Raw genomic sequence first — 115343 nt, forward strand, 5'->3', positions numbered from 1 at the left:
TTACCTTGATATGATTTATCTCCAGTGCTTGATTTGATTTGTAAGATATACAAACCTGATCCTAATGAACTTAAATCGATAGATAAACTATTTCCTGTTGCAGCCAATGCATCCATTGTTCCATTGTAAACAGGTCTTCCAACTAAGTCATAAACAACCACAGTTGCGTTTTTCCATTCATCTAAAAGATCAATTTTAACTGTACCGCTGGTCGGATTAGGATAAACAGCCACTCCTGTAAAGTCAGGATCTGCAACGAAAGTATATTTAACTAAATTTGAGAAACAAACAATTGGAGAGTTTTCAACTGTGAAAGCATATTTTCTTTTCACTGAATAATCTCCATTACCATTGTTGGCAGCCGTTACTTTAATATTATCGATCGTGGCAGTGTTAATAGTAGTGCCAGCTTTCCATTGGTAATCTCCAGCAGTTGCATTTGCCCATTCTGTTAAACCTTCTGCCTTCAATCCATAAGCTCCCATTTTAGAGATTTTAGCAGATGAGAAACTTGGATTTTGAACAAATGTAACCTTTATTCCATCTGATTTTGGAGAATAACATCCGTTTTTATCCGTTTGAATTGAGTAATATGTTCCGTTGGCACTTACTGCTGCTAATGCATTCGTTTTGGATAAAACAGTTGAAGAACCAGTATTAAACCACTCAAATGAATATCCATCAGTTGCAGAACTTACTGAAAAAGCTACCGATACTGCTTTTTCATTTTCATCGATTGCGCAGTTGATGTTTTTTCCAGTCAATGCAATTTTAGGCGCAACTGGGCTAATCCATTTTGTAATGGTGTAAGCGTCAGAACTTACTGATTCACATCCGTTTCCGTCTGTAACAACTACTGAATATTTACCTTCAGAGGTAACTGGGATAACTTTTGTATTACTTGAATTATTCCAGGTGTAAATTGCATTACCGACCAAAGCCGTATTAGAAGATTCTAAAGTTAAGTCAGATACAGGAAATTTATAATCGCAATATGCATCAGAACCTGATTTTCTAGTTACAACTGGTTTAGCAGGTCTTGTGTATTTTACGATTTCATAAGTTGCAGGAATGGAAGCGCAATCATTAGCATCTGTGACAGTTACAGAATAAATACCTTCTTTATTTACTGTTGTTGTAGCTAAAGCAGAACCCGTGTTCCAAGAGTATTTTGGATTACCTACTAAACTAGTATTTGAAGATTGTAAAGTTACTTCCGCAAATGGTATAGTATAATCACAATATGCTGCTTTACCATTGGTATTGGTAATTGTTGGAGTTGCAGGTCTTGTGTATTTAACTATTTCATAAGTACCAGGTTGAGATATACATCCACGATCATCTGTTATTGTTACGCTATATTTCCCTTCAGTTGTCACATCAATTTTAGATGTGGAAGCACCTGTATTCCATAAAAACTTACCTTTGCCAACTAAACTAGTACTTGTAGTTTGTAAAGAAATGGCATTGAATGGAATGTTATAATCACAATATGCGTCCTTACCGTTCGTATTAGTTACAAGTGGTTTCGCAGGTCTTGGATATTGGTCAATTAACACTTTATTAGATGCAAATGAATTACATCCATTTAAATCAGTTACAATAGCTGTATAACTTCCTTGGAAAACATTTGAGCTAATTGTGTTGGTATTATTTCCGGAAATAGCAGTGTTTCCTAATTGCCAAGTATAACTCTTTAATTGAGCCCCAATTGGATTATTGGCTTCAATTACTACATCTGAAACAGGGAAAACGTCTTCGCAATAAATAGAACTTCCTCCTGATTGTGCAATCGTAGGTGTAGCTGGTCTTTGATATTGGGTAATTACTAAAGCATCTGATTTGGGAGCGTCGCAAACACGGCCCAATTCGTCTAAACTTGTAGTTCTATAAGAAGCTTGAACCTTAGTTGCATTATCCTTAATTTTCAAATCAATCAAATTTGCGCCATCAACAAATTGGTCATTTACGAACCACTTAAATGTCGTTCCGGCTGCATTAATAAAACTACCTGCATTTGTAATCGATATTGTATTTTCACCACCAGGGCAGATTTGAGAATCTCCTGAAATGGTTGGTTTCTGATTCGCGACATTTGAGATTGAACGTCTAGTTCTATAATCAGTACCATAATTTACATTACATGCCTGCGCTTCTGCAGATTTATTAATTAACACGACAAACCAAGACCCTGCTTCACTTACTTGAATAGTTTGTTGATAGTTGAAATTTGATCTGCCACCACTGTTACGTAGATTATCCACTTGCCATGTAATGTTATAGTCGTTAACGTATTCGTTAAATGCGTTATTATCAAAAACTCGATGAGTCAATTCAACTGGTTGATCTGGACAAATCTCAACAGATACTTTACTTTTTAAATTGGCATCTTTAAAATAGGCGTAAGTCTCAAGAGAAGGAGCAGGTGCTGCTTTGTGTCTAGTAACATACGTTGATAAACCTCTTGTTAAAGTGTCTTTGGAAACGTGGTTATCGTAATCATAATATTGATATCTACATTTTGCTGTGAAATTTCCCGTTTGTATGGAATTATCGTAAATGTCAACGATGCCATCTTCTGCCTTGCTAACATAATAAGGAAGGCCGACAATCGTGTTAGAGTTAAAATCTGAATTTGGATGGACCCAATAAGTAGCACTCCCTATGTTGGAGCAACCTCCTGATGATAAAGCTACCACCGCACCTTCATTTAATGAGCCATTTCCACAAGACTTTACTGTATTTTTCACTAATGGATATTTAGGGTATTCATTAGGATTAAACATCGTGAACTTTATTTTCGCAGAATTGGGTCCTAAGGCTGTTCCAGGATTTCCAGGATCCTCGCATTTAAGCGTGTATTCATAATACACTTGCGTATTCCCTAAGGGTTGAGTGTAATAACTATTGCCAGAAATGTCATTAGGATCTGTGTTTAATGCCGCTACAGGTAGAGGTCCAACAGAAGTTCCATTTTTGAAAACCTGTATATACGACCAAATAGGCTGTGTTCCCACAGCACAACCAGAAACTGTTAATAATTGCGATTGCCCTTCTGGAGCAAAAACTTCTACACTAGTTAGACCATTAATCAATGGCTGAGGAGCAGGAATTACTGTTTTGTCATTTGCCTCAACGAAGAAGGCTGAAAGCACAAAACCCTGGATTAGCAAAAATTTTATTAATTTGTTCATCATTGTGGAACTTGTTTGAGTAGATGATTATACAATAGTTGTTATATCAATATTTTGAACACTAAATTAGAAACTAATATTGAAAGAAACAATAAGTTTTTTGGGTTTGTCGACGTAATAACGTTTTATTATCAATTTTGTTATTATTCGGTTTAAAATGTTTTTCAAGTATAAATATTCAGTATTTTTACAATTCGTTTTCATCAAGACTGAATAGTCAATTTTTAAGCCAATTCATGGAAGAATTAAAACCAAAGTCGTTAAATTTTTTAGAGGAAATTATTCAAGAGGATCTCGCTGAAGGTAAGTACCAAGAAGGTATTTTAACCCGTTTTCCCCCTGAACCCAATGGTTATCTTCACATTGGTCATGCTAAGAGTATCTGTTTGAACTTTGGTTTGGCTCAAAAATTCGGAGGGGCAACTAATTTACGATTTGATGATACCAATCCGACAACTGAAGATACAGAATATGTAGAATCTATCAGAAAAGATGTGTCTTGGTTAGGCTTTAAGTGGGCGAAAGAACTTTACACCTCTGACTATTTTGAACAATTATACCAATTTGCAATTCAATTGATTGAAAAATCATTGGCTTATGTGGATGATTCTTCTGCCGAGGAAATTGCTGCTCAAAAAGGGACACCTACTGTGCCTGGCGTAAATAGCCCATACCGTACCCGTTCTATTGAAGAGAATTTAGATTTGTTCGCTCGCATGAGGGCAGGAGAGTTTCCCGATGGAGCAAAGGTTTTGAGAGCAAAAATTGACATGTCGCATTCAAATATGCATTTGCGTGACCCACTTTTGTACAGAATTCGTCATGTGGAACACCATCGTACAGGTAATGCTTGGTGCATCTATCCAATGTATGATTTTGCTCACGGCCAAAGTGATTCTATCGAAAAAATTACCCATTCTATTTGTACGCTTGAATTTGATGTGCACAGACCACTTTATGATTGGTTCTTGGAAAAATTAGAAATTTTTCCTTCTCATCAATATGAATTTGCTCGTTTGAACTTGTCTCATACCGTAATGAGCAAAAGAAAATTATTGCAATTAGTCAATGAAAAGGTCGTAAATGGTTGGGATGATCCTAGAATGCCTACCATTTCAGCCTTGAGAAGAAGAGGTTTTACCCCTGCTTCCATTCGTAATTTTTGCGATCGTATCGGCGTTGCAAAAAGAGATAATTTGATTGATATCAGTTTGTTGGAGTTTTGTATTCGAGAGGATTTGAATAAATCTGCGCATCGTTATATGGCTGTTTTAGATCCAATAAAGCTCGTTATTACGAATTATCCTGATGGTAAATCGGAAGATTTATTGATTGAAAATAATCCTGAAGATCCTGAATCTGGCAAACGTGTTGTGCCATTTTCGAAAGAATTGTACATTGAAGCAGAAGATTTTATGGCGGATCCACCGAAGAAATTTTTCCGTTTGGGACCTGGATTAATGGCTCGTTTAAAAGGAGCGTATATCGTTCAAGTAGAGGATTTCATCTTAAATGAAGATGGATCTGTGAAAGAAGTGCATGCCAAGTATTTTCCTGAAAGTAAATCAGGAAATGATACTTCAGGAATCAATGTGAAAGGCACCATTCATTGGGTGTCAATTCCTCACGCTCTTGAAGCAGAGGTTCACTTGTTTGATCGTCTATTAATTGTTGAAGACGCATCTGATTTAGGAGATGATTTTGTGAAATTTATCAATCCAGAATCTTTACAAATTTTGGACAAAATCTACATTGAGCCAGCACTTAAAAATGTTGAAGTTGGACAGGCTTTACAATTTATTCGAAAGGGATATTATTGCCTAGACAAAGATTCTACTTCTGATAAAATCATTTTTAATAGAACGGTTACTTTGAAAGATACGTGGGCGAAAAACGCTAAATAGGTAAGAGGTAAAAGGGATAAGAATGTTTGATAACTTTGGCTGAGTCACTCTAAGAATGGTTTCGTGTACAAAAAACAATCTCTTTCTCTATCGATTCATTAAATCGCGATGAATTTTTATCAAATAAATTAGATTAAACTCAGGAGACTTTTACCTATTACCTATTAAAATTAAGGGTTAAAAACTAAAATTCCGGGTCTTTCCCAAAAATTGGGATTAAATCAAATTTAATTGTCTTTTTTCTTGCCAACAATACAATTTTCCGGCTAATTCTTTTTGTATGGTATTTCTTTTTTTGAAAAAAGAAGAAATAGCGTTGGCTGAGCGGAGCCGAAGCCAAAAGCGGAGAGAATGTAGAATTAAGAATAAAAAATGAGAATCATCCGTGCCCTTTGTGTTAACACTAAGTGCACAATGTTTTTAAACATTAAGTCATTAAGAAACATTAAGATTTTTCTTTTACCTATTAATGCGAATTAAAGGTTAATAACTAAAATTCTAGATCCTTTCCAAAAGTTGGGATTAACCGAAAGTTCATTGATGATTATGAAAAATAGATATTTTAACTCTTAATTCGCATTATTTCCTCTTACCTCTTACCTCTTACCTCTTACCTCTTACCTCTTACCTCATCTTATTTCTTAAATAGCGACTCCACAAATGTTTTCTTGTTAAACACCTGTAAATCCGCGATTTTTTCTCCTACACCGATGTATTTAACGGGGATTTTGAATTGTTCAGATATACCAATAACTACCCCACCTTTCGCCGTCCCGTCTAATTTGGTAATTGCTAATGAACTAACTTCTGTAGCTTTTGTGAATTCTTGAGCTTGGATAAAGGCATTTTGGCCAGTTGAGCCATCTAATACCAAAAGGACTTCGTGAGGCGCTTCTGGGATAAATTTCTGAATCACACGTTTGATTTTAGTTAATTCAGTCATTAAATTAACCTTCGTATGAAGTCTGCCTGCCGTATCTATTATGACGATGTCTGCCTCCATATCAACTGCTTTTTTAACGGTATCAAATGCCACAGCGGCTGGATCTGTATTCATTCCATGGTCTATGACAGGAATTCCTACGCGCTCTCCCCATAATTTTAATTGGTCAACAGCTGCAGCGCGGAATGTGTCTGCTGCTCCTAAAACAACTTTTAACCCATTTTGGTGAAATTGCGAAGCTAGCTTGCCAATGGTGGTTGTTTTACCAACACCATTCACCCCAACTACCATAATGACATATGGTTTTTGCTTAGGTTCCGCAAAAGCATTGTCCAAATCTGTAGAATGATTTTCCTCCAAGAGAGCTGCAATTTCCTCTCTCAGTACAATATCTAATTCGTCTGTGGAAACAAATTTATCGCGCTCTACACGTTTTTCAATTCGCTCAATGATTTTTAATGTGGTAGGAACACCTACATCCGAGCTTAGGAGAATTTCTTCTAAGTTGTCTAAAATTTCATCATCTACCTTAGATTTCCCTAAGACAGCACGACCCATTTTGCTTAAAAAACCGTCCTTGGTTTTTTCTAATCCTTTCTCCAAAGCTTCTAGCTCTGCTTGCTCTTGGGGCTCAGGTTTCTTTTTGAAAAAGTCGAATAATCCCATAATGAATGGAGAGAATAAATGTAGAAAATGATTCAATAAAAAAAGTCCCTTCAAGAAGGGACTTCAATATGTAAGCAAAAACCAAAAATGGAATTGAAAATACTAGTTTTTCAACGCAGCATTAACCTCATCTTGAAGAATGATTTCTTCTTTGAATGTGTATGCTCCTGTGTTTGGATTTTTAACCGCCTTAATGATTTTAGCGTATTTAACGCCACCTTCTTTCTTTAGTGTTGCAACTACCTTCTTAGCCATGATTCCTTGGTATTAAACCTATTTAATTTCTTTATGTAAAGTAACTTTTTTCAATACTGGATTGTATTTCTTTAACTCTATACGAGCTGTAGTGTTCTTACGATTTTTCGTCGTGATGTAACGAGACATTCCCGGTACGCCTGACTCTTTGTGCTCCGTGCATTCTAAAATTACTTGAATGCGATTTCCTTTCTTTGCCATAATAGATAAATCTTTTAACGTCTCTTTTTGAAACGGAATGCAAAGATATAAGAATTATTTTTTGCTACAAATATTTGAACTAAAAATATTTATAAATTTCTGGCTATTTGTCAATTACTTTTTTTTATCATGATTAAATTTAGCATTTTTGTTTAATGAAGTCCCAACAATATCAATTTCTTCCTGAAAATTTTGCTAATTCTGATCCTAACAAATATCAAGTTGAAGGATTGAAATCGGAAGAAATGATTATCTCCATAGGTCCTCAGCATCCATCTACTCACGGAGTTTTAAGGCTCGAAGTTATTTCTGATGGGGAAATTGTCGTAGATGTTGTTCCTCATTTGGGTTATTTACACCGCTGCTTTGAAAAGCATGCCGAAGCTCTTCCTTACAATCAAATTATTCCTTATGTCGATCGTTTGGATTATATGGCTGCTATGAATTCTGAGCACGCTTATGTCATGGGCGTTGAGAAATTGATGAATTTAGAAGGAACTTTGCCCAAACGCATAGAATACATTCGTGTTTTGGTGGCAGAGTTGAACCGCATCGCTTCTCATTTTGTGGCAATTGGAACTTATGGTTTGGATATTGGAGCATATACCCCATTTTTGTGGTTAATGCGAGATAGAGAGCATATTCAGCGATTGCTAGAATGGCTTTCTGGTGCGAGAATGCTGTATAATTATGTTTGGATTGGCGGCTTGTTTTATGATTTACCGGTTGGCTTTGAGGAAAAAACTGTTGAATTATTGCCCATATTAAAAAATACTATTTCTGAAGTCATAACATTGGTAGAAGACAATAGTATATTTATCAAAAGAACGGCCAATGTGGGGGTATTATCTATGGATTTGGCCATTAATTATGGTTGCACGGGACCCGTTTTAAGGGGTTCAGGTCTGGCATATGATTTAAGAAAAATTGATGCTTATTCCGTGTATCCTGAAATTGAATTCAATGTGCCCATTGGGGAAGGTAAAATGGGTAAATTAGGCGATTGTTGGGATAGAAATCATGTTCGAATCAAGGAATGTGAAGAATCAATCAAGATCATTGAAGCTTGTTTACAACAATTGACAACTGATCACAAACGCACTCGTGAATTTAATCCTCAAGAATTTGTACCCAAAAAAATCCGACCTGCCGCCAATGATTTATATGTTCGGGCAGAAAATCCAAAAGGGGAATTAGGTTTCTTTTTTAGAACGGATGGAAGGTCTGATATTCCTCAACGTTTAAAAGTTAGAGCTTGTTCTTTTCATCATTTATCTGTAATTCCTAGTTTGGCAAAAGGTGCTTATTTGGCAGATTTGGTAGCCATTATTGGGTCAATGGATTTAGTTATGGGAGAGGTTGATCGTTAATTAATTATGATAAAACAATTTTTACCTGCCTTAGAAGCTGAAATTTCAAACTTGAATCTGGGAAATAATCCCAATGAACTATACGAGCCTATTCGTTATTTGATGGCTTTGGGAGGAAAAAGAATTCGGCCAGTATTGAGTTTGCTGTCTTATTCTCTTTTCAAAAATGATTGGCACACTGCTATTCGTCCCTCCTTGTCGATTGAAATTTTTCACAATTTTACGTTGATGCATGATGATATCATGGACAAAGCACCACTTAGGAGAGGGAAAGCCACCGTTCATGAAAAATGGAACGATAATATTGCCATTCTATCTGGTGACGTGATGCTTGTAAAGGCTTATGATTATTTGAATGAAGCTAAAAATTTGGACTTGTTCTCCTTTCAATATTTACTTACTCGGTTTAACAAAACAGCAGCAGAGGTTTGTGAAGGACAGCAATTTGATATGAATTTTGAAAATCTTGAAAAGGTCTCTATTGATGATTATCTGGAAATGATTCGACTGAAAACATCTGTTTTGGTAGGATTTTCGATGGAATTAGGGGCTTTGTTAGCAGGCGAATCAAAGGAGATGGCTTCTCATTTATACCAAATTGGAGAGTTAGTCGGCTTAGGTTTCCAGTTAAAAGATGATTTTTTAGACGTTTATGGTGATCCTATAAAATTTGGAAAACAGGTTGGGGGAGATATTTTAGCCAATAAAAAAACCTATTTGTTGATAAATGCCTTGGAGCAAGCCAAAGGTGATGAAGCGAAGGAATTAACACATTGGTTGCAAGCGGACAATCTGGTTCCTATGGATAAAATTGATGCCGTAACGAAAATTTACAATAGCTTAGGGATTCATATTCAAACAGAAAAAGCCATACAAGATTACTTTGATCAGGCCTTTGAGAAAATGAGTCAATTGGATATTTCAGAGGAACGAAAATTAAGTCTTCAGAACTTCATGGCGGGGTTGGTTGATAGAGAAGTTTAATGTAGATTTGTGCCTATTTTTTAATGGCTTCTTCGGAGGCTTTTTGTTATTATGTGGGAATCCATCAGTTTTTTGATTATAGTTTTGACCATAGCCATTTCACTAATTGCTTGGCGTAGCGATGATTTATTGTCGAAATTAACTATGAATCCCTATCGAATTGCTCATAAAAAGGAATATTGGCGATTTGTAACTTCTGGTTTTATTCATGCGGATTTCACGCATTTGTTTTTCAATATGTTTTCCTTTTTCTTTTTTGGCTTACAATTGGAACAAATTTTTAACATTTTATTTCCAGGTTCAGGGGTGCTATTATATGTTGTATTTTATCTGCTAGCCATTGTTGTAGCTGATTTGCCCACTTATTTCAAGCAATCAAAAAATCCATATTATAATTCTTTAGGTGCTTCTGGAGCGGTTTCTGCCGTGATTTTCGCAGGAATTTTATTTTTCCCGGTTGAGAAAATATATCTGTTTGGACTAATTGGAATCCCCGGATTCATCTATGCGGGATTATTTACTTGGTATTCCATTGCGATGGATAAAAGAGGAGGAGGTTTCGTAAATCATTCAGCGCATTTGTATGGAGGAATTTTCGGTTTAGTTTTTATGACGATATTATATCCTTCGGCTTGGATTACTTTTTTCCAACAAATTAAAACGATGATATGGTAGAGGGAATTAAAAAAATAGCCATTCTTGGTTCTACCGGTTCCATTGGTACACAAACTTTGGAAGTGATTGAACAACATCCAGACCGTTTTCAGGTAGAGGTTTTGACAGCTCAAAATAGTGCTGATTTGTTGATTGAGCAGGCTTTGAAATGGAATCCAGCCCATGTTGTCATAGGAAACGAAAGTCAATACGGTAAAGTAAAAGAAGCATTAGCATCCAAAAATATTGAAGTCCATACAGGTGCAAAAAGTTTGGAGGACTTGGTACAATTAGATTCAGTGGATGTCGTTTTGACAGCTTTGGTGGGATATGCCGGTTTGTTGCCGACGATTAAAGCAATTGAAGCTAAAAAGACCATTGCTTTAGCCAATAAAGAAACATTGGTTGTTGCAGGAGCACTAATTATGCCTTTGGCGGCAAAAATGGGGGTATCTATTTTGCCTGTCGACTCAGAACATTCAGCGATTTTTCAATGTTTGATGGGCGAGGCACATAATCCCATTGAAAAAATTATTCTGACAGCCTCTGGTGGTCCTTTTAGAGGATATAAAAAAGCAGATTTAGAAAAAGTGGGGAAAGCGCAAGCTCTAAAACACCCCAATTGGTCTATGGGTGCGAAAATTACCATTGATTCAGCTAGTTTGATGAATAAAGGTTTAGAGGTCATTGAAGCAGCTTGGTTGTTCGATTTGCAACCCAATCAAATTGAGGTTGTGGTACATCCTCAATCCATTGTACATTCGTTGGTGCAATTTGAAGATGGATCAATAAAGGCTCAGATGGGATTACCTGATATGAAATTGCCGATTCAATTTGCTTTAGGTTATCCCAATAGAATTTCAGCAAATTTTCCAAGATTCGACTTTAAAAACTATGCTACTTTAACTTTTGAAGAGGCGGATGTTGAAACTTTTCGAAATTTAGGATTGGCTTTTCAAGCTTTGGACAAAGGGGGAAATATGGCTTGTCTGTTGAATGCAGCCAATGAAATTGCCGTGGAATCATTTTTGAAAGAGGAAATTAGTTTTTTAGAAATGTCTCAATTGAATGAATTTTGTATGTCGGAGGGAACTTTTTTAGCTTCTCCAAGCTTAGAGGACTACATTGAGACGGATAAATTGAGTAGAATTTTGGCGAAAGCCTGGGTAAAAAATAACAAGAATTAAAAATAACAAGATCGCATGGAAGGTTTGATTATGGCAGGGCAATTAATTTTAGGATTGTCAATTTTGGTTTCATTACATGAGTTTGGGCATTTTATTACTGCCAAATGGTTTAAAATGCGCGTGGATAAATTTTATCTATTTTTTGATTTTCTTTTTCCCATTCCTACTGTTTTAAATTTTGCCCTTTTTAAAAAGAAAGTCGGCGATACGGAATATGGATTAGGTTGGTTTCCTTTGGGAGGGTATGTATCCATTGCAGGTATGATCGATGAAACGCAAGATGCAGAGACTTTGGCAAAGGATCCTGAACCTTGGGAGTTTCGTGCGAAACCCGCTTGGCAGCGTTTAATTGTTATGCTGGGTGGTGTAATCGTGAATGTTATTACAGGTGTAGTGATTTTTGTTTGTCTAACATATTCCAATGGGAATAATTACATCTCTAAAAATGATTTGAATAAAAACGGCATTGTGGCTTTGGAATTGGGGCAACAAATTGGTTTGAAAACGGGCGATAAAATTCTAAAAGTGAATGGAGCGGATTTTAAAAGCGTTTCTGATTTAAGAACTTCTGACGTGCTTTTAGGCGATAATTCTTCTTATACGGTTTTACGTGGTAGTCAAGAAATTGTAGTGAAGATTCCATCTAATTTCATTGAGAAATTAAGCGATAAAAAGGCTGCTTTCATTGAACCGATGACAAAATTCAGAGTAGCTGAAGTGGCAGCACCTAATCCTCCTTCCTTGTTAGATAAGCTTTTTGGAGGAAAATCTGAAGAAATGTTGCCAGCTTTGGCGGCAGGATTAAAAGCGGGAGATTACATTACTTCGATAAATAATCAGCCAGTGAATTTTTATCATGAAGTAAAAGAAAAATTGGCTAAAGAAGCTGGTAAGCCTATTAAATTGGGGATTTCTAGAAATGGGAAGTCTGATACATTGAATATGGTGGTGGCTAATTCGGGTCAAATTGGATTTTTGGCGGAGATGTTGTTAAAACCAACACACGAAGATTATACCTTTTCAGAAGCCGCTTCTTTAGGTACTTCTAGGGCATTTTCGGTCATTACAGACAATATTCGTGGATTTAAGAAAATTGCATCTGGTGATGTTTCTGCTTCAAAAGCATTGAGTGGCCCTATTGGAATTGCTCAAATGTTTGGTGGAGTTTGGGATTGGAACCGTTTTTGGATGTTAACTGGCTTATTGTCTATGGCTTTGGCATTTATGAATATTTTGCCTATTCCAGCTTTGGATGGAGGACACGCTATTTTCTTGTTGTATGAAATGATTACAGGCAAGCCTGCCTCTATTAAGGTATTAGAACGCGCACAACAAATAGGAATGATTATCTTGTTGGCATTGATGGCTTATACTTTCGGTAACGATTTGTTTAAAGCTTTCTTTTAAGCTTAAATCATTGGTTCAATGACTAAAAATGGCCTAATCATCAGCTTTTTGCTGCTATTTTCACTTTGTTCTTTTTCAGTGGAAAAAAAGGATTTACACCCTTTTCATACCTCTGTTTCAGAATGTGTTTATAATGAAAAGGAGAAAATTTGGGAGCTAAGTATTCGGCTTTTTCAAGATGATCTAGAGCAAGCATTGACCGAATTTCAAGGAAAGAAATTTCAATTTCAATTTGCAACGAACTCCGACGTGCTTATAGAATCTTATATTCGAAAGCATGTAGGTTTTGTGGTCAACCAGAAATTACAAACGCCTTATCGCTGGATTGGATGGGAAGCTCAATCGGACGCCATTTGGATTTACATAGAAATACCCACAGCAAATGATTTATCAGGGGTCTATTTTCAGCAAAGTGCATTAACAGAAGTATTTTCTGATCAAACAAATTTGCTCCATGTGGCTAGAAAAGAGTTGAAAAAGTCTTATTTATTTCAGAAAAACCAACCCGTGCAACAAATTTCTTGGTAAATTATATGACAACTTGTCTTGTGGCATACTATTTGCCTGCTAGTGTTACCGTTAAAGAAAACGTGTAGAGAAATTTAAAAATTATGTCTATGAACAACCCAAATGACATTTTTAAGCATTTGAAATTGTCCGATATGTCGGATTTTGAGAATATTGAATTAATACCTATCGGGTCAGAGGGAGTGGATCAAGATGACAAAATGAGTGTTTTGTCAGATGAGCTTTCTATTTTACCTATTAGAAATATTGTATTGTTTCCAGGGATGGTCATCCCAATTACAGTTAGCAGACAAAAGTCGGTTAGACTGGTGAAAAAGGCTTATAAAGGAGATCGAACCATTGGAGTTATTACCCAGTCGAATAATTCCAAAGATGAACCCAAGCCAGATGATTTATACAAAGTAGGGACGGTGGCGCATATTGTCAAAATGTTTGTTTTGCCTGGCGGTAATACAACGATTATTGTACAAGGTAGAAAGCGTTTTGAGGTGAAAGATTATGTGAAGACGGAGCCAAATCTAGTTGCTAAGGTGGAATATTGGGAAGATAATTTCCCCAAAAAATTGAATAAAGAAAACAAAGCCTTGGTTTCCACCTTGAAGGAATCCGCTTTGAAAATATTGAATTTGAATCCAGAAATCCCAAGAGAAGCGCAAATTGCCATCGATAACATCGAAACTTCTGCCTTTTTAGTGCATTTTTTATCCTCTAATATCAATGCCGAGTTAAAAGACAAACAAGGACTTTTGGAGACAAAAGATGGTATTGAGCAAGCGACTCATTTATTGGAATTTATGTTGAAAGATATTCAACATTTAGAACTAAAAAGGGAAATACAAAGCAAAGCTTCGAGTGATATTGATCAGCAACAAAGAGATTATTATATCCGTCAGCAAATCAAAGTTTTGCAAGAAGAACTAGGCGTTGAGAGTCCAGAGCAAGAATTGGATGGCTTACGATCAAAAGGCGCTAAAAAGAAATGGAGCAAAGAAGTAAATGAATTTTTTAACAAAGAATTATCAAAACTTCAGAGAACCAATTCCATGTCGGCCGAATATCCGATGCTGATGAATTTTGTTGAACTATTGGTGGATTTACCTTGGGGAGAGTATACTAAGGATAATTTTGATCTACAGAAAGCCAAGCGAATTTTAGATGCGGATCACGCTGGATTAGAAAAAGTGAAAGAAAGAATCATCGAGTACTTAGCCGTTCTGAAAATGAAGGGCGACATGAAAGCTCCGATTTTATGTTTGTACGGCCCTCCAGGGGTTGGTAAGACTTCTTTGGGACGTTCCATCGCGAAGGCGATTGGAAGAAAATATGTGCGTATGGCTTTAGGTGGTTTGCGTGATGAAGCGGAAATTCGTGGACATCGTAAAACTTACATTGGGGCGATGCCTGGAAAAGTGATTCAGAATATTAAGAAATCAGTTTCTTCCAATCCCGTATTTATTTTGGATGAAATTGATAAGGTAGGTTCTGATCATCGTGGAGATCCTTCTTCTGCCTTGTTAGAAGTGTTGGATCCTGAGCAAAACAATAGCTTCATGGATAATTATTTGGAAGTAGAATATGATTTGTCGAAAGTCATGTTCATTGCTACTGCCAATAATTTGGATACCATTCATCCTGCTTTGAGAGATCGTATGGAGATTATTGAAGTGAGTGGATATACCATAGAGGAGAAGGTGCAAATTGCTAAAAAGCATTTATTGCCAAAGCAAAAGAAAGAACATGGTGTAGAAAAAGCGGCTTTTAATTTAAGCGATGCTGCCATACAGAAAATTGTGGAAGGCTATACGCGTGAATCAGGCGTACGTAAATTAGAGCAAGAAATTGGTCGTTTGGTTAGAAAAATCACGAAATCCATTGCCATGGGAGAAGCTTTTCCTTCCAAAGTTCAGCCTGCAGATGTGGTGAGTTTATTGGGACAGGAGATATTTGATAAAGATTCCTATGAAAGCAATGAATATGCTGGAGTAGTTACGGGTCTGGCTTGGACTCCTGTGGGTGGAGATATTTTGTTCATTGAAACTTTACTGAATAAAGGTAAGGGACAGTTGACACTTTCTGGTCAATTGGGCGATGTGATGAAAGAATCAGCCGTGGCTGCTTTGAGTTTTTTAAAGGCACATTCAGATGATTTAGGAATCGATTATCGCGTTTTTGATCAATACAATTTGCACATTCACGTACCAGCAGGTGCCGTACCCAAAGACGGGCCTTCTGCGGGAATTACCATGCTTACCGCGATCGCTTCTGCGTTGACACAAAGAAGAGTGAAAGCTAATTTGGCTATGACTGGCGAGATCACTCTACGTGGCAAAGTATTGCCTGTGGGAGGTATCAAGGAAAAAATCTTGGCAGCCAAACGTGCGGGGATCAAGGAGATCATCATGTGTTATAAAAACCGCAAAGATGTAGAGGAAATTGAGGCAAATTACATTTCCGATTTGACCTTCCACTATGTAGAAAATGCCAATGAGGTATTGAAATTAGCCTTATTGGAAGAAAAAGTGAGCAATCCTGTCAACTTTGTTTTTCAGGAAGAAAAAGCTAAATAGTTATTAGTTATTAGTGATTAGTTATTAGAATAAACGCTAATAACTAATCACTAATAACTAAAAACTAATAACTAATCATGTTAATCCTATTTCATCAAAACTCGTATAAACAATTTCACCACGTTCTAAGCTGAATTGGATGAGTTTTATTACTTCTTGATGTGCCATAGGTCTTAAGCAGTCCACAATCATTTGAATGGACAAAGGACCATTCTTTAAATAATTCAACATCAATAACCTTTCTTCTTCGTTTCCTTCAGGAAAAGCTTTTCCTGTGGATTCCTTTTTTTGTTGAATGCACACATCACAAATACCACAATTTTGATTGTAATTCTCCCCAAAATACGCAACTATTTGTCTGGTTCGGCAAATGGTTTTTTGTCGAACAAAGTGTTCAACAGCCTCTATTTTTAACAAGCTCTTGTTCTTTTTGGTCAAATAATTGTTCCAATGAATAGGCAAATGTTGAATACTGGCTCGTGGTGTAAGAAAAGAAATTTTGGGAAGACCATTTTGTTTGTCATAATCCAAGACTTCAAACTTTTCCAATAAGGCCAAAGTCTTTTCCAATTCAGCCATTGGCATTTTTACTTGTTGCGCTAAGTTAAATTCTGATATACCAACAAAGTCGGTGTACAAGTTGCCTCCGTATATTCTTAAAAGTGCTTTTAGGACTGTTTCAAATTTTTTGTTTCGAATTTGGAAATCGTATAATTCGGTTGCATTTACGTTGATTTTGATTTTAGAAGATTGATTGGAGGCTTCATTCAATAAAATAAGACCTTCACTTTCTAAAACTTTTAGTGCATAAAAAGTTTCTGAACTCGGGAGTTGAAATCGTTTTGCCATTTCTTGCCAATTGAAATCATACGTAGCATATTCCGCGCTTCCTTCTGCTATTTGAAGGTAATTACAAATGGCTTGATACGTTTTTTTCAATACTTCTGCTTCTGGAAATGATTTTTCCCATTGCGTTTTAAGTTCTATCAGGTCTTTTTCCTCCAATAAAATGGCCGCATAGGCTTTTTGCTCATCCCTTCCTGCTCGTCCAGCCTCCTGATAATAGGCTTCAAGAGAATCGGGTAAATCCATGTGGACGACTAAACGCACATTGGGTTTGTCAATCCCCATTCCAAATGCATTGGTGGCTACCATGCAATCAACTTTTCCTTGAATCCAATCGCTTTGTCTTTGACTACGTGTTTTTGTGTCCAATCCAGCATGATAGAATTGCGCATTGATGCCGTTTTTGTTCAAATGCTCCGCTATTTCCTGAGTTTTTCTACGGTTCCTTGCATAGACAATAGAAGAGCCTGGGACTCTTTGGAGCATTTGGAGCACTTTTTTGTCTTTGTTTTCTTCCCAAAGTACAGAATAAGATAAATTGGCTCGGCTAAAACTTTTCTGAAATATGCGAGGATTTTTAAGTTCTAATTTTTGTATGATATCCAATTTAACTTCCTCATTCGCAGAGGCGGTTAAAGCGATACAGGGAACTTTTGGAAATAAATTTTTAAAAGAACTGATTTCTAAGTAGGGGGGGCGGAAGTCGTAACCCCATTGAGAAATGCAATGTGCTTCATCGATTACTAAAAGACCAATTTTCATCAGTTTTGCCCGTTCAATGAACAATTCTGTTTTTAATCTTTCTGGCGAAACGTAAAGAAATTTTGTCTTTCCATAAATGCAATTGTCCAATAGAATATCAATTTGTCGGGCATGCATTCCGGAGTAGATGGCAACAGCTGGAATACCTCTTTTATTTAATTGTTCCACTTGATCCTGCATCAGCGCGATTAAGGGAGAAATAACTATGCAAATGCCCTCTTTTGCCATCGCTGGAACTTGAAAGCATATCGATTTCCCGCCACCTGTTGGCAAAAGAGCCAAGGTATCATGGTTGTCAATAACAGAAAGGATGATATCCTCCTGCAAGGGACGGAAGGCATCAAAATTCCAATATTGCTTTAAGATTTTACGCGGATCGAGCATGTGCAAAACTATTCAAAATTCGGATGATTTCCTGAAAAAATACTGATAATTCAATTGGATGTATGATGTAAGACGTAAGATGTATGACGTAAAATGTAAGATGTAAGATGTAAGATGGATGTGTCTTGTCCTGAAATAGGTTGACAGTTTTAGTTTTCTAAAACTATTAAAAATGTACATCTACTTATCACACACCTTTTACCTCATACATCTTACGTCCTACATCATTTTAAATTCCTCTTGCAAGTATATAATTTACTAGTATGTTTGTACCAATTCCTTTTCCTAACTCTAAGATCAAATGCCACAGAACTTGACCACAGAAATCAATTTTGAGGATACACTTCAAGAAAATCAATTCCTTCGATTTCATAAAATTCCTTGGATATTTCGAACGCTAATACCTACTGAACTAGAAGTAGATGGGGTTAAATGGCCATTACATTCGGAGGTTGATGTTAGCTCAATTGCTAAAAAGTATGGTCATTATCGATTGAGGTTGGTTTTTTTCGGATTTATTAAATCAAAAACTTTGATAATCACTGCTAACCAATCAACCACTTTGTTGACTTTCGGTTATCAATTTAAAAAGTGGGTTTATGTTCTGCTTGCTTACAGCGCCTTCGCGTATTTATTGTTTTCAAAAAATAGGTCTTTAACAATTTTAGTAATTAAAATCTGTCTGTTTATTCTTTTTATTCTCATTGAACTCTTAAAGAATTTCGTTGGGATAAGGGGAGATGAATTAGGTAATAGGTAATAGTTTTTCTCTGCTCTTCCTTTATTTTTTAACATTAAGGCATTAAGAATCATTAAGATTTTTGTCTTACCTTTTCTCTTCTTCTTTCTTCAAAAAATTGAATCATTTGAATAATAAATATTATTATTTTATTACAATTTATTTGCAAGTATTTAATTTACTAGTATGTTTGTACCGATTCCTTTTCCTAACTCTAAGATATTATGATACTGAACCTAACTACGACAAATGATTTAGATTTATCATTCCGAGAAATTCAAATTCTTCAATTGTGTAAAGACAATTTCTCTTGCAAAGAAATTTCTGAACAGCTTTTTATCGCTGAAAGTACTGTTCGGAAACATCGCCGAAATATTCTATTAAAGATTGGTGTTTCTGGGAAAAAAGAATTCCGGCGGTTTCTTCGAGCCTATCCCTCGCACAAGTAAAATAATTATATATTTTATTTGTTTAATTCAAATTTATACTGCAAAAATACTGCTTTAAGTAGTATTGCCTGTGAAACTGTCTGCCAATAACTTTACATCAAGTTTCGAAACCTTGGTGAAACCCGAAAAACCAGACAAGATCGTTAGAGTAGGGGAAATATTAAACTTAAAATAAGATGAAAATAATTAAAATTCTAGGATTAATTTGCTTTTTATCAAGTACTTTAAACTTATTTGGAGCTACAAAAATTAATGAAAAAAGAACATGTTTAGTTACTTCTCTAGGTGTAAATAATTGTGGAAATATGCAAATCGTAAAGACATCCGCATCGACTTATGGAAATGCCTCTCAGGAAGAATTATGTAGAAAAGCAAGGGAGTTGGGAATGGCTGTTATAAATGCCCCATGCGCCAGTACAAGAAATCCTCCTACTTTAAATATTTAAAATTAATTTATATCCCCTAGGCTATTAGGGGATATATCTCAAAATAATAACTGACTATTAATTATTTTAAGAATGAAAACAACAATTACTCTAATCTTTTTTTTGCTTTTTTATCATTATTCACACGCCCAAAATCAGCTTCTGCGTGTACAATACCTAGAAAATCATGAGTTATATGGCTATCAATTTATAAATGATTTGATTTTGTATGAAAATTACAGCAAAGAGATTAGAAACTTAAAAGCCTCAGCGAAAGTTCTTCCCGAAGCATTCAAATCTGCGTTAAATAGTAAAAGGCCCTATGTTTTGATTAAAGATTATTTGAATAAAACGATACTTACAAATGTTCTATATGGAAAACTTGCAGATACAATACAGCATTCTTGGACGCTCCTGCAAGGATCAAAGATAGTCCTAGGTTATGATTGTAAGAAGGCCTCAACTAAATTTCGAGGAAGAGATTATGTGGCATATTATTGCACTTCAATTCCTATTTCAAATGGACCTTACAAATTTCAGGGGTTGCCTGGGCTGATTTTGGAAATTTATTCAACCGACAAGTTTATTCACTATACAGCCTTAAATATTTTTAAAAAAGAGAAGGGCCTACTTGAAATAAAAAAAGATTGGTATAATGACACCATGTCTTATGCAACGTTCCAGAAAAAAAAGAATGAGGAAATAGAAGAATTATATAGAAAAACGGAATCGAGATTGCCACCAGAACAACAAGGCCAAATAAAATTCAGTATAAAGACGGAAGAAATTGAAAATGATTAAAATAATTTTAAAATGCATATTTGATGAGAGGAATAATTCTATTTTTTATTATACTTCCTTTTTTAACTACACAAAATTCAGTAGTAGTCAAATATCAATCAACGACTTTACTACCTAATTTGGTTGAAAAACAGAGTTTTTTCAAACTGCATTTTTTTGATGAAAAAAGTTATTTTGTATTTCAAGGTAGAAATAACAGTACTTCAGGAATCACCTCTTCCACACCTCGTTTTTCTATTATTAAAGACCTTAAAGCTAGAAAAATTTATCAACCTACTAAATTTGGTACCATAGAAGATAGTTTGAATTTAATGTCTTGGCAATTGGATAAATTAAAAAAAGTAGTTTTAGGATATCCTTGTAAAAGAGCAATTTGTACTTTTCGAGGAAGGGACTACGAGGCATTTTACACAGAGCAAATACCTATTTCCAATGGGCCATTCAAGTTTGGAGGATTACCTGGTTTAATATTAGAGGTATCTTCAACTGATCACTTTATTAAGTATGAAGCAATTCAAATTGACAAATCAGATTCCACCTTGTATGAATTCCCTGGTAAATGGCTTCAAAAAATCATTTCCTTTGAAACTATGTTAAATATGGAGGATATGGCAAATTTGGAGTTGATTAAAAAACAAGAGGCACGTTCGCCAATAGAAAAACAAGGGTTGATTACTTCTACTATTTCAATAGAAGGAATAGAAAAAAAACCTTAAAAATCTTAGGGATGAAGAACAGTCTTTGCATTTTTGTGTTCTTTTATGTCATTTGTATTTCTCAAAAAGTTTTTTCTCAAACTTGGACCTTAAAAGGAACGGTTATAAATGGTTCGAATAGACAATTGATTCCCTCTGGTATTACCATTTTAGAAGATAGCTTAGAAAATCATTTAGGTTTTTCAGAAATTGAAAATGGTCATTTCAGTATCATTTTGCCCATAATTCCCGTTCAATTAACGATTAATGTTTTAGGTTTTTATTCACTAAAACAACAGCTATTTTTTGACCCTAACAATAAAAATCCCCGTACTTTTTTTCTCCAAAAAGATAGCACCTATTTGTTACAAGAAGTAATAGTCAAACAGGCAAACAAGGGCATTTATGAATTACCTGATACGGTTATTTACAAGGTAAAAAACCTAAAATTGCCCGATGACCGAAAGATTGAAGATTTATTAAAACGATTGCCAGGCTTGGAGGTAGATGAAAATTCGGGAATGATTAAATACCGAAACAAAAATATTTCCACGGTTTTGATTGATGGAGAAAATTTGGTTGATCGGAATTATACCTTGGCAACCAAAAATTTAAATATTGATGACATTGATGAAGTTCAGGCGCTTGATCATTTTTCTGAAAACTCCATCATTAGTTCCTTGGGGAGTTCGAATGAAGTGGCATTGAATTTAACATTTGCCAAAAAATTCACGATAACAAATAACAGTACGCTCGATGCGGGTTTGGTGGAAAATCAAGTTAATGCTTTGGGAATTGTTTCCAATACGATCATCAATACAAAAAAAGTCAAAACATTACTGAATGTAGGCTTGAATAATTTGGGTGATAATAATTCAAAAATTGATTATAGCAGTTTCCAATCTGCGGATAAAATGTATGAACATTTACCTGAAAAATTATTTTCCGTAGGTGGTCCCTTTTTAAATAGTCAAAAGCAAAAAGCCAACCGGAATCAGCAGTGGGTAGGGGATCTTAGCGCCTTATTGAAACTACACAAAAACATTAAAATCCGTTTCAATAGTATGAGTTTAATGGATGAATATGATGTGTTTCAAAGAAGTACGAATCGGATTTATTTGCCTGAATTAAGCTTTGAAACATCCGACAAAAATGCCTTTCAAACCCAAGTAAAAAAATGGGACAAATCGGTTTATTCAAAATTCCAACCGAATCAGCATTGGATCATGGAAGGCACCTATGCGTTTAATACGAGTCGTGTCAAATATGCGAACTCACAAACCATTAATGAAGTTTTGGGTTTTCAGTCACAGCAAGATGCCACTTGGACGGACCGATTTATTGAATCTTTGAATACGCTCAAAATAGGCAAAAAATCCGCTTTGCAATACAACATTTCTCACACTCAAGTGAACAATCATTATTCTTTGGCTATCATTGATCGAGTTTCTGAAAATACCACTCGGCTACAAGAATTTGATCACACCATTTCAATAACACAAAATTACCTTAAGTTCATTCACGTTTTTATCCCCAAAAAGATTATCACCGAAACCAAAATAGCCATATTTGGCGTGAATCAAATGGTATATTCTCCCATTAAATTATTGAGCGATTATTCGGAAAACAATGTTGATATCACGCAAAATCTAAAAGGCCAATGGAACGATTTCAAATATTCCGTAGAAATTGGGAGTGGGACTTACCGTTTACAAAATTCATCTGTAGGGAAATCAACGGAAATGATCAGCTACCAAATTTCTTTGGATTATAAATTGGCTGGGCAAAGCATCAACTATACTTTCCAACAGCAACCTTCCCGAAATTACCGCAATTACATCATTGCGGATACCCTCTTTACAGACATAAGAAATCTGCGAAAAGATTCGTTATTTGCAAATATTCCCATCAAAGAAACACATTCCATTCATCTAAGCAATGATATAAAGAACGATTTCTATTATGTTTTAGCGCTAAATTACAGCAAAACCGCAGCCGATTATTATGATGCCTTCCAGCTTTCAAGGCGATATTCTTTGAGCCAAAAAATTTGGTTAAACAAGCCTATGGAGATATTTTTTGGCCGATTGGAAATGAATTATTTTTTAAATGCTCTATCCATTAACCTTAAAGCGGTGGGCGATTTCAATCAGATTTCATTTCCTATTTTACTAAATCAATCTACGCCCAGATCCATGCAATCGGCCAATATGCATTGGGGTTTAGGTGTAAAAACAGGTTTTTTGAAAAATATTTCTATTCAAAACTTTTTGGATGTGTATAACAACATCAATACAAATAATTCTAAAACGATTGCAAATACGACTTATAGAAATCAGTTGGGCATATTTTTCAGAAAGCACACCTATACATTTCGCTTTGCGGTCAACTCTTATAAGTTCGCTCCCAACGTAGATTTTTTGCATTTTATGGATGCTTCCGTAGAATATCGCCCACAGAAGTCGAAGTTCACCTGCGGTCTTAAAGGAAGTAACTTATTAGATAATAGGGTGAAAAATTATATCACAGTTACCAATTACTCGAGCAGTAGTCAAGAAAATTTTTTAGTTGGAAGAAGTTTGATTGTTTCTATTGTTTATAGTCTTTGATTGATTTAATATATGTTTGTACCAATTCCTTTTCCTAACTCTAAGATCCAATGCCACAGAATCTGACCACAAAAATCCATTTGGAGGATACACTTCGAGAAAATCAATTCCTTCGATTTCATAAAATTCCTTGGATATTTCGAACGTTAATACCTACCCAATTAGAAGTTGATGGGGTTAAATGGCCATTACATTTGGAGGTTGATGTTAGCTCAATTGCTAAAAAGTATGGTCATTATCGATTGAGGTTGGTTTTTTTCGGATTTATTAAATCAAAAACTTTGATAATCACTGCTAACCAATCAACCACTTTGTTGACTTTCGGTTATCAATTTAAAAAGTGGGTTTATGTTCTGCTTGCTTACAGCGCCTTCGCGTATTTATTGTTTTCAAAAAATAGTTCTTTAACAATTTTAGTAATTAAAATCTGTCTGTTTATTCTTTTTATTCTCATTGAACTCTTAAAGAATTTCGTTCGGATAAGGGGAGATGAATTAGGTAATAGGTAATAGTTTTTCTCTGCTCTTCCTTTATTTTTTAACATTAAGGCATTAAGAATCATTAAGATTTTCGTCTTACTTCTCTTCTCTTTCCTCTTTCCTCTTTTCTCTTTTCAAGTTTTTTGTATTTTGATGATGAGTTTCGTTAAAATTATTACTTTTGTTTTAGTGATATTTATGCTCAATCTCAATAACTATGCTAACAGAAAACGACAAAATTCAACTCGCACAAAAAGGTATTAATCAAGCTGAAATTAATCAGCAAGTTGATTTTTTTAGAAATGGATTTCCTTGGATGAACCTTGGTAAAGCCGCTACCCCCTCGGATGGCGTTTTGCAATTATCTAAGGAACAAATTGAAAAATACCAACAGATTTTTGATCAAAAAAAATCGAATCTCTCTATTTTGAAGATGGTACCTGCTTCAGGTGCTGCGACTAGAATGTTTAAATCTTTGTTTGAGCATTTGACAGAAGATAAAGAGAATAAGGAGTCGAAAGTGTTTTTTGAACGAATTAGCGAGTTTGCATTTGCACCTGAACTAAAGAAATTATTGCCTGAGTGGTCCACTGAAAAGGAGATTTTGGAGCAATTGTTGCTTTCTTATGGTATGGATTACGGCTCTTTGCCGAAAGGATTATTGGCCTTTCATTATTATCCGGAGGGGCCACGTACTCCTTTAGAAGAACATTTGGTAGAGGCTGCTTCTTATGCTTCTGATGGCAAAACTGCTCGTTTGCATTTTACCGTTTCCCCTGAACATCGCAAAAGATTTGAAAGTTTAGTTGAAAAGGTTGTGCCCAATATGGAAGCCCAATTTGGCATCCAATACGATATCACTTTTTCAGAGCAAAAACCTTCTACTGATACGGTGGCTGTTGATTTAAACAATGAGTTATTTCGGGATTCTGATGGAATTTTACTGTTTAGACCTGCGGGACATGGGGCTTTGTTGGAAAATCTAAACGATCTACAAGCGGATATTATTTTTATCAAAAACATTGATAATGTGGTTCCCGATAAATTAAAAGAGCCTACCATTGTGTACAAAAAGGTGTTGGGTGGATTACTAATTGAAATTGTGGATCACGTTAAACAGTTGTATGCAAAATTAGAAAACAGCCCCAATGAACAAGTTATTCAGGAAGTGACAACTTTTGCTTCTGATTATTTGGGGATACAATTGGCTGATAATTTTGTAGGCAAATCTCTTTCCGAGAAAGTTGATTTTCTAAAAAGTATATTGAATCGTCCTACCCGGATTTGTGGGGTAGTGAAAAATACGGGTGAGCCGGGAGGCGGTCCTTTTTGGTGTAAAGATGCGGATGGCAATAGTACCTTGCAATTAGTAGAATCGGCACAAGTAGATGCTTCCAATGCGGCACAAATGGCCATTTTTACAGGATCGACGCATTTTAATCCAGTTGATTTAGTTTGTTCTACCAAAGATCTAGCTGGTAAACCATTTGATTTACTGAAATTTAGAGATATGTCAACTGGGTTTATCACTGAAAAAACCAAAGATGGAAGAAAATTGAAGGCGCAGGAGTTGCCAGGCTTGTGGAATGGTGCCATGGCTTTTTGGAATACGATTTTTGTCGAAGTGCCTTTGGAGACGTTTAATCCAGTAAAATCTGTGAATGATTTATTGCGAGATGCACATCAGAACTAAATATTTTTTGGCTTTGTAAAAAAAGCCCTATTTTTGTGAACTTTAAGAAATTAAAGTAAAGTATATAAATGCTTGATTACATAAACCTTGTTTGGTCTCCAGACAGGGTTTTTTGTTATATGGAAAAGAGAAGAGAGAAAAGAGAAGAGAGAAGAGAGAAAAGAGAAGAGAGAAAAGAGAAAAATCTTAATGATACTTAACGTCTTAATGTTTAAAAATAAATGAGTAGAAATAATTCTAAAAAAACATTTTAAAGTATAAGATATTCAATATTAAAGTTATATTTGAAATTCAAATTAACCTAACCTCTAAATTTTCCAAATTATGGAAAAAGTCTATTTCCAAAACCAAAATGCCAACTTATCAGTGAGTATTTATTCTGGGAAGGAGATGTTACTCACCATCTTACCTGGATTTGAAGATTGGATTGAATTCCCTGTTGGTAAATCCGAAATAATTGTATCGTCGAAACTATTGGGTATTTCGTTTAAAAAAGAAAGGCATTGGATTGATGTTGGAGCGGGGATAAGTAATGTACAAATTCAATTAGATCCAATGCTAGATAAAAATTTTCCAATAGAATTACCATTCTTGTTGTTTTTGGCTTTATCTGGCTTTGTTAATTCTTTTGATTTGAAGACCGAGGATTTCAATTTTGCGTATTTCAAGGTCAATAGTGAACAATTGCTTAACTTGATAAATGCAATTTTATTCTGTTTACTTATTCCAGTATATGTTCATTTGATTATTAAATGTTACCGAAGAATCAAGAAACTGAAAAGTATTTTTGTCGTTAATTATATTCCCTCTAACCTCTAAATCTCTCAAATTATGGAAAAAGTCACCTTTCATAACAGCACAAAAGGCATAATCAAAGTTTTTCTTGGGCAAAATAAGGAATTGTCTATCTATGCATTTTCAGATGATTGGTTATTGCTGCCTGTAGGTACTAGTGAAATTGTTTTGTCGACAAATGGTTTCATTCCGTTTAAATCAAATAAAGAAAGTCATTTTGTCGAGATTAGCGAAGGCAAAAATGAGATCAATGTTCAAGTCAATGCAAAGGTAGACAAAGGCTCTTTGCTAAAACCTTTTGCTGCGATTTATTGGTTATTTTTCTCAATTTTTTCTTTTGTAAGGTTTGAAACAAAATCCATCAACCTTTACTATTTCAAGGTCGATTTTTCCATTATTTTTTTGGCGGTTGCGGCTTCAATGGTTATGTATGAAATTTTTCGAATTTACAATAATGTCAAAAAATTAAAGGCTGTGGAAAAGATTTTTGTTTTGGAGAGGATTTAGCAAGGAAAGAGAAAAGAGGAGAGAGAAAAGAGAAGAGAGAAAAAAACTTTTACCTCTTACCTTTTACCTCTTACCTCTTACCTCATTCTCTTTCTTAAAATTTTTATATAAAAAACTTTGTAATCTTTCAAAGTTTCCTTAGTTTTGCTTCGCTAAATTAAATAGCTCGAAGTATGAAATCGCGTATATTGTGTAAAGGGACTCAATTATTTTTCCGTTATGGCGTGAAATCTGTCACTATGGATGCCATAGCAGCGGAATTGGGCATTTCCAAAAAAACGATTTATCAACATTTTCCGGATAAGGATTCCATGGTTTTGCAGGTAGTGGAATCATTTATTGAATCAGATTCTAAAAAGTGGGATGAGCTAGATTTAAAATATCCGAATGTAATCGAAAAGATGTATAAATCTTTTGATATGTTGAAAGATATGTTGACTGATTTGAATCCGCGCATACTGTATGAGATTCAAAAATATTTCCCATTGGCTTTCCAAAAATTTGTTGAATACAAAGAGGAAATTACCATTAAAAAAATACAAGCAGATTTTACGTTAGGTATTAAGGAAGGCTATTTTCGTTCAGATATTGAAGTAGAACTTTTGGCACGTTTACGTATGGCCGAAGTAGATTTAGCTTTTAATCCTGACTTTTTTCCCAATAATAAATTATCGCTTTTTGAAACTCAATTGGTATTCTCAGACATTTTTATGAGAGGCATTTTGACAGAAAAAGGTTTAACGCTTTATAATTCTTACCAAACAAACAAATAAATGATCCGCCTAAGAAAAATTATTGCTTCTGGGTTGGTGCTTGCGAGCACCGCAGTATATGGGCAATCTTTCAGTCTCAAAGAGGCTGTAGATTATGCAGTTACCCACCATGTTCAAATTAAAAATGGCCAAATTGACATTGCTAATGCTGATGCAAAAATCAATGAAATCAAGGCTATGGGGCTTCCCCAAGTGAATGGTTCAGTGAATTACACGAATAACTTGATTATTCAACGTATGTTCATTCCGGCTAATACTTTCAATCCATCAGCCCCAGCAAATGAAGTTGTTGCTGCTGAATTTGGAGTAAAAAATTCTGGTTTTGCCAATTTTGGTTTAACTCAATTGCTTTTTGATGGATCTTATTTATTAGGCCTAAAAGCTTCTTCGGTTTACAAAGAATTGTCCGTTAAAAGTTTGACACAATCCAAACAACAAACTGCTGAGAATGTTGCAAAAGCTTATTATAGCATTTTGGTCAACGAAAAAAGAAAGCAATTATTTGCCTTAAATGTGGGTCGTTTGGACACTCTATTGAAAGAAACAAGAGCATTATTTGCCCAAGGGTTTGTGGAGAAGGTGGATGTTCAGCGTTTAGAGGTACAAGCCAATAACTTGAAAACAGAATTTGATAATGTCAATCGTTTACAAGAAATGGCTTATTCCTTACTGAAATTTCAAATGGGTTATCCGATGGAAGAGCCAATCGTTTTGAAAGATAATTTGGAACAAATTAAATTGAATAATAGTCTTGTGGAATCGCAAAATGGCCCATTCGAGTATGCAAATCGTATTGAATATTCCATCCTGAAAACGCAAGAGAGTTTAGCTGAATTAGATGTGAAAAGTCAAAAATCAGGCTATTTACCTCGTTTAATTTTGAATGCCAATTATGGTTTTAACACAGGTCGTAAGGTGATTGAAGACCTAGTAACGAAGCCTTGGTTTGATAATGCCACAGTGGGTTTTGCCATTCAAGTTCCAATTTTCGATGGTTTCTCGAAAAAATACAAAACTATTCAGTCGGAAAATAACTTAAGAAAAGTTCGTCAGAGTTTTGATCTAGTTAAATCATCCATTGATTTACAGCGAAATCAAAGCATGATTTCATTGAAAAATTCATTGGAATCTTTGAAAGAACAAAAAGAAAATTTAGAATTAGCCAATGAAATTTCTAGAGTTTCTCGCATAAAATACCAACAAGGTGTCGGATCTAATTTGGAGGTATTGAATGCTGAAACTTCATTGAAGGAATCGCAAGTGAATTATTTTACTGCTCTTTACAATGCTTTGATAGCTAAAGTTGAATTGGAAAAAGCAAATGGAACATTATATAACGATTAATTGAAAGGAAAAAGAAACATGAAAAAGTTACATATATTATTAGGAGGAATTTTATTGTTCGCGGCTTGTTCAAAGTCAGTTGACAAAAAACAAGAATTAGCCGATTTGAAGGCCCAAGAAAAAGAAATTGCAGCTAAAATTGCACTACTTGAAAAAGAAGTTGGCAAGGCGAATCCTGCATCAGAGGCAAACACCAAGGTGATTGCTGTATCTGTAAGCCCCATTCAAACACAAACGTTTAAGCACTTTGTAGAAGCTCAAGGTTCAGTTTTGGCAGAAAATACGGTTTTGGTTAGTCCACAAACAGGTGGTGTGATCGTTACTTTGCCAGTCATTGCTGGTCAAAATGTAAAGAAAGGCCAATTGATTGCAACGCTAGACAATACTATTTTAAAGGAGTCGATGGAGGAAGTTCGTCATCAATTAGCTTTGGCAAAAACGCTTTATGAAAAACAAAAAGCGCTTTGGGATCAACAAATTGGAACAGAAGTTCAGTTTATCAGTGCCAAATCAAACAAAGAATCTTTGGAAAAACGTTTGGTTACTTTACAAGCACAATTAGCACTTTCGAAAGTTTCTGCTCCTATTTCAGGAACCATTGAAATTGTTCGTCAAAAGGCAGGTGAAATGGCTTCTCCAGGTGTGCCGATTGTTCAAATAGTGAACCTTGGTAATTTGAAAATTGCAGCTAAGATTTCTGATACTTACATTAGTTCGGTGAAAACAGGTGATCCTATTACAGTGAAATTTCCAGACATCAATAAAGAAATTACTGCTAGAATCTCTTTGGTTTCTAAATTGGTTAATCCATTGTCAAGAACTTTCGAAATTGAAGCAAAAATTCCGAATGCGGGAGATTTGAAACCGAATCAATTGGCAGTTATCAATATCAATGACGTTTCTAAGTCGAACGCTGTGATCATCGATGAGAATTTGGTGCAAACTACTGAAAAAGGAACTTTGGTCTATGTGGCTGTAGAGAAAAATGGCAAGAAGGTTGCTGAAGCTAGAAGCATTACTTTAGGCTTATCTTACAATGGCCAAGCGGAAGTCGTTTCTGGTTTGAAAAATGGAGATTTAATCATTACGCAAGGATTTCAAGATTTGGTAGACGGTCAAACAATATCATTTTAATTCCCTGCTAACACATATTTATGGAAAAGAATTTAAAAAATGAGCAGCTTCCTGAAGGGAAGGGCTTGATATATAACATGGTGGGTTGGCTAGGCCAAAATAGAACCACTGTTTACATTTTTACTTTTATCATTTTTGCTGCGGGATTTTTAATTTATAAACGATTGCCAAAAGAGCAATTTCCCGACATTGTTGTTCCTCAAATGGTGATTCAAACCGTTTATGCAGGAGCTACTCCAGCAGATATTGAGAATGTGATTGCAAAACCCATTGAAAAACAACTCAAAGCGGTTACAGGTGTAAAGCGTATTAAATCCAATGCATTGCAAGATATTTCTGTAATCATTGTTGAATTTAACACCGATGTTACTGTACCCATAGCAAAACAACGAGTTCAGGATGCTGTGGACAAATCGATTACAGATTTGCCAAAAGATTTGACTCGTCAGCCTTCCGTAGCAGAGGTTAATTTCTCTGAGTTTCCAATTATGAATATCAATATTGCTGGGGATTATCCTTTGGATAAATTGAAGAAATATGCGGAGGATTTGCAAGATGAAATCGAGGGAATGCCTGAAATAAACCGCGTGGATATCATTGGAGCATTGAAACGTGAAATTCAAATTAACTTGGATTTGGCGAAAATGCAGAGTTACGGAATTACGTTTTACGACATTCAAAGTGTAGTTCAAGGAGAAAACGTGAATGTTTCAGGAGGTGATTTAAGTGTAGGAGGAGTTCGCAGATCTTTGCGTGTAGCTGGTGAGTTTAAAACCGTCGCTCAAATTGGTGAAATCATCATTCGTTCAAGTACAGGTGCCGTGGTTCGTTTGAAAGATATTGCGGAAGTAAAGGACGGATATGAAGAAAAACAGGATTTTGCTCGTTTGAATAATAAGTCGGTTATCACACTTAACGTCATCAAACGCGGTGGTGCGAATTTAATTGAAGCAGCAGATCGAATTGAGAAGACGATTGAAGAATATCGTGAGTCTAGATTTCCCGCAGGTTTAGTGGTATCAATTACTGCTGATCAATCGGAACGTACCCGTGGCGATTTAGCAGATTTGATCAATACCGTTATTTTGGGATTTATTTTCGTAGTAATTGTATTGATGTTTTTTATGGGGGTTAGAGATGCGGTGTTTGTGGGACTTTCAGTTCCGCTGTCGGCTTTATTGACCTTCTTATTTATGCCAGGATTAGACTTTACTTTGAATACTATTGTCTTGTTTGGTTTTTTATTAGGTTTGGGAATCGTGGTAGATGATGCCATTGTGGTTATTGAAAATTCACATCGTTTGTTCAATAATTTCAAGAAATTAAGCATTGTGGAATCGGTGAAATTAGCTGCATCTGAAGTGTTTGTTCCTGTATTATCGGGTACTTTAACTACGATTTCTCCCTTTTTGCCTTTGTTGTTTTGGCCAGGTATTGTAGGAGAATTTATGAAGTATTTGCCAATGACCTTGATCATTACCCTGTTTGCTTCGCTTTTTGTGGCTTATGTAATGAATCCAGTTTTTGCGATGACATTCATGAAAAGACATGATGAAGAGCAAAATGATGTCAAAAACCCAACTTTCGCTGATATTCGTAAAACGGTGTTTATCTTATTAAGTCTAAGTGTTTTTGGGTATGTGATTGGATTTGGATTTGGACATTTTGGATTTGGTAATTTCTTTGTTTTTTCTTTGATCCTTTACGTATTCAACCATTTTGTGATTACTCCTAAATGGATTATTCCTTTTCAAGATCGCACATTGCCTGCATTTAAGAATTCTTATCGCCGTTTGGTTTCTTGGATCATTGTTGGGAAACGACCTATTTATACGGTTTTGGCTTCATTTGTGTTGTTGATTTTTACTTTTATCCTATTAGGTATCGCTAAGCCAAAAGTGATTTTCTTCCCATCTGGAGATCCTGATTATATTTATTTGTATGCCAAAATGCCAATCGGGACTGATGCAGTTGTTACGGATTCCATGACGAAGCAAATTGAAAAACGTGTATTTAGTTTTATCAAGCAAGAAAATGCAGGTAAAATTGTTAATTCCGTGATTTCCAATGTAGGTAAAAATGCAGGAGACCCAATGAATCCTGATCGAGGTGCAACTCCACATAAGAGTAAGGTAACCATCGCTTTTGAAAAACTGCAATTAAGAGATGGTGTCTCTACAGAAGAGCTTTTAGTGAAACTTCAACAGTCATTTGCCAAAACTCCAATTCCAGGAGTAGAAATGTCGATAGAAAGAGAGCGTAATGGTCCTCCAACTGGAAAACCCGTTACAATCGAAATTTCTGGAGATGATTTTGGTGTGCTTTTAGATTTGGAAAAGAAAGTGAAAAAATCCATTTCTGTCTCTGGTATTCAAGGAATTCAAGAATTGAAATCAGATTTAGTAACCAATAAACCTGAAATTTTAATCGATGTAAATCGCGAAAAGGCAAGTAGGGAAGGTATTTCTTCTGCACAAGTTGCCATGGCGATTCGTACAGGATTATTTGGTACAGAAATATCCAAATTTCGCGATGTGAAAGATGAATATCCTATTCAGTTGCGTTTGAAGGGTGATTCACGAAATCAAATTGAAAAATTATTATCGATGAATATTACTTATCGCGACATGAATTCAGGTGGAGCCTTGCGCCAAGTGCCTTTGAATGCTGTAGCTGATATTCGTTATGCTTCTTCCTTCAGTCAAATCAACCGCAAAAATCAAGAGAGGGTAGTAACCTTGTCTTCTGATGTGGTACAAGGATACAATGCCAATGAAATTGTAGCGGATTTAACTAGTTTGTTTGAAACGTTGGATTTGCCACAAGGATATCGTATTAAAATGGGAGGGGAGCAAGAGGATCAACAGGAATCGATGGATTTCTTGGGATTAGCCTTTTTGGCCGCTTTGATTTTGATTTATTTGATTTTAGCTACACAGTTTAATTCAGCCGTTAAGCCCATCATTATTTTTGCAACCATTTTGTTGTCTTTGATTGGAGTATTCTTAGGCTTTTTAGCCTTTGGAATGACATTTTCTGTGATCATGTCCGGCGTTGGAATTATTGCTTTGGCTGGAATAGTAGTGAAAAACGGAATTTTGTTAATTGAATTTATTGAAGAATTGCGTTTCAAACGTGGTTATGATTTAAAAGAGGCGATAATCGAAGGAGGAGGAATTCGTTTGACTCCGGTGTTATTAACAGCTTCAGCAGCGGTATTGGGATTAATTCCATTAGCGGTGGGTCTTAGTATCGACTTTGGTGCGATGTTTACTGAGTTGAATCCACATATTTTCTTCGGCTCTGAATCAGCAGTATTCTGGGGAATTTTGGCTTGGACAATCATTTTCGGATTGACATTTTCAACCGTTTTGACATTGGTGATTGTACCTTGTATGTACTATATTTCTGAGAGAATTAAGGAGAAATATGGTAGGAAAAAGATTGTGGAATAATTCGGAATCAGAACATAAAAAAAGCCTTCGTAATTTACGAAGGCTTTTTTTGTGGAATTAATTTTTCGCGATAACGTCTCTTTTTGTTTCAGTCTTGATGCTGAAAGATTTTTTGTTAACTACGTTTTTTTGAACATCTAGTACTTCAATGGAATAAGATCCATCCAATAAATTGCCCATGTAAAATACCTTTTTCGATTTTAAGGGTTCTTGGATTAATAGATTTTTGTCTTCGTCGTATATGTTTACGGTTAAACCTTTCGAGATAAACTCTGGGCTTATTAAAAATTTCAAATTTCCTTGTGATTCAATTTTTACACTTGTGGGATTTTCAGCTGCATAACTTGACATACTGATCGACATACCAGCAACCATCATAATGGCCACCATTGAACTTTTTGTGATGAACTTTTTCATAAAAGTATTATTTAAATTGTACTACTTAGGGGATTTAATTTTTAAATCTTGAGTCAAATCTAGTCCTTTAATATAAAGCACAAATTAAATCCGTGTAAAATTTAAATTTTCCAAGAAAGTTCTTCTTAAAAAAATTATATTTCTTGGAATAGTGATAGAAGATACGTATGAGGTAAGAGGTAAGAGGTAAGAGGACGGCTTCGAGAACCTCAGCCATCGTTTCTCTTTTGACTCTACACTTGTCTCTTTTCACTCTTATCTTTTACCTATTACCTCTTACCTTTTACCTATTACCTCTTACCTCTTACCTTTTACCTCTTACCTCTTACCTCTTACCTCAATAAATATTGCTTAAATCCTTCAAAATCAGTGCCCAAGGGTATTGCTACTTTTTCTTTGGATAATAAATCAGATAAACGAGTTGGGATGGCTACTTTTTGGCCTAAGGTAGATTCAACCGTAGGTAAAAATTTCGCGTAATGCGCTGTTGATAAAATGATTCCTGTAATTTCTTCTGGGTACTCAGCACGGTATTGTGCTAATCCATCGTATGCTACGGCCGTATGTGGACACATAATATAATCATCCGATTGAAATACGGATGCCATGGTTTTTTCTGTCGTTGAATCTGTTGTAAAATAACCTTTTACAATTGATTTTACTTTCTCCCAATCGCCGCCTGCCAATAATTTCATACGAATAAAATTGGATGGGCTACCTACATCCATGGCATTGGATATTGTTTCAATACTTGGTTTTGGAGAATAATTTCCTGTTGAAAGGTATTCAGGAACAATTTTATTGACATTCGTCGCTGCTACAAATGCTTTAACAGGTAAACCCATTTGATAAGCAATTAAACCTGCGCTTAGATTGCCAAAATTGCCACTTGGAACACAAAATACCAATGGAGCAGTTAGGCCTTGGCGTTTGGCTTGGGCATAAGCTGCAAAATAGTAAAATGACTGCGGAATCAGTCGGGAAATATTGATTGAGTTGGCTGATGCCAAATTGTATTTTTCTCTTAATTCAGTGTCTAGAAATGCTTGCTTAACCAATCGCTGGCAATCATCAAATGTACCATCAATTTCCAAAGCGGTCACATTAGCGCCCAAAGTAGTTAATTGCTTTTCTTGAATATCAGAAACTTTCCCTTTGGGATATAAAATAGTTACTGAAATACCTGGTGTTTGATAGAATCCTTGAGCAACTGCACCACCTGTATCTCCAGAAGTAGCCACTAATATGCGAATTTCACGTTGGGATTTTTGCAAATAATGCGACATAATCGCTGCCATGAATCGCGCACCAAAATCTTTAAATGCCATCGAAGGACCATGAAACAATTCTAAAACATGTACTTTTTCATTGATTTTTACCAACGGAGCTTCAAATGTCATTGAGCTATTAACAATTCCTTCAATTTCTTCCAAACTTAAATCATCGCCCAAAAGGTTTTGACAAACAGCTATGGCAATTTCCTGAAAGCTTTTGTTTTCAATCGTGTCAAAAAATGAGGCAGGCAATTTTTTGATTTCAGTCGGCATATACAACCCATTATCTGGAGGTAAACCACGAAAAATAGCTTCCTCTAAATTGACATTTGGACTTTTATGTTCGGTGCTGTAAAGAATCATAGACGGAAACCTTCCGAAGAAGATCGAGTTAAATGCTGTATTATACTGAATTGGAGGCAAATTTATGAATTTAGGCTTGTAAAGGCAAATGGAAAGAATTTTGATCAAAAAATTGTATATTTCTTAGAAATTAACCGTCTATTTGCCAAAAATTTGTATTTTTGCGCTTTATATTATTGTAAATCAGTACTTTTTATTTATTTCCAAAGAAAAAAATTAATTATGTCAAGTTTATCCAACCAAAAAGGAGTTTTGCATGGTGATGCTGTTCAAGAATTATTTGAAATCGCTAAGAAAAACCAATTTGCTCTACCTGCTGTTAATGTGACAGGTACAAATACAGTGAATGCTGTGTTAGAAGCTGCAAAAGCTGTTAATTCGCCAGTTATCATTCAATTCTCTAATGGAGGTGGAGTTTTTTACGCTGGAAAGACATTATCAAACGAAAATCAAGCTGCAGCTATCGCTGGTTCAATTTCTGGAGCACATCACGTTCACCAACTGGCTAAGGCTTACGGTGTTCAAGTGGTTTTGCATACTGATCACTGCGCGAAGAAATTATTACCTTGGATCGATGGTTTATTGGATGCGGGTGAAAAATTCTTTGCAGAAACAGGTCAACCTTTGTTCTCGTCTCACATGATCGATTTGTCTGAAGAGCCTTTGGAAGAAAACTTAGAAATCTGTGCAAAATATTTAGAGCGTATGTCTAAAATGGGCATGACTTTAGAAATCGAATTAGGAGTTACTGGTGGTGAAGAAGATGGTGTAGATAACTCAGACGTTGATTCATCTAAATTGTACACTCAACCAGAAGAAGTTGCTTATGCGTATGAAGTATTAAGCAAAATTTCTCACCGTTTTACGATTGCTGCGGCATTCGGAAATGTTCACGGTGTTTACAAGCCTGGTAACGTGAAATTACAACCCGTAATTTTGAAAAACTCTCAAGAGTTTATTCGTAATAAATATAGCTTAACTGCAGAAAAGCCAATCAACTTTGTATTCCATGGTGGTTCAGGTTCTTCTCGTGAAGAAATTCGTGAGGCATTGTCTTATGGAGCTATCAAAATGAATATCGATACAGATACCCAATGGGCTTTCTGGGAAGGTATTTTAGATTTCTACAAAACAAATGAGGCTTATTTACAAGGACAAATCGGAAACCCAACTGGTGACGATGCTCCTAACAAAAAATATTATGACCCACGCGTTTGGTTACGTAAAGGTGAAGAAGCTTTAGTTAGTCGTTTGAAAGTTGCTTTCGAAGATTTGAACGCAAACAATGCTAATCAATATTTATAATTAGTTTCTTTTGATTCTAATAAAGAGGATAGGCTTAGCTTATCCTCTTTTTTTTGTTAAAATCTTTGGAACAAAAAAAAGAGTTATTCTGTTTTATTTCTTTAACAATTCATCAAAATGAAAACTGAATTACATCCTGCAAATTCCCGTGGTACAGCTGATTATGGTTGGTTGAAAGCCACTTATAGTTTTAGTTTTTCCAATTATTATAATCCAGCAAGAATTCATTTTGGAGCATTGCGTGTTCTAAATGATGATTATATTGAAGGTGGAATGGGTTTTGGAAAACACCCGCATGATAACATGGAAATTGTTACCATTCCATTGAAAGGTGCAGTAGCACATGAAGATTCAACAGGGATGAAAGGCATTGTTCAAGCAGGTGATGTGCAAATCATGTCGGCAGGTTCTGGTATTTTCCACTCTGAAAAAAATGCTAGCCATACAGAAGCTTTACAGCTTTTTCAAGTTTGGATTATGCCAAAGTTGAAAGACATCCAACCGCGTTATGATCAGAAATCCTATTTACCTAGCGATTTTACAAATCAATGGAAAACTATTGTTTCTCCACTTGGAACGGATATAGATTCTTTACAAGTTAACCAAGATACTTATTTTAACATAACACACTTAGATAGCGATAAAAGTTTGAGCTATGATTTACATGGTGAAAAACAAGGTGTGTTCATGATGGTTATTGAGGGAGAAATCACAGTTGCAGATCAAAAATTGGGCAGAAGAGATGCTATCGGTATTTCCGAAACTGGCTCAATCAGTATTCAAGCGAATGAAGATTCTCAGGTTTTGTTGATTGAAGTGCCTATGGTTTGGTAGTCAAAAGATATATAAGGAAGCTTGGAAAGCCATTTAAATGTTTTTCCAAGCTTCCCATAAGTCATCAATATGTTCTAAACCGACAGATAGGCGTAAAAGATTTCCGGGTGTTTTAGAATGAGGCCCTTCAATGGATTTCCTGTGTTCTACCAAACTTTCAACACCTCCTAAACTAGTAGCTTGTTTAAAAATGCCCAATTTTGAAGCTAATAATTGAGTTTCAGCTTCTGTCATTTTCATTTGAACAGCGATCATTCCACTTTGGCCCAAAGGCATTTGCTTGATGGCTAAGGCATATTGTGGATTAGATGGTAAACCTGGATAATGAACAGCTTCTACTTTAGGATGATTTTCTAATCTTTTAGCTAGTTCCAATGCATTTTCAGCATGCTGTTTCATTCGTACGTTCAAAGTCTTTAATCCTCTAGAAAGTAAGTAGCAATCCATTGGGTTCGGAGTGGAGCCCATTAAAATTTGTACTCTTCTCATTCTTGCAGACCATTCATCTTCTTTTTTGTATACAATGGCTCCGCCCAACACATCCGAATGCCCTCCTATGTATTTAGTTGTGGCATGCATGACAAAATCGGCACCCATGGCGATGGGATTTTGGAAAATAGGAGAGGCCAAGGTATTATCCACGGCTACTTTGATTCCTTTTGAATGCGCCAATTGACAAACCGCTTCGATATCGGTCAAAGTCAATTGCGGATTGGCTGGTGATTCCAACCAGATTAATTTCGTATTATTTTGAATGCCTGCTTCAATGGCGGCTAAATCGCACATATTAGTTTGAGATACTTCTAAACCCCAAGGACCAAGGATTTCTTCGGCTAATTTGTAACTAGCATAATAACCCACTTCCGGCATTAATATATGGTCTCCGCTTGATAAACATTGAAAAACAGCATTCACCGCAGCCAAACCTGAACTAAAAGCCAAGCTACCTTCTCCTCCTTCTAATACAGCTAAACCTTTTTCTAAGCTATCTCTATTGGGATTTGAGTTTCGAGAATACATGTGTCCCAAAGGGTAAGTCCCATCCTCACTTCTTTCAAAGGTAGTACTAAGGAAAATCGGACTCGCAATGGATGCGGCAGTTTTATCTTCCAAATTAGTTGAATGGATGGCTAAAGTTTCCTTTCTCATAAAAGGTTATTCTCTAAGTTTAAAATTCTTTCCTAAATATAAACGTCGAACTTGTTCGTCATCAGCAAGGTCTTTGGGTGTTCCTGCTTTTAATATTTTTCCTTCAAAAAGTAAATAAGCCCTATCGCAAATGGATAAGGTTTCATCCACATTATGATCTGTGATTAATATACCAATATTACGGTATTTTAATTTTGCAACGATGGATTGTATTTCTTCTACGGCAATCGGATCTACCCCCGCAAATGGCTCATCTAATAAGATGAATTTAGGGTCCACCGCTAATGCCCTAGCAATTTCAGTTCTACGTCTTTCCCCTCCTGAAAGGACTTGGCCAAGACTTTTACGAACATGGGTCAAAGAAAATTCTTCTAATAAGCTTTCTGTTTTCGCCAATTGGTCTGCCCTAGACATTTCGGTTAATTCCAAAACCGCTAATATATTTTCCTCTACTGTCAAAGTTCTGAAAACAGATGCTTCTTGAGCTAAATAACCTACGCCTAGCCTTGCTCTTTTATACATTGGTAGGCTTGTTACATCTAAATCATCCAAAAACACTTTGCCTTCATTGGGTTTTACTAAACCCGTAGCAATGTAAAAGGAGGTCGTTTTACCAGCACCATTAGGCCCCAATAAGCCAACAATTTCACCTTGAGCTACTTGGTAGCTAATGTGATCATTAACGAGTCTTGGTCCGTATTTTTTAACTAAATTCTCTGTACGTAAAATCATAGCAGGCAAAAATAAAGAATTTAAGCGAACTATATGATTCCTTTAGTGATTTTAAATAAGGTGACAAAAACATTATCAACTTGTCGATAATCTTGTGAACGCATTATTTGTTTCAAATTGGATATCGTATTTTTGTTCAAAATCTCAAATACATGTTAATTCCCAAAAAGAACTGGTCTTTCATTCCTGAAGCGAACCCCAAAGAAGTGGAGTCACTCGCTGAGCAATTAAAGACGATGAAAAATCCATATTTTTTACAATTGTTAGTTTCAAGGGGGATAAAAACATTTGAAGAAGCGAGGGCCTTTATGGTTCCAGACTTCAATCAGTTGCATGATCCATTTTTGATGAAAGACATGGATAAGGCAGTTGAAAGATTAAGTAGGGCGTTGGAAGATGGGGAAAAAATCTTGATTTATGGAGATTATGATGTAGACGGAACAACATCCGTGGCCTTGATGTATAGTTATTTAACAGAAATGTTAGGGGCGGATTGTGACTATTATATACCAGATAGATATACGGAAGGATATGGGGTGTCACAAGCAGGTGTGCAATATGCCTTGGATAATGATTATAGTTTGATTATTTCTTTGGATTGCGGAGTAAAAGCGCATGCCAAAGTGGATTGGTGCAATGAACATGGAATTGATTTTATTATCTGCGACCACCATTTGCCTGATTCGAGTTTGCCGGAAGCTTATGCGGTTTTAGATCCCAAACGAGCTGATTGTCCATATCCATTTAAAGAATTGACTGGATGTGGGGTCGGATTTAAGTTAATTTGTGCCTTGGCTCAATCGCACGATTTAGATTTTGAGCCCATTTGGGATAAATTGGACTTATTGGCTTGCAGCATTGCAGCGGATATGGTTCCAATCACTGGAGAGAATCGAACACTTGCTTATTTTGGTTTGAAAAAGTTGGGGGAAGATCCTGCACCTGGCTTAGGTTATTTGCTACAAAAAGCGGGGAAAAAGGCGCCCATTCAAATTACGGATGTGGTGTTTTCTATTTCCCCTATCATTAATGCAGCGGGAAGGATGGAGCATGCGCACGGTGCAGTAAAATTACTGTTGAGTTCCGATTTTGAGGAGGCAAGAATGATGGCTGAAGCAGTTATCCAGCAAAATATAGAAAGGAAAGCGGTGGAGAAGGAGATTGTGGGGCAGGCCTTGGAGATGTTTGAAACCAATACTTTTTTAAAAACGGCGAAAAGCTCAGTCTTGTTTTATCCAGCGTGGCATAAAGGAGTGGTAGGAATTGTAGCCAGTAAAATTCAGGAGCAATTTTATCGACCTACAATTATATTAACTGAGTCGAATGGGCAGGTAGTTGGGTCTGCAAGGTCAGTCAAAGGTTTTGATATTCATCATGCCTTGGAGCAGTGCGTTGATTTGCTGGAACAGTTTGGTGGGCATACGCATGCGGCTGGTTTGCATTTAAAGCATGAAAATTTGCCAGCGTTTATCGAGCGGTTTGAATCCTTGGTGGTCGAAGGTTTGGGTTCTCAAGTGAATCGTGCGGAATTAAAAGTAGATTTAGTTTTGCCACTATCGGCATTGACTTTATCTTTTTATGATAATTTATTGGTTCGATTGTCGCCATATGGCCCGGGTAATATGTTGCCTTATTTTGTTAGTTCTCAAGTATTTGTCAGAGATCGTCCTCAAATTATGAAAGAAGATCATTTAAAGCTTTGGCTAAGTGATTCTCAAGCAGGAGCAACGGTGGAGGCCGTGGCTTTTGGGATGCGGAAAGATTTTTATGAGGGATTATTGCAGGCTTATGAGCAATATAAGCCTATTCAGGTATTATTTCATTTGGATGTAAATGAGTTCAGGGGTAATCGAACCTTGCAGTTACGGGTATTGGATTTTAAGGATTCTGAGTAGCAAATCGCTGATTTATAATTCATTTCAAAAAATATTTTTAATTCATCTATTGTATTTTTAATTTATCTTCTTACCTTTGCACTCCCGTTAGACAAACGCAGTTTTTCATTCAGAAAGAGGTTGGCAGAACTTCTCGAATAAGATTAAAGAACAAAACAATGCGTGTTTAGAGGTTTTAAATTAAGGTAAGCTTAATTTTTGTGTCAGAACTGGTATTGGTTAATGAGTGTTGAATGCCCAGCCCATTGATTTAGTATTAAGCTACACAAGGTGTCTTTCGCTGTTATCCACAGCGCTCTCATCTTGTCAGCTTTACGCCAATCTGCCTTTTATTGATTCCTATATCATTGTTAAATGATTTTGAATAGAAGTCTTACAACAAGCCACGGTAGCCTTGTAAGCATAATTTTTTAAACAAAAATATTTTATGTCTGGAATTATTGGTAAAAAAATCGGAATGACCAGCCTATACATGGAAGACGGTAGATCCGTTGCATGTACGCTGATTGAGGCCGGCCCTTGTGTAGTAACGCAAGTGAAAACCGTAGAATCGGATGGCTATACAGCTGTTCAAATCGGATACGGTGAGAAAAAAGAAAAGCACACAACAAAATCATTGTTGGGACATTTCAAGAAAGCAAATACAACTCCAAAGAAGAAATTGGTTGAGTTTCGTACATTCGAGCAACCATTGAATTTAGGGGATGTTCTTACAGTAGAGATGTTAGAAGTTGGAACGTTCATTGATGCGGTTGGAACTTCTAAAGGAAAAGGTTTTCAAGGGGTAGTGAAGCGTCACGGATTTGCTGGAGTTGGTGGTCAAACACACGGTCAGCACAATAGAGGTCGTCACCCAGGTTCTATTGGAGCTTGTTCATTCCCATCTCGTGTATTCAAAGGTTTGCGTATGGCAGGTCGTACAGGAGGTAATCGTGTTAAGGTTCAAAACCTTGAAGTTTTGAAGGTATATCCAGAGAAGAACTTGTTGGTTGTTTCAGGATCAGTTCCAGGAGCAAAGAACTCTTACATAATTATTGAAAATTAAAATTCATGAAAGGCTGAGCCTTTCTCTATAGACATTCTGAAGTATGGAATTATCAGTATATAACATAGCAGGAAAAGATACCGGAAAGAAAGTAACACTTTCAGATGAGATCTTTGGAATCGTTCCTAACGAGCATGTGGTTTACTTAGATGTGAAGCAATATTTAGCTAACCAACGTCAAGGAACACACAAGGCGAAGGAGCGTGCTGAGGTAGCTCGTTCAACGCGTAAGTTGAAGAAACAAAAAGGTACGGGTGGTGCTCGTGCGGGTTCAATGAAGTCTCCATTATTCAAAGGTGGTGGACGTATTTTTGGACCTCGTCCACGTGATTATCACTTCAAATTGAATAAGAAAGTTAAATCTTTGGCACGTCAATCAGCATTAGCTGCGAAGGCTCAAAGTGGAGATATTGCGATTTTAGAATCTGTGTCATTTGATGCACCAAAGACTAAAGCGTATTTAACTATGTTGAAGGCGTTTTCATTGGATAACACAAAGACATTGTTGATTACTCCAGATGTTGACAAAAACGTAGTATTATCAGGACGTAATATTCCAAAGGCTAAAGTATCTACTGCAGCTGACGTAAATACTTACGATTTGGTAAATGCTTCTAAGTTGTTGATCACAGCGGAGGCTATTCAAAAAATTGAGTCATCTTTTAGTAAATAATTTTCAGAACGGAGTTCTGTTATAAACGAAATATCAATGGGCATTATTAAACGTCCGGCCTTGACTGAAAAGTCGCAAGCCATGCAAGAAAAAGGCAAGTATGTGTTCGTAGTTGAGTTGACTGCTAACAAGATTGAGATTGCCAAAGAAGTGAAAAAAATGTACGGAGTAGAAGTAACAGCTGTTACGACTATGCGTCAAATTGGAAAGAAGAAATCCAAAAGTACTCGTACTAAAATAACTTCAGGTCGTACATCAACTTACAAAAAGGCGATTGTTACGGTAGCAGCGGGAGAAGTGATTGACTTCTACCAAGGAATTTAATTAAATTAATTAAGGGGGTTCATCCCGATAAATTGAACTAAATAAATGGCAGCAATTAAAAAATTAAAACCAACTACCCCAGGCCAACGTCAGCGCATCGCGCCAACGTTTGAGGAGATAACTACGGACAAACCGTATAAGCCCTTATTGGAGCCTATTAAGCGTACAGGAGGTAGAAATGCTGATGGTCGTCGCTCGATGCGATACATTGGTGGTGGACACAAGCGTCGTTACCGTGTGATTGATTTTACACGTTCTAAGTTTGATGTACCAGCTACAGTATTAACTGTGGAGTATGATCCAAATCGTACATCTCGTATTGCATTGATTGAATATGCAGATGGCGAAAAATCTTATATTCTTGCACCGCAAGGAATTCAGGTTGGACAAACAGTTATTTCAGGAACTTCAGTGGCACCAGAAATTGGTAATACGATTCCATTGTCTAACATACCATTAGGTACAATTGTTCACGCAATTGAGTTACAACCAGGTAAGGGAGCTGAGATGGCTCGTTCAGCTGGAACGTATGCTCAATTATTAGCACGTGATGGAAAATATGCAACGTTAAAGTTGCCTTCAGGTGAGATGCGTATGGTTTTGGCACGTTGTTTAGCAACGGTTGGAACTGTATCTAATGCAGATCACATGAACGTGAATTTGGGTAAAGCGGGTCGTCACCGTTGGTTAGGTCGTCGTCCTCGTGTTCGTGGTGTTGTTATGAACCCAGTTGATCACCCTATGGGTGGTGGTGAGGGTCGTTCATCAGGAGGTCACCCTCGTTCTCGTACCGGTTTATTGGCTAAGGGTAAGAAAACTCGTAATCCAAAGAAACACACTAATCGTCTTATCATCAGTAGAAGAAAAAAATAGTAGATGGCACGTTCACTAAAAAAAGGTCCTTACATTGATTACCGCCTTGATAACAAGGTTCAAACAATGAATGATGCTGGCAAGAAGTCGGTTATCAAAACTTGGTCTAGACGTTCAATGATTTCTCCAGATTTCGTTGGTCACACGTTCGCAGTACATAATGGAAATAAATTTATTCCTGTATATGTTACTGAAAACATGGTAGGTCACAAATTAGGAGAGTTTTCGCCGACACGTAATTTCCGTGGTCACATTGCGAAAAAAGACAAAGGTAAAAAGTAAAGATAATGGCCTACGGGTCAGCGTAATCAGATATTCAAATGGAAGCAGTAGCTAAATTAAGAAATGTTCCTACCTCGCCTCAGAAGATGCGAATAGTAGCGGATATGGTACGTGGACAAAAAGTATCCAAAGCATTGGGTATTTTGAAGTTTGAGCCAAAGGTAGGGGCGAAGTCGATTGAGAAATTATTACTCTCAGCGGTTTCTAACTGGCAAAATAAGCACGAGGGTGCAAGTATCGAAGAGGCTGATTTGTTCATCAAGACGATTTTCGTTGACGGTGGATCTTCAATCAAGCGCTTACGTCCAGCACCTCAAGGTAGAGGACATCGCATTTTGAAGCGTTCAAATCACATCACTTTAGTAGTAGCTTCTTCGGCAGCTCCTGCTTTAGAAGAAACAAGTTCAGCAGAATAATTAACTATTAGATAAAATAAGAAATGGGACAAAAAATTAACCCCGTTGGATTAAGATTAGGTATCGTAAGAGGTTGGGATTCTAACTGGTACGGTGGTAAGACTTTCGCGGATAAGTTGGTAGAAGACGAAAAGATCAGAAAGTATGTAGCTGCTCGTATTCCTAAAGGATCTATCTCTAAAGTTATTATTGAGCGTACTCTTAAGCGCATAACTTTAACGATCAATACAGCTCGTGCAGGTGTAGTTATCGGTAAGCAAGGTGCTGAGGTAGATAAATTGAAAGAGGAATTAAAAGCGATCACTGGCAAAGATGTTCAAATTAACATTTTTGAAATTAAGCGTCCTGAGATTGATGCTAAATTAATCGGTGAGGCGATTGCTCAACAATTACAAGCTCGTATCTCTTTCCGTCGTGCAATGAAACAAGCTATTGCTTCTGCAATGCGTGTAGGTGCTCAAGGAATCAAATTAAAATTATCAGGTCGTTTAGGAGGTGCTGAAATGGCACGTTCTGAAGGATACAAAGAAGGTCGTATACCTTTGCATACATTACGTGCAGATGTTGATTACGCAATCTCTGAAGCTTTAACAGTATATGGTAAAATCGGTATCAAGGTATGGGTTTTCCGTGGAGAAGTTTTTGGAAAGCGTGATTTGTCTCCGAATGCTAACATGGGTTTACAGTCAACTTCAGCTGATACTCGTTCGGGAGATCGTGGAGGCCGTGGTGGACGTGATGATGACCGTCGTGGTGGCCGCTCTCGTGGTGGTGATCAAGGTGGAGATCGTAACAAAGCAGGTGCTGCAGGCGGTGCTCGTGGAGGAAGAGGAGGAAAGCGTTAATTCGCTATTAATTAATTGTAAAAGACATTAGACTTATAATAAGATGTTACAACCTAAAAGAACCAAGTTTCGTAAGCAACAGAAAGGTCGCGTTAGGGGTCTTGCAACCCGTGGTCACGAAATTGATTTTGGATCATTCGCTATTAAATCTTTGGAGCCAGGTCGTATAACTGCTCGTCAAATAGAAGCAGCTCGTATTTCTGTGACTCGTGCGATGAAACGTGAAGGTCAAGTTTGGATTCGTGTTTTTCCTGACAAACCTATTACAAAGAAACCTGCAGAGGTTCGTATGGGTAAGGGTAAGGGAGCTCCAGAATATTGGGTAGCCAATGTTCGCCCAGGTACTATTTTGTTCGAATCATCAGGTGTACCTTTAGCTATTGCTCAAGAGGCATTACGTTTAGCGGCACAAAAATTGCCTATGCGTACAAAGTTTGTTGTACGTAGAGATTATACAGAATAGTTGTAAACCTTTGTTTATAACTTAACAAATAGCATTGTTATGAAAAACGCAGAAATAAATAAATTAGGAGTAGAAGAATTAGCGAAGCAAATCGCCGCTGAAAAGGAAACACTTGATCGTTTGAATTTGGCTCACGCCATTTCACCTATTGAGAATCCGATGAGAATTCGTCAAACTCGTAGATTGATTGCTCGTTTAGAGACAGCTTTAACGGCACAATCAAAAGCTTAATTAATTATTAATTTTTAATAGACCATTTCAAATTAGCTAATGGTCAATTGTTTAACAAGTCCAACCATGGAAAGAAATCTAAGAAAAGTAAGGATTGGGAAGGTGGTTAGTGATAAGATGGATAAGTCTATCACATTAACTGTGGATCGTAAAGTGAAACACCCCTTGTACGGAAAGTTCGTACAGAAGACTACCAAATTGATGGCTCACGATGAAAAGAATGAGTGCGGAATAGGTGATACAGTGAAAGTGATGGAAACCCGTCCTCTTTCTAAAAATAAGCGTTGGAGATTAGTAGAAATTATCGCAAAAGCGAAATAATCTACCTCTTGTTATTCAAATATTTAAATTTTAAAGATCAAAGATAATGTTACAGCAAGAATCAAGATTGGGTGTAGCGGATAATTCTGGAGCAAAAGAAGTTTTAGTCATTCGTGTTTTAGGCGGTACTGGAAAAAGATATGCTTCTGTAGGAGACAAAATAGTAGTTTCTGTTAAATCGGCGCTTTCATCTTCTAGTATGAAGAAGGGTACAGTTTCAAGAGCAGTAGTTGTTCGTACTAAAAAAGAAATTCGTCGTAAAGATGGAACATATATTCGTTTCGAAGACAATGCTGCGGTATTGTTAAACGCAAATGATGAGCCAAGAGGAACTCGTATTTTTGGACCCGTTGCACGTGAATTACGTGAGGCAGGCTTTATGAAAATTGTTTCTTTAGCCCCTGAAGTTTTATAATAAGCTGAGAATCAAACATATTGGAATTCCAATAGAAAGAATCAAACAATGGAAAAGAATACAAGTAAGCAAACTAAATTGCACATTAAAAAAGGTGATACTGTTATGGTGATTGCTGGAAATGCGAAAGGCAAATCTGGTGTTATCAAAGAAGTTATTGTTGAGAAATCTCGTGCAATCGTAGAAGGAGCTAATTTGCAAACTAAGCACGTTAAGCCTTCTGCAAGTAATCCTCAAGGTGGAATTGAGAAACGTGAAGGATCTATTCATATCTCCAACTTAATGGTAGTAGAAAATGGAAAGCCTGTTCGTACTGGACGTAAGTTGAACGAGAAAGGTAAACTTCAACGTTATTCAAAAGTTACCGGAAAATTTATTTCATAAATTGAACTTAACGCGTGGGTCGGAAATCCACAAAATATAAAAATGGCAGTACCTAGATTAAAAGAACGTTTTGTTAAGGAGGTTGTACCAAGCTTGAAAGAAAAGTTTCAGTACAAGTCCGTAATGCAAGTACCTAAGATTACTAAAATCGTAATCAATAAAGGGGTTGGAGCAGCAGTATCTGATAAAAAATTAGTAGATGTGGCTGTAGAAGAAATTACGCAAATTGCTGGTCAAAAAGCAGTTGCTACCATTTCAAAGAAAGCTATCTCTAACTTTAAATTACGTGAAAATATGCCAATTGGTGTGAAAGTAACTTTAAGAGGAGATCGTATGTATGAGTTTTTAGATCGTTTAACTACGGTTTCTTTGGCTCGTGTTCGTGACTTTAAAGGTATCTCTGAAAAAGGATTTGATGGCCGTGGTAACTATACTTTAGGTATTAAAGAGCAAATCATTTTCCCTGAGATTTCAATTGATAAAGTATCTAAGATTTCAGGTATGGACATTACTTTTGTAACTACAGCATCTACGGATGAAGAGGCTTATGCTTTGTTAGCTGCAGTTGGAATGCCTTTTTCAAATATCAAAAAATAATTAGCCAACAGGCTGTTTACAACATTTAAATTTTTTACAATATGGCTAAAGAGTCAGTAAAAGCAAGAGAAAGAAAACGCGAAGCTGCTGTTGCGAAGTATGCAGCTAAAAGAGCGATTTTAAAAGCAGCCGGCGATTATGCTGGTTTAGATAAGCTTCCTAAGAATGCTTCTCCAGTACGTTTACACAACCGTTGTAAATTAACAGGTCGTCCTCGTGGATATATGCGTAAATTCGGCATCAGCCGTGTTACTTTCCGTGAAATGGCTTCGAACGGTTTGATTCCAGGTGTGACTAAATCAAGCTGGTAATAAAAATTTGATTAATTAAATTCATTTTTGTAATTTTGCAGGCCCAATTAAAAGCTTGCGGCAAATTTAAAGACAATGACAGATCCTATAGCAGATTATTTAACCCGATTGAGAAATGCGCTGAAAGCGCGCCATAGGGTAGTTGAAATCCCTGCTTCTAATATTAAAAAGGAGATTACTAAGGTTCTTTTTGATAAAGGTTATATTTCTAATTATAAGTTTGACGATTCTTCTGTACAAGGAACAATCAAGATAGCTTTGAAATATAATGCAGTTACTAAGCAACCTGCAATTGTAAACTTAACCCGTATTTCTAAACCTGGTTTACGTAAATACAACGGTGCAGAGGAATTACCTCGTGTATTGAATGGTTTAGGTATTGCAATTTTATCTACTTCTAAGGGAGTTATTACAGATAAAGAAGCTCGTACTTTACACGTAGGTGGTGAGGTATTGTGCTACGTATATTAATAAATGTTTCACGCTGAAAGGAGTTTAGGCTCGTAATTTAAGCTATAAATTAAAGTAAATGTCTAGAATAGGAAATAAGATTATCACTTTACCTGCTGGTGTTTCAGTAGAAGTTAATGCTGGTAATTTAGTAACTGTAAAAGGACCTAAAGGTACTTTATCTCAACAAATCGATATTGATATCGAAGTTGTGATTGAAGATAATGTATTAACTGTTAAGCGTCCAACAGAGCAAAAACGTCACAAAGCAATGCACGGTTTATATCGTTCATTGATCAACAACATGGTTGTTGGTGTTAGTGAAGGTTTTAAGAAAGATTTAGAAATTATCGGGGTTGGTTACAAAGCAGCTAATCAAGGTAATATTTTAGAATTAAGCTTAGGATTTTCTCACGCTATTTTCATGTCTGTTCCTGCTGAAATTAAGGTAGTAACGGCGATGGAAAAAGGTAAGAATCCAATGGTTATTTTAGAAGGAATCGACAAACAGTTGATCGGTCAAGTGGCAGCTAAAATCAAATCATTACGTCCAGTTGAACCATACAAAGGTAAAGGTGTTCGTTTTGTGGGTGAGCAAGTTCGTCGTAAGGCTGGTAAAGCTGGTGGTAAGAAATAAATTTTAAATGTGGGCCGGAAATCCACAAAAACAAGTTAATAACAATGGCAACAAGAAAAGATTTACGTAGAACCCGCATTAAACGTGCGATTCGTGCGAAAATAGCAGGAACAGCTGAACGTCCTCGTTTGACTGTTTATCGTTCAAACAGTGCAATGTATGCACAGATTGTGGATGACTTATCTGGAAAGACTTTATTTTCAGCGACTTCATTTGTTAATGGAAAAGTTAACAATAATGTAGAAGCATCTAAGAAAGTAGGTTTAGCGATTGCTGACAAGGCAAAAGCTGCAGGAATTACGAAAGTAGTATTCGATCGTAACGGTTATTTATATCACGGAAGAATTAAATCATTAGCTGAAGGCGCTCGCGAGGGTGGCTTACAATTTTAATAAGATATGTCGCATTTACAAGCAAAACCAATTAAGGTTAACGAGGGAGAATTGAAGGAGAAAGTGGTAGCTATCAATCGTGTTGCCAAAGTGGTAAAAGGTGGTCGCCGTTTTAGTTTCTCTGCTATCGTAGTGGTAGGAGATGGAAAAGGAATCGTAGGATTCGGTTTAGGAAAAGCTAATGAGGTTACGGATGCTATTACTAAAGGTATCGAAGACGCTAAGAAAAATTTATTCCAAATTCCTTTATTGAAGAACACTGTTCCTCATGAGCAATTAGGAAAATTCTCTGGCGGTTTCGTTTTAATCAAACCAGCTGCTCCAGGTACAGGATTGATCGCCGGTGGTGCGATGCGTGCTGTCTTAGAATCAGCAGGTGTGCATGATGTCTTAGCTAAGTCTAAGGGATCTTCTAACCCACACAACGTGGTAAAAGCTACTATCGATGCTTTGGTTAAGATGAGAGCTCCACACAGTGTTGCATTCCAACGCGGAATTTCAGTAGCGAAAGTATTTAATGGATAATCCGAGCGCCTCGTGCCTCTAAAATAGAACATACAATGTCTAAAGTTAAAATTACACAGGTTAAAAGTGCAATTAAGCGTCCAGAAGTACAAAAGCGTACTATTCAAGCGCTAGGATTAGGTAAAATCCGTAAAAGTGTTGAGGTTGAATTAAATCCTGCTATCGCTGGAATGATTCGTGCAGTCAATCACTTAATTGTAGTTGAAAATATTTAATTAATTTGCGAGTTGTCTCTTTGAGACAGCGCTAAGCCCCAAGAATATGAAATTATCTTCTTTAAAGCCTGCAGAAGGCTCGGTAAAAACTAGAAAAAGAGTTGGTCGTGGTCAAGGATCTGGATTAGGTGGTACTTCCGCTCGTGGTCATAAAGGTGCTCAATCACGTTCAGGTTATTCACGTAAGCGTGGTTTTGAAGGTGGTCAAATGCCTTTGCAACGTCGTGTTCCTAAATTTGGTTTCAAAAATATCAATCGCGTAGAATTCAAAGCGATTAATCTAGATACTTTACAAGCATTAGCTGAATCTACTGGTTCAAAGGTGATTAACTTTGAAGTATTGTATACTAATGGTTTAGTTTCTAAATCTGATTTAGTTAAAATCTTAAGTCGTGGAGCTATAAGTTCAGCGATTGAAGTACACGCCAAAGGTTTCTCTTCAGCTGCTAAAGCTGCAATTGAAGCTGCGGGTGGTCAAGCTATTGTAGATTAATAACCGAAAGCCAAAAGATGAATAAGTTAATCACAACTTTTAAGCATATCTTTTCGATCGAAGAATTAAGAGGACGTATTTTTAATACGCTCCTTTTTATTGCCTTCTTTCGTTTAGGTTCTTATGTAGTATTACCTGGTGTAGATGCTACTAAATTGACTCAAGTAGGTGATGGTGGTTTGTTAGGTTTGTTGAATATGTTTTCAGGAGGTGCTTTGAGTAATGCTTCGGTGTTTGCTCTAGGTATTATGCCTTACATTTCAGCTTCTATCGCTATCCAATTATTGACTATCGCTTTGCCTTATTTTCAAAAAATGCAAAAGGATGGTGAGTCAGGACGTAAAAAATTGAATCAAATCACTCGTATCTTAACGATTTTTGTTACTGCTGCACAAGGTTTCACTTATTTACAAGTAACTATTCCTGCAGAAGCAATTTTGGTTGATCCTTGGTTTTTCCGTTTATATGGTGTTGCTATCTTAGTAGGTGGTACAATGTTATGTATGTGGTTAGGTGAAAAGATTACTGACAAAGGTATCGGTAATGGTATTTCTATGTTAATTATGATTGGTATCGTTTCTCGTTTCCCATCAGCTTTGATTCAAGAAGGTAGTTCACGTGGAATGTCAGGAGCTTTATTATTCATCATTGAGGTGATTGCTTTGTTCTTTGTTGTCATGGGAGCTGTGATGGTTACCCAAGCTGTTCGTCGTATTCCTGTTCAATATGCTAAGCAAGTTGTAGGAAGTAAAATGGCAGTTGGTGGAGAGCGTCAATACATACCTTTGAAGTTGAATGCTTCAGGTGTTATGCCAATTATTTTTGCACAAGCCTTGATGTTTATTCCAGGTTTGGTTGCTCAATCTTTTGCTGAAAAAAGTGAATTTGCACAATCTGTTGCTCAATCATTTGGCGATTTTACTACATGGCAGTACAATGTGTTATTTGCTTTCTTAATTATCGTTTTTACTTTCTTTTATACAGCAATTTCAATCAATCCAACTCAAATATCTGATGATATGAAGCGTGGAGGTGGTTTCGTGCCAGGTGTTAAACCAGGTGAGGAGACTTCTGGATTTATTGCTAGTGTATTAGATCGTATTACTTTACCAGGAGCATTAATGCTTTCTGTGATTGCTATTCTTCCCGCTATTGCCAATTTATTTGGTATCACTCGTGGATTTGCTTCTTTCTTCGGAGGAACATCTTTATTGATTTTAGTTGGGGTAGTATTAGATACATTGCAACAAATAGAAAGTTATTTGTTGATGCGTAAATATGAAGGATTAATGCAGTCGGGTCGAGTGAAAGGTCGCTCGGAGCTTATTGCACGATAATATGATTTATCTTAAAACACCTGAAGAGTTAGCCATTATTAAAGAGAATGGTGATATTTTAGGTAGATGTCATGCAGAAGTAGCCAAGGCCATTAAACCGGGTGTTACTACGCTTGAACTAGATAAAATTGCGTATGAGTTTATTAGCGATAATCATGCTCATCCTTCGTTTTTAAATTACCAAGTAGGGAATAAAAAGTATGCTTATTCTCTTTGTATTTCAGTGAATGATGTAGTTGTTCATGGTTTACCGGGTAGTTTAGTATTGAAAGAAGGAGATACCATTGCGATAGACGCAGGTGTTTATAAAAAAGGTTTTCATGCCGATAGTGCATATACGTATGCGATTGGAGATGTTGATCAAAGCGTAAAAGATTTATTACAAAGGACGAAAGAGTCCTTGTATTTGGGTGTTAAACAGGCTCATTTTGGTAAAAGAATTGGAGATGTTGGTTCTGCTGTTCAAACTTATGCTGAATCTTTTGGATACGGTGTAGTGAGAGAATTGGTAGGACACGGTGTCGGTAAGAATTTACACGAAAGTCCTGAGGTACCTAATTATGGAAGGAGAGGAGATGGTCCGAAATTGAAAGAAGGGATGGTTATAGCCATTGAGCCGATGATCAATTTAGGAGTTCGTCAGATTACTGTAGATAAAGATGGTTGGACAATCCGTACAAAGGATAAGAAAACTTCTGCTCATTTTGAGCACACTGTTGCAGTAGGGAAAGATGAGGCTCAAATTTTGACAACCTTTTCTTACATAGAAGAAGTGATTAAAACCTCAACAATATTGTTGAACATTTAAATAAAATTATGGCTAAACAGTCCTCGATAGAAGTAGACGGAATTATTTTGGAAGCTCTTTCGAACGCAATGTTTCGTGTAGAATTAGAGAATACGCATCAAGTTATTGCGCATATTTCAGGTAAGATGCGTATGAATTACATTAAAATTTTGCCTGGTGATAAAGTGAAATTAGAAATGTCTCCTTATGATTTAAGTAAGGCGAGAATTGTTTATCGATATAAATAAGGTTTGATTTATAAATAAAGTAAATATGAAAGTTAAAGCATCAATCAAAAAGCGAAGTGCAGAATGCAAAGTTATTCGTCGTCACGGAAAGCTTTATGTTATCAACAAGAAGAATCCAAAGTTCAAACAAAGACAAGGATAATTCTGATTTAAAATAATTAATAACAACAATTAATTACCTATATGGCTCGTATTGCAGGGGTTGATATTCCCGACAAAAAAAGAGGAGAAATTGCATTGACTTATATTTTTGGTATAGGTCGTAGCACTGCTCAAAAGATTTTAACCAAGGCTTCTATTTCTTTTGATAAGAAAGCTGGTGAATGGAATGATACGGAGGCTAGCGCTATCCGTGCGATCATTGCTGCTGAATTCAAAACAGAAGGTCAGCTTAAATCAGAGGTACAGTTGAACATCAAGCGTTTGATGGACATTGGTTGCTACCGTGGTTTACGCCATCGTAAGGGTTTACCTGTACGTGGTCAACGCACTAAGAACAATTCTCGTACGAGAAAAGGTCGTAGAAAAACAGTTGCTAACAAGAAAAAAGTAACTAAATAATAATACGGGTTAAGGCCCAAATAATAGTTTTATTTATCTAAAGTAATGGCACAAGCAAAAAGAAAAGATAAAGCCAAAAAAAGAGTTGTAGTAGTTGAACCAGTTGGTCAAGTACACATCAAGGCTTCATTTAACAACATTATCATTTCAATTACCAACTCAGCAGGTCAAGTGATTTCTTGGGCTTCAGCAGGAAAGATGGGTTTCCGTGGATCTAAGAAAAACACACCTTACGCAGCTCAAATGGCTGCTTCTAACTGTGCTGCTGTAGCTGTAGAAGCTGGAATGAAAAAAGCTGATGTATTTGTAAAAGGACCAGGAGCTGGACGTGAGTCGGCTATCCGTACTATCCAAAACTCAGGTATCGAAGTATCTTTGATTAAAGATATTACTCCAATGCCTCACAATGGATGTCGTCCTCCAAAACGTCGTCGCGTTTAATAATTTTTTGTGCTGAGTAATTAGTAATTATTTTCTCGGCATTATTTTTTCACTTAATTAATTACTTCATTGAGCATAAGAGGCTCAATGACTTTTAAAAAAATGGCTAGATATACAGGTCCCAAATCCAAGATTGCACGTCGTTTCGGTGAAGCAATTCTAGGACCGAGCAAAGCATTAGCTCGTAAAAATTATGCTCCAGGAATGCACGGTAAAGGAAAACGTACAAAAGTTTCTGAATACGCGTTGCAATTAAAGGAAAAACAAAAAGTGAAATATACTTATGGTATATTAGAGCGTCAATTCGAAAATTTGTTTCACAAAGCCGCTGTTAAAGAAGGTATTACAGGTGAGAACTTGTTGAAATTATGTGAGGCACGTCTTGATAACGTGGTTTATCGTTTAGGAATCGCTCCTACTCGTCGCGCAGCTCGTCAATTGGTTATTCACAAGCACGTTAATGTGGATGGAGAAATTGTAAATGTGCCATCTTACTCTTTACGTCCAGGTCAATTAATTGGTGTTCGTGAAAAATCTAAATCATTAGAAGTTGTTTCTAACTCTTTAGCTGGTCGCTCTCCAAAGCGTTTCAACTGGTTAGAATGGGACGGAGTTGAATTAGTTGGTAAGTTCTCTGCCTACCCAGAAAGAGATCAAATTCCAGAGAATTTTAATGAGCAGGCTATCGTCGAATTATATTCGAAGTAATCAATAATCTGTTATTTAATATTTTATTAATAATTAAGAGTACCTATAACGTTTTTTCAAGTTCATTTTAAGCTACGAAATATGTCAATATTAGCATTCCAAATGCCCGAGAAAGTTGTAATGGAAAAGGCCGATGACTTCCACGGGTTATTTGAGTTCAAGCCACTCGAAAAAGGCTACGGTGTTACCATTGGTAACGCACTTCGTAGAATTTTACTTTCTTCACTAGAAGGGTATGCGATAACAAGCGTTAAGATCTCTGGTGTTCTACACGAGTTTTCTGCTATTGAAGGTGTACACGAAGATGTATCTGAAATTATCTTAAATCTTAAAAAAATTCGTTTTAAGAAAAATCAAGAAATTTTAGATAATCGCGTAAATATCAAAATTAAGGGTCAAACTGCTTTCACAGCTGGTGATATCGCAAAATTCACTCCTTATTTTACCGTTTTAAATCCAGATTTAGTAATCTGTAACTTGGATTCTTCTAAAGAATTAGAAGTTGAATTGATTATTGAAAAAGGTCGCGGTTATGTACCTGCTGACGAACCTCGTGCAAACGAGTTGTCTATTGGACATATCGCTATTGATGCAATTTACACTCCAATTAAGAATGTTAAATTTAGCATCGAAAATACGCGTGTTGAGCAAAAAACTGATTATGAAAAATTAGTTTTAGATATTGAGACAGACGGATCAATCCATCCAGAAGATGCATTGAAAGGTGCGGCTTATATCTTAATTCAACACTTTATGTTGTTCTCTGACCAAACGATGACTTTCGAAACTCCAAAGGCTGAAGAAGATAATATCGTTGATGAGGAGTTATTACACATGCGTAAATTATTGAAAACTTCTTTAGCTGACTTAGATTTATCTGTTCGTGCCTACAACTGCTTAAAATCTGCAGATGTTCGTACTTTAGGTGAATTAGCTAAATTAGAAATTTCAGATATGATGAAATTCCGTAATTTTGGTAAGAAATCTTTGACTGAATTAGAACAACTAATCGAAGAAAAAGGACTTACTTTTGGAATGGACGTTTCAAAATATCGTTTAGACGAAGATTAATATTTTAAAAAAAGTAATAGGTGATGTGACCTTCGGGTCACATTAACCGCAGCCCAAGGGCTTTTAACTTACGAATTAACACAATGAGACACGGAAAAAAATTCAATCATTTAGGAAGAACTTCTTCACACAGAGCTGCCTTATTATCTAATATGGCATCTTCTTTAATCTTGCACAAGCGTATTGAAACTACTGTTGCGAAAGCAAAAGAGTTGCGTAAATACATTGAGCCAATGATTACTAGATCAAAAACTGATAACACAAACAATCGTCGTGTTGTTTTCTCTTATTTACAAAATAAAGAAGCCATCAAGGAATTGTTCGGAATCGTATCTGAAAAAGTAGCAGATCGTCCAGGTGGATACACTCGTATCATCAAATTAGGAAATCGTCTAGGTGATAACGCTGAAGTTTGTTTCATCGAATTAGTAGATTTCAACGAAACTATGTTAGCTGCAGCTGCTGAAAAAGCAACTAAAACGCGTAGAAGTCGTCGTGCTACAACTAAAAAAGAAGAAACTGTTGAAGCTGCACCTGTAGCTGAAGCACCTTCTGCTGAAGTAGTGGATGAAACTCCAGCTGCTGAGGTAGTAGAAGAAACGCCGGCTGAAGAGCCTGCTTCTGAGGAGCCGAAAGAAGATAAAGGAGAAGAGGCATAGTTTCTCTCTTTTACTTATTTTAAAGGGCTTCAACTATTTGTTGAAGCCCTTTTTTTGAATAAAAATTTAGAAAATTTCTGTTTATTTTATCATATTTTTATGAAAATTAATGAATCAAGCCCTGCTGTTCTGCTTTTACAAGATGGAACGCTTTTTCATGGTAATGCCTTAGGGAAAATTGGTACGCATGGTGGCGAAATTTGTTTTAATACTGGAATGACAGGCTACCAAGAGATTTACACAGATCCTTCTTATGCTGGTCAAGTTATCATTAACACAACTTCCCATATCGGTAATTATGGCGTTAGTTCTTCCTCGGAAAGTGAATCTAATCAAGTTCAAATTGCAGGTATGGTTTGTAATGAATTCGCTTCCGTTCATTCTCGTGCAACAGCCGATGAGTCTTTGCAAGAATTCTTTGAAAAAGCTGGTATTGTAGGTATTTCCGGAATTGATACTAGAGCCTTAGTAAGACATATTCGTACCAAAGGTGTGATGAATTGTTTGATCTCATCTGAAATTTTTGACGAAGCAGAATTAACCAAGAAATTAAATGAAATCCCTTCGATGGATGGACTTGAGCTTTCTTCTCAAGTTTGTACACAGGAATCTTATTATTTAGGGGATGAATCTGCTGCCTATAAAGTTGCTGTATTAGATCTAGGTGTAAAGAAAAGTATCTTGACTAACTTGACAGATCGTGATTGTTATTTAAAGGTTTTTCCAGCTAAAACCTCATTTGATGAAATTGCCGCTTGGAATCCAACGGGCTTTTTTGTCTCTAATGGACCTGGTGACCCATCGGTTATGTCTTATGCGATTGAAACTGTAACAAAGATGTTAGCCTCTGATAAACCGGTATTTGGTATTTGTTTAGGACACCAAATTTTGGCTCAGGTTTGCGGACTTACAACTTACAAGATGCATAACGGCCATAGAGGTTTAAATCACCCTGTGAAAAACTTAATGACAGGTTTGTCTGAAATTACTTCTCAAAATCATGGATTTGCTGTTAAAATGGATGAATTGAAAAATTCATCGATTGCTGAATTAACGCACATTAATTTAAATGATAACACGGTGGAGGGTTTACGTGTAAAAGGTAAAAAAGCTTTCTCTGTGCAACATCACCCAGAAGCTAGTCCTGGACCGCACGATTCTCGATATCTTTTTGACCAATTTGTAGGTCTATTAGGATAATTAATCCATTTCAATCAAAGCCAAGTTCTTTCACGTTCTTGGCTTTCTTTTTTATGAAAAACGACATTCAACAAGTTGGCATTCGTATCGAGTCATTGGATTGGCTGCGAGGTATTATGGCTGCTGCAGTTATGTTTTATCATTTGACGCTTTGGCTCTATTTCCCTTTGGATGCAGGCTCAATCCTAGGCCGCCTTGGTATTTATGCTGTTTCTGTTTTTTTTGTTCTCTCAGGATTAAGTATGGCAATTGTCTACCATGATTTTTTTTCATCGTGGAGACAGATAGTGGTTTTTGGGTTAAGACGCATCTTTAGAATTTGGCCTTTATTGTGGTTGAGTAGTTTGTTGATTATTATTCATCCCACTTTTGATGTTGAAACATTGGATGTAAATAATTTATTTTCAACAGCCACAACCTTATTTTCAATTTTTCATCCCGCCAAATATTTTATTACAGGTGCCTGGTCCATCGGAAACGAAATGGTTTATTACCTTATTACTCCCATTTTGTTATTGGCCTATCAATTCAAAAAAAACATTGGAATTATTCTGTTCGGAATAAGTACATGTCTCACTTTATTTTTTTCATTTGGATTATTGAGTCCTGAAATTTCCTTGGCAAATCAATGGTCTATCTATGTGAATCCTTGGAATAATCTCTTCTTTTATGTTGCAGGGCTGACTTTGTTTTATATCCTGCATCACTATGTATTAAAGAAGGAACTCGTACTCATTACACTGATTGCGGCAATTTGTATTTTGGTCTTTATGCCAGTATCTGGCAATCAAATTAATTTGGTTACAGGATTAAATCGAATTGTTTTTTCTGTTTTTGCCCTTTTATTAGTAATTGCTTTTTATAAAAACACCTATCCATTACCTACTTTTTTGCAAAGATTTTTACGAATATTAGGCGAAAGCACGTATGGGATTTATTTATTGCACCCTATTGTACATTCTTATGTGGGTTTTATCGCAAAAAAAATGGGCTTATTTTCTAGCCCACTTCTTTTTATTAGTACCTCAATCATCACCATCATTGTGGCTTATGGTTCATATTTGTTCATTGAAAAACCGATGATAAAACTAGGTAAAAAATTAACTAGCTAATCCATTTTTGCCTTTTCAGGAAAACCAAATAAATGGTTTTGTTTGATTTGTTTAGCCACAATTTTAGGAACCAAATCTTCCCATTCTCCTGGACCTTTTTCGATCAAATCAAGTACCTTATCGGTATGAATATTCATTAATTTTTCATCATAGTTCTTGATGTCCGTTAATTTTTCATTATCAATTAAATACTGAAATAATCCCCTTAAATGTGGTTCAGGCTGAAAACTATTTAGGTTAATCAATTCACCATTTTTATCCCAAGTTGGGTATAAGTAAAGTTTAATTTTTAATCCAAAAAGGTTAGCAAAAGCAGTCATTATTCCACCAGGGATATCTTTGTAATGCTTTTCGTCAAAAATGTATTCCAAATTTGGCATACCCATAATTAGGGCCATTCGTTGTTTGGTAAATTGACCTAAATAGGCAACTAATTTGAAATATTCATGGAAATTGGAGATTAACACCGTTTGTCCCAAAGAACAAAGGATATCCACTCGATCAAGAAAATCTTTTTCGTTGATTTTATGTGTCCCATCTTCTAAATTTCGTAAGGTTAATTCAGAAAGAACACATATTTTATCATCATCTACATCCTCCTCATTTTCAAATTGTGCCAATCCTTTTTTCAACATATCTGAAAAAATATTTGTCACAGGTCTAAATCTACCTCGAATAGCAACAATGTGTTTTTTTGAAAGTGCATCGTAAGGTTGCATCACATTGCCATCAGGCCCAAATACTGCCGCTTGTGTATAGCCATGTTTAACCAAATAAAGCGACATTAATCGGTTATCGACTTCTTTGAAATCAGGACCTTCAAAGCGTATCATATCAATTTCAATCTTGTCAGTTGATAAATCATCTAGCAAGGAAAGCAATAATTTTTCAGGATCTTCATAGAAATGATAGCATGCGTAAATCAAATTAACTCCGATAACCCCTAAAGCTTGTTGTTGAAGAATATTGTCATTGTCCAACATGTTCACGTGTATAACTACATCATTGAATCCACCACCGGGTTTAAGTTGAAATCTCAATCCAATCCAGCCATGTGCATCGTTGGTTTTTTGATAATTTAGCGCTGAAACAGTATTGGCAAATGAAAAAAATCTTTTTTCATCTGCTTGATCTACTAAACGTACTTGCAAAAGTTTGTATTCCCGATTCAGCATTTTCATCAAACGCGGTTCACAAACGTATTTTCCTGAAGCTTCTTCTCCGTAAATAGCATCCGAAAATGCCATATCATAGGCGGAAATTGTCTTGGCAATGGTACCTGAAGCGCCTCCTGCTTTGAAGAAATTAGCTGCTACATCTTGTCCTGCACCAATTTCAGCAAAGGATCCGTAAATGCTTCTATCTAAATTTATTTGAAGTGCTTTTTGTTTCGTCCCAATGGATTTGATTTTGTTTGACATAGACGAAATGAATTTAAGTTGATTACTAAGGCTTTAATGGCAAAGTTATATAATTTAACAACTCATTCGTTGATATTCTTGAAAATATGCAAAAAATCTATGTGGTTTTTGGCCAAATTTGATTTTTATGATACATCGTCAGGCCTGCCATCGGACTTTCACTGATGATACCCGCTTGAATCTGATACTTTTTAAGCACATTTTTGAGAATATCTGAATAATAAAAAGCAACTGAACCTGTAAAGTGGATGGGTGTATTTTTGACTTGTGAGTACTTGATCAAATAGAGGTAAACAAATGCATCAAATGATTTTTCGATGATTTGATAACAAAATGCGTGCTTTCTATGATCAAAGAGGAATTTGGAATAAGAAGCAAACCATCGATTCGGGAACTCTTCTTTATAGGCTTTTCCTAAAATGTCTAAACGACTTAATGCTCCATATCTTTTTATAAATAAAGCTCGGATATCGGCTGGCATTTCATTGTGTAGGTAAGAAAGTAACAATGATTTTCCCAAATGTCCACCACTTCCTTCATCCCCTAACCAAAATCCAAGGGGAGGGATTTGTTCCGTTACTTTTTTGCCATCAAAATATCCTGAATTAGATCCTGTTCCTAAGATGCAGGCTATTCCTGGATTATCACCTAAATTAGCTTTTAAAGCAGCTATTAAATCATTTTCAATAACCAATTCAGCGGCAGTTGAAAAATGGCTAAATAAAAAATCTTGGATGGTTTTTTTCTTTTCTTCGTCTGTAATACCTGTTCCATAATAATAGATGTGGCTAATTCCTATAGGATTAATTTTCTCTAAAATGGAATTTTGCGCTTGACAAATTTCAGTTAGTGTTTGGTAATAAGGATTGATGCCAGCTGAAAAAAAAGATTCAAATGCCACGTTGGGGTCACTAATTAATCGCCATTCTGTTTTAGTGGAGCCACTTTCGATGATGAGTAGTTTCATTGTTTTAATTTACCGATAGGGTTAAATTTTTCAAAAACCTTTTCTGAATGAGGAGCATCAGATAATTCTTCTGTTAGATCTTGTCCAGCCCAATGTTCATAGTGCTTTCCATTTTTCCATAATTTTGAATTACTCATATCGTATATGAAACCTTGAAAAGCCACCCATATTTCAGGTTTATCTTGGCCATTTCGTAAGGCAAGTTGAGATTTTGAAAATTCGGGTAATGAAGTAGACAAAATAATTGATTTTTTACGAAACTAAATAAAAAGAATTAAAAGCCGTTTTATTGTTTAGAATTTTTAATTTTACACTTCAAAAATTTCAAAGTATGAAAAAATATTTTGCGGCTATCATAAGTTTATCTCTTTTACTTTTTTGGTCATGCGGTTCCTCTTCAGGAGGTTCAACGCCAACACCTGTAGAGCCAACGGTCGCTGAGTTAATCAAAAAATCATGGTCGGCTAGTTCTGTTCTTTGGGACAATACTACCCAATATGATAAATCGGCAAGTACCAATATTACACCTGGATATGCACAATTTAAATTGGACTTAAGTACATCCAATACGGTCACTTTAACTGAATTTGACAAAAGAGTATTTACAGGAACGTATTTATTGTCATCCGATAATAGTCAATTGACTTTGAAGAATTTAACGAGTTCAGAAGGAGCTCCTTCTGGGACTGATGGGACAATTGTTTTTACTATTTCTTCAAAACCGACAAGTAGTAAATTGATTCTTGAGACAACAACAGCTTACATTAAGGCAAGTAATAAAGTAGTAAAGTTAACCTTGGTTAACCCTTAATTTTAATTATTGAAGGCTACCTATTGGTAGCTTTTTCTTTATATGGAAAAACGAACAGAAATTGGATCCATTGGCGAGTTTGGATTGATCAATAAAATCGCGGAAAATGTGCAAGATTTACATTCTTGGACAAAAATGGGAATCGGTGATGACGCCGCAGTCTTGGAGGCTGCCAATAATCAAGTTGTTACAACTACTGAACTTTATATAGAAGGAGTGCATTTCGATTTATCCTACACTCCTTTACAGCATTTGGGTTTTAAATTAGTCAGTGCCGTTTTATCGGATATTGCTGCCATGAATGCTTTACCTGCGCAATTAACAGTTGGATTAGGTCTAAGTAATCGTTTTTCTGTGGAAGCCGTTGAATTACTTTATTCAGGGATTAAATTGGCTTGTGAAGAATATAAGGTGGATTTAGTAGGTGGAGACACCACTGCCTCACCTCAAGGATTGATTATTTCTATGACCGCATTAGGGATGGTTGAAGAAAGTAAATTGACAACCCGAAATAACGCAAAGCCGAATGATGTGATATGTGTAACGGGCGACTTTGGCGGTGCATTATTAGGTTTACAATCGTTAGAAAGAGAAAAACAAGTTTTTTTAGCGAATCCAGAAATGCAACCTGAATTGGATGATAAAAGTTATGTGGTGATGCGTCAATTGAAGCCAATGGCTAGATTTGATATTTTACATGAGTTGAGGGCATTGGATGTTGTCCCGACATCTATGATAGATTGTTCTGATGGCTTATCTTCGGAAATCATTCATCTTTGCCAAGCATCAGGAACGGGTGCGCGAATTTTTGAAAAAAATATTCCGATCGACGATGAAACTTATTTGTCGGCAACTGAATTTAATTTAAGTCCATTGACTGCAGCATTAAATGGAGGAGAGGATTATGAATTAATCTTCACGGTTGCTCAAGCTGATTTTGATAAGGTAAGTAAAATTGCAGATGTGACAGCCATTGGTTACATGACAGATATTCTAAATGAACAGATTTTGGTCATGAAGTCAGAACAAACTGTAACTTTAACTGCTCCTGGTTTCGGAGTATAAGGGTATGTCGGTAGCTATTATGCAACCCTATTTTTTTCCTTATTTAGGGTATTTTCAATTGATTCAAGCGGTTGATGATTTTGTGTTTTACGATGATGTGATGTTCATCAAAAAGGGTTGGATAAACCGGAATCAAATTTTGATGCAAAACCAAGCCTTTTTGTTCACCATTCCTTTGGTGAAACAAAGTCAAAATAAAACTATTCGGGAAACCAGTGTTTCTTATGGGATTGACTTTCCCGGTAAATTTTTGACTCAAATAACTGCGGCGTATAAAAAAGCACCACATTATTCAGAAGTATTCAAGTTAATTGAAGATGTATTGAAGGATCAGCCGGAATCCATGGCTGATTTAGCGATTCGGAGTATTGAATTGACATGTAACTATTTGGGATTGGAGAAAAGGTTTCATCAAAGTTCTGATTTGGGTATAAGTAATCCTGATTGGGAAAAAGCAGATCGATTGATTGCCATTACGAAATCTTTAGGGAGTGACCATTATATCAATGCGAAAAATGGTGAAATGCTTTATAATAAAGCCTATTTTCTAGAACAATCTTGCCGATTGAATTTTCTAAATCCTACTTTGCCTAATTATCCACAAGGATTAAAAAAAGGAGTCGATTTCATTCCAGGTTTATCTATTATAGACTTAATGATGTGGAATAATTCAACAGAGCTGAAAAATATGCTCTTGGAATATCATCTTTTCTGATTTAGCCGACAAAAACTTTTTCATTAAAAGATTTTATCGTTAAATTTACAATTATACGCTCTAACCATTTTAAAAATTTAATAGCTAATGAATAGTTATATAAATTGACCATATGAAGCGCCTTTTATTTAATAAATACTCGAATCGATTCCTCTCTAGATGGCTAGTTTTAGCAATTGATATCTCTATTGTTGTCTTTTCTTTGGTCACTTCTACGTTGTTGCGTAGGAATTTTGACTTTAGTTTGGTCAATTTGGATTTACTTCAATTCAATTTAAAGGTTTTAATCTCCATTCGGATCCTTACATTTTTATTATTTCATACATACAAAGGCATTATTCGTCATACGAGTATAGAAGATGCTCAATTGATCTTAAAAGCCAATATCTTAGGTAGTCTCTTAGCTGTTTTAATATCTGTTTCATATCGTTACTCCTTTCGTTTTAGTGATTTTGTTCATGACAGCGCAGCAGTTTTTGTTATTGATTTTTTCATCAGTAGTTTTTTGTTGATTTCACTTAGATATCTAACGAAATCATTGTATGAATCTTTATTTGGAGAGTTGAAACCTGCTGTCGGGGTGTTAATTTATGGTGCAGGATATTCTGGACTATTGACCAAAAATGTGATTCAAAGTAATCGAGGAATTAATTATCAAGTTATAGGTTTTATTGATGACAATGAGTCATTGGTTAATAAAACAATTGAAGGAATCATGGTATATAGTTTACCAGATGCCTTACAACGATTTGTTGGAGAGTACGAAGGGCTTGAAGTGATTATGGCGATTAACCATATTTCTGCTGATGCGAAAAGAAAGATATCAGATGTATTTTTGGACAAAGGGGTGATAGTTAAAACGCTTCCTCCTGTGGACAAATGGGTAGGTGGTGGATTTGAATTTGGTCAAATTCATAATGTTAAAATCGAAGATTTGTTGGGTAGAGATGTTATTCAAATGAATAACCCAATGATTTCAGAGGAAATTAATGGTAATGTTATTTTGGTAACCGGAGCGGCAGGGTCCATTGGTAGTGAACTTGTCCGTCAATTAATTGCTTATTTGCCTTCCAAAATAATTTTAGTTGATCAGTCGGAAACAGGCCTATTTGATTTAGAATATGAATTGTTGGATATTATTCCAACCAACATGCAACTGTCTGTATATGTTTCTAATGTTTGTGATGAACTAAGAATGTCGAGAATATTCAAAGCAAACAAGCCGGCTTTTGTGTTTCATGCTGCTGCTTACAAACATGTTCCTTTGATGGAAAATAACCCATACGAAGCCGTAAAAACGAATGTGTTAGGGACCAAGTTAATGGCTGATTTAGCTGCTAAAAATAATGTACGCAAATTTGTAATGGTTTCTACCGATAAGGCGGTTAATCCAACAAATGTTATGGGGGCTACTAAACGCTTAGCCGAAATGTACACCCAATCGCTGAATTATGTAGAAGAAATCAATACCAAATTTATTGCAACCCGTTTTGGGAATGTATTGGGATCAAATGGTTCTGTAATTCCTTTATTTAAAAAACAAATTGAACGTGGGGGGCCTTTAACTGTCACACATCCAGAAATTACACGATTTTTCATGACGATTCCTGAAGCTTGTGAACTTGTTTTAGAAGCTGCAGCAATGGGTGAAGGTGGAGAGGTATTTGTGTTTGATATGGGGCAATCCGTGAAAATCGTTGACCTAGCCAAAAAGATGATCACCTTAAGTGGCTTAAGAATTGACAAAGATATTACGATCAAATATACAGGTCTAAGACCAGGGGAGAAATTGTATGAAGAGCTATTAAATAACGATGAAAATACGCGTCAAACGCATCATTCTAAAATCTTAATAGCCACAGTAAATACTCCAAGTTTCGCTTATATGGAACACCATTTGAATGATTTATCTAATCTGTTGGAATTAGGAATTAACAATCATATTGTCGCCAAGATTAAAGAAATTATTCCTGAGTATAAATCCAATAATTCCGTATTTGAGAATTTAGATTCTATAAAATTGTCAATTAAAAAGACATACTAATTACTTAAAAGATCGATGTATTTTTTGCTTGCCCATATGGAAAAAAGGGTAAATGCAATAGCACCTATGATATCGATTGAATAATGAATATGTTGAAATAGGAGCAATACAATCAATATTCCTGTAAATATTATTGCCATTTTTCGCTCTATTTTCGAAGTCAAAAAACTGCAAATAAAAATCATCGTTGCAGTATGTCCTGAAAAAAATAAATCCTTAGTGATCGCTAAATTTTCACCATAAATAAAAATTTCAGCCAATGGGTCTTGTAATATTATTAAGTCTGATGGAGGATTTAAAGGAATACAATAAATGGTTAAAAAACGTAGGCTAGTTTCTAAATTAAATGCCCATGCAAACCAAATAAATTTTTTGGGCTCTCTCAATAATTGAACTAACAAATAAATGACCCCTAAATAAATAATGGTAAAAATGGGATAAGAAAAATTGATGGCTGGAATCAGTTCTAAAAACCAATCGTTAAGTTGTATTCCCTCTCTTTTTTGTATCCATTGAAAATAGTCGTCTGCTTTGAATGGAAAAATTGAAAAGTACAGCAAAGCCAAAATGAAATTCCAACGAAAGGAGGATTGTTTCCAAGCGATGGACCAATTAGTATTTACTGAATTAATAAAACTTTTCAAGGCTTATTCGTGTTTATTGATAAATTTGGGATTGCAAAACTACATTAAAATCAATTAATCTAGAAAGTTTAATGAAAAAAGCAGCTGTCATTCTTGGAATAGTAATAGGATTCTTTCATTTTTCATGCGGGAAGTCGTCGAACAATAAAATAAATACTAAAATGGAAAATTTGGAACAAGTTAGCTCAGAACTTGATACAATTACTTTAGGTGCTGGATGTTTTTGGTGTGTGGAGGCGGTTTATCAACAGTTAAAGGGGGTGAAATCTGTCGTTTCTGGTTATATGGGAGGTAAAATTAAACAACCTACTTACCGAGAAGTTTCTTCTGGACTTACTGGTCATGCGGAAGTTTGTCAATTAATTTATGATCCCAAAGTGATTTCATTTGAGACGATTTTAGAAGTTTTTTGGCAGACTCATGATCCTACTACCTTGAATAGACAAGGAGCAGATGTTGGTACGCAATATCGTTCAGCTATTTTTTGTCATAACAAAGAACAATTGAAATATGCTGAGGAATGGAAGTTGAACCTAAATCAAAAGAAGGTGTTTCCTCATCCAATTGTCACCCAAGTTGCTATGGCTACCGCATTTTATCCTGCAGAGGATTATCATCAAAATTACTACCTTCAAAATGGGGAGCAACCTTATTGCCAAATAGTGATTAAGCCTAAGATGGATAAGTTCTTAAAAGCATTTAAAGATAAATTGCGTTAAAAACCTCCTTTGTCATAGAAACTTCTTCTTCGAGAAATTTTCAATTCCTGTAAAAGAGATGATTTCACTCTTAGGTCAAAGGAGTAATTACTGGCTCTTCCAAAAAATGGACTGGCAATAGGTGTCCAATTGAAATTCATTTCCCAGCAATGTAAATCCCTATGAACGGAAATGTTGGTGTAGGTCAAACCTTTGTATTTGAAATCGTATCCAGAACTTAGAGAAATTTTCCATTTTTCTGTTAAACTTAAATCTCCTTGGAATGATGCTCCACTGATTTGTTGAGCACTCGCTAATCCCATTTTATTCATGCTAAATTGATAACTGAAGGAGAAACTCCAAGGCATTTTCCAATCTACATAATCTTCTAAATTATTATTGATTTGCTTCAATTGTGCCTCAGAGGCATTGGGACTTTCCTTGGGTTTGTTCGCACCTTTGGGACTAAATCTTCTACTTACTGATAAGTTAAATGCTTGTAATCGAGCAAAACCTTCTCCTTTTTCGATCATTAAATCGGGAGTTCTACGTCCTACATCAAAAAACAGTTTGTCTTGAACATACAAATACGGATCTAAACTTCCTCCAATGTTGATGTCAAATTGCTGTACTCTTGAATTGGCGTTAAAGCTTAAATTGGAAAGGGCATATTCTTTGGCTAATAAATTATAACTTCCATTGATACCAAAGTTGTCTAAAATGTTGATTTTTTCAGATTGTTTGGTCGCTGTATCAGATTTGGTTTTTAATTTGGCCTGCAAAGTATTTTGAATACCAAACCCTATACTACCTGACGCACCCCCATAACTAAGTTGACGTGGGTCAAAAGTGCTAATCCTTCGGATATCTCCGATTTGTTCTACCCCTTGGGAATTGATGAATTTACGGTTATTGATTCGGACATCTTGATAAAAACCATAAGTTGGATCAGAATAATCTGGAGTGTAGCTAAGACTCATACTTGGAACCATGGTGTGTCTCAATGCTTCTAATCTTCCTTTTTTAAAGCGCAAAGTTCCATACACCCTTGTGTTCATACTGGCTGAAAACGAGATTTGGGAACTGAATTTAGGTAGACCTCTGATGGTATCAATTCGGACTGTCGAGTCCTCAGGCATGTAAGTATACTTATAGGCCCTTGTGTACATATTGCCCGACCAAGCTACTCCTGGGGTTAAATTAACATACTTGTTTAACTTGATGTTGGGAAGAGAAAGTGGTATACTATAATTAAACCTTGTTTGCGCTTTTTCCAATAAGAGCGGGATGGTATTGGCGTTTACGGCCATTACTCCCGGTGGTAAATCGTCATCGCCTTTTGGTATAAAAGGTTTTGGAATGGATCCTCTTTCGGAATTTGAAGCTCTAGGGTATACATCAAACTCATAACGGGTATATGGGTCCGTTATTTGGTTGCTAATGCTGATGCCACCTGAAAAATCTAATCCAATTCTAAATTGATCAATAAATCGATCTGTTACCGATTTTTTTCGTTTGAAAGGCTGAATTTGATTGAGACCAAAATTAAATTCTGTTCCTGCATCAAAAACTCGAGTAGAGGTGTTTTGGTTTACTCGAAAAGAAATTCCTGTTCGGACAGATTGGCCAAAATTTTTGGAATATTGAACAGAAGAACCAATGGTATTTGATAAGTATTGTTTGGCAGTGAAGGTATTGTATTGATTGTAAGAGTTAGATGCAATATTGACAGAAGCTGAAAAACTAGAATTTCCAAAACTTCTTGGACTGTGTGACCATTGTAGGGCAAAGTCGGTTCTGGAAGTTGGAGCAAATTCATCTCCATTGGTATTTTTGTTAAAGGCCAAATTGAAACTTCCAGTATATCGATAACGCTTGTTATATTGTGAATTGGCTCCTAATCCCCATCCACCTTTAGAATATATTTGCCCAGTAAATCGAACTCCAATATTTTCATTCATTGCCCAATAATAACCACCGTCTCTCAAATAAAAGCCTCTTCCAGAAGGTTCTTCTCCATAGGTAGGAATTAAAATTCCTGATTTACCCATTTCTTTGGGTTGAGAATAAGGAAAGAATCCAAATGGCAATCCGATAGGGAGGGGTATATCGTTTAATTCAATGTTAAATGGGCCAGAAATAATTTCCTTTTTACCTACCATTTTTATTTTTCTAGCTCGAATATTAAAATGGGGGTGACTCAAATTACATGTCGTATAAATGGCATTTCGAATATATAGATTTTCTTCCTCGTCTTTTTTTACATTGGATCCATGCACAAAACCTTCCCCTTGTTGCGTCACAATTTCTTTGATGATGGCTCTTTTTGTTTTGAAATTATAGCGAACTTCTTTGGAATCATATTTATCGTTTCCTTGGGTAAAAACGGGTAGACCTACCTCTTTTTTTGTAGTAGAATCGAAAGAGCCTTTGGCATAAACCTCATTTTTAGCCCAATCTAATCGAATGAAATCTGCTTCAAGGCTAATTTCTCCATATTTTACTTTTGCACCTCCATACAAATTGACAATTTGTTTATCGGTATCAAGGACGGTGGAATCTAAGGCAGAATAGAATACAGTTGTTTGTAAATCTTGATTTTTATTCAAGGAATCTTTTTTGCTGATTTTTTTAGTAAGGGTATCTAATTTGTTGACACGGATGGTGTCAGCCTTAATGATTTTTTGAGAAAATACTACATTTGAGGTAGCAAAAACCGTAATTATCAATAATAGAATTCGATATGTAAGGTCTTTTCTCAAACGTAAATTTGCTTCAAAATTCATAGAAAAATAGCGAAATTGCCCAATATTGTGATTATTTCACTCAACTATGAACGTGTGTTGGAATTTAAAAATTATATTTGTCTTTTATAAAAGAATACAAAATTACATTTTTGAGCGGTACCAATGTGTATTAATCCTAAAATAATGTTTACAGTTAGTAAAGCTTTTTTTGGTGTAGTGCTTTTTTTGTTGATTTCTTCTGCTATTTCTTCAGCACCTGAACCCAATAAAACGGTGAAAAAGAATGTCGTTCGGACGATCTGTTTGGATGCAGGACATGGAGGAAAGGACCCAGGTTGCTTAGGTTCCAAGGGGGCACAAGAAGGGAAAGTTACTTTAAAGATCATTTTGGAAGTAGGTAAAAGACTAAAAGATCAATTTCCAGATTTGAAGGTTATTTATACGCGTGACACGGATGAGTTCATTGAATTAAATGAGCGGGCTAATATAGCTAATAGAAATAAGTCGGATTTGTTTATTTCAGTGCATTGCAATGCCGCGCCGAATAAAGGGGCATACGGAACAGAAACTTATACCATGGGTTTGCATAAAACGGATGGTAATTTAAATGTTGCTAAGCGTGAAAACTCCGTAATTTTGCAAGAGAAAGATTATCAAACAGCCTACAATGGTTTTGATCCCAATTCTCCATTGGCACATATTATGATGGCGAATTATCAAAGTGCCTTCATGGCAAGTTCGGTCAAGTTTGCATCTAAGGTGGAGAATCAATTCTCAAAAGTGTATAATCGCAAAAGTTTTGGGGTTAAACAAGCCGGTTTTTTAGTTATTTGGAGAACTGCAATGCCAAGTGTTTTGATTGAATCAGGTTTTTTAACAAATCCTGAAGAAGAGGAGTACTTGAACTCTGAAAGAGGCCAAGCGGAAGTAGCCGATGCGATCGTTAAGGCTTTCAAGCAGTATAAAGAAGAAATGGAAAAATAAATTCAATATGTTTAAAAATAACGAACTTAAAGTTGGATTTTTAGCGTTGATCGCATTTTTAATCCTATATTTTGGATTTAATTTTCTTAAAGGAAATGACTTATTTTCTTCTTCAAAAATCTATTATGTTGAATTTGATAATGTAGATGGATTGACCTCTTCCAATCAAGTTGTATTAAACGGAATTGAGGTAGGAAAAGTGAAGAAAGTGATGATTCAGCCAGAAAAGGCCAATAAGATTTTGGTTTCTTTGAGAATCAATAAGGATGTTATTATTCCCAATGAGACCATTGCGATATTGGCAGATGGAGCTCTTTTGGGAGGGAAAGTTATTCGATTGAAGTTGCAGGGTACATCTGATTTAGTAGAAGGAGCTTATTTGAAAGGGGAATCAGAAAAAGGAATTACCACCTTGTTGAAAGAGCGTGCAATACCAGTGATATCTAATGCGGATTCATTGTTGATTTCATTTCGACAAATCAGTAAAAAATTCGAAAATACAGGGACTCATTTGAATGCTTTATTAAAGAATTCCAATGAAACGGTTGTTGGAATCAATGGTTCTGTGAATGGGATGCTGAATGAAAATAGAACGAATATTGCTCAAATATCTAACAATATGCGTGTCTTATCGGCTAGTCTAATTGAAACCGAAAAGCAATTCAAACCATTATTATCTAAGTTTAATACAGTTGCAGATTCTCTGAATGCCTTGAAAATTGGTAAGACCTTAAATGAAGCTAATTTAGCCATTGTGAGTTTGCAGAAAATATTAACAGGTATCGAGAAGGGGCAAGGTTCAGCGGGTAAGCTGATCAAAAATGATAGTTTATACCTGGAATTAAACAGAACTTTAACGGACTTAGATAAATTGTTATTGGATTTTCGTTTGCAGCCAAAAAGGTATTTGAATTTTTCTGTTTTTGGAAAAAAGGACACCCCTCCAAGTAATTAGTAAATCAACAAAATATGTCAACCATTCAAGTAATTATTTCGGCATCTGCTGAGGTAACAGAGATTTTAGTAGCCGAATTAGGAGAAATAGGATTTGATATTTTTGAAGATTCAGATCAAGGCTTATGTGCTTATTGTCCAGAAAGTTTGTTTGATCAAGATGCTTTGGAAGAAATTGTGCAGCGATATCAATTTTTGGGCCCCATTTCTTTTGAGCAAAATAGAATTGAAAAGAAAAATTGGAATGAAGTTTGGGAAAAGAATTATGAACCGATTCGAATTTCCGATAAGGTTTTTATTCGTGCAAGTTTCCATGAATCGGAGCCCAATTTTCAAATGGAAATAGTAATAAATCCAAAAATGTCATTTGGAACGGGTCACCATGAAACCACCAGTTTGATGTCTGAAGCTTTGTTTGGGATTGATTTAAATGAAAAATCTGTCCTAGATGCTGGGACGGGTACTGGAATTTTGGCCTTTATTGCTAAAAAGTTAGGGGCCAATCTGGTAAAAGGCTTTGATATTGATGAATGGTCTGTTGAAAATTCCATCGAAAACGCTACGTTGAATGATTGTGAAGAAATTGAATTCACGCAGGGAACCATCAGAGAACATGTGAAGGAACAATATGATGTTCTTTTAGCAAATATTAATCGAAATATATTATTGGATGAAATGGCTGAATATGCCAGCAGAATCAAAAAAGGCGGCTCATTGTTTTTGAGTGGATTTTATGTACAAGATATCCCAAGTTTAAAAAAATCGGCGGCGCAGCACGGACTTATTTATGTGGGTCAAAGTGATAAAAACAATTGGGCTTGCCTAAAGTTTGAAAAGAACCAATAATCCTTCATAAATTTTCTTCCTATTATACAGAAATTCCTTAAAAAATCTTTATTTTTGAAGGTTTTACTCATTGGATTCGGTTAGAATCCCAATTTGCTTAATGAAAATATCACCAAACAAACCATTTAGGGTTGTCTATTCTTTGTTATCTCACGAGTGTCTTGGATATTTGTTCGAGGTATTTGTGGTACAATTGAATGATAAAAATCAATTGACTTGGGAATACCAGACGTTGACTTCTAGAAATTTCCATGAGTTTGAAGCAGGTTTAGACGAAAGGGATGCAGCGGCCGTAAAATTGATTGAGGGGATGAAGCCCGTTGTTATTTTTGAAAAATTCAATACTTCCAAGCGTAAAACAATCGAAGAATTTTTTTTGAAAACTTTTGATTCTGAGAAAGGCGAAAAGGAAATCGCAGATGCGGTTTTGTCTGTTATTGAGAAAAAAAGATCTCAAGTATTTGAATTGATTTGCCCAGATAAAACCTTGTTTATCATGGGAAATGATGGAAATCCCATGCGTCAGGCTGTTGAGATACAAGCTGAGCCAGTGGAAGTTCTTTTCCATTTTATGCGAAATGAGGAGAATACGCATTATTTTCCAACTTTGAAGTATAAAGGAAATAAATTAGAATTTCAGTACAAAGATGCCTTGGTACTTTCTGATGAACCTGCTTATATGTTGTTGAATCAGAAATTGTATCATTTTAAACCTGCATTGGAAGGCAAGAAATTACGTCCTTTTTTGAATAAAAAGTTTGTAGTTATCCCCAAAAACATGGAGGAGGATTACTTTAGGAAATTCGTTAAGGCAATGGTCGCTAGATATCCACTACATGTAAAAGGTTTTGAGATATTTAATACCGAGAAAAATTGCCAATATTTATTGACTTATGGACCCAATGCTCCCAAGATTGATTTGGAAGAAAAGGGGGCCATTTCCAAAAAATCAGCCACTTTAGAGGCAGCTGATCGTTGGGTTTTTTCTTTGGCATTTCAATATGGTAATAACCGATTTCCTTGGGATGGATTATCGGCAGAGGCCAATGTGTTGTTTGAAAAGAAAGGCGATAGCTATGCTTTTCAAAAAATCATGCGCTCTTTAACCAAGGAGAAACGGGCTTATCAGGTGTTGAAGAATTTAGGTTTGACGATAGAATCTGATGGAAAGGCGAGTTTGTATAGAGGTGAAGCCGTACAATGGTTGACATTGAATAAACAAAATTTGGACCAAGCGGGATTTCAGGTTCAATTCAAAGGGGATGGGCAGGCTCCAAGGTACTTCTTGGGTAAGCCAGAAATTAAAATTCGAATTGGTGAAAAATTGGATTGGTTTGATGTACAAGCCATCATTTCTTTCGGGGAATTTCAGATTCCTTTTGTGAAAATCCGCCAATTAATTTTGCAAAAAAAGCATGAATTTCATTTGCCTGATGGATCTATCGCTATGATTCCGGATGCATGGTTTCATGATTATCAAGATTTATTTTATTTTTCAGAGACAAGACCAGGCGATGATGGAGTTTACTTAAAACGCCAACATTATCAATTGGTGCAAGAATGGGAAAATCAAGAGTTAGTTAAAACTTCTCTGAAGACGAAAACTCATAATGATTTATCATTGGTTCCGAAAGAGTTTCCTGTTCCAAAGAATTTCAAGGGAACGTTGAGACCCTATCAATTGGAAGGATACCGCTGGATGCGTACAAGGCAAGCTGCTGGCTTAGGAGCTTGTTTAGCGGACGATATGGGTCTCGGAAAGACAGTTCAGACGCTTTGCCTTTTGCAGTCCTTAAAAGAGCAAGGTGAAACATTGCCTTCATTACTTGTAATGCCAACTTCCTTGTTGTACAATTGGGAAATGGAGGCAAAGAAATTTACCCCTCAATTGCGAGTGTTGGTTTATAGTGGACCACAAAGAGAAAAATTACAAGCTCAAATATCCAAAGTAGATTTAATTATTTGTTCGTTTGGATTGGTTAGATCTGATATAGATTGGTTTGAGAAACAGTCGTTTTCTTACGTGATTTTGGATGAATCACAAGCCATTAAAAATCCTTTGGCGAATATTACTAAAGCTGTTCAGAAATTGAATGCCAAATTTCGCTTAGTGATGACGGGAACTCCTTTGGAGAATTCTACCATGGATTTATGGTCGCAAATGAATTTTGTCAATGCGGGACTTTTGGGAACGCAAAGGTATTTTAAAGATCAATTTCAAGTTCCTATCGAGAAGAAGGCTGATATTGAGAAAAAGAAGCGTTTATATCATTTGATTAAACCCTATTTATTGCGTCGTGAAAAACGCCAAGTAGCAGCAGATTTACCTGAAAAAATGGAATCGATTGCCTATTGCGCGATGACAGAAGAACAGGAGAAATTGTATGACAAAACGAAGTCTTTTTATCGAGATGTTTTGTTAAAGCAAATCAAAGACGAGGGTATTCAGAAATCACGGTTTTCGGTTTTGCAAGGTTTAACCAAATTAAGGCAATTAGCGAATCACCCTGCATTGTGTGAAGATGGTTTTACAGGGGAGTCTGGGAAAATGGAAGCTGTTTTAGAAAAATTAGAAACGGTTTTAGAGCAGCATCATAAGGTCTTGATTTTCAGTCAATTTGTTCAACATTTACAGCTTATTAAATCGGAATTAGACAAAAGAGGAATAGAATATGCTTATTTGGATGGTAGTACTTCTGACCGAAAAGGGCAAGTGGAAAGTTTCCAGAAAGCGGATGGTCAATCTGTATTTTTAATTTCCTTAAAAGCAGGGGGTGTCGGGTTAAATTTAACTGCTGCCGATTATGTCTTTTTATTGGATCCTTGGTGGAACCCAGCTGCGGAAGCGCAAGCTATAGACCGAGCTCACCGGATTGGTCAATTAAAAACGGTTTTCACCTATAAGTTTATTACAAAGGAGACGGTGGAAGAAAAGATTTTAGCCCTACAACAGCGAAAATTGGATTTAGCCAACGATTTAGTTACATCCGATGAGAGTATTTTGCGTGCCTTGAGTGAAGATGAAGTGTTTGATTTGTTGAGTTAAACCAATTTCACTAAAATATTCTTCGCCACTTCATTGCTAATAAATATCGGGTCTTGGTTTTCTATACTTAATGATAAAGATCTGTCAAACGCATTGACCTCTAAAATATTTATTTTGCTTCCAAGACCTAAGTGGAGTTTGGTCAATAATTGCAAAAATACTGCGGAGTCTTTCGCCACACCCATCAGGACACAGTTTTTATTGGATTTAATTTCTGATAAATGTAAATACCCTAATTCTGGAATAATTCCTTCTTTGTTGGGAATGGGGTCTCCATGGGGATCCGTTTTCGGAAAATCTAAAAATTCATCTAGTTTGTCAATCAATTCATCCGATTCGATGTGTTCTAATTGTTCTGCTATTTCATGAACTGCGTCCCAATTGAAACCCATTTTTTCTACCAAAAAAACTTCCCAGAGTCGATGTTTTCTAACAATGGATAAGGCTATTTTTTCTCCTTCGTTTGTCAAGCGAACACCCTGGTACTTTTGATAATTTACCCAACCTTTCTCTGCTAACTTTCTAAGCATATCAGTGACAGATGCAGCTTTTGTTTGCGCTAACTCAGCCACCGCGTTGGTTGAAATGTCCTCTTCTGTCCCCTCAGAAAGGCGATAAATTATTTTTAAGTAATTTTCTTCAGCAAGTGATGTTGACATATTTTTCTTAAATCGGATTCAAAAGTAGGGCTATTTTTTGAATTAAAAATTGTTTTTAGGAATTTTATCAAATAAATTTAGGCTGGGCTAAAAATTATTTTTGAATAGTCGTAAATAGTAATTACATTTGAATTCAAATCTGTTTCTTTATTATGTCAAAAGCTTGGCGTCAAGATAATTCAAAGAAGTCCTTATCCGAAGTTTTTGGAACGATCCCTGTTCCTCAAGGGAGTGGATTTTGGAGAAATTTGCGCGCTTTTATGGGGCCGGGTTTTATGGTGGCTGTGGGTTATATGGATCCAGGCAATTGGGCAACAGATTTAGCTGGTGGTGCACAATATGGCTATACGCTATTATCCGTCGTATTAATTTCTAGTTTATTTGCGATTTTACTGCAACATTTATCACTCAAATTGGGTATTGCAACAGGAAAGGACCTCGCCCAAGCTTGTGGTGATGCATTTTCAAAACCTGTTGCTGTTTTTCTTTGGTTACTCTGTGAATTGGCTATCGCGGCATGTGATTTGGCTGAAGTGATTGGTTCGGCTTTAGCATTAAAATTGTTGTTTGATATTCCCATTTTATATGGTATTGTTATCACTATTTTGGACGTATTTTTAATTCTCTATTTCCAAAATAAAGGATTCAGGGTGTTGGAATCCATTGTTATGTCTTTGTTGGCGGTGATTACTTGTTGTTTTGTGTATGAAATTTTTATAGCGCAGCCTCAGTATGCTGAAATATTGAATGGATTAATTCCATCAACTTCCGTGTATGAAAATTCTGGTCAATTATACATTGCTATCGGTATTTTGGGTGCGACAGTCATGCCACATAATTTGTATTTACATTCCAGCATTGTACAAACAAGATGTATTCCTGATTCCAATATTGGTAAAGAAAATGCCATTAAATATGCAACTATTGACTCAACAATTTCCTTGGGTTTTGCTTTTTTTATCAATGCTAGTATTTTGATTTTGGCAGCTGCAGCTTTTCATGCTACAGGAAATAGTCAAGTAGGGGATATCCACGATGCCTACCATTTATTAGATCCTGTATTAGGTAGTAAATGGGCAAGTACACTCTTTGCAGTGGCTTTATTAGCCTCAGGACAAAATGCTACGCTTACAGGGACTTTGGCTGGGCAAATTGTCATGGAGGGTTTTTTAGATATCAAATTAGCGCCATGGATTCGGAGGTTAATTACTAGGTTGATAGCTATTTTGCCAGCATTTATTGTGACATGGTGGTGGGGTGAAAATAAAATAAACGATTTGTTGATTTTTTCTCAAGTAGTGCTTTCGATGCAACTTAGTTTTGCCGTAATTCCTTTGGTTTGGTTTACAAGCGATGAATTGAAAATGGGAAAATTTGTGAATCCCATTTGGCTAACGATATTATCATCCCTGATTAGCCTAATAATTCTATCCCTAAATGTTTATTTATTGTTTCAAATATTTTTCTAAACTTCAAACGAGGCATATTTAATCCAATTGTCGGTTCCCATTTGTTGAGTATTCGAATAATTGACTGGGAAATTTGGTGCTGGTATACCCGAATTTAAGATTATACTTGATTCAATTCTGTACATTTCATCTATTAAATTTGCGTCTTTAAAATAGGTGATTGTTGTGCTACCTCCTTCTACTAAAATGGATTGAATACCTAGATCAAAACATTTTTCCATTATTTTTTTTACAAATTCGCTTCCCGTATAATCTCCTAAAGCAATCCAATGTTTCTGGTTCGATTTTTTTTCAATGTATTTGGTGAATATATAAGTTGGTAAATCATCCTTGATCAAGATAATATCTTCCCTTAAATGATTATTGGGGTCAATTACCAAGCGGATAGGTGATTTTCCTTCCCAAAATCGAGTGGTTAAACTTGGATTGTCGAGATTTGCCGTATTTGTTCCTACCAATATGGCTTGATTTTCTGCTCGTAATTTATGGACAAAATTTCTACTTAGACTGTTAGAGAACTGAACGGACTCTCCATTTTCTTTTGAGATAAAATTGTCGGAGGAACAAGCGTATTTGACCGTGATGTAAGGTCTTTTTTTTCTATGAAAGGTAAAAAAATTTCTATTTATTTCTTCACCTAGGGTACTCAATAATCCAACTTCAACTTCGATCCCTGCATCTTCTAATTTTTTAATTCCTTTCCCTGCCACTAATTCATTGGGATCTAAATTAGCGATATAAACCTTTTTGACTTCGTTTTGAATCAATAAATCGGCACATGGAGGAGTTTTTCCAAAATGGGAGCAAGGTTCTAGTGTAACAAAGAAGCTTGATCCTTTGGCATTTAATTCTTTTGGAATGGATTGAATGGCTTCCACTTCAGCATGTGGACCACCAAACTGTTGATGCCAACCTTCACCTATGATCTGATTATCTTTGACAATGACACAACCAACTAAAGGATTGGGTGCAACTTTACCTGCCCCTAATTGGGCTAGATCAAAGGCTCGTTGCATCCAATCTTTTTTTCTATTCATGTATCAATTCAGCTTCTGAAGGGGTTTCCTTTGTTTGTTTTTTATAATTGCTTGAAAGGTAACTGTAAATCGCAGGAATGATATAAAGTGTTAGGGAGGTAGAAAATAGCATTCCGCCAACTACAGCGATACCCATAGATACTCTACTTTGTGATCCTGATCCTAAGGCCAAAGCAATCGGTAAAATACCTAAAATGGTACATAAGGAAGTCATGACAATTGGACGGAAACGAGCGGAGGCAGCTTCTTTCACAGCTGCTAGTTTATCAAGCCCACTTTCTTTTTTCTGATTGGCAAATTCCACAATCAAAATTCCGTTTTTGGTAACTAAACCGATGAGGACGATGATTCCAATTTGAGAGAAAATATTTAATGTTTGACTAAAATCCCAAAGACTCAATAAGGCTCCAGCTACAGCTAAAGGAACTGTAAATAGAATGATAAATGGATCTACAAAGCTTTCAAATTGAGCAGAAAGAATTAGGTAAATCAATAAAATAGCCAAACCAAATGCGAATAATAGAGAAGAACTAGATTCTTTAAATTCTTTACTTTGTCCATCATAAGCCGTAGAGAAAGTAACATCAAAGGTTTCTTTTGCCAATTTATCCATCTCATTTAAAGCCTCCCCTAATGTAACTCCTTTGGCCATTTGAGCTTGTACTGTTGCTGCTACATATCTATTGTATCTGAACAACTGTGGCGGAGTACTTTGTTCAGTTACTTTTACCAAGTTATCCAATTGTATTAAATCGCCGCGATTGTTTTTTACATATAGCGATTTTAAATCGGTTACGTCATTCCTCATTGGTCGATCAATTTGGCCAATTACTTGGTATTGTTTTCCATCCATGATGAAATAACCAAATCTTCTACCCGATAATCCTAATTGAAGCGTTTGTGCTACATCTTGAATCGAAATCCCTAAATTTTGAGCTTTGGCTCTATTGATTTCAATTCTTAATTCAGGTTTTGTGAACTTTAAATTCACATCAGAATTTTCAAATTTTGAACTTTCACGCACTTTAGCCAAAAATTGAGGCATCATTTTTTTCAAACTTTCAAAATTGGAAGCTTGAACAACAAATTGAACGGGTAAACCACCCCCACCTCTTTGGCCAGTTGAAAGCGTTGGTTCTTGAATTAAAATCGCTTTTGCGCCAGTGAATTTTTTAATTTTAGGTTGTAATTCTTCTGCGATTTGTTGTTGAGATCTTCTTTGCCCAGGATCAGAAAGTAATATTCTCATACTTCCTGTATTATAACCACCATTTCCAAAAGGAGGGGAGGTAATCGAATAAACAGCAAATCGTTCTTTCGCTGGAATTTCTTCCAATAAAAACTTAGCCATCGCATCAGTATAGGCAAGCATATAATCGAATGTTGAACCTTCTGGTGCAGTGGCATTGATACGAATGGAACCTCTGTCTTCCATAGGAGCCAATTCAGATGGAATCGCTTCGAATTTGAAAAGGGCATAAATAATGCCAATTAAACTGACCATCAATACCCAAGCCATCCACCTTACTCGCATAAATGAAGCTAAAGAGTTTTCATACGCGTTGGTAAGTCCAACAAAAAAAGGCTCTGTAACTCGATAAAACCAAGGTTTTGAATGATTGCCTTTTAATAATTTTGAACTTAACATAGGGGTTAATGTCAATGACACAAATGCTGATATCACAACAGATCCTGCAACAACAATACCAAATTCTCTAAATAATCGACCTGTAATTCCTTGTAAAAAGATTACTGGAAGGAATACCGCTGCCAATGTGATTGTTGTTGAAATTACGGCAAAATAGATTTCCTTAGATCCTTCTAATGCGGCATCCCAAGGACTTTTTCCTTCTTCAATTTTGGAATAAATATTTTCGAGTACCACAATGGCATCGTCTACTACGAGTCCAATTGATAAAACAACACCTAAGAGGGTTAACACGTTGATGGAAAAGCCGACTAGGTACATGAAAAAGAATACTCCAATTAAGCTGACAGGAATGGCCGTCAATGGAATAATGGTAGATCTCCAATCTCTCAAGAATAAGAAAATAATGATGGTCACCAACAATACCGCAATCATGATTGTTTCTTCTACTTCCTCGATGGATTTACGGACATAACGGGTATTATCAAATCCTTCTTTCATTTCTACATCTTCTGGTAGAGTTTTTTGGATTTGCTCAATTTTTTTGTGCAAAGCATCTACAATTTGTATTTGATTTGAACCTGGCTGAGGAATTACCGCGATGGAAATCATTGGGGTTAAATCTCTTTTGAAAAATGTTTTTTCATTTTCAGGAGAAAGTTCTGCGTTACCTACATCCGAAAACTTTACGGAACGATCACCTTCTTCTTTGATGATTAAATTATTGAAATCCTCTACCGAAGTTAAACGGCCTTGAGTTCGAACGGTTAATTCTGTATTGGCTCCTTCAATGCTTCCCGAAGGAAGTTCAATATTTTGTTTGGTTAGTGCATTGGCAATATCTGGTGCGGTTAAACGGAAAGAGGCTAGTTTTTCGGGATTAATGTGCAAACGCATCGCATATTTTTTCTCTCCCCAAAGTTGCACAGAACTAACACCCGCAATGGTTTGGAATTTTTCTTTGATGTTTCTTGTCGCTAATTCATTCAAACTCAATAGGCTTCTTGATTTAGAAAAAACATTGATATTATAAATGGGATTCGCATCTGCATCTGCTTTAGCAACTACTGGTGGATCAACATCTTTTGGTAGCAATGCCATGGCCCTAGAAACACGGTCGCGAACATCATTGGCTGCGTCTTCGATGTTAACAGCCAGGTCAAATTCAACAGTAATATTAGAGCGACCATCTCTACTTGAGCTGGCTAAGGTTCTTACCCCTGCGATACCATTGATGGATTCCTCTAATGGCTCCGTAATTTGGGATTCAATGATATCTGCATTGGCGCCTGTATAACTAGTTTGTACAGTAACAATGGGAGGATCTACCGAAGGATATTCTCTAACGCCTAAATAAGTGTAGCCAATTATTCCAAATAGAATAATGGTGATTGACATTACGATGGAAAGAACGGGTCTTTTAATACTGGTTTCTGATAAAGAAGACATAGCTTTATAGGTTGTGATTTGTACTTAATTCCAAATCTTGTTGTTTTAAATAAATTGTACTTAGTTGTTCCCAAACCTCTTCAACACTTAATTCAGAGGCGGGTCCTTTGGTATTAAAATAGATGTTGGCGATACCATCTAACTGGTAAGCTCCAGAATATGATTTGTAATTTCTGAAATTTTTAAAGTCTCCACAGAGGATTAATGCTGGAATTTTAAAAGCATTAGCACAATGTGTAGGTCCTGTATCAACCCCTAAAAAGAAACAAGACTTTTGAATAATTTTCATACTTTCCTCTAAAGTCGTTTTTCCAACCATTGATTTGAACTTCGGATGGGAAAAATTCAAGGAATTATTTAAGCCTATTTCAATGATATTGACATCCCATTCCTTAATAGCTCGACTAATTATTTGAACCCATTTTTCAGAGGACCATTCTCTTTCCACATCATTGGACTGATGGTTAATTACCCAATATTTTTCAAAGGGTAGCTGAACGGATTTCTTATTTAAATAAATGTTTGGATAACCTGAGATTCTACCTAAATCTGCCAATTGTGAAAAAACGCTTAATAAATTATTGGATTCATAATAATTGTTGATCGTTAAATTCAATTCATAAGCTCTCTCATTTTTCAAAGGCAGATGATAATATTCATCTTCTCTTAGTTGATTCAAATGTAGATTATAAAAGAAATGAAAGGGGTTGTATCGACTTAAATAAATACTCGTTAAAAGGTTTTTTTCTTCTATTATTTCATGAATCAATGGGTGATTTTCCAAAACAGCTTTAAAATTGGGTTTGATTATCCAGAAGATTTTAGCTTCTGGATATTTACGTAAAAGCTCGGGAATAATGGGCTCAGCGGCAACGATATCACCAAAATGTTCAGCTAGTAACACGCCAATCACTTTTGATTTCGGATAAATCAATTTGCATCTAACAATGGAAAAGTAAATTTGGGCATAGTATTTTAAGGCCAAGATTAGATGGCTCAACTTTTTGAATTTGTATTCCCAAAGTGATTTCTTAAAATAATAATGTGCCATTTAACCGATTATTGAACCACCTCTTTTATTTCTACTTCTCCATCTGGTTTTACCTGGATAATTCCATTGGTAATCAAAGTATCTCCTAAATTTAAACCAGATAAAATTTCAACTGTTCTTTCGCCTCTTGTACCTAATTCCACTTTAACAGGTACAGATTTACCATTTTTGACTACAAAAACTTTACTACCTTTTGATTCAGGGATGACAGCTTCTGTTGGAATTAAAATGGCAGAACCTTTCGATTTAAGAATTAGGTTTACTTTGGCAAAAGCGCCTGCAACTAATTTATTGCCTGGATTAGGGCTCAAAGCTCTAATCTGCAAAGTTCTTGTTTGTGCGTCTATTTTAGGATCTATGGCGTACACTTTGCCAATAAAGGTTTTCGCCTCATTTTCAGTTTCAAATTCAATGGTATTCCCTTTTTTGATGGCACTTGCGTATTTCGCTGGGATAGAGAATTCAATTTTCGCTGGATTTGTGTTTGTCAACGTTGCAATTTTAGTGGAAGGTGAGATATAACTACCTATACTCACATATCTAAATCCAACTGTACCTGAAAAGGCCGCTCTTACAGTTGTTTTCAAAATTTGCGCTTTCAAATCTTCAATATCGGCAGAAATTGTGTTAACGGAATTGACAGCAATATCATATTCTCTTTGAGAGATTGCCTCTTTTTGAAGTAAGACCTTTTGGCGCGCTTCATTGTCCTCTGCTAATTTTTTATTGAAGCCTAATTTTTTCAAACGTGCTTGTAAATCATCATCATTGATTTTAAAAAGTACAGTGCCTTTTTGTACATTATCTCCTTCTTGAATGTTCAATTGGATAATTCTTCCAGCAATTTCTGAGTGAATTTCCACCTCTTCATTAGGTAAAATACTTCCAGTAGAAGTGATCATGTCGTCTAATCTGGTTGATTTGACAACACTTACAATAACTGCAGTTTTTCCTCCTTTTCCTCCAGGTCCTTTTTCTTTCTCCTTTTTAGCTCCATCCTTCTCGTCTTTTGATAGCGATTTTTTGATTTTGGGATAAAAAGCTAGACCCAAAATGAAAATGATAACTAATAAGCTAATGATTGTTTTGGTAATCTTGTTCATATTTTCAATGTCAAACGGTTGATCAATTTTTCAAGTTATAATTTATTTTTGATGCTTTTGCCCTAATTTATGGGTTTGTTGCATTTATTTATTTTTCCAAGGCAAAAACTGTTCATTTTGAATTTGATTCATAACAAAATGACTTTGCGCATTTCCTATATTTTTAATGCTGGCTAATTTGTGTAAAATAAAATTTCTGTACTCATCCATATCCTCTACCACAATTTTTAAAAGGAAATCGCTATGACCTGAAACGCAATAACATTCTTGCACTTCACTCAAAGACATAACATCTTCTTCAAATTGTTTTAAATAATCTGCTGCGTGTTCTTTCAAGGAAATGTCACAAAATACCGTGAGGGATTTACCTAATTTATTGGAATTTAATATTGCTTTGTAGCCTGTGATGACTCCTTCTTTTTCCATTCGCTTTATCCGCTCATGCACAGGCGTTGCACTCATATTCAAACGGATAGCCATTTCTTTATTGGACATGAACGCATCCTCATGAAGAAAGGCTAAAATTTGTTTATCAATGTCATCTATTTTTGCCATTATTTTCATCGATGGGGGCTATAGATGCGCCAATGGATACAATCCCTGGAATTGTGTCTTTTCGCATATATTGCTCTAGTTGAACAATGTATTTTTCGTTTCTTGGAAACTTGATGTGCTTTAAAATCAAATATTTATGCCCGATGATCGATCCAGAACTTTGTCCAATAGACTTGCCTGATTTCGGATCATAGAAAAATGCTTCTGCTAGTCCTTGCTTGATTGTTTGCCCTTTTTGATTCATTATTTTCGTTAAAAAATAAAAATTATGAAAAGGATAATCATTCGATTGCCTAATTGAAACAGATAAATCATATGATGTTAAAGAATCTTTTATCTCAAAGGGGAAAATGACCTTTTGTTTCATTGGCCAACCTGTGTCGGAAAAGGAATGACTTTCATTGATCACAAAGCCTTCTTCGCAAGAACTAAGGCTTGATATTAGAATGAATAAACAAAAAAGGTGAGCCCATTTTTTCATTGAAAATCAGTCAATTATACACTAGGTTTATCACTTCCTCCAGCATTTTCGTTACCTGGCCTAGGCTTGAATTTTTTCTTAAATTTCTTTTTAAAAGGTTTCGGAGCTGCTCCTTCAACTGGTGTTACAGCATTGGGATTTTCGGGGGTAATTTTAGGAGAATTGTCCTTTATTTGATTCGGATTGACGGGTTTATTCTTATTGGCTTGTTGATTTTTGTTCGGATTATTGGGTTGATTCGGTTTTGGTCCTTTATTCGGATTTTCCCTATTTCTATTCTCAAAATTTCCTTTCTTGAAATTCCCTCCAGGTTTAGATTTACCGTATTTTTTGTCCATTCGGTCTAAATCCGAATTTAATTCTGAAGCCTTTAATTTTTCAACGACAGGTGCATCTGGACTTAAATTCTCGAATGATTCCGGAATGATTCCTTTTTTATTTAATTCGATGATTTCTGCGACACGGTCACAAGATACAGGAATCCAAATGCTTTCTTCTCCTACAATTCCAAACCACATCATTCGTTTGAATATGTCTGTTTTCTGAAGGATAGCGTCTCCTTTTTTGGTTTTTAAACGGCCTTCTATGGTTGGTATTCCTTTCAAGGCATCCATGTAGGTCTCTAATTCATAGTTCAAACAGCATTTTAAACGACCGCATTGGCCACTCAATTTTACTGGATTCAAAGATAAATTTTGATATCTCGCAGCAGAGGTTGTGACATTTTTGAAATCACTTAACCAAGTTGAACAACATAATTCTCTTCCGCAAATACCGATTCCTCCCAGTCTGCCAGCCTCTTGTCGAAGTGAAATTTGTTTCATTTCCACCCGAATTTTGAATTCATTCGCGAGAAGTTTAATCAATTCTCTAAAATCTACTCGATCATCAGAAGAATAATAGAAAATTGCTTTTGTTCCGTCCGATTGAAATTCTACATCGGATAGCTTCATGTTCAGCTTTAATTCGCCAATTATTTGGCGAGAACGATATAAAGTAGGTAAATCTCTAGCGAGCACCTGCTCATGTTTCTCGATATCCTTGTCTGTCGCAATTCGAACGATATTTTTTAAATTCTCATCGTCCTTGATGCTTTTTTTCAATAATTGTAATCGAACTAATTCCCCTTGTAAGGAAACTACTCCTAAATGTACACCACTTGTCGATTCGACCATTACGGAGTCTCCCGTGTGTAATTCAAGTTGGTGGGTATTTCTTAGATACTCTTTACGACCACCTTTAAATTTTACTTCTACTATGTTGTAACGTTGAAATTGAGGGACATCAAGATCGGATAACCAATCAAAAACGTTCATTTTATTGCAACCACCTGAACCACAACCGCCATTACTTTGGCAGCCTGAAACAGCTACTTCACCTGATGCTAATGCTTTGGAACCACAAGATCCCGTTGAACACGATTTACATGCCATAATTGATGTATGAAAACCGAATTAGGTATTAAGATTGATATCTAAGTACGTCTAATCCAATATCTCTTCTAAAGTTTTTACCTTCAAATTGTACTGAAATTGCAGCCTTTTGTGATTTTTGGATTGCATTTTCTAGTGTATTTGAAGTCCCAGTTAAAGCCATTACGCGACCTCCTTGGGTAATTATTTTACCATTTTCCTCCTTAGTGCCGGCATGAAAGATCAATGCGTCTTTTACATTTTCCATTCCAGTCATTTCATCGCCTTTTCGGTAATCTTCAGGATATCCACCTGCCACTAACATCGTTGTTACAGCAAATTGATCATTTATTTCTAAAGATTGTCCCGCCAAACGGCCATGAGCAGAGTCAACCAACAAAGATAAGAAATCCGATTTGATTCTTGGCAATACCACTTCTGTTTCAGGATCACCCATTCTTGCATTGTATTCAATCACGTAAGGCTCACCTTCATGATTCATTAATCCAATGAATATAAAACCTTTGTAAGATATTCCCTCTGAGCGTAAACCTTGTATGGTTGGTTCGATGACCTTTGTTTTTACCAAGCTCATGAATTTTTCAGTGGCAAATGGAACAGGAGAAACAGCTCCCATGCCACCAGTATTTAATCCCTCATCATTTTCACCGATGCGCTTATAGTCTTTCGCTTCAGGTAAAACAACATAGTTTTCTCCATCACTAAGAACAAAAACTGACAATTCAATTCCTCTTAAAAATTGTTCAATCACCACTTTTTCGCTTGCTGCACCAAATTTGGAATCATAAATCATTTCTTTGAATGAATCCTGTGCTTCTTTTAAATTTTGTGCGATAATTACTCCCTTACCTGCTGCTAAGCCATCTGCTTTCAGTACTATTGGAAAAGATTGTTTTGTTAAATATTTCAATCCTTCTTCTGCATTATCAATGGTAAATGTCTGAGATGCAGCTGTAGGAACTCCGTATTTGTGCATGAATTTTTTAGAAAAATCTTTGCTTCCCTCTATCTGCGCTCCTTCTTTTCCCGGACCTACAATCCCAACATGCTTCAAATCATGTTGAGATTCAATAAAATCTCTAACTCCTCGAACTAAAGGTTCTTCTGGCCCTACTATGACTAATTCAATATTTTTCTCACGGATATGCTGGACAATTGCCTCAAAATCATTTACACCAAAGGGTAAATTGGTGCCAATTTGGGCTGTGCCAGGATTGCCGGGTGCTATAAATAAATGATCTAAAAGTTGACTTTGGGATATTTTCCAAGCAAAAGCGTGTTCTCTACCTCCTGATCCCAATAATAAAACGTTCATAAATGGATATTCTAATTTGCTAATTCACTTAAAAATTTAATTCTCATTAAACGAAGTTCCTCCTCGCTTACATCTTCTATATTACAGTTATCTAATGCTTCTGCAATATTGTCTGTGTCGGCAGACATGAAGTATTCATATATTTCTTCTTGTTTATCGGGCTCAATCACTTGATTAATGAAATAGTCAAGATTTAATTTTGTCCCAGAATAACAAATGGCCTCAATTTCCTGTATCAATTCAGACATGCCAAGTTCTTTTTGCTCTGCAATAATGTCCAAATCGATTTTTCTATCCACTTGTTGAATAATGAAAATTTTAATTTTCGACTTGTTAACGGTCGATTTTACAACGACTTCTCTAGCCGTTTCAATTTCATTTTCTTCAACATATCGATTGATTACGTCTAAAAATGGCTTGCCAAATTTGACTACCTTACCCATTCCGACTCCATTGATTTGAGCCATTTCTTCCTGTGTGCTCGGATAGGTCGTTGCCATTTCTTCCAAAGAGGGATCTTGGAAGATAACATATGGGGGTAGATTTTTTTCTTTGGCTATTTTTTTTCGAAGGTTTTTCAATAATTCAAACAAGGCATCATCATACGCTTTTGCAGAAATTCCTCCTGTTTCATCATCCGACTCTTCAGGTTTTCCTTCTTGTTCATAATCATGATCTTTCGAAAATGTCAATGGATACGAGTCTTTTAAATATTCTTCGCCTTTGCTGCTCAGTAAAAGAACTCCATAGTTTTCTACGTCCTTATCCAATAATCCGTAAATACAAACTTGCTTGATGAATGAAATCCATGGGGATTTAATTTCATCTTCGGGGTTTTCTTTTTTGGCCTTGGCTTTTAATTTTTTCTTTTTAGGAACTTCATTTTCTTCATCATTTAGTAAATCGTCCTCGTCATCCTCCTCATCATCTTCTTTTACGATATTCCAAAATGGTTCTTTTCCTTTGCCAAAAACAGCTAATTTATCATGCCCATAACTTTCGATGTATTGATTCATTTTGCCTTCTAAAATGTCGGCAATGTGTTCTGCATCAAATTTTCCACCTGTTTCTTTTACGGCCTCAAGAACCCAAGAAACCTCTTCCTCTGCTTTATAGGTAGGCGTAGGGTGTAAACAATTGTCGCAAAATCCGCAATTGTCGGCCATATATTCTCCAAAATAATTCAACAATTGCTTTCGTCTACAAACACCCAAATTTGTGTAGTAAACCATTTCATTTAAAAGTAATTTGGCATTTTCTTTTTCAGTAAAAGCCTTGTCTTTGTTGAATTTATCTAATTTTAAAATATCGTCATAGGTATAAAAGAGGATACATGTTCCATCCAATCCATCTCTACCTGCACGTCCGGTTTCTTGGTAATAACCCTCCAATGATTTAGGAGCGTCATAGTGAATCACAAATCGAACATCTGGTTTGTCAATTCCCATTCCAAAAGCGATGGTTGCAACCATAACTTCAACCTCTTCATTTAAAAATGCTTCTTGGTTAAACATTCTAACTTGAGGTTCTAATCCAGCATGGTAGGGGAGTGCTTTGATCCCATTGACATGCAACAATTCTGCAATTTCTTCGACTCTTTTTCTGCTCAAACAATAAATGATGCCTGCTTTTCCTGAATGTGATTTAATGAATCGAATCAGTTGTTTGTCAATATCATTCTTTGAACGAATTTCATAATAAAGATTTTTTCGATTGAAAGACGATTTGAATACATGAGCATCTTCTAAGTTTAGCGTCTTTTGAATATCCTGCTGAACTTTTGGTGTTGCGGTTGCTGTTAAAGCTATGATGGGTAATTTTTCATTGATGGATTCAATGATTCCTCTAATTTTTCGGTATTCTGGTCTAAAATCATGCCCCCATTCTGAAATACAATGTGCTTCATCTATGGCAACAAATGATATTTTTGCTTGTTGAAGAAAATTTAAATTATCTTGTTTGTTTAAAGATTCAGGTGCAATGTAGAGTAATTTAACTTCTCCCTTTAAAACCTCACTTTTGACTTTGTTGATTTCCGCTTTTGTCAAAGAAGAATTTAAAAATTGGGCATTGACGCCAAAGGCAATTAATTGATCCACTTGATTCTTCATCAGCGCGATCAAAGGTGAAATGACAATGGCAGTGCCCTCCATTACAATGGCCGGCAATTGATAACAAAGTGATTTTCCAGCGCCTGTGGGCATTAAAACGAAACTGTTATTCCCCTTTAGGGTATTTTGAATGATGAGTTCTTGCTCTCCTCTGAATTGACTAAATCCAAAAGTTTTCTTGAGTTGCTCCTTTAAAACATCGCTGGAAATTGAACTATACATATCTATAAATACTTATTGGGCTGTTTCAAAAATTGATAAAATGTAATCTGACTTGGTTATCTTTGAAGTCGAAAAACAATCTTAAATTGAAATTAAGCAAAAATATCCAATCCACAGCAAAAAAAGTTTTATCTCAAGAGGCAGAAGCAATTTTACAAGTTAGTAGATTAATTGATTCTGAATTTGAAGCTTGTGTGGAACACCTTCTCGCTCAAAATGGCCGAATCGTTTTTACGGGTATTGGCAAGTCAGCTATTATCGCTCAAAAAATTGTAGCTACCATGAATTCAACGGGAACTCCTGCTTTGTTTATGCATGCTGCAGATGCTATTCATGGCGATTTGGGCATGATACAGGAGGGAGATTCCGTGATTTGTATTTCAAAATCAGGAGATACTCCAGAAATTAAAGTCCTGGTCCCGCTGATTAAGCGCCTTGGTGTTTGCTTGATTGCCATGGTGTCTAATAGAAATTCCTATTTGGGTCAGCAGTCCGATTTTATTTTACATGCCTTGGCCGAGTCAGAAGCCGATTTAATTAATCTAGCACCCACTACCTCTACAACGGTTGCTTTAGCTTTGGGAGATGCGTTAGCCGTCTGTTTGTTGGAATGCAAAGGTTTTACGGCTCAAGATTTTGCTAAATATCATCCTGGAGGCGCTTTGGGAAAAAGATTGTATTTAAAAGTAGCCGATATTTATCCGCAGCATGAATTTCCGAAAATCTCGCCTCAAGCGAGTATTCAAGAAGCAATACATGAAATTTCTTCTAAACGTTTAGGTGCTACGGCGGTTATTGATGAAGTAGAAAAATTAATTGGAATTATCACTGATGGAGATGTTCGAAGAATGTTGGAATCTCAATCCGATTGGTCAAGTATTCAGATTCAACAAATGATGAACTCCAATCCTAAAACGATTGATTCTGAATCCTTTGCGACGGAAGCATTGGCATTGATGCAATCAAAAAATATCACGCAGTTGGTTGTGGTGGAAAATGGAAAGGCTGTGGGATTTATTCATTTACACGACCTTTTGAGGGAGGGTATAGTTTAAGACTTTTGTAAAATCAAAATGATTTTGAGATAGACCGCACTCGGCACAGCCGAGCGCGAGAATTTAAGACTTTTGTAAAATCAAAATGATTTTGGGATAGCCCGCACTCGGCACAGCCGAGCGCGAGAAGAATGATTATCGCATGCGGTTGGACGATTGCACCAACATTTCGTCTTTACGAATCAGTCTGTTTGCAATCATATTCGCTAAAAGGGCTGCCACTAAGGCGTAAAATCCTAGGTCGTAATTTCCGTTGACTGTTGGGTCAAACAAAGGAATGGTTTGTTTGAAAATAATATAAAAAGTATATCCCATCGTAATTGCGATTAATACCGAATTGATTAATCCTAAAGTCATTTGTTTGATTCTATTTTTGAAAGAAAATAGAATGCCCAAACTTAAGACGATGGAAGCTATGACAATCCCTAATAGAATATAATGCGTTTGACTCGCAACTTCTTTACCATTTAAACTTTGCGTCCATTGAGTAATAAAAAGTTGGATGGATTGTCCTTGCGTACCTTCTTTTGCCCAAATGGGTAATCCCGTACAAACTAAAATTTCTGCAATAATGACAATGAGTAAAAAGATGGATTGTGGGCGTTGAATCATAATTATTTCTTTATTTTTTTGCGAAAATAAGCATTTTTTTGATACAAATCAGCAGCAATTTTTGCCGAAGATAAACACAGAGGGATTCCTCCTCCAGGATGCACACTTCCTCCTACCCAATAAAGGTTTTTAATGGCTGATCTATAATTGGGATGTCGTAAAAAAGCAGCAAATTGATTGTTGGATGCATTCCCATACAAGGCACCACCGGAAGAAGAAGTTCGCTGTTCAATTTTAATGGGGTCCAAAATGTCTTCGCTAATGAGGTATTCACGGATTGGGAGTTTCAATATTCTTGAAATTTTATCAAGCACTCTTTCTCTTGTCAAATGAACCAATTCCTCCCAATTTTGACCACTATTAGCAGGAACATTGATTAAAACAAACCAGTTTTCTGAATTTTCTGGTGCGTCTTTTTTTTCTAATTTGCTGGAAATATGGATGTAAACGGTTGGGTCATCAAATAAATTTTTTTCATTAAAAATCGCCTCAAATTCTGAATGGTAATTGTCCGAAAAAAAGATATTATGAACCCCTAATTCTTCAAATTCTTTGTTCATTCCCCAATAAAAAATAATTCCAGAGCTAGATTTTTCTTGGTTTAAGAGTTTTTGGGGTGCTTTTACATCAGGAAGTAATTCAAGATAGCTTGGTCGAATATCTGAATTGCTAGCTATTGCATCAAAGTGAAAATCGCCTTTGGAGGTACTCAACCCCACTGCAGCAGATTCTTCAATGATTATCCGTTCTACACTCGTGTTGAAATGGAAAACAACACCCAAATCAAGGGCTAATTGATAAACTGCATTGGTGATAGCAATCATTCCACCTTCCGGGAAAAAAGCTCCAATATTGTATTCTAAATGTGGAATGATGGATAAAGTGGCTGGAGTCTGATACGGGTTGGAACCATTATAGGTCGCATATCGATCAAATAATTGTACTGTCTTGGGATTCTTGAAAATGGATGAATGATATTGGTGCATTTTGGAAAATAAACCTAAACGAGGGATGTTTAAATATCCTTTCAAGGCTTTTTTATTCGTCCAAGTGCTGACTTCATGCAAGGAGCTACCTAAAAATAAATCGCTGATGATGTCGTATTTTTCTTTTAGTCCCCAAAGGAAGTTCAATATTGTCTTTTCATCTTCTTCTAATTCTTGTGCAATGGATTGGGCAGTTGATTGAGGAGATTCCAACGTCGATAAACGTGTGCCGTCCTCCCAAAAATATCTACAAATTTCAGGAAGGCGTTGGTAATTGAAATAATCTCTTGGATTTTTGCCCGCTAATTCGAAAAGTTCATCTACTAATGAGGGTAGAGTGAATAATGAAGGACCCGCATCGAAGCGAAAACCATCCTTTTCTATGGAGCTCAATTTGCCTCCTGGAAATGCATTTTTTTCAAAAATTTCAACTTTTTTATTTCGACACGCCAAACGTATTCCAAGTGCTAAACCTCCGATACCTGCCCCAATTATTCCAATTTCAGCATTTTTGTTCATTTTTCATGAATTTTAATAGGTTGAAAAAAAATCAATTATTTTTCAAAAAGTTGCAAAAAGACAAGTTGACAAAAATCAAGACGCTGTAAATTTGTATCACAATTAGGAACAAAACCACTAAGATTTATAAATGTTTGATTAAAAATAAAACCTAACCCAACAATCATACCTAACCCAATTTTAAAACTTTGCCTAACCCTAAAATATTAATTAGTTTGTCGCTTACCTAACCCAAATTTAAAACCTAACCCAACCCTTAAAATTAGCCTAACCCATAATCAAATCCTAACCCTAAAATTTATTTCTAAAAGTGTTCGAGCCATCGAACACTTTTTTTTATTAATTGGCTGGCTGGCTTCGAGAGCCTCAGCCACCATTATAGCCTCTGCCACCATTATAGCCTCAGCCACCTTCTTTCCTTAAACATTAAGAAAAGAGAAAAATTTAGATATTAGTGATTAGTTATCAGTTATTAGACTTTTCTTTTCTCTCTTCTCTCTTCTCTCTGTACTATTACCTATTACCTTTTGCCTATTACCTATTACCTCTTACCTCATACCTCATACCTCATACCTCATACATCATACCTCATACATCTCTTTTGCTTCTACCATACTATTTCTGTAATTTTGTGCAAAATTTTAAAATACCATCAATTTAATATGCTACGTACACATACAAACGGCGAATTAAGATTAGAACATGTTGGACAAGAGGTTACTTTATGTGGCTGGGTGCAGCGGTCAAGAGATAAAGGAGGGATGATTTGGATTGATCTTCGTGACCGTTATGGAATTACTCAATTGATGTTAGAAGAAGGAAAATCTTCACCTGAATCTTTGGCATTGGCTAGGACTTTGGGTAGAGAATTTGTCATAGAAGCCAAAGGGATTTTGGTTGAGCGTTTGGCAAAAAATGATAAATTACCCACTGGAGATGTTGAATTGAAAGTGAAGGAGTTAAAAGTGCTTAATCCAGCCAAATTGCCTCCTTTTATGATTGAAGACGAGACAGATGGTGGTGATGATATTCGAATGAAATATCGCTATTTGGATTTAAGACGTAATCCAATTCGTGAAAGTTTACAATTAAGACACAAGGTAGGTAGAGAAGTAAGAAATTATTTGGATGCTCAAAACTTCATTGAGGTTGAAACTCCTGTATTGATTAAATCTACTCCAGAAGGTGCGCGCGACTTTGTAGTGCCATCTCGGATGAATCCAGGTGAGTTTTACGCTTTGCCGCAGTCGCCACAAACATTTAAGCAATTATTGATGGTTTCAGGATTTGATCGTTACTATCAAATTGTGAAATGTTTCAGAGATGAAGATTTAAGAGCGGACCGTCAGCCTGAATTTACGCAAATCGACTGTGAAATGTCTTTTGTGCAACAAGAGGATATTCTAAATATGTTTGAAGGCTTGATCCGTCATTTGTTTACACAAGTGAAGGGCTTGGATATCGGAGAAGTATCCAGAATGACTTATGCTCATGCAATGAAATATTATGGTTCAGATAAACCAGATATTCGTTTTGACATGAAATTTGTTGAGTTGAAAGGTGAGGGTGTTGATTTGACTTCCGGTAAAGATTTTGCGGTATTTGATTCGGCGAGCTTAGTTGTTGGTATTTGTGTGAAAGGGGCTGCAGAATACACGCGTAAACAAATCGATGAATTAACCGATTTTGTTCGTCGTCCACAAATCGGAGCAAAAGGCTTGATTAATTTACGTTATCAAGCAGATGGAGTCTTAAAATCATCCGTGGATAAATTTTATTCAGAGGAAGATTTGAAAAAGTGGGCGGAGGCTTTTGGAGCAGAGAAAGGCGATTTGATGTTGATTTTGCCTGGTGAGGGAGATAAAGTCCGCAAGCAATTGAATGAATTACGTTTGGAAATGGGTAACCGCATGGGATTACGCGATCCAAATAATTATAAGGTACATTGGGTAGTGGATTTCCCATTATTGGAATACAGCGAAGAAGAAAATCGTTGGTTTGCCATGCACCATCCTTTTACGAGTCCAAAACCAGAAGATATTGCTGCCATGGAAGCAGGAGATTTGGCAAATGTTAGAGCCAATGCTTATGATTTGGTGGTCAATGGAGTGGAAGTAGGAGGTGGTTCGATTCGTATTTTCCAAAAAGATTTACAGTCGAAAATGTTCCAAGTTTTAGGATTTACAGAAGAAGAGGCAAAAGCGCAGTTTGGCTTTTTATTAGACGCCTTTGAATATGGCGCACCTCCACATGGTGGTTTAGCGTTTGGTTTCGACCGACTTTGTTCTTTGTTTGGCGGTTCGGAATCTATCCGTGATTTTATCGCTTTCCCTAAAAACAATGCCGGCCGAGATGTTATGATTGATTCTCCTTCACCTTTGGCACAAGCACAATTGGATGAATTGAAAATCAAAACCAATTTATAATCAATTAAAATTCATAGGTGAATACCGGACTCGTCCATTCGCCTGCTGAAATATTTAATACTTCTTTAATTTCACCACAGTGAATGTCAAATACCCACCCGTGTAAGTGTGGGTATTTTTCGTTTGCCCAAGCTTTTTGTACAATGCTTGTTTTGGCTAAATTTCTAACCTGCTCTTGTACATTCAATTCAACTAAACTGTTGAATCTATCTTGTTCATTGGGTATCGCTTGCAGTTTGTCATAATTTTTCTCATAAACCTCCTTGATATTTCTTAACCATTTATTGATTAATCCATAATCTTGATTGGTCATGGCAGCTTTTACTCCTCCGCAATTATAATGTCCGCAAACAATGATGTGTTTTACCTTTAAAACTTCGACGGCATATTGCAAAACGGAAAGCAAATTGATGTCTGTATGGACTACCAAATTGGCTACATTTCTATGAACAAAAATGTCGCCTGGATCAGCATGAGTAATCTCTTCTGCTGGTACCCGACTGTCGGCACAACCAATCCAAAGAAACAAGGGATTTTGGTCTTTTGAAAGTGTATCAAAATAGTTTTCATCTACTTCTAATCTTTCACTTGCCCAGGCTTTGTTACTCAATAATAATTTGTTGTATTCTTTCATGTTTATTTCTTTTTATAATCTACTTCAATCCCCCTTTCAGGAGCAGTACTAATAAATTCTTGGATTAAAAGATTGATGTCATGGTCAATGAAATGAGCCTTTGAAACATCGATGTAAACCATTTTCCCTGTTTCAATTTTTCGTAAAGCTTCTTTTAAAGCTAATTTGTGAAGGAAAGTGACATCTTTTTGAAACTTGATTAATATCTCATTGTTTTTCTCAAAAATAGAGAAAACAGAGCTGTAGTTGGTGAAAATGACAAATATTAAACCGACAATAGTTCCTATAAATATTCCCCAAAGCAAGTCGATACCAACCACGACAATAATTGTTATCACAAATGGAATCCATTGTTTCCATCCTTCTTTAAATACCTTTTTTATTTCTTTGGGATGTGCCAATTTGTAACCTGTGTATAAAAGAATACTTGCTAGACAAGAAAGCGGTATTTGATTCAGATAAAAGGGAATGGCTAAAATAGCGCCCAACAAAAGTATTCCGTGAAAAAATCCTGACATCCTTGTTTTTCCACCTGCATAAATATTGGTAGATGACCGAACAATCACGGAAGTGATAGGAAGGCCACCCAACAAGCCACTGCTCACATTACCAATTCCTTGTGCAATTAACTCTTTATCAGCAGAAGCAATGCGTTTTAATGGATCTAATGCTTCTGTTGCTTCGAGGGACAAAAGTGATTCTAAGCTGGCAACAATCGCAAGGGTAATAGCAATCGTGTAAATTTGTGGATTGCTTAAAAAGCTGAAATCAGGTCCAATAATGCCATTTTTTAGTTCCGACCAATCATTAAATATGGGCAAATTTACCATGTGGTCTTTTGAATTTCCTAAAAACCAAGCAGGTTCAAACATTCCAAATAAATGATTAATGCCAACACCCACTAATACAACAATTAAGGAAGCTGGAAGAGCCTTCATGAAGGTGATTTTTTCAGAAATGGCCGTCCATGTAAATAAAATGAATAAGCCAATGATGGAAATAAATATGGCTCCTGGCTTAAAAATACTGAATGATTGTAATAATTCACTAAATGTATTTTGTCCATCCGATTGAAAAAATTCAAATTCTCCGATGAAATCTAAGTCGTCTCCCAAGGCATGAGGTATTTGTTTCAGGATAATTACAATACCAATGGCTACTAGCATTCCTCTAATAACTGAAGAAGGGAAAAAACTTCCAATTTTCCCTAATTTGAAAATTCCTAAAGCGATTTGTATAATTCCTGCTAAAATAACGGCGACTAAAAATCCCGAGAATGAACCTAGAGTAATGATAGAATTGGCAACAATGATGGTCAGTCCCGCAGCGGGTCCACTGACAGAAAGTTCTGAACCAGAAAGTAGGGAAACCACTGTTCCCCCGATGATGCCAGCTATCAGCCCAGATAATAAAGGGGCGCCAGAGGCCAAAGCAATTCCTAGGCATAGAGGCAAGGCCACTAGAAATACAGCTATACCTGATTTCCAATCACCTTTGATAAAGGCGGATAAATATTGTTTGAAATACATGTGATTTTAAATTGTTATAGGGTGAATGAATTCATCGAACTATGAACAAATAAAATCAGGAGGGGTAAAGACTTGATTGAGATATGGGTCTGAAATACCCAAAATAGGGTTGTATTGTTTGTACGAATTTTCGTCAAAATAAAAGGGCGATGTCTGAATAAAAGACGTTTCTAATTTCTCGAAGCTGCTAATTTCATCTTCGTTTTCATCTTCTTCTCCAGCATAAGGGGAAGTATATTTGAATGGAAAAGTGGAGTGTTCTGGTGTAGTATTTTCGGATAAAGTGGCTTTTACAACTCGGATTTCGAGTTGTGTTTCATTAGCCTTTGAAATTTTTGTTAAAGAAATTCCAATGACTAAAATACTTGCCAGAAAGAAAATAAGGAGTCCCCACTTTTTCATCTTGCAATTTTAATCAAATTTTTGGGGATTCTGATAAATGATTTTCGATTGGTTGTCTCTTTCTTGAATCAAAATGCCTTCTTGTGAGTCAAATTTATCTTTACCAAAACGCCATTCTTTCTTTAGTCTTCCTCCAATTCCTTTTTCATGGAACTCTCTCCAACGGCCAACTTTTACGCTATCGTCAAATTTTCCATCTTCTTTCATTAAACCGTTGGGAAAAAAAGATACATATTGACCGCTTACTTTTCCATAAGCTCTGGGGATGACTTCTTTGATTTTCTTTTTTTCAGCATCATAATAGCTAATTGTCGACTCGGCTGGAAAACCTCGTTTATAATATTGCTTGTTTTCTAATTCGAATTCAGGGCCATAATTTTCCCAACGCCCATCTTTTGCCCCCATATAAAAAAAGCCTTGTTCCACCAGTATTTGGTTAACATATCGTTTGAAAGGCCCGTGGCAAATTTGTGCTGTTTTGTTGTCTTTTAGGGAGCTATTGACGATTCTTGATTGTGAGGGGTCAAACCACCAAATTTCCTGATTGTAAGGGTTGACGGCTTCATCCTCTACATACTTCACAACATTGATTTCTTCATAGGTGGCCCTATTTCCACTGCCGTATTGCCCTAATCTTCTTTCCGTTTTTACCCCTTCGTATTCATCTTTTGGGACAATTTTCTTTTTGATTTGCTTCGCCAATTTGGCAGATTTTGAACCTAAATTATTTATACCTAATTCATTTAAAAATGCTTTACTTTCTTTTTTCCATTCAGCACTTTCTGATTTGAGTTTTTTAACTTCATCTACTTGTTTTTCCAAGCCCGTATCTAAATGACCACCAAAAAGACCTTTTGCCTTTACAGTGGTATCGATCAAAGGTTTTTTGTCAGAAAAAACGGCCTTGTTTTGAGCTAAAGCTGAAAATGTTGAAATAAAGAAAATTAGGAGAAAACCTGATAATTTATTTGCCATGTGGTAAGAAACGTCAATGTTTCAAAAAAATTTCCCAAAAATAGGAATTAAAATAATTAGATAAGGTAGATTATGTATTTTTGCATGATTTTGTTCAAAAATTGGCAATTTAAAAGTTAAAATAAGTTGGAAAAAGCAGCTAAAATTTACGTAGCAGGTCATAGAGGAATGGTTGGCTCTGCTATCGTTAGAAAATTACTTTCATTGGGGTATTCAAATTTAATTTTGAAGACATCTTCTGAATTAGATTTGAAAAATCAATCAGCTGTTCAAGCTTTTTTTGAATCAGAACAACCCGAATATGTCTTTTTAGCTGCCGCAAAAGTAGGAGGGATTGTCGCGAATAATACTTATCGAGCGGATTTTCTGTATGAAAATTTAGAAATCCAAAATAATGTGATTCATCAATCTTATTTGAACCATGTCAAGAAATTGATGTTTTTGGGCTCTTCTTGTATTTATCCTAAAATGGCTCCTCAGCCTTTGAAGGAATCTTATTTATTGAGTGGCTATTTGGAGCCGACCAATGAACCTTATGCCATTGCTAAAATTGCAGGAATAAAGATGTGTGAGGCCTATCGCGCACAATATAATTGCAATTTTATTTCTGTTATGCCGACTAATTTATACGGGCCTAATGATAATTATTCCTTGGAAAATTCGCATGTTTTGCCTGCGATGATCCGTAAATTTTATGAAGCAAAACAACAGAATAAGCCATTTATGGAGCTTTGGGGAACCGGTTCTCCGATGCGCGAGTTTTTACATGCCGATGATTTAGCGGAGGCATGTTTGTTTTTGATGGAAAATTATGATGAAGCAGAATTAGTCAATATAGGAACAGGGGAGGACGTGACCATCAAAGAATTGGCTGAAACTGTTCAAAAAATTGTCGGCTTTGAAGGTGAAATTCGTTGGGATTCGTCTAAGCCAGACGGAACGCCTAGAAAACTGATGGACGTTAGTAAATTACATGCATTGGGTTGGAAACATCAAATTGCTTTAGAAAAAGGGATAGAATTAGCCTATCAAGATTTTCTGACAAATCCATCAATTAGAAAATAATGGAGCAGAAGGAAGAATGGTTTAGTGCATGGTTTGATTCTCCTTATTATCATATTTTGTATGAAAAGAGAGATGTAGATGAAGCGGTTGAATTTATTAAAGCTTTGCAAAATAAATTATCTATACCTGCCAAAGCAAAGGTATTAGACGCTGCATGTGGAAAAGGTAGACATGCCAAAACCTTATTCGATCTAGGCTTGCAGGTGTCTGCGTTTGACTTGTCGCCCTCCAATATTGAAGAAAATAAAACGCTAGAAACAGAAGGTTTAGATTTTTTTGTCCATGATTTGAGAAATCCTTTGCCGAAGGTTAATCATTACGATGCCATTTTTAATTTCTTTACAAGCTTTGGCTATTTTGATGAAAAGATTGAAAATCAAAAAGCATTCTATGTATTAGCCAATGCTCTCAAAAAAGGAGGGATTTTAGTGATGGATTTCTTTAATCCTGCTCATGTCTTAGCCAATTTGGTCAAATCTGAAACCATTATTAGAAAAGGAATTAAGTTTGCCATCAAACGTTGGGAAGAAAATGGGTATTTATATAAATCCATTGATTTTGAAGACAAAGGGGAAAAGTTTCACTTTTTGGAAAAAGTTGAGCTGATTTCTAAAAACGATTTTATTTCCTATGCCAGCGTAGCTGGTTTGCATTTAATCGATTTATTGGGCGATTATCAGTTGGGATATTTTGATGAAAAAAACTCACCTCGGATGATTTTCTTCTGGGTTAAATAATTCAGATCATGACGGACTTTCATGCACTTTTGACAACAGAAACACCTGCTTCTACTTATCAAACTGCATTGACAAAATTGCCTTTTGATTTTCTAGTTCCAAAAGAAGTTCTGATAAAAGTTGCCTATTCCTCTTTGAACTATAAAGATGCCTTGTCTGCTTCTGGACATAAAGGTATCACACGAAATTTTCCACATATACCAGGTATTGATGCTTCGGGTACGGTAGTTTCTGATCTTTCTGGCACTTTTCAGGTTGGTCAATCGGTTTTGGTTACTGGTTTTGATTTTGGAATGAACGAGCATGGCGGTTTGTCTGAATATATTTTTGTTCCAGCCAATTGGGTGGTACCCATTCCTGCAAATCTTAGTACTAGGTCAGTAATGGAATTAGGAACGGCAGGTTTAACTGCAGGATTGGCCGTGAAAGCATTACAAGAAAATAGTATTTTTCCCAATGCCGGAGATGTATTAGTCACAGGTGCGACAGGCGGGGTAGGAGTGATTAGCATTTTATTATTGAAGCGTTTAGGTTATTCTGTGGTGGCTTTAACAGGTAAGCAAGAACAAGTTGAATTACTTAAATCCATTGGTGCTGATCGTGTGATTTTGCGCAATGATTTTTTGGAAAATCAGGAAAGGGCATTATACCCGATCCAATTTTCGGGGGCTATTGATACCGTAGGAGGAGATGTCTTGGTGAAAACGCTTAAAAGTTTACACAATGGCGGTGCAATTGCTGCCTGCGGAATGGCATCCAGTGTAGATTTATCCATGCAAATTTATCCCTTTATTTTACGTGGGGCTAGATTATTAGGAATTTATTCAGCTGAATCTACTCTTGAATCCAAAAAGGAAATTTGGGATAAATTTAATGCAGATTGGAAAATTGATACTTCAAACATTTGTCAAGAAATTAATCTGGAAGAAGCTCCCCAATATTTATCAAAAATGTTGGAAGGAAGATCTTTAGGTCGGAAAATCGTCAAAATTGCTAATTAAGGAATCGGGCTCTTACCTCTTACCTATTACCTCATTTAGTATTTAACCACTTTAATAGCTTTAGTATTGATTTCCGGGACACGAATGAAATAAATTCCGTTTGTTAATTTGGACACATCTAAATTCAATGTGTTCTCTGATTTATCTAATTCGCAAGAGTTTGAAATTTGTATTTTTCCTTGCAAATCAATAACCTGAACCTCATAACTTGTCGCGGTAAATCCATCTGGAATACCAATTTTCACCAATTGATTGATAGGGTTCGGGTAGACGCTAATTTCTTTGAAAGGGTTTTCTTTTTCTGTCGCTAAGATACTCACATTGATAATGTCTGAAGTTGCCAAGCATCCGTTGCTATCTTTTAGTTGGACTTTATAGGTACCTGAAAGAACAGGAGTATAACTAATATTATTGGCATTTGGAATGGCCGAACTGCCTAATAACCATTGAATGTTTGTTCCATTGGAGGTGCTTAAAATTCCTTGATTATACGAAATAAAAGGTGGAATAGGAGTGCTGAATTTCAAATCTAAGGTGTCAGATAATGCTGGGCAAGCACCCGAAACGCTGCCTTTTACCGAATATTTTCCAGATAAACTAGTTGAATATGTGGAACTTGTAGCTCCTTTTATGTCAGCGCCATTCATTTGCCATTGAAATGTGGTCGAATCATTTGAATTGGCCACTATGGCAACAGTGGAAGCTTCAGAAGTACAAATTGTTTTTTTGCCACTTGGTGTTATTTTAATAACTGGAGAGGTATTTGTTTTCACAGCGACTTCTACTCTTGAACTTGCACAGCTATAAGATCTCAATTTCATGTCATAGAAATAGTAATATCCTGATTGAATACGTCCGGAATCATATAATGCATCATTCATTTTAATGATATTCGCAATTTCATAGGGATATCCAATGTTTGTAGGAGCATTGACTGTGTCTTTTAAGGTGCGGTTACTTCGATAAATACTTGCTCCATTGTAACATTCTTGGGTAATCGCGTAAGTTCCTGCAGCTGGGAATGCCAAATTCAATTGAACGATTTGACCTGGATCATTTTTGTCATCCGGAATTTGTGTTGAAGCATCCGTTGGAATGTTTAATTGATTTCTTGTTGCGGTTAATTCTCTAGCTGTTGAAGATACCAGTAATCCTGAATTGAGGTCATAGACGCTAAATACGATGGTTCCTGAGGTTCCAACGTAGATTCTTGCACTTTCCATCACAATGGGTGACTTTACTTCAACGATTGGCATGGGACCAAAGTTGCTATAATAAGAGCCTCCGCCAAATTCTTTTTTCGTTTTCGGCCCATAAGAAGCACTGAAGTCGCCACTCGAAACAAAATAGGCCTTATTTGCTGGCAGACTTACACTTTGTCCTGATCCCACTAATATATTATTGTTGTACCAAAGTGCATTTGCATTGGATGCGGTTAAAGTTAATGAACTTGCACCTGTACAAAATTGCCCAGTTGCAATTGGCGCTGTAGGACTTTCGATGCTAATGTCTTGATTTATTTTGTCATTCAAATTGTTTTGATCAGTTGACAAAATTGTTGAAAGCTCGAATTGATAGCTTTGTCCCGCAGTTAAAACGGTATTTCCCGTCAGTGCAATTTCCTCTTCATAATTGGAATACAGAGTTGGGATTATACCAGAAAGCGTTGAGATAACTTGTCCTTTTTGAGAAATGGTCAATTGTACTTTTACATTTTGCTGATTGGTGGTGCCGTAATTTTTCACCTTAGCAGTGAATGAGTTTGGTCCATTGTTTGCACACACTTTAGGAGTAGATTGGCTGAAACTTAGAGCACCTACATCGTTACTTGGTTCTGTTATTTGAAATAAGTATTCCTCTACTTCACCACTTGTAACGCTTCCGCAAGAGGTAGCAAGATTTGTTGATGCACCATATTCTGAAACAACTCTGATTCGATAATATTGATTAACGTTGGCGGTTGAGGGTACTTGCAGCTTTGGACTGATGGTGGAGCTTGTTGTTAAGCCCGAATTGACGGATAATTCATTGCTATCATCAAAATCTCCATCTTGATTCCAGTCGGCATAAATTTTGGTGATTTTCGATTGCGTATCCAAATAATTGATTTCTAATGGTAGATTTTGTCCTAATTCAACTTTAAAAGGAGTGCCCATGAAATCACTGCTTGACGTAGATGAATAAACCGTTTTATTCAAAGAAACCGATTGAATGGTGTTTTTCGCATTTGAATTGGCAATGGAACAATACGCTTTCCCACCAATACCTGAAAGTATGATGGAATAATCTTGTGCATTGTTTTTAAGGGATTTTTTATGCGAATAAGTTAATTGATAACTTTTTCCAGGAATAGCACCTACAATGGTGATCCTTTCAATATTATCTCGAATGTTATCTCCTGGAACAGCAAGATTAGCAGGATTGGCTGGGTCTAAAATGTAGGGTAAATAAGTGCCTTTGTCGTCTTTAATTCGGATGTCTAAATCGTTCACCAATTTGGGAGTTCTGTCATTTAATATAGCAACATTGGCAGTTCCTTCTGGGTCTGTCCATGAAATAGTCGCACTTAAATCTCCTTTTCCTGATGCAACAAGGGGTATACTTCCCGATTGCCCATTGGCGAGTGTTCCTTCAATGATTTTATATGACTGATCTTTGTTTGCTATTATTTTGGCAGCCTCCTCCGTATTAAGTAATCCCCAACCTGTTTGATAATCGGGGCCTACTGCCCCAATATCAAATGCCGAGTGTAATAATATTCCTTTCAAAGTAGCAGCCCGCATGAAATTGTTATTATTTAGACGGTTGTATAATTGTTGAAGTAGTAGTGCCGATCCCGCTACTTGTGGACTCGACATAGAGGTTCCACTTAAGGTAGTATAAGCGGTTGTGGAAGAGTTAGAAGTAGAATAAATGTCTGTACCAACTCCCATTATATCTGGCTTAATACGGCCATCATCCGTAGGGCCCCAACTAGAAAATGAAGAAACTGTCACATCAGATGCCTTTTTAGGAGCAAAACCTAATAAGTCAACAGAACCCACAGTCACAATGTTTTTTGCATTTCCGGTGGTTGAAATAATATCGTAGGAATTGTTTTTTGACCTTGCAACTCGAGAAGTATCAATACCATTAATAGGAGTGTTCAAATAGTATAATTCACCTGTTGCAGGACCATTGCTATCTCTGTTATTCCCTGCTGATTTGAACATTAAAAATTTAGGAGCATTGAACGCATATTTGTCTAATGCAACAGAATTGTCATCATACAATCCAAATTTATAATCTTCGGTAGAGCTTACGCTGTTATTTCCATACCATACCCATTTGTTTTTGGTGGAACTAAATTCCCAACCTGCGATATATCCATACGAATGGTTGCTGATTAAAAGACTCGTGGAGTTGTCGCTAATTTCTTTGTTATCATTATTGAAATCCCAAACACGAAGATTGGCACCATAAGCCATTCCCTTGGCATTGCTATTGATTCCTTGTGCCATCATAATTCCACCTACGTGTGTGGCATGAATGTCTGATGAAATATTGGGATTTTCCGTTGTTACACGGCCAATTAATTCTTGGTGATTTACCAAAACTCCACCGCCATCCCACATGCCTAATTTGCCAGACATGGTATCTGATTTACCCGTCAAATTTAATCCTAGGATACCATCTTTGTATAATTCATTCGTACGCGTAACTTTTGCAGCTAAAGTATTGGAATGATTTCCTATGTACAGAGCTTCACCAATGGAATTGATATGTTGGAAATGTAAAATTCTATTTTTGCTCAAAGTGTCTTTTAACTTAATACCTCTTTCTTTAGCTATCTTAAAACTTTGACGATAAGTGCTGTCTGCTTTTTGGGAAAAAATAAAAGCTCTTTCAGCTATTTGTTTCTTTTTAGCATTGGTATAAATATCACTTTGCCCGAAAATGAACATTGGGCTTAGTAACAAGAAAGACAATATAAGTGTGTTAAAATGTCGCAAGCGTTTGATGTTTAGGTAATAATGCGAAAATAATTTGACTATGAATTTAATCTTTTTCTTTCAATTCTACACGAAATGTTTTTCGATGGAAATCCGTAGAACCAAATTGTAAAATGGCTTTTCTGTGATGCAAGGTCGGATAGCCTGCATTTTTCTCCCAATGGTATTCTGGATAATCCAAAGCTGCTTTTTCCATCAATTCATCTCGATAAGTTTTCGCTAAAACCGAGGCCGCAGCTATGGAATAAAACTTAGAATCACCTTTGACGATACAAGTATGTGGGATTAAAGGGTAGCTGATAAACCGATTTCCGTCGACTAAAAGATGTTCCGGTTTTGCTTTTAATTGGTCAACCGCTCGGTGCATGGCTAAAACGCTGGCTTTGTAAATATTAATTTGGTCGATTGTCGCTGCATCAACTTCCGCAATGGCATAATCCAAGGCAAAATGGATGATTTCTTTCCTTAATTGCTCCCTTTGTTTGGCGGTTAATTGTTTGGAATCATTCAATAATTGATGGTGAAAATCTTGGGGTAAAATAACCGCCGCGGCAACTACAGGACCTGCCAAACATCCCCTGCCAGCTTCATCTAACCCCGCTTCAACGACGGACGGAGAATAAAATGCTTGTAGGGGAAATTTGCTCATGATTTTTAATCTCTTTGGAATAACAATCTTTTTCCAAGTTGCGAATTATCAAATTGCCCTTGAGAATAAGCTAAATGACCCGACACAAAAGTATGTTCTATGCTACTTCCAAAAGTATGCCCTTCCAAAGGTGACCAGGCACATTGGTACTGAAGATTGCTCTTGTTCACTTGATGCGGCTTTTCTAAGTCGATAATAGCCAAATCTGCCCAATAGCCTTCTCTGATATAACCTCTGTTTTCAATTTGAAAAATATCAGCCACGGTATGTGCCGTTTTTTCAGCAATTTTTTCCAAAGGCAAAACACCTTCTTTGGACAATTCAATCATCATGAGCATTGGATGTTGTACCAAAGGCAATCCAGAAGGGGATTTCCAATAGCCTTGTTGTTTTTCCTCCCAAGTATGTGGCGCGTGGTCTGTTGCAATAATGTCCAAATGTCCCGATAACAAGGCTTTTCTAAGCGCATTTTTATGGCGAGCATCCTTAATTCCTGGATTACATTTAATTAAATTTCCCAATGAATCATACTCTGAAGCATCAAACCAAAGGTGATGCACGCAAACCTCTGAGGTGATTTTTTTGTCTTTGGAAGGAATGGTATGATCAAATAAAGCCAATTCTTCTTCGGTACTGATGTGTAAAATATGCAAACGCGCCCCACATTTTTTAGCTAAATCAATGGCTTTTTGAGAGGATAAAAAACAAGCCTCTTCATTTCGGATGAGGGGATGTATATAAGCAGGAGCGTTCTCAGGGTATTGATTTTTAAATAATTCTGTTCTTGCTTTTACCGTAGGTTCATCTTCACAATGGGTAGCGATCAACATGTCGCTTTTGCAAAAAATACTTTCCAAGGTTGCAATATTATCCACCAACATATTTCCAGTAGATGAACCCATGAAAATCTTTATTCCACAAACATCTGTTTTGGAAGTTCTTAGCACTTCTTCCAAATTGTCGTTTCCTGCACCCATGAAAAAGGAATAGTTGGCCAATGAACTTCTGCTTGCAATGGCGTATTTATCAGCCAAAAGCTCTTGGGTCAATGCATTGGGTACGGTATTAGGCATTTCCATAAAACTTGTTACTCCACCCGCCACTGCTGCCCGAGCTTCACTTGCGATGGTCGCTTTGTGCGTTAAGCCAGGCTCACGAAAATGGACTTGGTCATCAATCATTCCAGGAAAAATATGCTTTCCGTTTAAATCGATGATTTTTTCATCTCCTCGCGCTTGAATGCTTGAATCTATTCGGTCTATTCTGCCATTATAAATACGAAGGTCCGCTTGAATGATTTTGCCTTCATTGACAATTTGGCCATTTTTTAATAAGTATGTTGACATGCTAGTCTTCCTTAATTTGGGTGATTTTAAATTCAGTTCGTCGGTTTTGCTGATGCTGTTCTTCTGTACATTCCACACCGTCTGAACATTCATTGATTAATTGTGTCTCGCCATAACCTTTGGCTTTAATCCTGTCTGGACTAATTCCTTTGCTGGTAATGTATTTAACCGCAGATTCTGCTCTTCTTTGCGATAGTTTTAAATTGTATGGACCACTTGCTCTAGCATCTGTATGTGATCCTAATTCAATGGTTACGATTTCATTGTCCTTCAAAAATTGAACGATTTTTTCCAATTCTTCTGCTGCATCTGTACGTATCTCAGATTTATCTAAATCGTAGTAAATGGGATTGATTTGATAAAGTTCTGTAATTTCTTTTCCAATTTCAGGTTTGTCCATCACAATTTGGAAAGTGAAAGTGGTATCTGTCACCTCCTTTTTTAGCAATACTTGAGGAATTTCTCTGCCTTCCATCGAGAAACTGGCACGTTTGGTTAAATAGTCTTCTTTTTCACAAAGGAAATCCAACACATCATTGGGATCTAATTCAAAAGTAGGAGCAAAGCCTTTTTTGTCGCTTTTGCCTCCTTCTATCGACTGACCATTTTTTCTCAAGCTAAATTTAACTCCATCAATGGCTTTTCCGTTGGGGTCAACGAATTGGGTTTTGACAGCGTAATGAACAATTTTGTCATTTTCATTGGCAAGAACTGGCGGCGCTTCATTCGACCACCATCTATCTTCTGGTCCTTTTCCTGAAAAATAATAGATATCATCGTCGCCTTTTCCTCCTGGTCTATTGGAGCTAAAATAACCATGGTTTTCATCTACCATCGTTATACCAAAATCGTCTGCGATAGAGTTCATAGGAACGCCTAAATGTTCTACGACAATTTCATTGTCGTTTCTTGTAGCTACATACAAATCCAATCCGCCTAAACTAGGATGCCCATCTGATGAAAAATACAATTTGCCATCTTCTGAAACAAAAGGAAATATTTCATCTCCAGCCGTATTAATCGTAGATCCCATATTAATCGCTCGCCCAAATCTTCCTGAATTGTCGATGGCCACTCGATATAAATCCAAACCACCTTTTCCACCTCTTCGATTGGAGCTAAAATAAAGCGTTTTTCCATCGGAGGAGAAACTTGGACTGCCGTCCCAAGCCAATGAATCAGAAATAGTTAATCTCTCAGGAATAGACCAATTATTTCCCTCTTTTTTTGAAATATATAAATCTACATCTGGCGAAACATCTTTGCTTTTGCCTGTATTGCCGCGTGCAAAAACCATGGTGTTGCCATCTTTGGAGAAGGTTGGGGTGCCTTCGTTCGCATTTTCTTTGAAAATTTGGGAACTAAATAATTCCATTTTACCAATTTCATCTGGACTCTTTAGACTTGCTTTGTAGAGTCCAACAAAGGGTAAACCATTATTTTTATAAATTTCAGGCTTTTGGGTACTCGAAATAATCAATTCATCTCCCAATTTTCTAGCTGAAAATTCTGCTTGTGGGGTATTTCCTTTCAAGTTTTCTATGTCAACGGCACTGATTTTCTTCTGCAAATCAGGTAATAGGGGTAAATATTCTAATTCAATTTCAGATTTTAATCGGTAAGCTTTATTGGGTTTTGATTGAATGAATTGCTTGAGATATTGTCTAGTGGCCTCATAATTCCCATTGGCTTTGGCAGCATAGGCCAAATGAAAAGGAATCATTTTGTCGCTATTCCCTTTCTCTAAAGCGGTTTGGTAGTAATTAAAGGCTAAATTTATTCGATTGGATAATCGATATGCTTCGGCGATGATGAAATTTGTTTGTGCACTTTCATATCCTTTTTGTGCCAAAGGTTTTAGTTTTTGAATGACGATTTCATATTCCCCTTTATCAAATTCTTTTTGAGCCTGATGAAATTGATATTCATCTCCTTGACACGATAGCATGAAAAAGGCCAAAATTGTGAAGATAATGGCTTTTAAAGGACTAATTCTAGTAAATTTTTTGTCGGCGAATTTCATGTTGTGGAAAAGTTCTTTCAAATGTAATAAGCTATGCTCATTTATTTCATGTACCTTTGCATAAATTTCGAAAATCGAAGTAGAAAATAGACGAAAGAGTCTATTCCATTTATCCAGCAGTGATGTTGTAAACTCATATGAGAAAGAGAATTAACAGGGACGAAAATAGTCGTTCAGATTCACCTCGCAGATTTTCAAGCGAAAATAGAGGTTCAGAAAATTCAGGTCGTCGCGGAGGCGATCGATTCGGTAGTCGTGATGGCAATTCTAGCCCACGCAGTTCAAGCACAGGAAATTTCAGAGATCGTAAGCCATTTGATGGAGAAAGAAAACCTTATTCAGGAGATCGCAAGCCATTTGATGGAGAAAGGAAACCTTATTCAGGAGATCGCAAACCATTTGACGGTGAAAGAAAACCTTATTCAGGAGATCGCAAACCATTTGATGGAGAAAGAAAACCTTATTCAGGAGATCGCAAGCCATTTGACGGAGAAAGAAGGCCTTATTCAGGAGATCGTAAACCCTTTGATGGAGAAAGAAGACCCTATTCAGGAGATCGCAAACCCTTTGATGGAGAAAGAAAACCTTATTCAGGAGATCGCAAACCCTTTGATGGCGAAAGAAAACCTTATTCAGGAGATCGTAAGCCATTTGATGGAGAAAGAAAACCCTATTCAGGCGATCGTAAGCCGTTTGATGGTGAAAGAAGATCAAGTAATCGCTTTGATCGTCCAAATAATAGATATGACAATGCCAAGCCAGAGACCACATCAAATGAGTCTAATGGTGCAGACGGAGAGGCAAATAATGAGCCAAAATTCTCATTTACACCCCGCGTACCTCGTGAAGAGGAGGCGCCAAGAACGAGAGATGGCCGTCCGGTAAAGTTTTCAAAGAAAGAAACTTTTAAAAGTAGAAACCGTTTTGAGGAGCGCCCAGCTTACACGCCTCAGTATAAATTAGACCGTTTCAAAGAAAATGCTCCAGCACGTGTTCAACGTGTACTTCGTAAAGAAGAGCGTCAAAATGATTCTATTCGTTTGAATCGTTTTATTGCTAATGCTGGAATTTGTTCAAGAAGAGATGCCGATAAATTAATTGAAGCTGGCGAGATTAAGGTAAATAATAAGGTTGTAACAGAAATGGGTTACCAAGTTGGCCCAACAGATATCGTAAAATATGGTAATCGCAAATTGAACCGTGAGAAACCTGTTTATGTATTATTGAACAAACCGAAAGATTTCTTAACTACTACGGATGATCCCAATGATCGTAAAACGGTGATGGAATTGGTGAAGAATGCTGGAGAGGCGAGAATTTATCCTGTAGGTCGATTGGATAGAAATACAACGGGTTTATTGTTGTTAACCAATGACGGTGAATTGGCAGATAAATTAACGCATCCATCTAATGAAGTGGTTAAAATTTATCAAGCTGAATTGGATAAGCCATTGACAGATGAGGATTTTGAGAAAATTGTCGCAGGACTTCAATTGGAAGATGGTGAAATCAAAGTAGATGAATTAGCCAAAGTGACTCCAGATGGTTATGTAATTGGAGTAAAAATTCACTCAGGTAAAAACCGAATTGTTCGAAGAATCTTTGAACATTTGGGTTATGAAGTAACGAAATTGGATAGAACTTCTTTTGCTGGATTGAGTAAAAAAGATTTACCAAGAGGAAACTGGAGATATTTGACTGAGCGAGAGTTAGTTAAGTTGAAATATTTTGTCTAGTTACCAAATGATTAATCATAAAAAAAGCCATCCGTTTTTTACGGGTGGCTTTTTTATTTCCTTATCATTCTAGAACTTAAATGTTCATCAAAGATTCTCTTCTTCTCATTTTACCTGCTGGAATTCCAAACATCATTTTGAAACGACGACAGAAATACGCAGTGTCTTTGTAACCTACTTCTGAACCAATGGCACGAATCGACTTTTTAGTAGTACGTAAAAGTCCAACAGCCGCTTCCATTCTTTGGTATTCAATGTAATCTTGTGGATTAATACCCGTCAACATTTTGAAATATTGACCTACATAATCCTCCGAAACGTTTGCTACATTAGCTAACACCTTGTTGGATAAATCGCCACCCAAATGATCCTTGATGAAGGCGAAAATATCAATTAAACGAGGGTCTTTAAAATAGGTACTATTGGTAGCTAATTGCTCAACGAACAATCTGTTTTGAATAATGTATCGAATGATTTCGATGACGATTTCTTCCGTTTTAATTTTGATTATACGACCTTTTCCTAATTCATCGGAAAGATCTTCTACCAAAATTTCTTTGATTGTTTGAGCTAATTTCTCGTCTTTTTTAATCAAAAATGGAGGGATGTCTAAGGAAGTAAAGAAGTTGACCGAATCAAAAACTTTTGCTTCAAAGGCAACCATACCAAAAGAATTTTCATGTTTACCTATCGCATTTGGATCCATGTTTAGATCAAAATACAATTCGCGGTGAGTCATGAACTCTTCATTATTGACAGGCTTGGGTTTTTCAGAATTACCGTAAGTAACGCTCACCATTTTTCCACCTGGGATAAAAAGCATGTCACCTTCCTCAACGGCTGTTTCTTCTTCTCCAAATGAAACTTCACCTTTGTACAAAATCAAGAGTGAATTTTCTACGTCATAGAAGTTTTTGATACGTATAGGTTGTAATATTCTAATGTTTCTGGACTTGATGAATTTTACGCCTAAGGATTCAATAATCTTATTGTAATCTTCCATATTGAAGAGAGTTTATCCGTTTTTTACTCGGAATTTTAAAATAATTTGGACAAAACTAATAAATCAAGTAATAATTCCAAATTATTTTCGTGATTTTTTTGACCAAATGGGCAAATGAATCGACGATAAATATTTGTAATATACTTATATAACTTAAATTTCATTTTTTTAAAGTATCATTATGATACGATAAGTGGATTTTATAATTATTTTGAGGAAGCGGATAATTTTCTATTAAAATAAATAATTAGCTCATTTTTTATAAGTAAATTTGTTAATTGGCTTTTATCTAGCTGATTATTACCCCAATTTTTAGAAACAACTCATGGGATTATTTAATTTTCTAACCAAGGACATTGCGATCGACTTAGGGACAGCAAATACCTTAATTATTCATAAGAATCAAGTCGTAGTAGACGAACCTTCCATTATTGCATTAGACCGCAATACGAATAAAGTATTGGCGGTGGGTAGACAAGCCATGATGATGCATGAGAAGACAAATGATAATATCAAGACGATTCGTCCATTGAAAGATGGAGTAATCGCAGACTTTACCGCCGCGGAATTAATGATGCGTGGTTTAATTAAGATGATGGATAAAGGAAATTCTTTCTTTACACCAGCATTAAGAATGGTTATCTGTATTCCTTCAGGAATCACGGAGGTGGAGAAAAGAGCGGTAAAGGATTCGGCAGAGCATGCAGGCGCCAGAGAAGTTTACATGGTTCATGAGCCAATTGCAGCAGCAATAGGTATAGGCATTGATATCGAACAACCCAATGGATCGTTGGTGGTAGATATTGGTGGAGGAACCACGGAAGTAGCCATTATTTCATTGAGTGGAATTGTTGTTGAAAACTCAATCCGTGTGGCAGGAGACGAATTTACACGTGATATCAAAGATTATTTATTAAGAGAACATAAATTGGTCATTGGTGAACGTTCAGCTGAGCAAATTAAAATCCAAGTGGGTGCTGCCTTGCCTGAATTAGAGAACCCACCAGCTGATTTTGAAATTCGTGGTAGAGATCAAATGACTGGTATTCCTAAGGAAATTTTGATCAATTATTCGGAAATCGCTTATGCTTTAGATAGCTCAATTACGAAAATAGAAGTCGCAATCATGGAGACATTGCAACGTGCTCCTGCGGAATTATCGGGTGATATTTTCCATAATGGAATTCACTTGGCAGGTGGTGGTGCTATGTTGCACGGTTTAGATAAGCGTATCGAGAAGAAAACGCAATTAAAAGTGCATGTGGCGGATGATCCATTAAAAGCGGTTGTTCGTGGTACAGGTGAAATTTTAAAGAATTTAGAAAAATATAAGCCAGTTCTAATCACCTAGTCGCTTATTTAGCTCCTTTTTAACATGATTCAATTATTCCAATTTTTATTGAGACAAAGGGCTTTTCTTTTGTTCATCATATTGGAATTACT

The 115343-nt window shown here is 36.2% G+C and carries 110 protein-coding genes (2 of these 110 cut by a window edge); 74 read left to right on the forward strand and 36 right to left on the reverse strand.

What is annotated here, in order from left to right; genetic code table 11:
* Nucleotides 1-3197, reverse strand: the 5' portion of a protein-coding gene (locus tag V7S79_RS05455) for a T9SS type A sorting domain-containing protein (RefSeq protein ID WP_459489551.1). It extends 19 nt beyond the left edge of the window; the window shows 3197 of its 3216 coding nt (coding positions 1-3197); it begins with the start codon at nt 3195-3197; its stop codon lies off the left edge, out of view.
* A 233-nt stretch (nt 3198-3430) separates the two neighbouring features.
* On the opposite strand from V7S79_RS05455, the gene V7S79_RS05460 reads away from it, so the two are divergent.
* Nucleotides 3431-5098 (forward strand): glutamine--tRNA ligase/YqeY domain fusion protein, encoded by a 1668-nt coding sequence (locus V7S79_RS05460; RefSeq protein WP_459489552.1) that lies wholly within the window; start codon nt 3431-3433, stop codon nt 5096-5098.
* 634 nt (nt 5099-5732) lie between these two features.
* On the opposite strand, the gene ftsY is transcribed toward V7S79_RS05460, so the two are convergent.
* From ftsY to rpmG, 3 genes are all read right to left on the reverse strand, one after another.
* Nucleotides 5733-6707: a signal recognition particle-docking protein FtsY gene (gene ftsY / locus V7S79_RS05465; protein WP_459489553.1), complete on the reverse strand. Its 975-nt coding sequence runs from the start codon at nt 6705-6707 to the stop codon at nt 5733-5735.
* A 102-nt stretch (nt 6708-6809) separates the two neighbouring features.
* Complete coding sequence (locus tag V7S79_RS05470; RefSeq protein WP_166373881.1) at nt 6810-6962, reverse strand: DUF4295 domain-containing protein; 153 nt, start codon at nt 6960-6962, stop codon at nt 6810-6812.
* Between the two features lie 18 nt (nt 6963-6980).
* A complete protein-coding gene (rpmG, locus tag V7S79_RS05475; RefSeq protein ID WP_459489554.1) occupies nt 6981-7163 on the reverse strand; it encodes a 50S ribosomal protein L33 in 183 nt (60 codons plus the stop codon).
* A gap of 155 nt (nt 7164-7318) precedes the next feature.
* Between rpmG and V7S79_RS05480 the strand changes: the two genes are divergently transcribed.
* The 7 genes from V7S79_RS05480 (at nt 7319) to lon (ending at nt 15860) form a co-directional block, all read left to right on the forward strand.
* Nucleotides 7319-8533 carry an NADH-quinone oxidoreductase subunit D gene (locus V7S79_RS05480; RefSeq protein WP_459489555.1) on the forward strand — a complete coding sequence of 405 codons (1215 nt, stop codon included), beginning with the start codon at nt 7319-7321 and terminating at the stop codon, nt 8531-8533.
* 6 nt (nt 8534-8539) lie between these two features.
* The gene (locus V7S79_RS05485; RefSeq protein ID WP_459489556.1) at nt 8540-9517 is read left to right on the forward strand and encodes a polyprenyl synthetase family protein; all 978 of its coding nucleotides are present in this window, start codon (nt 8540-8542) and stop codon (nt 9515-9517) included.
* Between the two features lie 51 nt (nt 9518-9568).
* Entirely contained in the window at nt 9569-10192 is a 624-nt protein-coding gene (locus V7S79_RS05490; RefSeq protein WP_459489557.1) for a rhomboid family intramembrane serine protease, read from the forward strand.
* Entirely contained in the window at nt 10186-11358 is a 1173-nt protein-coding gene (locus V7S79_RS05495) for a 1-deoxy-D-xylulose-5-phosphate reductoisomerase (RefSeq protein ID WP_459489558.1), read from the forward strand. Before V7S79_RS05490 ends, V7S79_RS05495 begins: the two co-directional genes overlap by 7 nt.
* Nucleotides 11359-11373: 15 nt before the next feature.
* Entirely contained in the window at nt 11374-12765 is a 1392-nt protein-coding gene (gene rseP, locus V7S79_RS05500) for an RIP metalloprotease RseP (RefSeq protein WP_459489559.1), read from the forward strand.
* Between the two features lie 18 nt (nt 12766-12783).
* Entirely contained in the window at nt 12784-13293 is a 510-nt protein-coding gene (locus V7S79_RS05505) for a DUF6702 family protein (protein ID WP_459489560.1), read from the forward strand.
* Nucleotides 13294-13382: 89 nt separating this feature from the next.
* The gene (gene lon, locus V7S79_RS05510) at nt 13383-15860 is read left to right on the forward strand and encodes an endopeptidase La (RefSeq protein WP_459489561.1); all 2478 of its coding nucleotides are present in this window, start codon (nt 13383-13385) and stop codon (nt 15858-15860) included.
* Between the two features lie 75 nt (nt 15861-15935).
* On the opposite strand, the gene V7S79_RS05515 is transcribed toward lon, so the two are convergent.
* Nucleotides 15936-17852, reverse strand: coding sequence for a RecQ family ATP-dependent DNA helicase (locus V7S79_RS05515; protein WP_459489562.1), 1917 nt, complete (start codon nt 17850-17852; stop codon nt 15936-15938).
* Nucleotides 17853-18153: 301 nt separating this feature from the next.
* Between V7S79_RS05515 and V7S79_RS05520 the strand changes: the two genes are divergently transcribed.
* The 14 genes from V7S79_RS05520 (at nt 18154) to V7S79_RS05585 (ending at nt 33750) form a co-directional block, all read left to right on the forward strand.
* Nucleotides 18154-18612: a hypothetical protein gene (locus V7S79_RS05520; RefSeq protein ID WP_459489563.1), complete on the forward strand. Its 459-nt coding sequence runs from the start codon at nt 18154-18156 to the stop codon at nt 18610-18612.
* Between the two features lie 203 nt (nt 18613-18815).
* Entirely contained in the window at nt 18816-19040 is a 225-nt protein-coding gene (locus V7S79_RS05525) for a LuxR C-terminal-related transcriptional regulator (protein ID WP_459489564.1), read from the forward strand.
* Nucleotides 19041-19216: 176 nt separating this feature from the next.
* The gene (locus V7S79_RS05530; protein WP_459489565.1) at nt 19217-19486 is read left to right on the forward strand and encodes a hypothetical protein; all 270 of its coding nucleotides are present in this window, start codon (nt 19217-19219) and stop codon (nt 19484-19486) included.
* A gap of 72 nt (nt 19487-19558) precedes the next feature.
* The gene (locus tag V7S79_RS05535; RefSeq protein ID WP_459489566.1) at nt 19559-20266 is read left to right on the forward strand and encodes a GLPGLI family protein; all 708 of its coding nucleotides are present in this window, start codon (nt 19559-19561) and stop codon (nt 20264-20266) included.
* Between the two features lie 23 nt (nt 20267-20289).
* Nucleotides 20290-20982, forward strand: a complete 693-nt coding sequence (locus V7S79_RS05540; RefSeq protein ID WP_459489567.1) for a GLPGLI family protein — start codon at nt 20290-20292, stop codon at nt 20980-20982.
* Between the two features lie 11 nt (nt 20983-20993).
* The gene (locus V7S79_RS05545; RefSeq protein ID WP_459489568.1) at nt 20994-23570 is read left to right on the forward strand and encodes a hypothetical protein; all 2577 of its coding nucleotides are present in this window, start codon (nt 20994-20996) and stop codon (nt 23568-23570) included.
* Between the two features lie 50 nt (nt 23571-23620).
* Nucleotides 23621-24079, forward strand: coding sequence for a hypothetical protein (locus tag V7S79_RS05550; protein ID WP_459489569.1), 459 nt, complete (start codon nt 23621-23623; stop codon nt 24077-24079).
* A gap of 187 nt (nt 24080-24266) precedes the next feature.
* A complete protein-coding gene (locus tag V7S79_RS05555) occupies nt 24267-25742 on the forward strand; it encodes a DUF4301 family protein (protein WP_459489570.1) in 1476 nt (491 codons plus the stop codon).
* A 324-nt stretch (nt 25743-26066) separates the two neighbouring features.
* On the forward strand, nt 26067-26561 hold the full coding sequence (locus V7S79_RS05560; RefSeq protein WP_459489571.1) for a hypothetical protein: 495 nt from the start codon (nt 26067-26069) through the stop codon (nt 26559-26561).
* Between the two features lie 12 nt (nt 26562-26573).
* On the forward strand, nt 26574-27044 hold the full coding sequence (locus V7S79_RS05565) for a hypothetical protein (protein ID WP_459489572.1): 471 nt from the start codon (nt 26574-26576) through the stop codon (nt 27042-27044).
* 173 nt (nt 27045-27217) lie between these two features.
* Nucleotides 27218-27817, forward strand: coding sequence for a TetR/AcrR family transcriptional regulator (locus tag V7S79_RS05570; RefSeq protein ID WP_459489573.1), 600 nt, complete (start codon nt 27218-27220; stop codon nt 27815-27817).
* On the forward strand, nt 27818-29161 hold the full coding sequence (locus V7S79_RS05575) for a TolC family protein (RefSeq protein WP_459489574.1): 1344 nt from the start codon (nt 27818-27820) through the stop codon (nt 29159-29161).
* 18 nt (nt 29162-29179) lie between these two features.
* A complete protein-coding gene (locus tag V7S79_RS05580) occupies nt 29180-30295 on the forward strand; it encodes an efflux RND transporter periplasmic adaptor subunit (protein ID WP_459489575.1) in 1116 nt (371 codons plus the stop codon).
* Between the two features lie 77 nt (nt 30296-30372).
* Nucleotides 30373-33750: an efflux RND transporter permease subunit gene (locus tag V7S79_RS05585; RefSeq protein WP_459489882.1), complete on the forward strand. Its 3378-nt coding sequence runs from the start codon at nt 30373-30375 to the stop codon at nt 33748-33750.
* Nucleotides 33751-33807: 57 nt separating this feature from the next.
* Here the strand turns inward: V7S79_RS05585 and V7S79_RS05590 are convergent, their stop codons facing one another.
* A complete protein-coding gene (locus V7S79_RS05590; RefSeq protein WP_459489576.1) occupies nt 33808-34167 on the reverse strand; it encodes a hypothetical protein in 360 nt (119 codons plus the stop codon).
* A 332-nt stretch (nt 34168-34499) separates the two neighbouring features.
* Nucleotides 34500-35804 carry a threonine synthase gene (gene thrC / locus V7S79_RS05595; RefSeq protein ID WP_459489577.1) on the reverse strand — a complete coding sequence of 435 codons (1305 nt, stop codon included), beginning with the start codon at nt 35802-35804 and terminating at the stop codon, nt 34500-34502.
* A 222-nt stretch (nt 35805-36026) separates the two neighbouring features.
* Here thrC and fbaA point away from each other — a divergent pair, with 222 nt between their 5' ends.
* Nucleotides 36027-37109, forward strand: coding sequence for a class II fructose-bisphosphate aldolase (fbaA, locus tag V7S79_RS05600; protein ID WP_459489578.1), 1083 nt, complete (start codon nt 36027-36029; stop codon nt 37107-37109).
* A 117-nt stretch (nt 37110-37226) separates the two neighbouring features.
* On the forward strand, nt 37227-37943 hold the full coding sequence (locus V7S79_RS05605; RefSeq protein ID WP_459489579.1) for a pirin family protein: 717 nt from the start codon (nt 37227-37229) through the stop codon (nt 37941-37943).
* Between the two features lie 33 nt (nt 37944-37976).
* Here the strand turns inward: V7S79_RS05605 and V7S79_RS05610 are convergent, their stop codons facing one another.
* Nucleotides 37977-39092, reverse strand: coding sequence for a trans-sulfuration enzyme family protein (locus tag V7S79_RS05610; RefSeq protein WP_459489580.1), 1116 nt, complete (start codon nt 39090-39092; stop codon nt 37977-37979).
* 6 nt (nt 39093-39098) lie between these two features.
* Nucleotides 39099-39824, reverse strand: coding sequence for an LPS export ABC transporter ATP-binding protein (gene lptB / locus V7S79_RS05615; RefSeq protein ID WP_459489581.1), 726 nt, complete (start codon nt 39822-39824; stop codon nt 39099-39101).
* 152 nt (nt 39825-39976) lie between these two features.
* Between lptB and recJ the strand changes: the two genes are divergently transcribed.
* The 32 genes from recJ to V7S79_RS05775 all read left to right on the forward strand — a co-directional run bounded on the left by recJ (nt 39977) and on the right by V7S79_RS05775 (nt 59735).
* Nucleotides 39977-41719 (forward strand): single-stranded-DNA-specific exonuclease RecJ, encoded by a 1743-nt coding sequence (gene recJ, locus V7S79_RS05620; protein ID WP_459489582.1) that lies wholly within the window; start codon nt 39977-39979, stop codon nt 41717-41719.
* Between the two features lie 427 nt (nt 41720-42146).
* Complete coding sequence (rplC, locus tag V7S79_RS05625) at nt 42147-42764, forward strand: 50S ribosomal protein L3 (protein ID WP_459489583.1); 618 nt, start codon at nt 42147-42149, stop codon at nt 42762-42764.
* 43 nt (nt 42765-42807) lie between these two features.
* Nucleotides 42808-43437: a 50S ribosomal protein L4 gene (gene rplD / locus V7S79_RS05630; RefSeq protein WP_459489584.1), complete on the forward strand. Its 630-nt coding sequence runs from the start codon at nt 42808-42810 to the stop codon at nt 43435-43437.
* Between the two features lie 36 nt (nt 43438-43473).
* Nucleotides 43474-43761, forward strand: a complete 288-nt coding sequence (gene rplW / locus V7S79_RS05635) for a 50S ribosomal protein L23 (RefSeq protein WP_459489585.1) — start codon at nt 43474-43476, stop codon at nt 43759-43761.
* Nucleotides 43762-43806: 45 nt separating this feature from the next.
* Entirely contained in the window at nt 43807-44634 is an 828-nt protein-coding gene (gene rplB, locus V7S79_RS05640; protein WP_459489586.1) for a 50S ribosomal protein L2, read from the forward strand.
* A gap of 3 nt (nt 44635-44637) precedes the next feature.
* Complete coding sequence (gene rpsS / locus V7S79_RS05645) at nt 44638-44916, forward strand: 30S ribosomal protein S19 (RefSeq protein WP_459489587.1); 279 nt, start codon at nt 44638-44640, stop codon at nt 44914-44916.
* Nucleotides 44917-44954: 38 nt separating this feature from the next.
* Complete coding sequence (gene rplV, locus V7S79_RS05650) at nt 44955-45332, forward strand: 50S ribosomal protein L22 (RefSeq protein WP_459489588.1); 378 nt, start codon at nt 44955-44957, stop codon at nt 45330-45332.
* A 23-nt stretch (nt 45333-45355) separates the two neighbouring features.
* On the forward strand, nt 45356-46177 hold the full coding sequence (gene rpsC / locus V7S79_RS05655; protein WP_459489589.1) for a 30S ribosomal protein S3: 822 nt from the start codon (nt 45356-45358) through the stop codon (nt 46175-46177).
* Nucleotides 46178-46220: 43 nt separating this feature from the next.
* The gene (rplP, locus tag V7S79_RS05660; RefSeq protein ID WP_459489590.1) at nt 46221-46640 is read left to right on the forward strand and encodes a 50S ribosomal protein L16; all 420 of its coding nucleotides are present in this window, start codon (nt 46221-46223) and stop codon (nt 46638-46640) included.
* A 39-nt stretch (nt 46641-46679) separates the two neighbouring features.
* Complete coding sequence (rpmC, locus tag V7S79_RS05665) at nt 46680-46871, forward strand: 50S ribosomal protein L29 (RefSeq protein ID WP_459489591.1); 192 nt, start codon at nt 46680-46682, stop codon at nt 46869-46871.
* Between the two features lie 39 nt (nt 46872-46910).
* Nucleotides 46911-47192 carry a 30S ribosomal protein S17 gene (gene rpsQ / locus V7S79_RS05670; RefSeq protein WP_459489592.1) on the forward strand — a complete coding sequence of 94 codons (282 nt, stop codon included), beginning with the start codon at nt 46911-46913 and terminating at the stop codon, nt 47190-47192.
* Nucleotides 47193-47238: 46 nt separating this feature from the next.
* Nucleotides 47239-47607 carry a 50S ribosomal protein L14 gene (rplN, locus tag V7S79_RS05675; protein ID WP_109324411.1) on the forward strand — a complete coding sequence of 123 codons (369 nt, stop codon included), beginning with the start codon at nt 47239-47241 and terminating at the stop codon, nt 47605-47607.
* A 48-nt stretch (nt 47608-47655) separates the two neighbouring features.
* Nucleotides 47656-47991, forward strand: a complete 336-nt coding sequence (gene rplX, locus V7S79_RS05680; protein WP_459489593.1) for a 50S ribosomal protein L24 — start codon at nt 47656-47658, stop codon at nt 47989-47991.
* Between the two features lie 42 nt (nt 47992-48033).
* A complete protein-coding gene (rplE, locus tag V7S79_RS05685) occupies nt 48034-48588 on the forward strand; it encodes a 50S ribosomal protein L5 (protein ID WP_459489594.1) in 555 nt (184 codons plus the stop codon).
* A 41-nt stretch (nt 48589-48629) separates the two neighbouring features.
* The gene (gene rpsN / locus V7S79_RS05690; protein WP_459489595.1) at nt 48630-48899 is read left to right on the forward strand and encodes a 30S ribosomal protein S14; all 270 of its coding nucleotides are present in this window, start codon (nt 48630-48632) and stop codon (nt 48897-48899) included.
* A gap of 75 nt (nt 48900-48974) precedes the next feature.
* A complete protein-coding gene (gene rpsH, locus V7S79_RS05695; RefSeq protein ID WP_459489596.1) occupies nt 48975-49370 on the forward strand; it encodes a 30S ribosomal protein S8 in 396 nt (131 codons plus the stop codon).
* A gap of 58 nt (nt 49371-49428) precedes the next feature.
* Nucleotides 49429-49986: a 50S ribosomal protein L6 gene (gene rplF, locus V7S79_RS05700; RefSeq protein WP_459489597.1), complete on the forward strand. Its 558-nt coding sequence runs from the start codon at nt 49429-49431 to the stop codon at nt 49984-49986.
* A 44-nt stretch (nt 49987-50030) separates the two neighbouring features.
* Nucleotides 50031-50378 carry a 50S ribosomal protein L18 gene (gene rplR / locus V7S79_RS05705; protein ID WP_459489598.1) on the forward strand — a complete coding sequence of 116 codons (348 nt, stop codon included), beginning with the start codon at nt 50031-50033 and terminating at the stop codon, nt 50376-50378.
* A gap of 6 nt (nt 50379-50384) precedes the next feature.
* Nucleotides 50385-50903 (forward strand): 30S ribosomal protein S5, encoded by a 519-nt coding sequence (gene rpsE / locus V7S79_RS05710; RefSeq protein ID WP_459489599.1) that lies wholly within the window; start codon nt 50385-50387, stop codon nt 50901-50903.
* Between the two features lie 35 nt (nt 50904-50938).
* Nucleotides 50939-51118, forward strand: a complete 180-nt coding sequence (rpmD, locus tag V7S79_RS05715) for a 50S ribosomal protein L30 (protein ID WP_205753085.1) — start codon at nt 50939-50941, stop codon at nt 51116-51118.
* A 46-nt stretch (nt 51119-51164) separates the two neighbouring features.
* Nucleotides 51165-51611 (forward strand): 50S ribosomal protein L15, encoded by a 447-nt coding sequence (gene rplO / locus V7S79_RS05720; RefSeq protein WP_459489600.1) that lies wholly within the window; start codon nt 51165-51167, stop codon nt 51609-51611.
* 17 nt (nt 51612-51628) lie between these two features.
* Nucleotides 51629-52948: a preprotein translocase subunit SecY gene (secY, locus tag V7S79_RS05725; RefSeq protein WP_459489601.1), complete on the forward strand. Its 1320-nt coding sequence runs from the start codon at nt 51629-51631 to the stop codon at nt 52946-52948.
* Between the two features lies 1 nt (nt 52949).
* Nucleotides 52950-53756, forward strand: a complete 807-nt coding sequence (gene map / locus V7S79_RS05730; RefSeq protein WP_459489602.1) for a type I methionyl aminopeptidase — start codon at nt 52950-52952, stop codon at nt 53754-53756.
* 8 nt (nt 53757-53764) lie between these two features.
* Nucleotides 53765-53983 carry a translation initiation factor IF-1 gene (infA, locus tag V7S79_RS05735; protein WP_092013982.1) on the forward strand — a complete coding sequence of 73 codons (219 nt, stop codon included), beginning with the start codon at nt 53765-53767 and terminating at the stop codon, nt 53981-53983.
* A 25-nt stretch (nt 53984-54008) separates the two neighbouring features.
* On the forward strand, nt 54009-54125 hold the full coding sequence (rpmJ, locus tag V7S79_RS05740; RefSeq protein ID WP_109324399.1) for a 50S ribosomal protein L36: 117 nt from the start codon (nt 54009-54011) through the stop codon (nt 54123-54125).
* A 41-nt stretch (nt 54126-54166) separates the two neighbouring features.
* A complete protein-coding gene (gene rpsM, locus V7S79_RS05745; protein WP_459489603.1) occupies nt 54167-54544 on the forward strand; it encodes a 30S ribosomal protein S13 in 378 nt (125 codons plus the stop codon).
* A 45-nt stretch (nt 54545-54589) separates the two neighbouring features.
* Nucleotides 54590-54985, forward strand: a complete 396-nt coding sequence (gene rpsK / locus V7S79_RS05750; protein WP_459489604.1) for a 30S ribosomal protein S11 — start codon at nt 54590-54592, stop codon at nt 54983-54985.
* 102 nt (nt 54986-55087) lie between these two features.
* Nucleotides 55088-55693 carry a 30S ribosomal protein S4 gene (gene rpsD / locus V7S79_RS05755; RefSeq protein ID WP_459489605.1) on the forward strand — a complete coding sequence of 202 codons (606 nt, stop codon included), beginning with the start codon at nt 55088-55090 and terminating at the stop codon, nt 55691-55693.
* Nucleotides 55694-55774: 81 nt separating this feature from the next.
* On the forward strand, nt 55775-56764 hold the full coding sequence (locus V7S79_RS05760; protein WP_459489606.1) for a DNA-directed RNA polymerase subunit alpha: 990 nt from the start codon (nt 55775-55777) through the stop codon (nt 56762-56764).
* A gap of 83 nt (nt 56765-56847) precedes the next feature.
* A complete protein-coding gene (rplQ, locus tag V7S79_RS05765) occupies nt 56848-57423 on the forward strand; it encodes a 50S ribosomal protein L17 (RefSeq protein WP_459489607.1) in 576 nt (191 codons plus the stop codon).
* Nucleotides 57424-57522: 99 nt separating this feature from the next.
* Nucleotides 57523-58623 carry a glutamine-hydrolyzing carbamoyl-phosphate synthase small subunit gene (gene carA, locus V7S79_RS05770; RefSeq protein ID WP_459489608.1) on the forward strand — a complete coding sequence of 367 codons (1101 nt, stop codon included), beginning with the start codon at nt 57523-57525 and terminating at the stop codon, nt 58621-58623.
* 53 nt (nt 58624-58676) lie between these two features.
* Nucleotides 58677-59735 carry an acyltransferase family protein gene (locus tag V7S79_RS05775; protein WP_459489609.1) on the forward strand — a complete coding sequence of 353 codons (1059 nt, stop codon included), beginning with the start codon at nt 58677-58679 and terminating at the stop codon, nt 59733-59735.
* Here V7S79_RS05775 and V7S79_RS05780 read toward each other — a convergent pair.
* The 3 genes from V7S79_RS05780 to V7S79_RS05790 all read right to left on the reverse strand — a co-directional run bounded on the left by V7S79_RS05780 (nt 59732) and on the right by V7S79_RS05790 (nt 62362).
* Nucleotides 59732-61156, reverse strand: coding sequence for a TonB-dependent receptor (locus V7S79_RS05780; protein WP_459489610.1), 1425 nt, complete (start codon nt 61154-61156; stop codon nt 59732-59734). The two genes, V7S79_RS05775 and V7S79_RS05780, sit on opposite strands and share 4 nt — an antisense overlap.
* Before the next feature lie 97 nt (nt 61157-61253).
* On the reverse strand, nt 61254-62123 hold the full coding sequence (locus V7S79_RS05785; RefSeq protein WP_459489611.1) for an N-acetylglucosamine kinase: 870 nt from the start codon (nt 62121-62123) through the stop codon (nt 61254-61256).
* Nucleotides 62120-62362 carry a cytochrome b5 domain-containing protein gene (locus V7S79_RS05790; RefSeq protein ID WP_459489612.1) on the reverse strand — a complete coding sequence of 81 codons (243 nt, stop codon included), beginning with the start codon at nt 62360-62362 and terminating at the stop codon, nt 62120-62122. The genes V7S79_RS05785 and V7S79_RS05790 overlap by 4 nt, the downstream gene beginning before the upstream one ends.
* Nucleotides 62363-62454: 92 nt before the next feature.
* Here V7S79_RS05790 and V7S79_RS05795 point away from each other — a divergent pair, with 92 nt between their 5' ends.
* The 4 genes from V7S79_RS05795 to V7S79_RS05810 all read left to right on the forward strand — a co-directional run bounded on the left by V7S79_RS05795 (nt 62455) and on the right by V7S79_RS05810 (nt 66758).
* On the forward strand, nt 62455-62934 hold the full coding sequence (locus tag V7S79_RS05795; protein ID WP_459489613.1) for a hypothetical protein: 480 nt from the start codon (nt 62455-62457) through the stop codon (nt 62932-62934).
* A 42-nt stretch (nt 62935-62976) separates the two neighbouring features.
* The gene (gene thiL / locus V7S79_RS05800; RefSeq protein WP_459489614.1) at nt 62977-63999 is read left to right on the forward strand and encodes a thiamine-phosphate kinase; all 1023 of its coding nucleotides are present in this window, start codon (nt 62977-62979) and stop codon (nt 63997-63999) included.
* Between the two features lie 4 nt (nt 64000-64003).
* Nucleotides 64004-64714 (forward strand): WbqC family protein, encoded by a 711-nt coding sequence (locus tag V7S79_RS05805; protein WP_459489615.1) that lies wholly within the window; start codon nt 64004-64006, stop codon nt 64712-64714.
* Nucleotides 64715-64826: 112 nt separating this feature from the next.
* On the forward strand, nt 64827-66758 hold the full coding sequence (locus tag V7S79_RS05810) for a polysaccharide biosynthesis protein (RefSeq protein ID WP_459489616.1): 1932 nt from the start codon (nt 64827-64829) through the stop codon (nt 66756-66758).
* Here the strand turns inward: V7S79_RS05810 and V7S79_RS05815 are convergent.
* Nucleotides 66755-67402, reverse strand: a complete 648-nt coding sequence (locus tag V7S79_RS05815; RefSeq protein ID WP_459489617.1) for a phosphatase PAP2-related protein — start codon at nt 67400-67402, stop codon at nt 66755-66757. The genes V7S79_RS05810 and V7S79_RS05815 overlap by 4 nt on opposite strands.
* 71 nt (nt 67403-67473) lie before the next feature.
* Here V7S79_RS05815 and msrA point away from each other — a divergent pair, with 71 nt between their 5' ends.
* Nucleotides 67474-68121, forward strand: coding sequence for a peptide-methionine (S)-S-oxide reductase MsrA (gene msrA, locus V7S79_RS05820; protein WP_459489618.1), 648 nt, complete (start codon nt 67474-67476; stop codon nt 68119-68121).
* On the opposite strand, the gene V7S79_RS05825 is transcribed toward msrA, so the two are convergent.
* Nucleotides 68118-70886 (reverse strand): putative LPS assembly protein LptD, encoded by a 2769-nt coding sequence (locus V7S79_RS05825; protein ID WP_459489619.1) that lies wholly within the window; start codon nt 70884-70886, stop codon nt 68118-68120. The two genes, msrA and V7S79_RS05825, sit on opposite strands and share 4 nt — an antisense overlap.
* A 144-nt stretch (nt 70887-71030) precedes the next feature.
* Between V7S79_RS05825 and V7S79_RS05830 the strand changes: the two genes are divergently transcribed.
* From V7S79_RS05830 to V7S79_RS05845, 4 genes are all read left to right on the forward strand, one after another.
* Nucleotides 71031-71831: an N-acetylmuramoyl-L-alanine amidase family protein gene (locus tag V7S79_RS05830; RefSeq protein WP_459489620.1), complete on the forward strand. Its 801-nt coding sequence runs from the start codon at nt 71031-71033 to the stop codon at nt 71829-71831.
* 7 nt (nt 71832-71838) lie between these two features.
* Nucleotides 71839-72786 (forward strand): MlaD family protein, encoded by a 948-nt coding sequence (locus V7S79_RS05835; RefSeq protein ID WP_459489621.1) that lies wholly within the window; start codon nt 71839-71841, stop codon nt 72784-72786.
* Nucleotides 72787-72800: 14 nt separating this feature from the next.
* Nucleotides 72801-73631 carry a 50S ribosomal protein L11 methyltransferase gene (gene prmA, locus V7S79_RS05840; RefSeq protein ID WP_459489622.1) on the forward strand — a complete coding sequence of 277 codons (831 nt, stop codon included), beginning with the start codon at nt 72801-72803 and terminating at the stop codon, nt 73629-73631.
* 100 nt (nt 73632-73731) lie between these two features.
* Nucleotides 73732-76677, forward strand: coding sequence for a DEAD/DEAH box helicase (locus tag V7S79_RS05845; protein ID WP_459489623.1), 2946 nt, complete (start codon nt 73732-73734; stop codon nt 76675-76677).
* Here the strand turns inward: V7S79_RS05845 and V7S79_RS05850 are convergent.
* Entirely contained in the window at nt 76674-77336 is a 663-nt protein-coding gene (locus V7S79_RS05850; protein WP_459489624.1) for a metal-dependent transcriptional regulator, read from the reverse strand. The genes V7S79_RS05845 and V7S79_RS05850 overlap by 4 nt on opposite strands.
* Nucleotides 77337-77488: 152 nt before the next feature.
* On the opposite strand from V7S79_RS05850, the gene V7S79_RS05855 reads away from it, so the two are divergent.
* Nucleotides 77489-78805 carry an Nramp family divalent metal transporter gene (locus tag V7S79_RS05855; RefSeq protein WP_459489625.1) on the forward strand — a complete coding sequence of 439 codons (1317 nt, stop codon included), beginning with the start codon at nt 77489-77491 and terminating at the stop codon, nt 78803-78805.
* Here the strand turns inward: V7S79_RS05855 and ribD are convergent.
* From ribD to V7S79_RS05900, 9 genes are all read right to left on the reverse strand, one after another.
* Entirely contained in the window at nt 78802-79842 is a 1041-nt protein-coding gene (ribD, locus tag V7S79_RS05860; RefSeq protein ID WP_459489626.1) for a bifunctional diaminohydroxyphosphoribosylaminopyrimidine deaminase/5-amino-6-(5-phosphoribosylamino)uracil reductase RibD, read from the reverse strand. The two genes, V7S79_RS05855 and ribD, sit on opposite strands and share 4 nt — an antisense overlap.
* Complete coding sequence (locus tag V7S79_RS05865) at nt 79835-82939, reverse strand: efflux RND transporter permease subunit (RefSeq protein ID WP_459489627.1); 3105 nt, start codon at nt 82937-82939, stop codon at nt 79835-79837. Before V7S79_RS05865 ends, ribD begins: the two co-directional genes overlap by 8 nt.
* 4 nt (nt 82940-82943) lie before the next feature.
* Complete coding sequence (locus V7S79_RS05870; protein WP_459489628.1) at nt 82944-83990, reverse strand: glycosyltransferase family 9 protein; 1047 nt, start codon at nt 83988-83990, stop codon at nt 82944-82946.
* Between the two features lie 8 nt (nt 83991-83998).
* A complete protein-coding gene (locus tag V7S79_RS05875; protein ID WP_459489629.1) occupies nt 83999-85093 on the reverse strand; it encodes an efflux RND transporter periplasmic adaptor subunit in 1095 nt (364 codons plus the stop codon).
* Nucleotides 85094-85177: 84 nt separating this feature from the next.
* A complete protein-coding gene (locus V7S79_RS05880) occupies nt 85178-85648 on the reverse strand; it encodes an Lrp/AsnC family transcriptional regulator (protein ID WP_459489630.1) in 471 nt (156 codons plus the stop codon).
* Nucleotides 85632-86129 carry a gliding motility lipoprotein GldH gene (locus tag V7S79_RS05885; RefSeq protein ID WP_459489631.1) on the reverse strand — a complete coding sequence of 166 codons (498 nt, stop codon included), beginning with the start codon at nt 86127-86129 and terminating at the stop codon, nt 85632-85634. The genes V7S79_RS05880 and V7S79_RS05885 overlap by 17 nt, the downstream gene beginning before the upstream one ends.
* A 14-nt stretch (nt 86130-86143) precedes the next feature.
* Nucleotides 86144-87562, reverse strand: coding sequence for a PSP1 domain-containing protein (locus V7S79_RS05890; protein ID WP_459489632.1), 1419 nt, complete (start codon nt 87560-87562; stop codon nt 86144-86146).
* 28 nt (nt 87563-87590) lie between these two features.
* The gene (purD, locus tag V7S79_RS05895) at nt 87591-88877 is read right to left on the reverse strand and encodes a phosphoribosylamine--glycine ligase (RefSeq protein ID WP_459489633.1); all 1287 of its coding nucleotides are present in this window, start codon (nt 88875-88877) and stop codon (nt 87591-87593) included.
* 11 nt (nt 88878-88888) lie between these two features.
* Nucleotides 88889-91210, reverse strand: a complete 2322-nt coding sequence (locus V7S79_RS05900) for a RecQ family ATP-dependent DNA helicase (RefSeq protein WP_459489634.1) — start codon at nt 91208-91210, stop codon at nt 88889-88891.
* An 86-nt stretch (nt 91211-91296) separates the two neighbouring features.
* Between V7S79_RS05900 and V7S79_RS05905 the strand changes: the two genes are divergently transcribed.
* Nucleotides 91297-92265, forward strand: a complete 969-nt coding sequence (locus V7S79_RS05905; protein WP_459489635.1) for a KpsF/GutQ family sugar-phosphate isomerase — start codon at nt 91297-91299, stop codon at nt 92263-92265.
* A gap of 135 nt (nt 92266-92400) precedes the next feature.
* Here V7S79_RS05905 and V7S79_RS05910 read toward each other — a convergent pair whose 3' ends face one another.
* Nucleotides 92401-92877: a DUF4293 domain-containing protein gene (locus tag V7S79_RS05910; protein ID WP_459489636.1), complete on the reverse strand. Its 477-nt coding sequence runs from the start codon at nt 92875-92877 to the stop codon at nt 92401-92403.
* Between the two features lie 2 nt (nt 92878-92879).
* Nucleotides 92880-94382 (reverse strand): 1-hydroxycarotenoid 3,4-desaturase CrtD, encoded by a 1503-nt coding sequence (crtD, locus tag V7S79_RS05915; protein ID WP_459489637.1) that lies wholly within the window; start codon nt 94380-94382, stop codon nt 92880-92882.
* A gap of 662 nt (nt 94383-95044) precedes the next feature.
* Between crtD and aspS the strand changes: the two genes are divergently transcribed.
* A complete protein-coding gene (gene aspS, locus V7S79_RS05920; RefSeq protein WP_459489638.1) occupies nt 95045-96808 on the forward strand; it encodes an aspartate--tRNA ligase in 1764 nt (587 codons plus the stop codon).
* Between the two features lie 4 nt (nt 96809-96812).
* Here aspS and V7S79_RS05925 read toward each other — a convergent pair whose 3' ends face one another.
* The 4 genes from V7S79_RS05925 to V7S79_RS05940 are packed head-to-tail and all read right to left on the reverse strand — an operon-like array spanning nt 96813 to nt 100348.
* On the reverse strand, nt 96813-97442 hold the full coding sequence (locus V7S79_RS05925) for a carbonic anhydrase (RefSeq protein WP_459489639.1): 630 nt from the start codon (nt 97440-97442) through the stop codon (nt 96813-96815).
* A 2-nt stretch (nt 97443-97444) separates the two neighbouring features.
* Entirely contained in the window at nt 97445-98971 is a 1527-nt protein-coding gene (locus V7S79_RS05930) for a SulP family inorganic anion transporter (protein ID WP_459489640.1), read from the reverse strand.
* 39 nt (nt 98972-99010) lie between these two features.
* The gene (locus V7S79_RS05935; RefSeq protein ID WP_459489641.1) at nt 99011-99373 is read right to left on the reverse strand and encodes a hypothetical protein; all 363 of its coding nucleotides are present in this window, start codon (nt 99371-99373) and stop codon (nt 99011-99013) included.
* A 9-nt stretch (nt 99374-99382) separates the two neighbouring features.
* On the reverse strand, nt 99383-100348 hold the full coding sequence (locus V7S79_RS05940) for a toxin-antitoxin system YwqK family antitoxin (protein WP_459489642.1): 966 nt from the start codon (nt 100346-100348) through the stop codon (nt 99383-99385).
* 126 nt (nt 100349-100474) lie between these two features.
* Here V7S79_RS05940 and fcl point away from each other — a divergent pair, with 126 nt between their 5' ends.
* Genes fcl through V7S79_RS05955 form a run of 3 tightly spaced genes read left to right on the forward strand, consistent with a single transcriptional unit; the run spans nt 100475 to nt 103151 of the window.
* Complete coding sequence (fcl, locus tag V7S79_RS05945) at nt 100475-101413, forward strand: GDP-L-fucose synthase (RefSeq protein WP_459489643.1); 939 nt, start codon at nt 100475-100477, stop codon at nt 101411-101413.
* Nucleotides 101413-102150 (forward strand): class I SAM-dependent methyltransferase, encoded by a 738-nt coding sequence (locus tag V7S79_RS05950; protein ID WP_459489644.1) that lies wholly within the window; start codon nt 101413-101415, stop codon nt 102148-102150. Before fcl ends, V7S79_RS05950 begins: the two co-directional genes overlap by 1 nt.
* An 8-nt stretch (nt 102151-102158) precedes the next feature.
* Nucleotides 102159-103151 carry a YhdH/YhfP family quinone oxidoreductase gene (locus V7S79_RS05955; protein ID WP_459489645.1) on the forward strand — a complete coding sequence of 331 codons (993 nt, stop codon included), beginning with the start codon at nt 102159-102161 and terminating at the stop codon, nt 103149-103151.
* A gap of 35 nt (nt 103152-103186) precedes the next feature.
* On the opposite strand, the gene V7S79_RS05960 is transcribed toward V7S79_RS05955, so the two are convergent.
* The 4 genes from V7S79_RS05960 to V7S79_RS05975 all read right to left on the reverse strand — a co-directional run bounded on the left by V7S79_RS05960 (nt 103187) and on the right by V7S79_RS05975 (nt 111161).
* Nucleotides 103187-107095 carry a S8 family serine peptidase gene (locus V7S79_RS05960; protein WP_459489646.1) on the reverse strand — a complete coding sequence of 1303 codons (3909 nt, stop codon included), beginning with the start codon at nt 107093-107095 and terminating at the stop codon, nt 103187-103189.
* 94 nt (nt 107096-107189) lie between these two features.
* Nucleotides 107190-107792, reverse strand: a complete 603-nt coding sequence (locus V7S79_RS05965) for a ribonuclease HII (protein ID WP_459489647.1) — start codon at nt 107790-107792, stop codon at nt 107190-107192.
* Nucleotides 107793-107797: 5 nt separating this feature from the next.
* Complete coding sequence (locus tag V7S79_RS05970) at nt 107798-109138, reverse strand: dihydroorotase (RefSeq protein ID WP_459489648.1); 1341 nt, start codon at nt 109136-109138, stop codon at nt 107798-107800.
* Between the two features lies 1 nt (nt 109139).
* Nucleotides 109140-111161, reverse strand: coding sequence for an OmpA family protein (locus V7S79_RS05975; RefSeq protein ID WP_459489649.1), 2022 nt, complete (start codon nt 111159-111161; stop codon nt 109140-109142).
* Between the two features lie 137 nt (nt 111162-111298).
* Between V7S79_RS05975 and V7S79_RS05980 the strand changes: the two genes are divergently transcribed.
* Nucleotides 111299-112897 carry a pseudouridine synthase gene (locus V7S79_RS05980; RefSeq protein ID WP_459489650.1) on the forward strand — a complete coding sequence of 533 codons (1599 nt, stop codon included), beginning with the start codon at nt 111299-111301 and terminating at the stop codon, nt 112895-112897.
* A gap of 76 nt (nt 112898-112973) precedes the next feature.
* Here the strand turns inward: V7S79_RS05980 and V7S79_RS05985 are convergent, their stop codons facing one another.
* Entirely contained in the window at nt 112974-113900 is a 927-nt protein-coding gene (locus V7S79_RS05985) for a helix-turn-helix domain-containing protein (protein ID WP_459489651.1), read from the reverse strand.
* Between the two features lie 35 nt (nt 113901-113935).
* Complete coding sequence (locus tag V7S79_RS05990) at nt 113936-114064, reverse strand: hypothetical protein (RefSeq protein WP_459489652.1); 129 nt, start codon at nt 114062-114064, stop codon at nt 113936-113938.
* Between the two features lie 161 nt (nt 114065-114225).
* On the opposite strand from V7S79_RS05990, the gene V7S79_RS05995 reads away from it, so the two are divergent.
* Nucleotides 114226-115251: a rod shape-determining protein gene (locus V7S79_RS05995; RefSeq protein ID WP_459489653.1), complete on the forward strand. Its 1026-nt coding sequence runs from the start codon at nt 114226-114228 to the stop codon at nt 115249-115251.
* A 24-nt stretch (nt 115252-115275) separates the two neighbouring features.
* Nucleotides 115276-115343 carry the start of a rod shape-determining protein MreC gene (mreC, locus tag V7S79_RS06000; RefSeq protein ID WP_459489654.1) on the forward strand. The gene runs 772 nt beyond the window's last position, so only the first 68 of its 840 coding nucleotides appear in the window; the start codon lies at nt 115276-115278; its stop codon lies off the right edge, out of view.

It is taken from the genome of Aquirufa sp. ROCK-SH2, from assembly GCF_054558315.1.

Bases quoted from the DNA above. Each gene is read 5' to 3' on its own strand.
- V7S79_RS05485 (WP_459489556.1), top strand. From the start codon at position 8,540: ATGATAAAACAATTTTTACCTGCCTTAGAAGCTGAAATTTCAAACTTG.
- rpsH (WP_459489596.1), top strand. From the start codon at position 48,975: ATGACAGATCCTATAGCAGATTATTTAACCCGATTGAGAAATGCGCTG.
- prmA (WP_459489622.1), top strand. From the start codon at position 72,801: ATGTCAACCATTCAAGTAATTATTTCGGCATCTGCTGAGGTAACAGAG.
- V7S79_RS05830 (WP_459489620.1), top strand. From the start codon at position 71,031: ATGTTTACAGTTAGTAAAGCTTTTTTTGGTGTAGTGCTTTTTTTGTTG.
- V7S79_RS05760 (WP_459489606.1), top strand. From the start codon at position 55,775: ATGTCAATATTAGCATTCCAAATGCCCGAGAAAGTTGTAATGGAAAAG.
- rplV (WP_459489588.1), top strand. From the start codon at position 44,955: ATGGAAGCAGTAGCTAAATTAAGAAATGTTCCTACCTCGCCTCAGAAG.
- V7S79_RS05460 (WP_459489552.1), top strand. From the start codon at position 3,431: ATGGAAGAATTAAAACCAAAGTCGTTAAATTTTTTAGAGGAAATTATT.
- rpsQ (WP_459489592.1), top strand. From the start codon at position 46,911: ATGGTCAATTGTTTAACAAGTCCAACCATGGAAAGAAATCTAAGAAAA.
- rpmJ (WP_109324399.1), top strand. From the start codon at position 54,009: ATGAAAGTTAAAGCATCAATCAAAAAGCGAAGTGCAGAATGCAAAGTT.
- V7S79_RS05795 (WP_459489613.1), top strand. From the start codon at position 62,455: ATGAAAAAATATTTTGCGGCTATCATAAGTTTATCTCTTTTACTTTTT.
- rplQ (WP_459489607.1), top strand. From the start codon at position 56,848: ATGAGACACGGAAAAAAATTCAATCATTTAGGAAGAACTTCTTCACAC.
- V7S79_RS05900 (WP_459489634.1), bottom strand. From the start codon at position 91,210: ATGTATAGTTCAATTTCCAGCGATGTTTTAAAGGAGCAACTCAAGAAA.
- map (WP_459489602.1), top strand. From the start codon at position 52,950: ATGATTTATCTTAAAACACCTGAAGAGTTAGCCATTATTAAAGAGAAT.
- lptB (WP_459489581.1), bottom strand. From the start codon at position 39,824: ATGATTTTACGTACAGAGAATTTAGTTAAAAAATACGGACCAAGACTC.
- V7S79_RS05990 (WP_459489652.1), bottom strand. From the start codon at position 114,064: ATGAAATTTAAGTTATATAAGTATATTACAAATATTTATCGTCGATTC.
- rplE (WP_459489594.1), top strand. From the start codon at position 48,034: ATGGCAGTACCTAGATTAAAAGAACGTTTTGTTAAGGAGGTTGTACCA.
- V7S79_RS05520 (WP_459489563.1), top strand. From the start codon at position 18,154: ATGCCACAGAACTTGACCACAGAAATCAATTTTGAGGATACACTTCAA.
- V7S79_RS05505 (WP_459489560.1), top strand. From the start codon at position 12,784: ATGACTAAAAATGGCCTAATCATCAGCTTTTTGCTGCTATTTTCACTT.
- carA (WP_459489608.1), top strand. From the start codon at position 57,523: ATGAAAATTAATGAATCAAGCCCTGCTGTTCTGCTTTTACAAGATGGA.
- V7S79_RS05780 (WP_459489610.1), bottom strand. From the start codon at position 61,156: ATGTCAAACAAAATCAAATCCATTGGGACGAAACAAAAAGCACTTCAA.
- rpsD (WP_459489605.1), top strand. From the start codon at position 55,088: ATGGCTAGATATACAGGTCCCAAATCCAAGATTGCACGTCGTTTCGGT.
- V7S79_RS05495 (WP_459489558.1), top strand. From the start codon at position 10,186: ATGGTAGAGGGAATTAAAAAAATAGCCATTCTTGGTTCTACCGGTTCC.
- V7S79_RS05565 (WP_459489572.1), top strand. From the start codon at position 26,574: ATGGAAAAAGTCACCTTTCATAACAGCACAAAAGGCATAATCAAAGTT.
- V7S79_RS05910 (WP_459489636.1), bottom strand. From the start codon at position 92,877: ATGATTCAACGCCCACAATCCATCTTTTTACTCATTGTCATTATTGCA.
- V7S79_RS05785 (WP_459489611.1), bottom strand. From the start codon at position 62,123: ATGAAACTACTCATCATCGAAAGTGGCTCCACTAAAACAGAATGGCGA.
- rplD (WP_459489584.1), top strand. From the start codon at position 42,808: ATGGAATTATCAGTATATAACATAGCAGGAAAAGATACCGGAAAGAAA.
- rpmD (WP_205753085.1), top strand. From the start codon at position 50,939: ATGTCTAAAGTTAAAATTACACAGGTTAAAAGTGCAATTAAGCGTCCA.
- rpsN (WP_459489595.1), top strand. From the start codon at position 48,630: ATGGCTAAAGAGTCAGTAAAAGCAAGAGAAAGAAAACGCGAAGCTGCT.
- rpmC (WP_459489591.1), top strand. From the start codon at position 46,680: ATGAAAAACGCAGAAATAAATAAATTAGGAGTAGAAGAATTAGCGAAG.
- fbaA (WP_459489578.1), top strand. From the start codon at position 36,027: ATGTCAAGTTTATCCAACCAAAAAGGAGTTTTGCATGGTGATGCTGTT.
- V7S79_RS05535 (WP_459489566.1), top strand. From the start codon at position 19,559: ATGAAAACAACAATTACTCTAATCTTTTTTTTGCTTTTTTATCATTAT.
- recJ (WP_459489582.1), top strand. From the start codon at position 39,977: ATGTTAATTCCCAAAAAGAACTGGTCTTTCATTCCTGAAGCGAACCCC.
- rplN (WP_109324411.1), top strand. From the start codon at position 47,239: ATGTTACAGCAAGAATCAAGATTGGGTGTAGCGGATAATTCTGGAGCA.
- V7S79_RS05960 (WP_459489646.1), bottom strand. From the start codon at position 107,095: ATGTTCATTTTCGGGCAAAGTGATATTTATACCAATGCTAAAAAGAAA.
- V7S79_RS05850 (WP_459489624.1), bottom strand. From the start codon at position 77,336: ATGTCAACATCACTTGCTGAAGAAAATTACTTAAAAATAATTTATCGC.
- V7S79_RS05810 (WP_459489616.1), top strand. From the start codon at position 64,827: ATGAAGCGCCTTTTATTTAATAAATACTCGAATCGATTCCTCTCTAGA.
- V7S79_RS05490 (WP_459489557.1), top strand. From the start codon at position 9,569: ATGTGGGAATCCATCAGTTTTTTGATTATAGTTTTGACCATAGCCATT.
- rplO (WP_459489600.1), top strand. From the start codon at position 51,165: ATGAAATTATCTTCTTTAAAGCCTGCAGAAGGCTCGGTAAAAACTAGA.
- V7S79_RS05875 (WP_459489629.1), bottom strand. From the start codon at position 85,093: ATGAACAAGATTACCAAAACAATCATTAGCTTATTAGTTATCATTTTC.
- V7S79_RS05965 (WP_459489647.1), bottom strand. From the start codon at position 107,792: ATGAGCAAATTTCCCCTACAAGCATTTTATTCTCCGTCCGTCGTTGAA.
- secY (WP_459489601.1), top strand. From the start codon at position 51,629: ATGAATAAGTTAATCACAACTTTTAAGCATATCTTTTCGATCGAAGAA.
- rplP (WP_459489590.1), top strand. From the start codon at position 46,221: ATGTTACAACCTAAAAGAACCAAGTTTCGTAAGCAACAGAAAGGTCGC.
- V7S79_RS05940 (WP_459489642.1), bottom strand. From the start codon at position 100,348: ATGGCAAATAAATTATCAGGTTTTCTCCTAATTTTCTTTATTTCAACA.
- V7S79_RS05985 (WP_459489651.1), bottom strand. From the start codon at position 113,900: ATGGAAGATTACAATAAGATTATTGAATCCTTAGGCGTAAAATTCATC.
- thiL (WP_459489614.1), top strand. From the start codon at position 62,977: ATGGAAAAACGAACAGAAATTGGATCCATTGGCGAGTTTGGATTGATC.
- V7S79_RS05950 (WP_459489644.1), top strand. From the start codon at position 101,413: ATGGAGCAGAAGGAAGAATGGTTTAGTGCATGGTTTGATTCTCCTTAT.
- V7S79_RS05930 (WP_459489640.1), bottom strand. From the start codon at position 98,971: ATGTATTTCAAACAATATTTATCCGCCTTTATCAAAGGTGATTGGAAA.
- rplC (WP_459489583.1), top strand. From the start codon at position 42,147: ATGTCTGGAATTATTGGTAAAAAAATCGGAATGACCAGCCTATACATG.
- V7S79_RS05560 (WP_459489571.1), top strand. From the start codon at position 26,067: ATGGAAAAAGTCTATTTCCAAAACCAAAATGCCAACTTATCAGTGAGT.
- V7S79_RS05775 (WP_459489609.1), top strand. From the start codon at position 58,677: ATGAAAAACGACATTCAACAAGTTGGCATTCGTATCGAGTCATTGGAT.
- V7S79_RS05870 (WP_459489628.1), bottom strand. From the start codon at position 83,990: ATGGCACATTATTATTTTAAGAAATCACTTTGGGAATACAAATTCAAA.
- rpmG (WP_459489554.1), bottom strand. From the start codon at position 7,163: ATGGCAAAGAAAGGAAATCGCATTCAAGTAATTTTAGAATGCACGGAG.
- V7S79_RS05540 (WP_459489567.1), top strand. From the start codon at position 20,290: ATGAGAGGAATAATTCTATTTTTTATTATACTTCCTTTTTTAACTACA.
- rplF (WP_459489597.1), top strand. From the start codon at position 49,429: ATGTCTAGAATAGGAAATAAGATTATCACTTTACCTGCTGGTGTTTCA.
- rpsK (WP_459489604.1), top strand. From the start codon at position 54,590: ATGGCACAAGCAAAAAGAAAAGATAAAGCCAAAAAAAGAGTTGTAGTA.
- ribD (WP_459489626.1), bottom strand. From the start codon at position 79,842: ATGAATAGAAAAAAAGATTGGATGCAACGAGCCTTTGATCTAGCCCAA.
- rpsM (WP_459489603.1), top strand. From the start codon at position 54,167: ATGGCTCGTATTGCAGGGGTTGATATTCCCGACAAAAAAAGAGGAGAA.
- V7S79_RS05980 (WP_459489650.1), top strand. From the start codon at position 111,299: ATGAGAAAGAGAATTAACAGGGACGAAAATAGTCGTTCAGATTCACCT.
- rplX (WP_459489593.1), top strand. From the start codon at position 47,656: ATGGAAAAGAATACAAGTAAGCAAACTAAATTGCACATTAAAAAAGGT.
- V7S79_RS05845 (WP_459489623.1), top strand. From the start codon at position 73,732: ATGAAAATATCACCAAACAAACCATTTAGGGTTGTCTATTCTTTGTTA.
- lon (WP_459489561.1), top strand. From the start codon at position 13,383: ATGAACAACCCAAATGACATTTTTAAGCATTTGAAATTGTCCGATATG.
- V7S79_RS05835 (WP_459489621.1), top strand. From the start codon at position 71,839: ATGTTTAAAAATAACGAACTTAAAGTTGGATTTTTAGCGTTGATCGCA.
- V7S79_RS05865 (WP_459489627.1), bottom strand. From the start codon at position 82,939: ATGTCTTCTTTATCAGAAACCAGTATTAAAAGACCCGTTCTTTCCATC.
- V7S79_RS05575 (WP_459489574.1), top strand. From the start codon at position 27,818: ATGATCCGCCTAAGAAAAATTATTGCTTCTGGGTTGGTGCTTGCGAGC.
- V7S79_RS05975 (WP_459489649.1), bottom strand. From the start codon at position 111,161: ATGAAATTCGCCGACAAAAAATTTACTAGAATTAGTCCTTTAAAAGCC.
- V7S79_RS05805 (WP_459489615.1), top strand. From the start codon at position 64,004: ATGTCGGTAGCTATTATGCAACCCTATTTTTTTCCTTATTTAGGGTAT.
- V7S79_RS05545 (WP_459489568.1), top strand. From the start codon at position 20,994: ATGAAGAACAGTCTTTGCATTTTTGTGTTCTTTTATGTCATTTGTATT.
- V7S79_RS05935 (WP_459489641.1), bottom strand. From the start codon at position 99,373: ATGAAAAAGTGGGGACTCCTTATTTTCTTTCTGGCAAGTATTTTAGTC.
- V7S79_RS05610 (WP_459489580.1), bottom strand. From the start codon at position 39,092: ATGAGAAAGGAAACTTTAGCCATCCATTCAACTAATTTGGAAGATAAA.
- crtD (WP_459489637.1), bottom strand. From the start codon at position 94,382: ATGAACAAAAATGCTGAAATTGGAATAATTGGGGCAGGTATCGGAGGT.
- V7S79_RS05890 (WP_459489632.1), bottom strand. From the start codon at position 87,562: ATGGCATGTAAATCGTGTTCAACGGGATCTTGTGGTTCCAAAGCATTA.
- rpsE (WP_459489599.1), top strand. From the start codon at position 50,385: ATGTCGCATTTACAAGCAAAACCAATTAAGGTTAACGAGGGAGAATTG.
- rplR (WP_459489598.1), top strand. From the start codon at position 50,031: ATGGCAACAAGAAAAGATTTACGTAGAACCCGCATTAAACGTGCGATT.
- V7S79_RS05995 (WP_459489653.1), top strand. From the start codon at position 114,226: ATGGGATTATTTAATTTTCTAACCAAGGACATTGCGATCGACTTAGGG.
- V7S79_RS05885 (WP_459489631.1), bottom strand. From the start codon at position 86,129: ATGAAAAAATGGGCTCACCTTTTTTGTTTATTCATTCTAATATCAAGC.
- V7S79_RS05550 (WP_459489569.1), top strand. From the start codon at position 23,621: ATGCCACAGAATCTGACCACAAAAATCCATTTGGAGGATACACTTCGA.
- rplW (WP_459489585.1), top strand. From the start codon at position 43,474: ATGGGCATTATTAAACGTCCGGCCTTGACTGAAAAGTCGCAAGCCATG.
- ftsY (WP_459489553.1), bottom strand. From the start codon at position 6,707: ATGGGATTATTCGACTTTTTCAAAAAGAAACCTGAGCCCCAAGAGCAA.
- V7S79_RS05480 (WP_459489555.1), top strand. From the start codon at position 7,319: ATGAAGTCCCAACAATATCAATTTCTTCCTGAAAATTTTGCTAATTCT.
- V7S79_RS05580 (WP_459489575.1), top strand. From the start codon at position 29,180: ATGAAAAAGTTACATATATTATTAGGAGGAATTTTATTGTTCGCGGCT.
- purD (WP_459489633.1), bottom strand. From the start codon at position 88,877: ATGAACGTTTTATTATTGGGATCAGGAGGTAGAGAACACGCTTTTGCT.
- V7S79_RS05530 (WP_459489565.1), top strand. From the start codon at position 19,217: ATGAAAATAATTAAAATTCTAGGATTAATTTGCTTTTTATCAAGTACT.
- V7S79_RS05825 (WP_459489619.1), bottom strand. From the start codon at position 70,886: ATGAATTTTGAAGCAAATTTACGTTTGAGAAAAGACCTTACATATCGA.
- thrC (WP_459489577.1), bottom strand. From the start codon at position 35,804: ATGATTCTTTACAGCACCGAACATAAAAGTCCAAATGTCAATTTAGAG.
- V7S79_RS05970 (WP_459489648.1), bottom strand. From the start codon at position 109,138: ATGTCAACATACTTATTAAAAAATGGCCAAATTGTCAATGAAGGCAAA.
- aspS (WP_459489638.1), top strand. From the start codon at position 95,045: ATGCTACGTACACATACAAACGGCGAATTAAGATTAGAACATGTTGGA.
- msrA (WP_459489618.1), top strand. From the start codon at position 67,474: ATGAAAAAAGCAGCTGTCATTCTTGGAATAGTAATAGGATTCTTTCAT.
- V7S79_RS05605 (WP_459489579.1), top strand. From the start codon at position 37,227: ATGAAAACTGAATTACATCCTGCAAATTCCCGTGGTACAGCTGATTAT.
- rpsS (WP_459489587.1), top strand. From the start codon at position 44,638: ATGGCACGTTCACTAAAAAAAGGTCCTTACATTGATTACCGCCTTGAT.
- rplB (WP_459489586.1), top strand. From the start codon at position 43,807: ATGGCAGCAATTAAAAAATTAAAACCAACTACCCCAGGCCAACGTCAG.
- V7S79_RS05855 (WP_459489625.1), top strand. From the start codon at position 77,489: ATGTCAAAAGCTTGGCGTCAAGATAATTCAAAGAAGTCCTTATCCGAA.
- V7S79_RS05955 (WP_459489645.1), top strand. From the start codon at position 102,159: ATGACGGACTTTCATGCACTTTTGACAACAGAAACACCTGCTTCTACT.
- rpsC (WP_459489589.1), top strand. From the start codon at position 45,356: ATGGGACAAAAAATTAACCCCGTTGGATTAAGATTAGGTATCGTAAGA.
- V7S79_RS05585 (WP_459489882.1), top strand. From the start codon at position 30,373: ATGGTGGGTTGGCTAGGCCAAAATAGAACCACTGTTTACATTTTTACT.
- V7S79_RS05925 (WP_459489639.1), bottom strand. From the start codon at position 97,442: ATGAAAGAATACAACAAATTATTATTGAGTAACAAAGCCTGGGCAAGT.
- V7S79_RS05880 (WP_459489630.1), bottom strand. From the start codon at position 85,648: ATGGCAAAAATAGATGACATTGATAAACAAATTTTAGCCTTTCTTCAT.
- V7S79_RS05515 (WP_459489562.1), bottom strand. From the start codon at position 17,852: ATGCTCGATCCGCGTAAAATCTTAAAGCAATATTGGAATTTTGATGCC.
- V7S79_RS05570 (WP_459489573.1), top strand. From the start codon at position 27,218: ATGAAATCGCGTATATTGTGTAAAGGGACTCAATTATTTTTCCGTTAT.
- infA (WP_092013982.1), top strand. From the start codon at position 53,765: ATGGCTAAACAGTCCTCGATAGAAGTAGACGGAATTATTTTGGAAGCT.
- V7S79_RS05555 (WP_459489570.1), top strand. From the start codon at position 24,267: ATGCTAACAGAAAACGACAAAATTCAACTCGCACAAAAAGGTATTAAT.
- V7S79_RS05525 (WP_459489564.1), top strand. From the start codon at position 18,816: ATGATACTGAACCTAACTACGACAAATGATTTAGATTTATCATTCCGA.
- V7S79_RS05590 (WP_459489576.1), bottom strand. From the start codon at position 34,167: ATGAAAAAGTTCATCACAAAAAGTTCAATGGTGGCCATTATGATGGTT.
- rseP (WP_459489559.1), top strand. From the start codon at position 11,374: ATGGAAGGTTTGATTATGGCAGGGCAATTAATTTTAGGATTGTCAATT.
- V7S79_RS05470 (WP_166373881.1), bottom strand. From the start codon at position 6,962: ATGGCTAAGAAGGTAGTTGCAACACTAAAGAAAGAAGGTGGCGTTAAA.